Genomic DNA, 110,767 nt, shown 5'->3' on the forward strand with positions numbered 1-110,767 from the left:
CCCGGTGCTACAACGGTGCTACGCTACGGAGCAAAGAACAGCTATCAAAGCGCTCTCATTCTGACGCTACCTGAAGCCGACTCTTACCCCATCATGAAAACCAATACCCCCCACCGTCAGTGCTGTCAGCACCGTCAGCCAAAACCGCGAGTGTCGGCTCAGAGCCCATACCTACCATTTCAGTCTCTACGGAGGTCCATCATCATTTCATGCCACCGCACCCCACCGTGATCAGATGCGGATGGCTGAGTGTACCGATAGCCAAACTTCTCATAGAGGGGGACGTGGTGTTCTTTGCACTTAAGATGGATGGTTTCCTTTTTCGCGTCAGTCATACGCTTAACGAATTCAGACATTAGCTCGGTGGACAAGCCAAGGCCCTGATGTGCCGGATCTACTACCACTGACATAATCACGACATTTGGAGCAACCGGGTCATGCCCGATGAGTTCTTTGAAGTCTTCGTCAGACATTTCAACATCATACGCGCATCCGCTGTTTATGAAGCCAACGATTTGGTTGTCGACTTCCAGGATTAAAAAGCCTTGCGGATACTCAACGATGCGCTTGGAAATTTTTTCATGTGTCGCTGCCTCATCGCCGTCGTATGCTAGCGTCTCAATTTCAAAGCAGCGGGTTGCATCCATTGGTGAAGCGTTGCGAAAATTTTGGTTGCTCATGCCCATAGTCAATCTGTGAATAAATCAACGATAAGGCTAGTCGATTGTTCGGTTGAAAGCCAGTTCATGAGGAACGGCAGCAAGTCCCGCATAGCAGACGAAGGTTAAACCCGGCATACGCGACGGCAACCCCCGATTCGCCAACTCAGTGTATAGCCAGTTCGCCATTCGGCCGGTCTCATGCTCGTCGCAACGGATGGTATCGACGTAGTCGCGCAATGCCGCATATTTCACATCCGGGTCCGTTATTTCCCTAACCGAAGATAAAGGACACCATTCTCGTCGAAGATACAAATCGACGTCTCGGCTTTCGAGACACCCAGTCCAACAAAACACTGTTCCATCTTGCTCTCCCATTGCTGTTCCGATGCCATCATGCACCGGCCAAGAGAGCTGCTGTTCAATTACTCAGAGTTCCGTCCATTCTCCACGAACGATCACATGGCCCTTTGCGGCGACGTGCTGCCTCAGCGATTGCACCAGAATACCGTGTTTCCCATCGGTTTAGCGTGGTGTGGTCCACTGAAACACCGCGCTCGGCCATGATTTCTTCCGGATCCCGGTATGATACGCCGTGTCGGACGTAGAAAACACCGCGAACAGGATCACATCCTTTGGATATTGCGCGCCCTTGAAGGAAATCATGAACTGACTTTCAACTGATTTTATCGAAAGTCATTCATCCGCAGCAACTAACCTCGTCAACAGCAAATGAGTCTGCAACAGATCCTCGAAAAACTCTGACGACGGTCACGCCTTGGATATGTCCGCCTCCAGGAAATTTGCGCACAGTGCCAATAGTAGAAAACTCCGATTTTAAACGATCCAGTTTTCAGGGGGCAAAGCACTTGGTTGGATCAGAGACCAGGCCGAACGCCAAATGGCAGCCCGGTGTCCTTTGTCGTCACTTTGCAAAAATTGACCGTGTCGCAGTGAGGGTTTCTTCTTTGACGCTGTCAGGCAAATGATATTGTGTGGCATGCGGGACCTGAACACCTTTGGAACATCCTTCGCGCACAGCAATGGCTGAAATCCAGCGTTGCAGATTGTCCAGGTCGTCCGCGCGAACGCCAGCCCAGTCATGTATGCGCGCCCAGCTCCAATGAGCGATATCGGCGATGGAGAATTCTCCTGCCAGATACTCGTTATCTACCAGTCTCTTGTCGAGAATTTCCAGCAGCCGACGGGTTTCATCCTGATAACGCTTGATCGCCACTGGTACCTTCTCAGGGAAGTAGCGGTAGAAAACATTCGCCTGACCCTGCATTGGCCCCAACCCGCCAACCTGGAACATCAGCCACTGCAGCACTTCTGAACGTCCCTTTACGTCAGTCGGCATCAGTTTTCCGGCCTTTTCGGCCAGATAAACCATAATCGCTCCGGATTCGAAAATCTGGAAACCACCATTGTCGTTGTCGATAATCGCAGGGATGCGACCATTGGGATTGATCGCGACAAAGTCCGGCTCTTTTTGAATGCCGGTCGTGATGTCGATCGGGTGGACCTGGTAGGGCAGGTCGAGTTCTTCGAGGGTGCAGGAGATTTTCCAGCCGTTTGGAGTTGCCCAAGTATAAAGATCAATCATTTTCCGTCCTTAGCCTGTCATCGCCATTTGATTGAGCAACCCATGCTGGGCGTTTGCCGGCGTGGTCCTTGTCCGGTCCTGGCGATCATCAGCATGGCATCCAAAAGTTCGGGGTTGCGACCGGTCGGATCACCCATCATCGCGCTGTCAATCCGACCGCGATATTGCAGTTCGCCCTTGCCGTTGAAGCCAAAGAAATCAGGAGTGCAGACCGCATCATATGCTTTGGCGACACTTTGATCCTCGTCGACCAGATAGGGAAAGCGGAACCCGAAATGTGCTGCGAATTTCGTCATCATGGGGGGGGCGTCTGAGGGGGCATAGCTGAAATCATTCGACATCACGGCCAAAACACCGATCCCGTTATCCATCAGCACGGATGTGTCCTCGGCAAGTCGTTTGGCAATGGCTTGTACATAGGGGCAATGGTTGCAAATGAATGCGACCAGAAGCCCTTTGGGGGTCAGATGATCGGAAAGGCTGTGTAATTTCCCCTGGGGGTCCGGCAGGGTAAAGGCTGGAGCTTTCCAACCGAATTCACAGATGGGGGTATCAAGTAGCATCGCGGAAATGCTCCTTATGCTGGAGTGGAACAGGTTTTCGCAGTTTTAGAACGATCGGTATAAACAAGTAAAGTCTAAAACGATCAGTCAAATCAAGTTCCCGATGATCAGTCGAGCAAACGTTTTGCCTGATCTGCGACGGCTTGCAGTGTTTCCTGGGTGAAATCGCCTCGGCCCATAACGCGCATGGCCAGCACGGCACCCATCAGCGCTTTGGACGCGGCCTCGGCGTCGACCCCAGTCGATATTTCACCTGTCACTTGCCCCGCCCGTAAATTCTGTAAAAAGAAATCTTCGAGGTCATGCAGGCCGTTCATCACCACATTGCGCACGTCATCCCCATGAGTCGGAAGTTCGACAAGCGTATTCACCAGAAAACAACCGCGTTTCTGGGTGTCGGCGAGCGTATCTTTCACAGTGCCATCCATTAGCGCAATAATAGCATTGCGAGGGGTGTTTTCCACCGACAGGCGCGTCAGCCCTGCGCGCCTGTTTTGGCGGTCGTATTTAAGCAGAGCCCGCAAGAACAGCTCTCTCTTGCCGCCAAACGCATTGTAAAGGCTGCCTTTGTTGATACCCGTGCCTTCAACAAGGTTGGAAATCGATGTCGCGTCATAACCGTGTTTCCAAAACAGAGCGGTTGCTTTGTCCACGGCCTGTTCTTCGTCGAAATTTTTCTGCCAGGGCATTGAGCGGACTCCGGAACAGTAGCGCTTATCCGACAATATTTTGACTGATCGGTACAATCAATAGTATATTGGCGGGAAATCTTTGAAGGGAGGTGTTGCATGACTAGGCCAGACATCATTCCGCTGCACAAGCTGAAGGCGCATGCAGCAAGCCATTTTGCGACGCGTCCCCTGGCGCAGAGGCTGGCAGCGGCCTTCCGGGATGCACACTATCGGCCGAATGAACTTCACAGGCATGATTATTTTGAACTGTTTCTTCTGAGCGATGGTGGCGGAACCTGTTCCATTGAGGGCACAGATCACCAGCTTGACCCCGGTACGGTTCTAACGTTGCCGCCCGGTGTTGTGCATGGCTGGACTGACCGCCGGGAACTCGATGGGTTTGTGGCCCGCGTCCCTTTGCATCTCGGGTTTCACATGCCCGTTCTTTCGGACAACGAGGTTTTCGCCCTTGCCTTACCGCGACGTCTGCGCGGGCATCTGCTGTCGCTGATGAACTGGATCACGGAGGAGGATGAGAGCCGCGCGCAACGCCGTCAACCGTTACAGCAGCAGCAATGGCGGCTGTTTCTTGATTGTGTGGCCTATGAACAGAATATGCGAAAGCCAGCCGCTCAAAGAAGGCAGACTAGGCCGGATATGTTTGGCGCTTTCCTGACGCTTCTGGAACGCAAACACCACTTGCGATGGGGTGTACAGGATTATGCGAATACGTTGTCCGTCAGTCGAAGCAGGCTTTTGCGGATTGTACAGAAGCGGGCTGGCTGTTCTCCGGCCGATATGATTAGGGCTCGGACGCTGAAAGAAGCGGAGCGTCTGTTATTGGTTTCCAAAAAAACCTGCGCCGAAATCAGTGACGAGTTGGGTTATTCCAGTCAAGCACAGTTTTCGCGCTCGTTTTCGGCGCAACACGGTATGTCACCCAGCCAATATCGCAGCAAAATGGCAAATCTCTGACGCAAACAGCTAAAGACTGCCCATCTCAACTTTATTAGCCTTGAGAGCTCAACATTGGCTCTTAAGGAGAAATACGAATGAGCAACGATGTTCTCGTCGTCATCGCCATCGTCAAGGCAAAGCCGGAAAAAGCGGATGAGTTGTACCATCTTCTGGTCGACCTGGTCGCACCGACCCGGGCCGAAGAAGGTTGCATCCGATATGAGATGAACGTTTCGGACGACCGTTTGACTTATGTCTTCACCGAGCAATGGGCCAGCAAACCTCTTTGGGAAGCACATATGGAAACGCCGCATCTCGAAGGGTTCAAAGCGGTCATGGACGACCTGGTCGATGGGTTCGAACTGCACACGCTCAATTTGGATCCGGTCAACTCAAGCCTCTGAACGTAAGCGGAAAAAGGGAGGAAACTACAGATGTCTCGTACACCGAAAGAGATCTTCATGCACCACCTGGAAACCCTTGGTGGGCGCGATGTCGACGGAATCGTCGCCGACTATACCGATGAGTCCGTGGTCGTGACCGGCGAACGCGTCTACAAGGGAAAGGCGGAGATTCACGAGTTCTTCACCAAGTTGCTGGCCCACCTGCCAGAGGCGGAATGGGGCCTGCACAAGGAGATTTACGAACAGGACACGCTTTATATCGAGTGGAGCGCGAAGTCGCCCACTCATAACGTGACATCGGGCGTTGATACATTTGTCTTCCAGGACGGAATGATCCGCGTTCAAACGGCTTATGCGCCGTTGATCCGCACAGGGATCTGAGGTGTTCCGATGCAAGTCACAGGCGTGTTCCATATTTCGATCAAGACCCAGAAGCCTAATGCGACAATGCGTTTCTATACCGAAGTTCTTGGTATGGAAGAAGCTCCTCGTCCGCCATTCGAGTTTCCTGGGTTTTGGCTGAAACTCAACACTTCGGTTGGAGAAGTGCCGATCCACTTCTATACCGGTGACGCGGCATTGAACAATGATGGATCAGCACCGGAAGGGACTGGCTGCATCGACCATCTTGCATTCTCTGTGCATGGTTTTCAGGAAATGCGCGAACGCTGTCAGCGTCTTGGTGTAGACTACCGGGAACGGCGCATTCCTTCGCTGACACTGGTGCAGATGTTCATGTACGATCCGAACGGAGTTCAGATCGAACTGAATTTCAACTCGAACAGCGAAGAACCACTTCCGGAAATAAACCCGGAGAACTTTCCCCGTGCTGGCGGACAGTGGTTTGATCCTGCTTCAGTCGCGCACTGGGGGCAGGACTAACGCTAAAGCAGGGGAGCCTGCCCAGCGGGTGGGCTCTTTTGATATGTAATCTGAGATGCTTAACTGGAAGAAATGCGGAACGGTGGGGTAATCGAAGCATTGACAAAAATGATCTGTTGAATTCTGCGCCTTCCATGTGCTCGTTTCGGGGATGTGTCGCAAACTCTGGGGTTTAGTTGACGCGCATGCGTGATTTGAGGTTTGTACTCGTCGAATAGGTTTTTTTGAGCATGATCTCATTGAAGGGCTGTCATTTCCCCAAGGATGCAGTTTTGTATGCTGTGTACTTCTATCTGCGATACACGGTGTCGTATCGGGACTTAGAAGAAATCCTGGTAGAACGCGGCGTTCAGGTGGACCATGCCACTCTCAACAGGTGGGTTGTGAAGTATTCACGATGATCGCAGCAAGAGCGCAATCGAAGAAACGCCCAACGCTGAACTCCTGGTGCATGGGCGAGACCTATATTCGTGTTCGCGTCAATTGGATGTACCTTTACAGGGCCGTCGACAAGGCAGGAAATACCCTTGATTTCATGCTGTCCGAGCGCAAGAACCGTCAAGCTGCCGTCAGGTTCTTTGCCAAAGCTCTGTCTTCAAATGGAATCCCGAGCAAGACCGTCATCGACAAGAACGGTGCCAACACCGCCGGAATCAAGGCCATCAACAAGTGTCCGTTGTCAGAGTTTTTCGGAATGGGTTGGTGTTTTCGTAACGGAGGCTCTGGTTCGGTTTCTGTTTGAGTTTAAGCGGCAGCGGATTGGTGCTGCAACCTACGTTTTCGGAATGTCTGTTTCTTGATCTCCTCTCTCATTTTCAGGATCTTCGCACCCTTGGCGTAATAGACGTCGGCCGGGGTCAGGTTGGCCAGGCTCTCGTGGTAGCGATGGTTGTTATAGTGGTCGACGAAGGTGCCGATTTGTCGTTCGAGGTCCCCAGGCAAGTAGTAGTTCTCCAGAAGAACACGGTTCTTCATCGTCTGATGCCACCGCTCGATCTTGCCCTGGGTCTGCGGGTGATGCGGTGCGCCGCGAACATGATCCATGCCTTTGGCATCAAGGTAGTCGGCCAGGTCGGCAGCGACGTAGGATGAACCATTATCACGGAGCAATCGTGGCTTCTGGACGACCCCGGCCTGATTACACCCTGATGCTTCCAACGCCAGCTCCAGCGTGTCGGTCACATCGGCTGCCTTCATCGTCGTACAGAGTTTCCACGCGATGATGTAACGGCTGTAGTCGTCGAGGATCGTGGACAAATAGAACCAACCCCAGCCGATGACCTTGAGATAGGTAAAGTCGGTCTGCCAGAGCTCGTTGGGGCGCACTGTCTTGTCCCTGAACTCGTCCGCGGCACAGATCACCACATGAGCCGGTGCGGTGATCAGATCCTCGGCGCTGAGGAAGCGGTACACGGATGACTCCGAGACAAAGTAGCGCTTCTCATCAGTGTATTTGACCGCCAACTCGCGTGGCGTAAGGTCTTCGTGCTCCAGGGCAAACTCCACAACATCCTCGCGGATGTCGTCCGGGATGCGGTTCCACACCGACTTCGGTCGGGGAGATCGGTCTGCCAGTGCATCAACGCCGCCTTCGACCCACCGCGCATACCAATCGTAGTAGGTGCTGCTGGGGCTACCGAGCATCGACAGCGTCTGCCTGACCGGCAGGTGCGAAGCTTCCACCGTGCGGATGATCTCAAGCTTCTCTGAGGCGGGGTATCTCATGCGTCGTCCTCCCCATCCCCGATCATGCTTTTTTTGAGCAGTCGGTTCTCGAGCGTCAGCTCAGCAACGACTTCCTTTAGGGCCAATGCTTCAGATCGCAGAGCCTTGACCTCAGGTGCCGTCGCCTGGCGGGCGGTGTCACCGACCAGCCGGTTCTTCCCAGCGTCAAGGAACTCCTTCGACCAGGAATAGTACAGGCTCTCGGCAATGCCCTCGCGGCGGCATAGCGCGGCGATGTTCTCTTCGCCCCGCAGGCCAGCCAGGACAATCCTGTTCTTTTCCTCGGCCGAGTACTGTTTGCGGGTCTTGCGTTTGATGCCGCTGACCAACTTGTCAGCGGCGTCCTTCGATGTTCCGGACTTCTGGTTCATCTTCGCTCCATAATGGCTTCGATGAACCAGAAATCCTCCGTTGCTCAAACCCCTAAATCTGTCCGGTGGGTGCTGACGTCAGACAGAGAAAACAGTTGATGATGTTACAGCCCCTACAAAGAGGGGGGGAAATCTTCAAAGTCTGAACCTGTTTAAGTTTACTGCTGACGAATAAACCAGATTGAGATCGTGGGAGCGGTAGAGAGGAGGTCAAATGTACAAGAACATCCTGATCCCGGTCGCTTTGGACCAAGAACACGACACTCAAGCATCGTTTGAGGCCGCACGCCAATTGGCTGATGCAGACGCTGTATGTACCGTAGTGCACGTCCAAGAGCCTATCCCGGCATATGTGAGGTCTCAGATTCCAAGCGAAGTGCTTGCAGATACGTGGCACGGAATCCTGGAAAACCTGCATCAGACAGCTTCTGAAATTCCAGGCGCGGAGACTCCGCTCATCTCTGGGCATGTGGGCAGGGCTATTGTCGATTTCGCAAATCAGAGTAGCGTGGATTGTATCGTATTAGCTTCGCACAAGCCTGATTTCGAGGACCTATTTCTAGGTTCCTCTGCGAACAGAGTCGTGCATCACGCAAGGTGTTCGGTTCACGTAATTCGTTGATCCAAGGTTAGGGTCAGGACCCATTGATTTCTGTGTAGCGGCATGATTGACGGCTCGAAAAACGAGCGGTGATATGTCTGATCTTTTCTGGTTGTCCGACGCGCAGATGGCGCGTCTTGAGCCCTATTTTCCCAAATCTCATGGTAAGCCACGTGTCGATGATCGGCGTGTGTTGAGTGGGATTATCTTCATCAATCGCAATGGCTTACGCTGGCGCGACGCGCCTGCAGCTTATGGCCCGCACAAGACGCTTTACAATCGATGGCAGCGATGGAGCGACAAAGGCATCTTTGCCGAGATGATGGCCGGCCTGGCCGCCGGGCATGGTGAAGAGAAGACCGTGATGATCGACGCAACGTATCTCAAAGCCCACCGAACCGCGACCAGCATGGGCGTGAAAAAGGGGGGAGCGGTCGCCTGATTGGCCGGACCAAAGGTGGTATGAACACCAAGCTTCACGCCATTTGCGACAGCCAGGGACGACCGCTCGACCTCTTCATCACCGCCGGACAGGTCAGTGACTATATCGGCGCACGGGCATTGCTGGGCGGTTTGCCAAAGGTCGAATGGCTGCTCGGAGACCGAGGCTACGACGCCGACTGGTTCAGAGATGCGTTGAAAGACAAAGGGATACGCGCTGTTATCCCGGGGCGAAAACAACGCAAGAAGCCCGTCAAGTACGACAAGCGGCACTACAAACGCCGCAACCGTATCGAGATCATGTTCGGCAGGCTCAAGGACTGGCGGCGTGTGGCGACCCGTTACGACAGGTGCCCAAAGGTCTTCCTGTCAGCCATCGCTCTCGCGGCCATCGTCATCTACTGGCTTTGAAACTCAATGAGTCCAGGCCCTAGCGACACAACCATATAACTGTATTCTACCGTAGGCTACATCCTATCACCCCGAACCAAACGCCATCTCCATTTTTGTATCGATAACCAATAATGGAGTTGGGAAATGTCACAGTTTCGGAAACTGATTTCTCTTAGAGGAACGTATCCCTCCACTACAGCATCTACTCAAGATCTCTTTTTGCGTGCAGCTGACTTCGCAAGACGCAAAGACCACCCACTGTGGATCGATGTGAATGGCGTTTCGAAGGCATACGTTGCATTTGAGCAGGCTCTTGAAGATGCATTGATCAATGCAGCCTGCGAGACAAATGAAACTAGCCCAGAGAGATTACGCAAATTCTTCGGCGATTTCGTTTCGAAATTTGCCTTGGCTTGCCCTCGCGGGGAAGAGTTTTTGCCCGACATCGCTCGCGTCCTTTTTAAAGATAGCGAACTTAAAAATTCATTGGCTGCAACAGCTATATTGAAAGTTCGCGGCCGCGATTGCCAATTTCAGGAAGACTTTCATAGCGCCGGGCGCCAAGTCTATGGGGGCTACGATCCGCAGTTCGGACAGTGACGCAAGCGATGCAGTCTCTGGAACTACCTGCAAGTTACGTCGATTTATGGGTCATAATTTTATTGAAGTCGTTACTTGTGCGTTTCCAGACGGTTCAAAAGGGCTGAACCGCCCCGGTTTTCCCGGAGACCGATTACTCTGTTTCAGGCGACTTTATCGGACTCATTGCACTGTTCATAGAATGTCTCCTCGGCTTCTACTGGCGAGATGTTTCCGATGGGTTGCAGCAGGCGGCGGTTGTTGAACCAGTCGACTCATTTGAGGGTTTCCCATTCGACAGCATCGGCGGTTTTCCACAGCCCTAACCGGTGGATGACCTCGGCTTTGAACAGGCCGATGATCGTCTCGGCCAGAGCATTGTCGTAACTGTCGCCGGCGCTACCGACCGAGGGCTCTATCCCGGCCTCGGCCAGCCGCTCGGTATAGCGGATCGACACATATTGGCTGCCCAGGTCGCTGTGATGGATGAGATCGTCACCTAGTCGCCGTTCATAGAGCGCCTGTTCGAGGGCATCCAACACGAACAGGGTCTGCGGGGAACGTGACGCTCGCCAGCCAACGATCCGGTTGGCGAAGGTGTTGATCACGAAGGCCACATAGACAAATCCCTGCCAAGTCGAGACATAGGTGAAGTCACTGACCCGGAGCGTGTTTGGGGCCGGTGCCCGGAATTGCCGGTTCACCTTGCCGCGCGGGCATGGCAGTGCCTTGCCCGGCCGCGTTGTTTTCTGGGCCTTGCCGCGAACAACGCCCTGTATGCCCAACTGTCGCATCAGCCGTTCCACCGTGCAGCGTTCCACATCGAAGCTTTCGCGGCGCATCTTATGCCAGACCTTGCGCACCCCGTAGACCTTGAAGTTCTGATCCCACACCCTGTGCACTTCGCGCCGCAGGACGGCATCCCGTTTGGCGCGATCAGATGCACGATCCGGATCACGGACAACGGCCAGATGGTCGTAGAAGGTCTAAGGGGCGATCGGCAAAACCCGGCAGATCGGCTCGACCCAATACTCGGCCCGGTGATCGCCCCCTCTCGGGACATTGCGTCCCGCAATGCCTAGCCGGGCAGTGGATATACCCGATCATCGTTTCAGTGGGCGGTCGAGCTCCGCCTGAGCAAGATACGCGCTGGCCTTTTTTAGGATCTCATTGGCCTGACGCAGCTCCCGCACTTCGCGTTCCAGTTCCTTGATCCTGGTCCGCTCTTCCGACGTCACACCATCCCGGCGGCCAAGGTCAGTTTCCTCCTGCTGAACCCAACGCCGCAATGTGTCCCGGCCACAGCCGATCTTCGGCGCAATCGCCTTGATCGCTGCCGCCTGACTCTCATAGCTGCCTTGATTGTCGAGCACCATCCGCACGGCCCTTGCGCGTGTCTCAGGTGAATAGTGGTTCGCTCTATTGTCTCTTTCCATGGCTCCAATCCTTCCTCGATTTGGAGCCTCCGGAAAACTCGGAGCGGTTCAACGGTCGGCCAGTCGAATTATAGAACAGAACAAGGTGTCGACGGATATCAGACAGTTCGACGAACCGGTCTATACCTCGAAGAATATGGTCTTGCGGAACATGATCCTCAATCGAGAATTCGTAGAACAGTGACCCTTGTGTATGCTGCCTTGGCCCCATCATCGCTCATTCTCCCGTTCAGTACGGACATTGAATCAGCGACTTGTGCCTCAATCAACGAAGAGTTTTTCGCCAGAATATGCCCAAAACCGACACTTTAGGTTCAGTGACTACGAGTTCGTTGCGATGTTCCCTTCCATCCTTAATTACAAAACGGATGACCGACGGGACAAAACTAGATTCAGTTAGGTTTTACACAATCCAGAATTTTCTGAGCAGCTAACTGAACCGACTTTCTCAACCGCATGAACTCTGAGTTCGCCGCCAGCCGGGCCTTTAGCTCAGCGTCCCCAAGTAGTCGGTTAATCGCATTCTCCAGCTGCTCCGGCGTCCAATCCCACCGATTCAACCTGAGCCCGACACTGGTTTCAACTGCTCGCTGGGCGTTATCGTGCCCGTCCCAGCAATAGGGGAGGATCAGCGACGGGGCCCCGAAATACAGCGCTTCGCAAAAGCTGTTGTTACCGCCGTGGTGGATAAACAGATCGCATTGTTCAACCACGGAAGGCTGCGGGAACCATTCCTGCAGATGAACATTGTCTGGTACTCTGGAATAGGCATCGATCTGGGCCCCGACATTGACCAGAAACCTCATGTCCATTGTCTTGAATACGTCGAACAGGCTTTCAAAGAATGTGACATCCATAGCACCCAGGCTACCAAAACTTACATACACCAGAGGCCCATCGTTACGGGGCATCTGAGGTACACGGTAGGGACCTTCTTGGCGTACGCAGCCTTCGAGAAAGGTGAATTGTCCAGGACTCAGCGCCTGATCACGATCGTGGCGAATTATCGATGGCGCCAAAAGAAGGTTTTGATGCGGTGATGTTTCTAGGAACTCACCATTAGGCAATAGCTCAAGTCCCCGATCCTGGCGAAATTTGTTGTAGCGAGCATGAATTGGGCCAAGGGTCTCCAGGTACTGGTCCCGGAATGCCGCGCACCCGGCCAAGTCAGATGCCGGCAGGCCGGACAGGTACGGCGGTAGGCAGTTGTCTGGCAACTCGGTTTCCGCGCAAGAAATGACCCTGACCCATGGGCGCTCGGATCGTACGATGGCTGGGAACATGATGACGTTGTCGAGAACGACGACATCCGGGTTGATCCGCTCTAGCGCCGTTTCCAACCCCTGCTCAACCGATTCCGCAGTCTCGACGATTGCGCTCCAAACGGGCTCTACATAGGTGGCCAGTTGGTCAGTTGGGAGCATGCTAAAATGCGGTAGGTGATGACTCAGGAATTCCTGCCAATAGGTCTGGGTTTCCTCTTCTGTCAACTTTGATTGAACTGGGACGGCGAACTCGTCAAAACCGTAATCTGCGAATACGCCACCAAAGCCACCGTGGGTCAGGAAAACGGGGAGTGCGCCCATTGCGCGAAGCTCCTGAGCGATCCCCACACAATTCAGTGCAGCCCCAAAACTAGCTTCAGGGAAAAAAGCGATTAAAGGTGCTTCCTCGCGGTTCATCATTCACTCATCGGATTGACCCGCGGGTCGCTTGGACAAGCGCCGGCGCGCCACGATTGGCGACGCTGGGTCTTTGGTTCATTGAAAGCCGCAAATGAACCCTCATCTGATCCGCCGCAAGATCGAAATGACCCTGCTCGATGAAATCAAGTATGCGCAGATGTTCATCAAGCGCCTGCCTCATCCGAAAGTCGATCATACCGAATGATCCGCCTGGCAGGTGGCGCAACCCATGATGGGCAATGAGAGCAGAAGCTAGATACTGGTTGCCGGACGAACGAGCGATAAGCTTGTGAAAGGCAAGATCCGCGTCTTGGAATTCCTGGCTGTTGAAGGAGTTTTCCGACTGCGCCAGAAGCGCTTCGGTTTGGGTGCGGACCAGATCGGCGCGCTTGGTGTCCAACTTGAAACCGTCGGACAGAATGGCCTGCGGTTCCAGTATTAGACGAAATTCGTAGCTCTCAATCCGTCCTGAACGGTCTCCGGGCATGCGAGTGAACACCCAGGATTGGCCTTCGGCTTTCTGAATCACGCCTTGGGCTAGGAGAGCTTCGAGCGCACGCTGTGCAGCGCTGCGGGAAACTGAATATCGCCGGATCAGGTCTGTGACATTGATGGCGCCGTCCAGGCGTCGGGCTCCGCGATCTCGTAGGATGTCACCAGCGAGATCGGCACCTGCTCCAACCGAATGCTGGTTGAGTATCGAATGCCCCTTTTCGGGTTCGCATTCTAGGACAAACCCACCTTCTGCCGCTTTGCGTGCCATCCCCTCTTTTTCCAGTAGCCTCAATGCGGATCTAACTGGAGTGCGAGAGACGCTGCACGAATCAGCAAGGGTTTTTTCCACCAGCCTGTCGCCCTGATGCAAGTCGAGATCCATCGCAACGTCCAGTATTTTTTGAGCAAGTTTCAAGTGTTTGCTTGGCGACATAACAAGGCGGCTTTCGTCATGCTTAATTAATATACAATAAAAACGGTACTTTAAATGTTTTCACCGGGCCACACAAAAATGATTCAAAAAATTGTTGAGTTTTATTTAATCAAAAAATACCGTGATTGCATCACATATCTCGCCCCAGAAGCGAGCGCGGATGTCAAGGGAGGAAGACATGACCAGCAAGTTCACCAATTCGTTCCGTTTGCCATTTGCTTGGCTCACAGCCGGGGCGGTTTGCGCTCTCAGCGTATTCGCCGGAGCGGCCCAAGCAGAAAAAATCGTGATCTCGAACTGGGACGGTTACATGCCGCCGGACCTGCTGGAGAATTTCACCAAGGAAACCGGTATCGAGGCCGAGCATTCGGTGCATGGCACCAACGAAGAAATCATGGGCAAAGTCGTAGCCGGTGGGGGCAAGGGCTATGACGTTCTTTTCGTCTCGTCGCCATTTGCCGAAGCATTAAACAACTTGGGGCTGGTGGCTGCTATCGACCACGATAAGGTTCCGAATGCGTCCAACTTGTATGACGAAGCTAAAGAGCTGGCTCATGATCCGGGCAACAACTATTCAATGCCATACGCTTGGGGCACGACGGGCTTATGCTACCGGTCAGACCTGATGGCAGAGCCGACTTCGTGGAATGATCTGCTCAAACCCTCTGACGACCTGAAAGGCAAAGTGACAATGCTCTCGACGGATCGTTGGCTGATGGGAGCTGCCGCGCTAGCCCTCGGAAAGTCGCTGAACGATACGTCGGATGAGACGTTGGCGGCTGCAAAGGACCTGCTGGTTGCGGCGAAGCAGGATCTGCTGGCCTACGACGATGCAACTTTTTATCTGAAGTTGGTATCGGGCGAGGCAACGATGGTTCACGCCTGGGATGGCTGGTGTAACTACGGCATCGGTGAGAACGCAGACATCAAGTATACGATCCCATCAGAAGGATCGGATCTGTGGGTAGATGCGCTAGTCATCACAGATGCATCTGAAAACAAAGACGCGGCGCATGCCTTTGTGAACTATGTCTTGGGCGCGGATGTCGGTGTCTGGGTTGCCAGTAATATCCTTTACAAAACGCCGAACAAGGCTGCGATGGCGGCGCTGGACCCGTCCTTGATCGAAACCTTCCCGAACATGGGAATGTCGCCTGCAGACCTTACCAAGTACGAGCAGTTGCGCGATCTCGGCAATGGCCAGAAACCCTTTGCACGTACCGTGACCGAAGTTATGGCCGCACAATAAGTGATCAAACCCTCAGCAAAACCCGACCCGAACAAAGGGTCGGGCCGATACGATATCACTCCACAGATTGCCAAGTATATGACCAATCGACTGAAATCGGTGATCTTGCTGGGGCCGGGCCTGGGTTGGCTTGCGCTTCTTATGGTGGTGCCGTGTGGTCTTATTTTTACCTATGCGTTCTTTGAACGCGGTATCTATGGCGGCATCGACTACGTCTTTACGTTTGAAAATTTTGTGCGGGCCGCCGACCCACTATACCTCGGAATCTTCCTGCGCTCGGCCAAGATTGCATTTCTGGCCACCATAATCGCGATCCTCATCGCCTATCCGGCGGCCTATGCCATCACGCTGGCACCGCGCCGTTGGCAGACCGGTTTGCTGATCTTGGTGATCCTGCCGTTCTGGTCCAACTACCTAATCCGCACTTACGCCTGGATCGTGATGCTGAACCGCGAGGGCTTGATCAATAATACTCTCCAGAGGGCAGGCTTGATCGATGAGCCGCTGTCTCTGCTTTATAACAATTTCGCGGTGATCGTTGGACTTGTCTACAACTACACCCCCTTTGTGGTTCTGGCGATCTATTCATCGCTGAACCGCATGAATGTCGAAACCATAGAAGCCTCGGAAGATCTTGGAGCGCCCGCTTGGATCACTTTCTACCGGGTGATACTGCCACAGACCGTTCCCGGCATCGCGGCAGGTGGTGTTTTTGTTTTTGTGCTGTCGATCGGCAATTTCATAACGCCCGATTTGCTTGGTGGCGGGCGACTTCAGATGGTTGGAAACCTGATCTATGACCAGTTCCTGAGCGCCCGCGACTGGCCGTTCGGAGCAACGCTGTCGATGTTCCTGATTGCGATTATGATGGGGCTTTTGTTCGCACAGGCGGTATTGGCCAATCGCGCAGCGGGACAGAGAGGGCAGGATTGATGCGGGGCCGATTCAACATGGGCCTGAAGCTGCACCTGGTATTGTTTTATACCTTTCTCTATGTGCCGATCCTCGTGCTCATGGCGCTAAGCTTTAACCGGGCCGGACTTCCAACTGTATGGACCGGGTTTTCGTTGGAATGGTACAGCAAGTTGTTTACCGCGGATCCAATACTGTCGGCGGCGCGCAACACGCTAATCGTGGCCTTAATCTCGACCGTTCTGGCGACAATAATCGGCACGCTTTTGGCGGTCGGGGTCGAGACACGGCGTAATTCTTCAGTTCTAGACGCGGTTCTGTTCGCGCCGATGATCATCCCGGACATAGTTTTGGCCATCGCGCTGTTGTCCTTTTTCACTCTGCTCAACATGACGCTCGGGCTTCATTCGATCATTCTGAGCCATGTCGTGTTCAACATTGCGTTCGTTGTCGCCGTGGTGCGAACGCGGATGCGCAATTTCGACCATTCGATACTTGAGGCCAGTGCCGACCTTGGGGCCAGCGAATTCACCACCTTTCGTCGCATTCTGCTGCCCGCCATCGCGCCGGGGGTTATCGCCGGGGCGCTGTTGTCTTTCACCCTGTCTGTGGACGAATTCATTATTGCCTTTTTCACCGCCGGTGCCGGGCAATCCTCGACCACATTGCCGATGCAGATTTACGCAATGATCCGCTTTGGCGTAACGCCGGAAATCAATGCGATGGCTACCATCGTCATGTTTGTATCGTTCACGCTGGTCTTCTTCGCGCAGCGTGCCGACAAAGAGGTTTTCAGCCGATGAACCAAGCGATTCAACTCAGGAATATAACCAAGAGATACGGTTTGGTGACTGCGATCGACAACGTTTCGCTGGATATTCGCGACAACGAGTTCTTTGCACTTCTGGGCCCATCGGGTTGCGGCAAGACCACTCTGTTGCGGACACTGGCCGGGTTCGAAACACCACAGGAAGGACAGGTAATCGTTGCCGGGCAGGACGTGACAAATATACGCCCCAGCAGGCGGCCCCTGAACCTGATGTTCCAGTCCTATGCCTTGTTTCCTCACATGAGCGTCGAAAAAAACATCGCCTATGGGTTAGAAATGGAGAAATTGCCCAAGGACGAAATTGCAACGCGAGTGGCCGAGGTTCTCGAAAGTGCGAAACTTTCGGGCTTCGCCGGGCGCAAGCCGGATCAGCTTTCCGGTGGGCAGCGACAGCGGGTTGCTTTGGCGCGCGCGCTGATCAAAAGGCCAAAGGTCCTGTTGCTGGATGAGCCCCTTTCAGCTCTGGACAAGAAACTGCGAGAAGAGATGCAGCTGGAGCTCAAACGGTTGCAGCACGAGGTAGGGATTACATTTCTGATTGTGACCCATGACCAGGAAGAGGCCCTGATTATGGCCGACCGGATCGCGGTCTTGCATGACGGTAAGCTGGCGCAGGTCGGTACTCCTCACGAGCTCTACGAACAACCCGGATCGCGCTTTGTTGCAGATTTTATCGGCGTGATGAACTTTCTGGATGGAAACGCCGTCGACGGCGGTGTCGATGTCGACGGGGTGGGAATGCTGAGGGGTGTTTCCGAGCTGCGCGGTGCTGCCACAATTGCTGTGCGCCCGGAACGGGTCAGCCTGATGCAGACCGCCCCTCAAGATGGACGCAACTGCCTTCCCGGCATTGTCGAAGAAGTCGCCTATCACGGGTCAGACCTGGGTGTGCATGTACGCGTTCGCGGCGGGAGGAGCATCCTTTCCGCCCGTGTGCCCGCTAGCCAAGCCGACCGTGAAAGTATCCAGCCGGGTCAGGATGTCCACTGCGTATGGGACGCCAAACATTCCAGCATCCTGCCCAACTGCTAAGCCAAATCTAACCGGAGACCTACAATGTCACAGAAAACCATCGCCTTCTTCCCCGAAGCTGCCTTTGGCCCTGCGCTGAATTCGGTTGGCATCGCGCAGGCCTGCGAGAAACTGGGCCATAAGGCCGTATTTCTAAGCGATCCCGGCTTTGTCGAGGTATATGAAGGTTATGGGTTTGAGGCGCATCCTGTTGCCCTGTCCGAGCCGATGGAACCCGAGGCGATGGCAAAGTTCTGGGAAGATTTCATCAACGGTCACATCCCAAATTTTCGCAAAAGCCCGATTGACCAGATCGATAACTACGTAAAGGATTGCTGGGAGGCGATCGTCGACAGCGCAAAATGGGCGCAAAAAGATCTGCCCGAGGTACTGGCAAAAATCAAACCAGATATGATCTGCGTGGATAATGTCATTATGTTCCCAGCCATCAAGCAGTTCGGCGTACCGTGGGTGCGGATCATCTCATGTTCCGAAAACGAAATCCCAGACCCGATTGTGCCGCCGCACTTATCGGGCTGCCGGGTGGATGACCGCGAGGGCATGAAGGCCTATGAGGCATATTTCCACGAGGTGATCAAGCCGATCCATGACGACTACAACGCGTTCCTGGCCAGATGCAACGAAGACGCCTATCCGATCGGAGAGTTTTTCGAAGCGTCGCCCACAATGAACCTTCTGCTTTATCCTGAGCCGGCAAAGTACGAAAGGCAGAACCCACTGGACCCGAACAGGTTCCAGTATCTCGAAGGTTGCGTGCGCGAAGAAGAACCCTTTGAGGTGCCAACGTTTAAGTCCAACAATGACAAACCACTTCTCTATGTATCTTTCGGGTCGCTTGGCGCAGGTGACACCGACCTGCTAAAGAGGATCATTTCGACCATTTCCAAGTTGCCCTACCGGGCGCTCGTAAATGTCGGGGATTACATGGACGAATACACAGACATTCCCGACAACGTGCACATACAGAGCTGGTATCCCCAGCCTTCGGTAATTCCACAGGTTGACGCGGTGATACATCATGGCGGTAACAACTCGTTCACCGAGTGCCTGTATTTCGGCAAAGCAGCAATCATCATGCCCTATGTCTGGGACGGCCACGATAACGCCACTCGTGTTCAGGAAACAGGCCACGGGTTCGGGTTTCACCGATACGACTGGACCGATGATGAATTGGCTTTTGCACTCGACAAATGTATCAACGATCCAGGAATGCAGGCGAAGATGGCGGCAACCTCTGCTCACATGCAGTCACGGCATGGTCCGACCAAGGCAGCTGGCATTCTCGACGACATCCTGAAAGCCGCGGAATGAGCAGCGCCCCGCATCTTTCCGAAATCTCGACCCGCACCGACCTTACGGACTGGGGGTTACAGCCGGACATGATTGAAGGCCAGTCGCATTCATCGGGCTTGCTGGTTCACAAAGGCCCGGACAATCGGCCGGAGATCGGCGCATGGGTCTGTACTCCAGGCCGTTGGCGCCTAACGATCCCGCGTGACGAGTTTTGCTATTTTGTGCAGGGCCGCGCGGTGTATCGGTCGGATGCAGGCGAAAGCATCGAAGTTACGCCCGGAACGGCCGTACTATTCCCCGCCGGTTGGGTAGGGGAATGCACGGTCGTGGAAACATTGCGCAACACTTACTACCTAACGGATCGCGAACCTGAATCATGACCACGCCAAGTATGCAAAACCCGCTCCAGCAGACTGACCTTGTCGATTGGGGGGTAATCCCGACGATGATTGAAGGGCAATCCCGCACGTCGGGAAAGCTGATCCACAAGGGGCCTGACGGCCGGTCCGAATGCGGCCTTTGGGTCTGCACTCCCGGTAAGTGGGAATGTCACGTCACCAAGGACGAGTTCTGCCACTTTCTGGAAGGCCGCTGTACCTATGTCCATGAAAACGGAGAGGTAATTGAGATTACGCCCGATACGGCGGCCTTTTTTCCGCAGGACTGGAAAGGCGTATGCACTGTCCACGAGACGGTCAAGAAAGTGTACATGATCCGCTAACGGCGCAATGCCTGTTAAACAAGGGGGCTGCCCAATGCGTGACCCGTTCAAATCCAGCTACTACCTAAACCCTAGGCATGTCCTATTGGAGGGTAGTGGGACCACGCTGGTCAACCCGTCTACCTTGCAGCCCGTCGGGGTTTTTGGTGAACCGTCGCCGCAGATCGTGGACCAGGTTCTGGATCGGGTCAATGCGGCGCAAAGGAAATGGTCTGCAACGGACTGCAAGTCTCGCGCGCGGGTATTGCATCAGATCGCCAACGAGATCGAAAGCGGCGACATGACTGAGGTCGCCCGTTTGATGACATTGGAAACGGGCAAACCTTACCCTGAATCGATCGGCGAGATTGCGAATATCCCGCCGGTTTTCCGGTACTATGCCGAGATGGCGCGCAATGACGCGGGCAAGATCGCGGGCACCATGCAAACTGGATCTTTTCAGTATCAGACATACGAGCCCTACGGCGTGTCCGTGCATGTGGTTCCATATAATTTCCCCCTCATTCTTGGCTGCTGGTCGATGGCCGCATCACTTGCGGCAGGTAACGGTGTTGTGTTGAAAGCCTCACCCGCAGGAACTTTGTGCACGATGGCGTTCATGGAGTTTTTTCAGGCGCTGCCACAAGATCTTATTGCTTGCGTGCCGGGCGGGGCAGACGTGGGTAAACAGTTGATTGCCAGCCCCAAAACCCATGTGGTCGCCTTTACAGGGTCCGTGCCGACAGGTCGTGCAGTCGCAGTGGCCGCAGCAGAGAGTTTAAAACCGGCAATTATCGAGGCTGGCGGGAGCGATCCACTTATCGTCAGTAAACACGCCGACATCGCGGTCGCTGCTGCCGGAGCAGTGACTGCTGCCTTTTTGCAGTCGGGTCAGGTTTGCACATCGTCTGAACGGATTTTTGTGGTCGAAGATGTATATGACGATTTTGTCGACGAGTTCGTGGCCAGAACCCGGAAACTGCGCATCGGCGACGGCATGGGGGTGGCGGAAATTGGACCTCTGGCCTCCAAGGAAGCGCGAGATAAGGTCGTGCGGCTGGTACGCGATGCAACGGAGAAAGGCGCGGTGGTTGAGGTAGGAGGCTGTATCCCGGATGACGTAGGGCCAGGTTGGTTTTTCGAACCAACGATCCTGACCGGCGTGACGGCGGACATGTTGCTAACTCAGGAAGAGGTCTTTGGGCCGGTCGCTTCGGTCATTCGGGTTAGCGACTTTGACCAAGCACTTGAACTGGCAAACGCGTCGCAGTTCGGCCTTGGCGGATGCCTGTTTACCAGCGACTTGGAGGAGGCATTTCAGGGGGTGAATGAACTACAGGTGGGGATGGTTTGGGTCAACAACCCGCTGGTGGACAACGATGCTTTGCCTTTTGGCGGCATCAAGAATTCCGGACTTGGACGCACGCTAGGCCTTCAGGGACTCGAGGCATTCAGGCGATCCAAGATGGTCGTGATCGACCCGAAGGCGAAGGAGGCGGACTGGTGGTATCCATATCCCGACGACTGGTTCTATTCTGATGACGTACAAGGCGGGAGAAAGCACACCGGTTAGGGTGATCGGTGCGACATGATCGACTCTACAAAGGATGATGAGCTAACGGGAGGATAGTCGCGCCAACCGGAACTGCAAAGTCTATTTTAGAATGTCCGGTTCGGGCAGTCCGCGGCCCTCCGGCACAAGCGGGCCAATGGCTGGAAAATCCGCAAGACATCTTCAGCGCTTTTCTACTGTGGGTCTTCCATCCGTCCCAATAAGGTCATTTATCTAAACAACCGGGAATGTGTACAGTTGGTCCGTTAGATTAATAGTTCCTCTGACGTTCGACATAGGCCAAATCCGGCTCCCGCAACCAGGTCGAATAATCTCTACACAGGCAGTTCAGACTACAATTGATCCACTCGATCAATTGCTTAACGTCCTCATCTCGTCAGCCTCATAAACCGAAAGTCAGTGGCTTCGGTCGACGGGACAACCAGGCAACAATCTGGTCCGTTTCCAGTCTCCTGCGCGTGCGTTGTGGCAATTGAATCACCAGTCCTCGGTTGGTTTGAAACGACTTGGTATGCGCAACGATCAGCTCGCCCGTGGCCAGGGCGTCTTCGATCAGGCACAGATGTCCCATCAGTATTCCTGCGCCCGCCTTGGCTTCCTCTACGGCCAGACTGTAGAGGGAGAATTGAGCACCACCTTTGGCATTATGCAGGTCATAGCGAGAGTGCTGGGCCCATTTGGTCCAATCTTCACTCCACACCAGATCGTGCAGCAACGGTAAATCCCGAAAACCGTTTGCGCGGCATATTTGGTCCTTAAGTGTCGGGGCACAAACCGGCACGATTTCGTCCGGGCAAACAACCACCTGATTTGCCGTGTCGTTCGGTGGAGCGAAGAAGATTGACAGGTCGAACAGTTCGCGCCCAAGGCTCGGCGGCGCTTCCAGCGCTGTGACGGAAAAACTGATGTCGGGAAAATGAGATCGGATCTGGCGTAGCCTTTTGGGGAGCCAGAGTTGAGCAATGGCCGGCAAGGCAGCGATATGAAAATCTGCATTGGGTTTAAGGTTGCGCAGCGCCTGGGTCGCGTCGGCCAATTGGTCAAAAGCCCGGGTAAATCCAGCAACCAGCGATTGCCCCTCGGGCGTGAGTTCTACGCCTTGTGCGTTGCGTCGGAAAAGGGGTGCACCGGCCCAGCCTTCCAGCGTTTTGATGTGTTGCGAGATGGCGCCCGGTGTGACGTTCAACTCTTCGGCCGCGGCGACAAAGCTGATGTGGCGCGCCGCCGCCTCGAAAGCGCGCATTGCGTTCAGTGGGGGCCCTTTGGGGCGCTTTGGGGAAACGCTCATCATCATAGCCTTAGTTTTTCTACGCCAAGAAATAACAATTCTGCTTTGCGAAGTCACGCAGCAGCGGCCACAGTGGAAGAAACAGGAGGATGTCAGATGACACTTGCACATAGAGACTGGGTACCCGCCGCAAGCGAAACGCTGGTTCAGAGTATCTCAACAAAGACAGCATCAGCATCGTCCGGCGACCTACTGGGCCGGATCGCGCATCTGGCAGAGAAAAACCGCCGCATTCACGAGAAAGAGTGTTTCAACCTCAACCCCGCGACAAATGTCATGAACCCCAAGGCCGAGGCGCTTTTGTCGTCGGGTATCGGATCCCGGCCATCGCTGGGCTATCCCGGTGACAAATATGAAATGGGGCTGGAAGCAATCGAAGAAATCGAAGTCATCGCGGCCGAGCTTTGCGCAGAGGTCTTTGATGCCCGGTTTGCAGAGGTTCGCGTGCCGTCGGGCGCAATTGCAAATCTTTATGGTTTCATGGCGACCTGTAAGCCAGGGGATACAATCATCGCTCCGCCTGCAACGATTGGCGGCCATGTGACCCATCATACTGCGGGCTGTGCAGGGCTGTTCGGGCTGCGCACGATCGAGGCTCCGGTAAACACAAAAGGTTACACCGTCGATCTGGACCAGCTGCGCGATCTGGCGCGGGTTGAGCGCCCCAAGCTGATTACGATCGGCGGAAGTCTGAACCTTTTTGAACACCCTGTTGCCGAGGTGCGGGCCATTGCGGACGAAGTTGGCGCGAAAGTCATGTTCGATGCCGCGCATCAGTGCGGGATAATCGCGGGGCGTGCATGGTCGAACCCGCTGAATGAGGGCGCGCATTTCATGACCATGAGCACCTATAAAAGCCTTGGTGGACCAGCAGGTGGATTGATCGTGTCGAATGATGTCGACATCGCCAAAGCATTGGATGCCATTGCTTTTCCCGGGATGACGGCCAATTTCGATGCCGCCAAAACGGCCGCGCTTGCGGTTACGATGCTGGATTGGATAGATTTTGGCCAGGTGTACGCAAACGAGATGATTGCACTGTCAAAAGCACTTGCCGCCGCGTTGGATGCGCGGGGCGTTCGCGTTTATGCGGGTGCGGAAGGCTTCACCAATTCGCATCAATTCGCAGTTCTGGCAGATCCCTATGGCGGAGGGCAGGCCGCATCAAAGAAACTTCGCGAAAGCGGGTTCCTTGCGTGCGGCATCGGATTGCCTGTCAAGCCGGTTGAAGGGGACTTGAATGGGTTGCGGATCGGCACTCCTGAATTGGTTCGCTGGGGCATGACCTCTCAAGATGCCGAGCGCCTCGCCGATTTGATCAGGCGAGGTCTGGACGGCGAGCCTGTTGCTTTGGAAGTCTCTGCCTGGCGCAGTGAATTCGACACGCTGCATTTCGTGAACTAGGCGCAAGCGGCCACCACAATCGCCCGGTCTGGTGGCTGCTCTTAACTGTTTTCCTGAATAATCGCCTCAATTCTGGCCAATGTAGCAGAGTTGACGGCGACACCTTTTTGACCTGCCGCAAGGCGACATGCACGGCGCCCATCTCCGGGCAGGTGCGCGCCGTCCTGATTTCTGATCGACGCGACCAAGTCCGAAATTGCGTTTGAAAACAGTCCATTTGACGAAACCGCAGGATCAATAGCGATGAAGAACTGCCCGGTTTTCGGTGGACCCCCGACCGTCCCCGAGAACGGAGAGGCATGCAGCCCAAGTGTAGACCCCGTCAAAGCTGCCGCCATGATTTCAGTCAGCAAAGCGATACCCACACCTTTGTATCCGCCGGATGGGGCCATGCTTCCTTTCAGACCGACATTCGGGTCTGTTGTCGGGTTTCCATCCGGGTCCAGCGCCCAGCCGACCGGAATGGCTTTGCCTTCTCTGGCGTGTTTCATCACTTCGCTTTTGGCGATGGTGCTGGCGCTCTGGTCGATCAGCAACGCGGGTTGTCCGTCTGGACCCGGTACCGCAACAGAGAACGGGTTGGTGCCGACAACGGGCTTCGATCCACCCGAAGGAGCAATGGATGCAGGTGCATTTGTGAATCCAAGACCAACCAGACCCGCCTGCGCCAGTCGATACGTGTGATAACCCAACACACCGCAATTGTAGCTGTTGGTGATCGCAAGAGCCGCGATGCCCTGTTCGCGTGCCGCCGTGGTTAATGCTTCGAAGCCCAGGTCAATGGCTGCATGTGCGAACCCGGTCGCAGCGTCTACACGGATAAGGCCGGGGCGCGGGGTTTCCAGCGTCGGTACTGCCTGACCGTCGACCTTCCCGCATTGTACATGTTCACAGTAAATCGGGATATAAGCCAGGCCGTGGCTGGCCACCCCATCCGCTTCGGTTGCCGCCGTGGCCACGGCCAGAGGGCGCGCGTTTTCTTCACTTGTGCCAGCGGCAACCAACGCGGTGAAGGACAGCTTTTCGATTTCGGCAAGCGACAAGGTTTGGGTCTCGGTCATCTGATGATCCTTCAGTCATTGTCCGACAGGCCGGAACCAGCGCCAAGCAGTCGGGATTCTTCGGTTGCAGGGGCATATGTACGGTGCGCCATGGAGTTGAGGATCCGCCACACCTCTGCATTTGGAGCGGCACGGCTTTGCAGAGGACGACTGTTTTGAATGTGGCCGCCCTCAGTTATCTCAACATGATCAGCGCGGTCTAAATTGCAGTCTGCGCAGCTTAGGTGAAAACCATCAGTTATCGCAAAAAACCCGTCAAAGGTGACTTTTACTGTCGTTCCCAGTTTTTTGGCCCCCGCAGCGACAAAGGGCAGCAACAGCAGCGGTGCCGCGAGATTTGAAATCGAAATGGTGCCATGGGACAGGACGGTCGGTGAATCCGATATCGCAGCTCCGGTCATCAGGGGGCACAGGTCTTGTTGGCCAACCCATACTCCGTTCTGAAGCACAGGAATGTGGCGTTCCAGACAGGGCGCATATTCACGTTTGAGCAGTTGGGCCAGAATGGCGGGCCCGTCGAACCCTTGGGCGCTTAGCCACCGGGTGGCTTTCGCAGCCTCTTCCGCCACGCCCCAGGCATATCCGGCCCCACGGGTTGCGCGTTTGGCTGTTGCTTCGACTTCGTTCAATGAAAAGGTCATTGCGCAACCTCCGGATAAACCCACAAATCTGCGTTCGCGGTATTTAGCTCATCGGGGTAGGGGGCGCCGGCATACATGCAGATGCGGACCCAGCGATCTGAACGAGGGTCGAAATGCGTCGCGCCAAAGAAGGATAGTTTTGCGCGCAACATATCGATGGGCATCACATTCGCGCCGATTGTGTTGTCATGGATCTCACCATATGGCGCGACACGGCTGATTTGTGCCCGGCGTACGGTGTGGCGGTGCTCAGGGTGGCGCATAAGAAACTCTGCTATCGGCGCATCATCCGGCCACTCTTGCAAAGCCTTGAAAGCCAGTGCCGCATCACGCGCGGGCGCGAGCGGTTGTTCATAGTCTGCAATCGGTTCTTCAAACCGTTCACCCAGTCGGGGTTCCAGTTTCTCTTCGGAAACGTACCAGGCCCGCGCGCAGTTTTTCGGATCACTCCAATCAAGGTCCAGCGCCCAGTCAAAGCTTTGGCGGATCAAGTCGCGCACATCGGATACCCGCATCGCTCCATCAATCACCTGTGCAGCCGCATTTGTGTCCGCCATGCAGCTAGACAGCCCGTCCACGACATCTCCGTAAGGCTCAAGGATCAGTGAGGCCAGCAACTCCTGGCCTTCTTCGCTGAGCGCAGTTTCAGACCATCGGATCAAGCGATCCCACGGATGGTCTTGTGTCAGGTCGTCCGTAGCCAGGAGTGCGCTGATTGAATTCAGGTCGCCCTTTAGCGCAGCGAGTTTTTCAACCTGTATCGGGTGTTCAGATTGCCACCACGTGATTGACTGTTTGCTGCGCGCGAAAACGTCGCGAAAGACACGCGCGTCTTTTCCGGTTGCTGTCTCAATTGACCGCACGCGCGAGATGGCCTCTTCCCGCGCCATGATCCAGTTGTTGAACAGAACGGGATGGTTCACGATGAACGGCGCCATTCCCAAACCTGTGGAATTGCCGATGCCCAGCCAGCGTGCGATTTCAGGATCAAGCGCGGCGGTCTGACCCCCGCCTTTGACCTGTGCCATAAATTGCACCAGATCGCGTACAAAAACTCGGGTCAGATAGACTGACAGCATTTCGATCTGGAAGGGACCACTGACCTCATTCCGGTCCGCCGTTTTCTCACGATCCGCAGCGCCGAATTTGCCCGACCCGTAAACAGCCGTGGTCCTCATCAGATAGCCGACCTGATAAATCTGTTCCAGGTCCGGTTGCTGGCCCGCAGCCAGACGATCCACCACATGAGCCCAGAGTCGCACGGAACGGTTGGCGCGTGACAGTGACAATTCGGTTTCGCTGACACGCCCTGCCTCTTGAAGCGGTACGTTCAGGGACAGGCGATCAATGTCTTCTGGCGTCGGGATGCCATCAAACAGCGCAAAGGTGGCGTCCCACGCTTCGGCAATAACCCGGTCTGACCGTTGATCGGCAGGCAGGTCATGGGCAAAGGCGACCAGCGAATAGGCGCGATCGGGGCCTTGCGCGGTATAGACCGCATGGCCGACACCTTTGTCGTCAATTTCAAATGCAGGGCGCGAAAATCTCCATTTTTCATCGGCCATGCGGCGTGTCAGTTGCCGCATAAAGCTGAGCCGACATTGGTGTAGTGATCCCAGTCGTGACAGTCGCATGACCATAGCGGGGTCACGTCTGGCGATCTCTGTCTGCGCGTGTGGTTCCATTTGGTTACCTTTGTGGGACGAAGTTCTCGGCAAAGAACCGATACCAGTTCCTGCCCATGATCCCGGCCACTTCGTCATCGTTCAGGCCGGTCGCGCGTAACCCTTGTTCGATGTTTCCAAAGTCTCGGTTGTCCTGAAACCAGCCCGGCATTGGTGGAAACCCCGGGGCCGAGGCCGAGCCTTCGCCATAGTCGATTTCTTTTGTCCACCGCCCCACACGCATCCATTCAACGACGCTGTCGGGCTGATCCTGACACAGGTCAGTGCCGATCCCCAGATGACTGGCCCCATATTTGTCCGCAGTGCGGGCAATCATCTCGCAAAAGCTCTCCAGCGTGCAGTCGGACTTGTCCTTCAGGTGGTGAGGGTAGACCGAAAAACCCAGCATCCCACCGTTTTCAGCCACGGCGCGGATGACATCATCTCGCTTGTTGCGCAGGGCCGGGGACCATTCGTGCGGATTGGCATGTGTGATTGCGATGGGCCGGTCCGAAATCTCAGCCGCTTCGATTGTGGACCGGTCTGCCGAATGGCTCATATCCACCACAAGGCCCACGCGGTTCATCTCTTTGATCACCTGCTTGCCCATTCGGGTGATGCCTGTGTCTTCGGCCTCATAACAACCGGTCGCCAGCAGGGATTGGTTGTTATAGGTCAGTTGCATGAACCGCGCGCCCAAATCGTGCAGGATTTCAACCAGCCCGATATCGTCTTCAATGGGCGACGGGTTCTGAAACCCGAAAAACACGGCGGTCCGGCCTGTTTCACGGGCTGAGTCAATATCGCTGGCCCACCGGCCCTTCATGATCAGATCCGGGTACTGCTCGAACCAACGGTTCCATTTCTCAAAATTCAGAACCGTTTCGCGGAAGTTCTCATGATAGGAGATGGTGACATGGATCGCGTCCACGCCCCCTTCGTGCAGCTGGCGGAAGATCTTCTCCGACCAGTTGGCATATTGCAGGCCGTCGATCCGCATCAGACCGGGCCTGCGCTGATATAGGCGGTTTTGACGGTTGTATAGAATTCGGCTGCCGCCTTGCCTTGTTCGCGCGGCCCGTACGAGCTGTCGCCCCGGCCACCGAATGGTACGTGGTAATCGGTGCCAGCGGTGGGCAGGTTAACCGTCACAACACCGGTGCGCGCGTTGCGGCGGAAATGGGTGGCGCGGGCCAATGATTTGGTCACGATGCCTGAGGTCAGGCCGAAATTGGTGTCGTTGACCACGCTCAGCGCCTCGTCATAGCTGCCGACCTTGATGACGGATGTAAGCGGTGCGAACATTTCTTCGCGGTTGATGCGCATGTCGTTGGTGGTGTTCAGGAACACGCCCGGCGACATGTAGAACCCGTCATGGGGCATCTCCAGGCGCTGACCGCCACAGGCCAGCTCGGCCCCTTCGGATTTGCCCAGGTCGACATAGGTGAGGTTTTCATTCAATTGCTGCTGGCTGACGACGGGGCCCATCTGCACGCCCGCTTCCAGCGCGTGACCCACTTTCATGGCCTGCGCACCGGCAACCAGTTTCTCGACAAAGGCATCATGGATGCCCGCGTGAACCACAAGACGCGACGAGGCGGTGCATTTCTGACCGGTGCCACCAAAGGCCCCGCCCAGAGCCAGCGTCACCGCCAGATCCAGATCGGCGTCGTCCATCACGGCCAGCGCGTTTTTGGACCCCATCTCCATTTGCACTTTGGTCAGGTTCTGGATTGCTGCGGCGGCGATACCTTTGCCTACGGGCACCGATCCGGTGAAGGAAATCGCATTGACCTTGGGGCTTTCCACCAGACGTTGCCCAACCGAACGGCCCGAGCCCATCACAAGGCTGAACAGACCTTTCGGAATATCCTGCCGTTCGATGATTTCAGTAAGGGCCACAGCCGAGGCGGGGGTGATGTTGGCGGGTTTCCATACAACCGCGTTGCCATAGCACAGCGCCGGGGCAATCTTCCACGAGGCCGTTGCAGTGGGGAAGTTCCACGGGCTGATGATTGCGATAACGCCAACGGCTTCGCGGCGCACATCCACTTCGATATCGGGGCGTACGGAATCGGCGTTTTCACCGATCTGGCGCAGACACTCGGCGGCGTAATAAGTGAAGAACTGACCGGCCCGGTAAACCTCACCCTTGCCTTCGGCCAGCGGCTTGCCTTCCTCGCGGCTCAGCAATGTACCCAGTTCTTCGGTGCGGGCCATCAACTCGTTGCCGATGGCGTTCAGGACGGCCTGTTTGCGCTCCAACCCGTAGGCAGCCCATTCGGTCTGCGCGACGCGCGCCTGATCCAGAGTCGCCTCAAGCTGATCGGCGCTGGCCTGTGTGAACATGCCAACCAGATCGCTTAAATCCGAAGGATTGCGGTTTTCAATTTCGCTTTCGCCCGCCAGCCATTCGCCGGCAATCAGGTTCAGTTTGGTCACGTCAGGCCCCAAATTCGCAAATTTCGATTTGGGTCAGGATGGAACTTTCGGTCAACATCAGTCAAACTCAATTAACTTTAGAAAACTTCAGAAAGTTTGAAGTATGGCGATGAAAGTCGAGATGCTGCGGTGTTTTTGTACCGTGGCCCAAACCGGAAACCTTGCCGAGGCTGCCAGCCGTCTGGGTCGGACACAATCCGCCGTCTCAATGATGCTGAAACAGTTTGAAGATCATCTGGGCAAGAAACTGTTTGAAGGTGAACGGAAAAATCACCTGTCGCCGCTGGGTCAGCAGGTTCTGGACCTTGCGCTCAAACAGGTGCGCGATTTTGATCAGACTGTTCTGAACATAGAAATGGCGGCGCAGGCGGAACATGGGTTGATCCGTATCGTATCCGTGCCGTCTGTGGGGGCTTTGGTCTTTCCCGCCTTGCTGGGACATATGGCATCACGCTTTCCCGGATTGAAGATCGAGTTGCGAGACGGGGATTCGCAACAGGTTCTGGACGCCGTTGCCGGGGATAAGGCGGATATCGGCATTGCATCCGGCCATCATCCCCTGAACGGGGTCAGTACCGAGCCTCTGTTTCAGGATCAGTTCGGACTCGTTGCAGCTTCTGATCATCCGCTTATGACACAGGCCAAACCGCCCGAAATCCGTGACCTGATGGCGGCACCCTTCGTGCGAAACGCCTTGTGCGACATCATTGAATCATCCTCGTTCAAAAAGATTCTGGACCGGGCCGAGGTTACTATTCACAACACGCACTCGCTGATCACAACGGTCAGGGCAGGCCAGTGGATCACGGTCCTGCCGCAGACCGTCGCGCAATTCATCCCGGACGCGGTCGCCTTTCGCCCGATTTCAGATTTGCCGGACAAGCGAGAGGTATACCTTTACCGTCGAGAAAGAGCCCGCTTCCGCGAGATCACCCAGGCCTGCTGTTCGTATATCCTGTCCAGCGGTTTCGGAAACACTGGCTTGGTGCAGGAGCCAGTTTTGGATTAACCCTGCTCAAAAACACAAATTAATTAGGTTCTAGCAGACTCGAAGCGGCTCACATGCTAGGTTCCAGGTTGAAGCGGGGGACTTCAGATGGGAAACATGTCTCAGGACCTTAGGGGCTGGCTGAGCGCAATTGGATTAAACGAGTACGCGCAGGCCTTCGCAGACAACAAAATCGATTTCTCCATCCTGCCTGATTTGACGGCCGAGGATTTGATCGAAATTGGGGTGACGGCCGTCGGTGATCGGCGGCGGCTGCTGCGCGCCATCGAACAGATTGATACCAGCCAAACATCAGCAGAGCCTGAACCTGCTGCACAGCTCGAGCCCGCGCGCCGACAGGTTACAGTGATGTTTGCCGATCTTACCGCATTCACGAAACTATCCAGTGAGCTGGATGCAGAAGATCTGCATGCGCTGCTGAATCAATTCTTCAGCAAAGTGGACAATGTCGTCGAAAAGTATGGTGGTCGTATAGACAAGCATATCGGCGATGCGGTCATGGCCGTTTTCGGAGCGCCGATTTCACATACCAATGACACCGAAAGGGCGGCGCGTGCTGCTGCCGAGATACATGCAGTTCTACCGACTTTGTCACCACCGCTTTCCTGCCACATCGGTATTGCGTCAGGTCAGGTCATTGCCAGTACGACCGGAAGTCAGTCGCATACAGAATACACTGTCACAGGGGATGGGGTAAATCTGGCGTCCCGTCTGACGGATATTTCCGCAGGCGGCGAGACTCTGGTTTCACATGACATTCAGCGCGCGTTGGGACCGCTATTCGTTGGCGAATCCCTTGGTGTGAAGGCCATCAAAGGGCTGAATGATCCCGTTGAAATTTGGCGTCTGGATCGATTGGCCCGGAACATTCGCACACGGCGTCATAAGTTCATCGGGCGCGAGCGGGAATTGTCGGTGTTTTCGGCCACATTTGACCGATGCAAACGCCACGGCAAGGGCGAAGTCCATGTGATTCTGGGTGAGCCCGGGATCGGGAAAACCCATTTGTCCGAGCAAGTCGCTGAACTGGCATCCGGCCAGTCCTACACGATCCACAACGGTGTCGTGATGGATTTCGGCGCGCGCGAAGGGCATTCGGCCATTCAGATGGTCGCCCGCAGCATTCTGGGTCTTGACCCGTCGGATGGCGCGAAAACGGGTGCCGCAGCGGCCAGGGACGCAATCGCCAGGGGCTGGGTGAGCCCCGCGAACGCCGCGCACCTCAACGCGCTGCTTGAGCTGGAGCAGGACGCCGGTCTGGCCGAGGTGTTTGCGGTGATGGACAACAAGACCCGCTTGCGCGGAAGGCGGCAGGTCATTGAAGAGTTGCTGTCGGCCAGCAGCCGGGAAGCCCCCCTGCTGATCCAGATCGAGGACATCCACTGGGCCTCGCCCGAGATCCTGGTGACCTGCTCTCATATTGCGGCGGCGACGCGGAATATCCCTTGCGTGTTGATGATGACCAGCCGGGTTGAAGGCGACCCGATTGACCGGGACTGGCAAATGGCAACCGATGGCGCGCCGGTGTCCAAGATGGAACTGGCGCCGATGGGCGAGGAACAGGCCAGACTGTTGGTCGAAGAATTCACGGCCATCGACCCCGAGTTGCTGGAAACCTGTGTCAAACGCGCCGGGGGCAATCCGCTGTTTCTTGAACAGTTGTTGCGCAATACAGATGTACTTACCCAACAAAGCGTGCCCGGCAGTATTCAGGGGATCGTTCAGTCCCGACTGGATGCACTGGATCGAACCAGCCGCGCCGCCATTCAGGCAGCATCGGTACTGGGGCAACGGTTCTCGGCAGAAGTGCTGAACTTCATTCTGGGTGAAGGGCATCTGGATACGACCAGCCTGATCCGGTCCGCGCTGGTCCGAGAGGCAGGGCCTGACCTCATGTTTGCCCATGCGCTGATCCGGGATGGATCCTATGCAACGTTGGTCAAATCCGAGCGTGCGCGCCTGCACAGACAGGCCGCCAAGTGGTTCGAGGATCGCGATGCGACCCTATGCGCACAGCATCTGGACCGGGCCGGGGCGAATAACGCCGCACAGGCGTATCTGGACGCGGCGGAGAAACTGATCCAGGCCTTCAGATTTGACGATGCCAGCCCATTGATCGAACGCGCTCTGGAACTGCCGTCCCCCGCAGGTGTCCGGTTCGATCTGCTTTGCGCTCGGGCTGAGACGCACAGGCTTCAGGGTCTGTCTGGCGACGCACTGCGTGAATTTCAGGAAGCTGCTCGCGTTGCCGAAACCGATGAGCAAATCAGCCGCGCGCATATCGGGCTCGCGCAGGCTGCGCGGCAAGCCAGCCTGTATCAGGACGCGCTGGAGGCACTCGATATGGCTGAAACGGCCGCCGAGCGTTGCAGGTCAGAGCGGGATGTGGCGCAGATCAATTATGTGCGCGGTAATGTCTTTTTCCCTCTGGGCCGGGACAAGGAAGCGCTAAGCGCCAATGAACGCGCCCTGACGCTTGCCCGCAAACTTGGCTCTGCCCGCCTCGAGGTTGGGGCGCTAAGCGGATTTGGTGACGCAAACTTCATGAATGCCACCATGAAGACAGCGACAGGCTTTTATACGCAAGCTGTTGAACGAGCGCGCGAAAAAGGGCTGGTCCGCGATCTGGCCGCCAATCTTCACAATCTCAGCGTCGCGCGCAGTTACACCGGGGACGTAGCACAAGGCAAGGCGGACGCCATTGAGGCCATCGAAGTCTCGCAAAGGTACTTTGCCTTTGTTCCGGAATGCGTTGCACAGACCTGCCTTGGCGTGGCCGAGACCTTTTTGGGCAACCTTGATCAGGCGCTGGAAGCGTTCAGTGTTTCAGCTGAAATTGCGGAACGCGTCGGTGCAAAACGCCTTGAGGCGCAGGCCCTTGAACATCTGGCCCGAACGCAGGTTTATGCCGGAAAGTTGGACCACGGTCGGGAAACAGGTCGTCGCGCGGTTGAAATCGCGCTTGAACATGGGCGGAACTTTGTAGGGCCCAAGGCCTTGTCGGCCCTGGCAATGGCCGAGTCCAACCCTGATGAGCAAACGCGCTTGTTGAACCTGGGGTCTGAGATCATTTCCGAGGGATGTGTGGGTCACAGTCACCTTCACTTTTACTCGGACGCCTGCGCCGTCATGCTGGCGCGCGGCGATTGGGACGCAGCAATTGAATATGCGGATGGGCTTGCAGCCTTCACGACTACCGAGCCTTTGCCAATGGTCGATTTATCCATTTGTCAAATACGACTTTTGGCTGAAAGCGGACAGCAGAACACTCCGCCAATACAACACGGGGGGTATGCCGATCTGGCAACGCAGTTTGCCGCTATGGGTATCACGCAATCCCTTCTGGGTTCAGTGGGGTTTCTGGCTGATTAGGTGACACGGCAGGAGGCTGAATGAGCGTTGAAAGAAAGGTGTGGCTGATTTCTGGCTTGTTGACCCTTGGGCTTGGGGGTCTCTTGCTCAAACTTTGGATCGAACTGAATCATTTTGAGGGTGATCCCACGCAACTTCCGGATCAGGCATCAGTGGACGCGTATCTGGAAAAACTGGATGCCGTGCCGGATTACCGCGTTAAAACGGGGATCTTCTTAAAATCATTCAGCTTTCTTGGTGCCAGCGACGTGCAGGTCACCGGTTACGTCTGGCAGCGCTACATCACAGGTGTTCATGATGAGATCCGTCCGGCCGAGGGTGAGATCGGTTTCCTTCTGCCGGAAGCGGTCGATACAGCAAACGGACTGATCGAAGAGGCCTATCGGCTGCCGCAACAAGATGGGTTGCTGATCGGGTGGTATTTTGAACAAACCCTTCGGCAGAGTTTTGACTACACCCGCTACCCCTTTGATCACAAAACGGTCTGGGTGCGCTTCTGGCCCGCATCTTTTGACATCAATGTTGCGCTGGTTCCTGACTTTGAGGCTTATTCCGCGACCGGCCCGGATGATATTTTCGGCATCGACAGTCAGATCGTGATGGGTACGTGGGAACGTGAGAACACCTATTTCGACTATAAGTTGTCAAGCCTGGATACGACGTTGGGCATCGCTCAGAACGCCTATCAAACCAACATGCCCGAGCTGCATTATAACTTTGTCATCAAACGCAATTTCGCAAACGCGTTCATCGTGCACATGGTCCCGCTGCTTGTCGTGACAATGCTGCTGTTTGGGGCGCTGATGACCGTCACGCGCCGCGAGGGGCTGGCCGATCGGCATGACTTCAGCACGTCCAGTGTAATCGGAACCTGCTCGGTTCTGTTTTTCGTGATCCTGTTGGCCCATGTGCAGCTGCGTGAAGGGTTCGCAGGTTCTCCTGTGATCTATATGGAGTCGTTCTTTTTCCTGATGTACTTCATGCTGCTGGCAGTTTCGGTCAATACATACCTGTTTGCGTCCGACGTTGAGACGTCGTTGCGGATCATCCACTATCGGGACAACCTTATTCCCAAGGCCGGGTTCTGGCCGTTCGTCCTGCTTTGTATGGTGGTGATCACGGCCTATAATCTCAGTTCCAAGGAAAGCCCAAAACCGCCACCAGTCAGCACAGCGGAAAACTAGATAGCCGGCTCGAATCCGGGCTTGGGTTCACCCTGAGCCATATCCAGCGTGTAGTCGCTGATGACATCTGATTTGCCGTCACGCCAGTTTTGCATGTACTTTTCAGGATCGGCGATCACATAGGCGTAGGCGGGTTTCATCACGCCATCCAAGATCACGTTGATCTTTTTGCGGATATAGACGTTCTTGGACGAGCCCGGACCATGATAACCTTCCAGCTTGTCCAGCTCGTGCAGGCCCGATTCCGTCACCCGGTAAACCTCTCCGCTTACTTGTTTGCCCATGCCCTGCTGATCGACAAGGGTCGCCATTCGGTGCAGGAAGCCACAGTTCGGATTGTCGCAGAACGGTTCATTTGGAACGATCAGGGGCATTGGTTGCCGCGTGCGGGCAGGCCCGACAAAGTCATTCAAGACCCGGCTGTGTGCCTCATGGTTCGGGAACCCCTGTTTCAGGGAGCCGTATGTGAAATACAGATAGGTGGGTTCCTGAACGGCAATAAAGGTTTCGTCACGGCCCTGTTCCGCGTCTTTTATCTTAAGGTTGTGGTCTCGCGCCCAAGCATCCAGCATGGTCCGTATCTCAGGGGCGATATCCATGCCCTGAACAAATTTAATGCACGAGGTTGCATCCATGCCTTTGGCGCGCAACAGGATGTCGACCATCCTTGGGGCTTTGTTCATCACAGCCACATGCAATGCCGTGAAACCGTGATCGTTGACGATATTGACGTCGATATCGCGGTCGATCAAATCCTGTGCCGCTTCATAATCTGGCTTGCCCAGATCGTGACCGCCTTCGTTCAATTCGCCTTCGCCGCCAGCCGCATAATGCAGCAATGAATCGCCGTGGGCTTCGTCAACAATATTGATACCTACGACACCTTCATCGATGGCGCGGAACACACGTTTCCATTCATTGATGTCATCGGCGGCGGCAGCCTCCCGGGCCCATTTGCACACGCGGTATTTCTGGTCGTCCAGTTCTTCGAATGCCTCGCCCAGTGCTTCCATGATCTGGTCAGGCGTGGCCATCATACCAATCCCCATCCGGCCGTTGGACAGGCGGCCCTCCCGAGGGCCTATGAAATCGATGCCCAGTGTCTTCAGCCTTGCGACATTGTTCTGGGTGGTGATGTTGTTCCACATATTCGTGTTACAGGCCGGGCACAGGATCACGGGCTTCTTCTGGTACTGCCACGCCACAAAGACAGAGGTCAGAAGGTTATCGGCGATCCCGTTTGCCACCTTTCCCATGGTGTTGCAGGTGATGGGTGCGACGATCACGCAATCGGCCCAGTCACAAAGCGCCAGATGCGACGCACGCACTGGCATGTCGAATTCCATGTAACGGAAATTCCATTCATCATCGTCGCGGTAATAGTCGTTATGGGTGATCTTGGCGTCGATCCGTTCAGCGCCGAAGTCCCGAAAAAACTTTTCAGCCGAAGTGGAAGGGATCAGTTTGACATTGTGTCCGGCGTCGACGATGCGCTCAACAAGTTCTGGTATCTTGTCTGCCGCCGATGACCCGCAGGCACAAAGCAGCACGTTGCGTTTGCCGCTGCTTACCTCGTTCATCACACCTTTGGGATAGCCGAACATGTTCTTATTCAGGCTGGGTGTCTCTTCAAGCTTGGAAACGGGAAGACCTGCTTCGATCATGCGGTCCTGAAGGTGACCTGCCTTGATCATGTCCACAATGTCTTCCAGCTTTTCGCCTTTGCTGATGCACTGGCCTTGGAAAAACAGGTAGGGAACTTTGGGTTTTTCACCTAAAGATATCAGCTGACGTCGCATCTTTATCGCGTTGGGGTCGCGACCGCCCACATCCACCTGCTTTACGCTGGTCGCACCGATGTTCGAAAGAACACTTCTGAGCATGTAGGACCACGGGTCTTCATCTTCATAAAACAGAACCATGGGGTTGTTCCGGATAATGCTGGCGACATCCCCGGGATCTTCGGGCGGCTCAACTGTTTCGATCACCAGCAAAGCCGGGTCCTCCAGATCGCGCAGGCCGCGGAAGATGTTGCCACGAGGGGCTTGCCAGACCTGTGACGTTGCGGGGCTCATGTCGACGATCGTCACAAGGTCGGCTGCTTCATCATATGCGATACACAGGCACCAGAATTCTTCGAGCAACGCGGTTTCCCGGTAAACGTTTACCGGCGGGCGGATGGCTTCGATCCCGGTTACCCGATTAAAGTCGATATTGATCATCAGGTGACGGTCCGTGTTGGCGTCCAGGCCCTGTAGTTGCATCTTGAACCAGTCTTCGGGGGTAAGGATCGATGTGTCCTCGCGCGTTCCGAAACTGCGAAGTGAACTGCTCAGGTGTATGTTTTCAGCCGCGTTCAGATATTTCTGGGCCATGTTGTGCATGTCCGCGGCCGTGGCCACCCGTGAGACAACATCCGTGAAAGAGGCTTCGGTGGCCCGCAGCAGCTCGTCTTCGTCCACCTTGTCATCGCCGTGAATGGCCAGGCTTTCCACCAACACACCTAAGGAGTTCATGTTCGGAGTGGCGCGGCGGAACAGGTTGCGCCGTTTCTTGGGGTCTTTTGCCAGATAGAGCGTGCTGTCGACATAGTTGCATCGTTGCTTGAATGTCTTCAGATGCGTCTTGACCGCGGCACGCGCCGAGAAGCGCAAAATGCCACGCGACCGCATCGAGGTTCCGTCACGGTCCGACATCGCCTTCCAAAGCCGGTCTGCGGTTGTAACCCAAAGCTTGCCGTATTTCTCAGGATGTACGTCCATCATGTGCACCAGCCCAGTGCTTGGGTTGCACTTGGCGATTACGGCAAAATGCCCGCCCGGCATATTCGCTTTGCCATGGGCGACGCCGACCTGAAAATTCGCCACCAGAATATCATTGTCACCACCCAGCCGGTTGGATTCGTCAATCGCATCCAGCAACAGCTGCACGTTTGTCGTGTCCTCGTCCATGAAATAGGCCTGAACCTGAACACTGTCCCGCAAGCCCTGCGAATGAATGTAGGTACAGGCGACGTCAAACAGCTCACCCAGTGAGATACCGTCATTGACGACGAAAGACGAAGGCAGCGCGCATTCACGGAAAATGTCGTTCACTTCGCAACTGAAGCCCAACGCGGACATGCTGAGGGCGGCAGCCGTCACGCTGCAACAATTGATCGGCTGCTGGAAGTTCTGCAATTGAACACTGACCAAATCGCCGAACATCGTGGCGAAGCAGGGTTGCCGGATTTCCTCTGGTATCTGACGCCAGTTCTCGCTGGACAGAAAAGCCACCCGCGATCCGTCCAGCGCGAGCGCTTCGAGGCTGACGGGAATGTCTGATATCTGAAGGTGCTCTTCATAGAAATAGTCACCGACATCCGCGCTGGCCAAAGGATTACCGTTCTGCCGCAGCTGAACCACACCGCGCAGAACAACATACATGCCGCTTGCTGGCAGAACCGTGTTGTCGGTCACCTCGATACATTCGAAATGACGGTTGATGACTGACGGGTCGGCAATCTTGGCCTCGCCCGGCAGAACCTTGTATATCAGGTTCCAGTCTGCGTCATTTGGGATATATGATCTGGATGTTTCAATTTGATCTATAAGCACAACTGTTCCCCCCGGAGTTGCGTTTCAAATGTCTAATTGCGGCCAGCAGGGGCTTTCGGGTTTTCGATGCACAGATACCCGTCATTCAGAATTAAGGACGCGTCTGTTTTTGCCTTTCACTGGCCAGGGCCGGCCTGCCAAAGAGAAAAAGTATAAGCAAATTGGCCCAATTGGCTGTACAGTATCCGATTTTTGAATAAAAATCACGATGGCAGTGATGTTGGGTTTTAGGCTGTCCTTTCCGACAGGCAAATATGCGGTGCACCCAATGCAGCAAAGGGGGCCGAAAAGCTGTCGGATGTCAGGCTGACTTTCCGTTTAGTCGGCGAACAGGTAGTCCAGCCGCATCACCGCGTCGGCCTTTTCTTTGTTCACCCCAAGAAACTCGGATATGACAGCAATGTTTTCGGCGCGCTGGGCGGTTTCCCGCAGTCGCAGGTAATTGTCCAAACCGGCGGCGCGGAGTTGTTGGGACTCGTAACTCAGGTCGTTGCGAAGTGTCGGCAGCAGATGGGAAACAGTCTCAACCGGGCTGTTGTCACCCGCCAATCCGACGCGCCGCGCGTGGCCAATCAGGTATTCGTCCGAGTATTCGCATTCGATCTCAAGCACATGGGTTTTGGCCTGATCACCGCTGAAATCCTGAACAACGTCCAGATTGGCCGGGTCGAGGCACAGAACCAACTGGTCTGATCCGAAACTTTCGAAAAGCATTCGTACAACGGCCCGCCGATGGCGCGAGCGCTTGGTCAGCGTCGTTTCAATACCGCCCAGATCAGGCAGTTGGGTATCCTCTTCGTTAAACAGGTATTCGACGCAGGGGATATCTGTTTCAGACGCGATTTGATCGACCAGCCTTTTGGCGACATGCCACTTTTTGCACACAATCACAAACAGCTCTCGGTCGGGGCCCAGAACACTTCCGGCCTCCCAGAAGCGTTGCCCGAACCGGCGCCCGATGCGCCCCCGGCCAGCCAGAAACGCATAAAGGCCACGCCCCTCGTTCGAGATGGGAAAGTCGATGCCCTCACTCGCATAAAGTGAGCCGAGACGCTCTTTCAGCTCATGCGCCTCTGGGCTGATCTTGCGGGCAAACAAATAGTCCTGACCCAGAAGCATGTCATAGTGATCGTTGTAGAACGTGACGGGCATTCCATAATCCGAAAACATCAGAAATGTCGGTGTGCGGTTTTCGATTTCACCCTTCGGGATCAGGTGGCGTACCAGCGTTTGAAAGAAGGTTTCATCGGGTATCCAGGTGGTTGCAAAAAACCGGATCACGTCCCTGCGCTGTCGCAGGAAGTCCAGAATCATCTCGACCGTTCGGCGGCGAAGACACCACCATTGGCTGCCGATCATAACCTGAAGGTCTTCGGGAATCTGCCGCGTCAGCCCAAAACGCCTCTGCGTTTCATAGGCGGTGTAGAACAGTTTCGGCTGGGTGCGTTCATTGAAATAATGGCGATAGATCAACCGGTCTTCTTTCATGCCGGTCTTGATCCAGTCGCTTTCGAAAAAGTCGTGGCATTCGATGAAATCCTTGTCGTGATCATCCAGAAACCGATGAGTGTATTCTGCGGTTTTGATCGCCATGCAATCACCGGACAGCATGTAAAAATGCGTGGCGCGGGGGAAGGTTTCGACGGCGGCCTGCAAGGCGTTCAGCGTGGCCTGCACCAGCGACCATTCTCCCCAGCCGCATTTGATGCGCCTTTTAGCAAAGGTCACGTTCGGATTTTGATCCAGCGCGGAACGAATGCGCCCGTAGCCTTCGGCGCTGGCACGGGCGTCAAAGTGGATGGCCATGCAATCGCCCGCAGCGGTCAGCTGTTCGGCCTGTGCAATGATTGCATCAGGGTCTTTATGGCATAGCAATATATAGGCAATCTTCGCCATCGAGGTTAGGTAATTTCCGTTTCTGCCCGGTTTCAACCGTGATACTGAGGATGAGCGATTGAATAAACAGAATAATTTTGGTTCCTTGTTATCAAAAGCTGGCATATCGGTTTGAGACCAGACCAGCGTAGGAGGCACAGCAGATGGGTTTTCCCGGTACCTGGATGACCGAGAGCGAAAGCATGGTGTACCGCGTTGTGCCAAAATGCGCCTGCTCGACCATTGGGCAGATCATGTATTATTCGGATCACGGTCAGTTCTTTGACGGCGATATCCATGACGCCAAGGATGGCATGCACAAATGGGCCTTTGATCAGAGCCAGGACCTGATTTCCAAAAATGTGCGCGATCACGCCTCGTATTCCTTTACCTGTGTGCGCAACCCGTACACGCGTATTCTGAGCTCGTTTTTCGACAAGATCTGCGGGATCCAGCGCAACGGCAAACGGTATCGTGGCAATCTGGTGCCGACGCTGATCTACAATTACGGGATCGAGGTGGGCGGTGACGATGGCAAGGGAGAGTTTGACCAAATCGCCAGCTTTCGCCGGTTCCTGCTGTTTGCGCGTGATACCATCCGCTGGCGGCGTCCGATGGACCCGGACATTCACTGGTCAGCCATGTCTGGTCACGTGTCGACCTTCATCGTGAACGGTGGTCGTTATGATCGGATCTTCTGGACCGAAGCGTTCAACGACGGGATGCAGGGTGTCTTGGACAATACAAAGCTGAAGCATTCTGTTTCGCTGTCCGAAATACCCCGGTTCAACGAATCCGAAGGCCACGGACCCAAGCGCGCGCATCCGGTTGAAGACTATTTCGACGACCTGTCGATGCATCTGGTCTATGAGATCTACAAGCAGGATTTTGAGCTGTTCAAATACGATTTCGAAAACCCGGCCAACAAGATGCCGATTGGCGAAATCGATCTGGATGAAATTCACGCCAAACTGGGCGATTGATCCTTAGGCAGGATGACCCGTCCATCGTCAACGTTTCTTGCGAAACATTTAATCTGGTTGCGCCCGGGTGCGCCTGTGCATGATCGACTTACCGGTCTGCCGCGTCAGCAGACCGGTAATCTATCAGTTTAGACCTGACGCACGGCTCCTTTCGCCGCGCTGGTGGTCAGTTTCGCATAGGCCTTCAGCGCAGTAGACACCTTGCGTTTGCGCGGCGCAGCAGGCACCCAGCCCTTTGCGTCCTGTGCTTCGCGCCGGGCCGCAAGCTCTTCATCTGAGACGGCCAGATGGATCGAGCGGTTGGGGATGTCGATTTCAATCGTGTCGCCATTCTGTACCAGACCAATCTCTCCGCCTTCGGCCGCCTCGGGCGAGACATGGCCGATCGACAGACCGGAAGTGCCGCCCGAAAACCGCCCGTCGGTCAGCAGGGCGCAGGCTTTGCCAAGACCCTTCGACTTCAGGTAAGACGTTGGGTACAGCATTTCCTGCATCCCCGGACCGCCACGCGGGCCTTCATAGCGGATCACCACAACATCGCCCTCTTTCACCTTGCCGGTGAGAATGTCGCTAACAGCCTGATCCTGGCTTTCGCATACATAGGCCGAGCCGGTGAATTGCAGGATATTGGCATCCACACCAGCGGTTTTCACGATACAGCCGTCACGTGCGATGTTGCCGAACAGAACCGCCAGACCGCCGTCCTGACTGAACGCGTGTTCCTTGGACCGGATCACGCCACCCTTACGATCGGTGTCCAGTTCCTTGAACCGGTTCGACTGGCTGAACGCCTGTGTGGTGCGCACACCGCCGGGGGCGGCCTTGAACAGCTCCTGTGCCTTGGGGTTGTTGGCGATGGTGATGTCCCAGTTGGCAATCGCCTCGCCCATCGTGGCCGAATGCACCGTGCTGCATTCGTTGTGCAGCAGGCCCGCACGGCTGAGCTCACCCAGGATCGAGAAGATACCACCGGCACGGTGGACGTCTTCCATATGCACATTTTCGGTGTTGGGCGCGACTTTGCAGAGGCAGGGAACACGACGGCTGAGGCGGTCCATATCGGCCATGGTGAAGTCAACTTCACCCTCATGCGCGATGGCCAGCAGGTGCAGCACCGTGTTGGTCGACCCACCCATGGCGATATCAAGGCTCATGGCATTTTCGAACGCATCAAAGGTGGCAATCTCACGGGGCAGAAAGCCTTTTTCATCCAGATCGTAATGGCGCTTGGTAATCTCGACGATCCTGCGGCCGGCTTCAAGGAACAGTTCTTTGCGGTCTGCGTGCGTCGCCAGAGTCGAGCCGTTACCCGGCAGGGCCAGACCCAGCGCCTCGGCCAGACAATTCATCGAATTCGCGGTGAACATGCCCGAACATGAACCACATGTGGGGCAGGCGTTTTCTTCGATGTGCTGAACCTGTTCGTCGGTGAACTTGTCGTTCGCAGCGGCCACCATAGCGTCCACAAGGTCAATCTTCTTGGCTTCCAGATCGGCGATGTCGATCTTGCCCGCTTCCATCGGACCGCCTGAGACGAAAATGGCCGGGATGTTCAGACGCATGGCGGCCATCAGCATGCCGGGAGTGATCTTGTCGCAGTTCGAAATGCAGACCATAGCGTCCGCACAATGGGCGTTGACCATATATTCGACCGAATCCGCGATCACTTCGCGTGAGGGCAGCGAATACAGCATCCCGTCATGGCCCATGGCGATACCGTCATCCACGGCGATCGTGTTGAACTCTTTCGCCACGCCACCTGCGGCTTCGACCTCGCGCGCGACCATCTGGCCCAGGTCCTTCAGATGCACGTGACCCGGCACAAACTGGGTGAATGAGTTGACGATGGCGATGATCGGTTTGCCGAAATCGTCGTCACCCATACCTGTGGCCCGCCAAAGGCCACGTGCGCCAGCCATGTTGCGGCCATGGGTAGAGGTTCTGGATCGGTACATTGGCATGATGCTGTTTTCCCTGTTGCCTCGGGTTGCATAATTCGGGGTTCGTACGTTATAGCGCACGTAGCACATGTGCGTTATAACGTACAAGGTAAATCGCAGGGCGCGGGTATGGCTATGGACGACATTACGCTGAAATTACGGGATGTGCGGACAGCTTCGGGGTTGAGCCTGTCCAAAGTCGCCGAGATGACCGGGGTCAGCAAAGCCATGCTTGGCCAGATTGAGCGCGGCGAATCGAGCCCAACGATCGCCACGCTTTGGAAAATCGCCAAAGGCTTTCAGATACCGCTCAGCGGGTTGATCGACACAACGCTGGGCGATCCATCGGTCTTTCAGACTGTAACCTTTCCCGGCAGTATCGAGGTCAAGATCGTCTTTCCCTTCGATCCCGCACTGGGAGCCGAGACTTTTCACGTGAACCTTGCCGCGAACCAAAGCCACGAATCCCCGGCTCATGCCGCCGGGGTGACCGAGGAAGTATTTGTCCTCAGCGGTACTTTGGAAATTCTGCGTGGCGAGGAATGGGTGCCCTTACAGGCCGGGCAGGGGTTGCGCTTTGCTGCGGACCTGCCGCACGGGTATCGCGCCGGTTCGCAAGGAGCTGCGTTTCTAAACATGCATCACTATGCGCAACACACTGAATCTCCTGAAAATGGCACGGCCCAGATATGACGGCTATCTTTGACACACTTACCATCGTGGATGCCATCGGCTCATTCGGGGCGCTGATCGTGGTGGCGGCGTATTTCGCGACGCAGATGCGGATGATGAATTCCGATGACCTGGCCTTTCCGGTGATCAACCTGCTGGGGTCTGTCCTGATCGTCTTTTCGCTGCTTGAGAATTTCAATCTGGCCTCGATGCTGATCGAAGGGTTCTGGATTGTGATCAGTGTCATCGGCATCATCCAGCATTTCCGCCTGCGCAAGGCGCGATAATTCCTGAGGTCAACAAGCGCTAGCGCTATCCAGCCTTGAACGCCCATGCCACGGGGTATAGGGAAACCCCAAGCTCGCTTAGGGGAGGCTTTGATGCAGGACGATCCAAAAACCCTCGTATCCACCGAATGGCTGGCCGCGCATATGAAAGACCCGGATCTGCGGATTCTGGACGGGTCGTGGTATTTGCCGGCGCAAAACCGTGATGCCAAGGCCGAATATGATGCCGGGCATATCCCCGGAGCACGGTTCTTTGATATTGATGAGATATCAGATCACCGTTCCGACTTGCCTCATATGGCGCCACCGGTCGAAAAATTCATGTCACGCCTGCGGGCCATGGGTGTCGGTGATGGTCATCAGGTTGTGGTTTATGATGGTGCCGGGCTGATGTCCGCAGCGCGCGTTTGGTGGCTGTTCCGTCTTATGGGGCAGGAAAACATCGCGGTTCTGGATGGGGGTTTGCCAAAATGGCAGGCCGAGGGGCGCGAGATCGAGGATCTGCCTCCGGTCATTCGCGACCGCCACATGACCGTTCGCGTGCAAAACCAGCTTGTCCGGGACGTCACGCAAGTTTCCGCCGCCGCCAAGCTGGCGGATCACGAAATCATTGATGCCCGCTCGGCCGACCGATTTGCCGGAACCGCACCCGAGCCGCGCGAAGGGCTGCGTTCGGGCCATATTCCGGGCTCGCGCAATGTGCCCTTTGGGCAGTTGTTGAACGCCAACGGAACAATGAAGTCGCCCGAGGACTGCCGCGCCATATTCGAGGCTGCGGGCGTCGATCTGTCTAAGCCGGCTATCACCTCTTGCGGTTCGGGTGTCACGGCCGCCATTCTCAGCCTTGCGTTGGAACGCATGGGCAAGAAAGACCACTCGCTTTATGACGGCTCCTGGGCTGAATGGGGTGCCTTCCCGACCCTGCCCGTCGCAACCGGAGAGAACTGATGTTCGAGAACCTGAAACCGCAGCCCGCCGACAAGATTCTGGCGCTGATGCAGATGTACCGCGAAGACCCGCGCGATCAGAAAATCGATCTGGGTGTTGGTGTCTACAAGAATGCCGAAGGCGTGACGCCGGTGATGCGCGCGGTGAAAGCCGCCGAACAGCGTATCTGGGAAGAGCAGGAAACCAAGGCCTATACCGGTCTGGCCGGTGATCCGGCCTATGCGGATGCGATGATCGGATTGATCTTGGGTCCTTCTGTGCCACGCGGCAACATCGCCGCAGTGGCGACACCCGGAGGCACCGGTGCCTGCCGTCAGGCGTTCGAGTTGATCCGGATGGCGAACTCTTCGGCACGCGTGTTTGTGTCGAACCCGACCTGGCCCAACCACCTGTCGATCCTGAATTATCTGGGGATGGAAACGGTTCAGTATCGTTACTTCGATGAAGAGACCCGGGGCGTCGATTTCGACGGGCTGATCGCAGACCTGAAAACCGCCAAAGCGGGTGACGTGGTTTTGCTGCATGGCTGCTGCCATAATCCGACCGGTGCCAATCTGAACATGGTGCAATGGCAGGAGATCGTGATCCTGATCAATGCGCTGGGCCTCGTTGCGATGATCGACATTGCCTATCAGGGTTTCGGTGACGGTCTGGAAGAGGATGCGCAAGGCGTGCGGCTGGTGGCCTCCTCGGTCAAGGAATGCCTGATTGCGGCGTCATGTTCGAAGAACTTCGGCGTCTATCGTGAGCGCACCGGGTTGCTGATGGCCGTCGGTGACAACGCGGCTGAAACCGCATTGAATCAGGCCACACTGGCGTTTTTGAATCGCCAGAACTACTCCTTCCCGCCGGACCACGGCGCGCGCGTGGTGACGACCATTCTTATGGATGAGGCGTTGCGGGCAGACTGGGCAACTGAGCTGGAAGAGGTTCGCCTCTCCATGCTGGGCCTGCGCCAGCAACTGGCTGACGAGTTGCAGCGTCTGGCCGGATCCGACCGGTTTGGGTTCATCGCCCAGCACCGCGGCATGTTCTCACGCCTTGGGGCGGCACCGGAACTGGTCGAGAAACTGCGCGTTGAACACGGTATCTACATGGTCGGTGACAGTCGACTGAACATTGCTGGGCTGAACGCAGTGACTGTGCCGATTTTGGCCAAAGCAATTGTGGATGTCGGGGTTTAGATGCCGACGCGACATTCGAAACGAAAACCCGGGCGCGAACGCCCGGGTTTTTTTGTCAGGTGAAGGCAAGGCTTAGCCTTTCGAGAATTCGGGATATGCTTCCATTCCCAGTTCAGCCATGTCGAGGCCGTTGATCTCATCCTCTTCGCTGACACGGATGCCGACGGTGGATTTCAGTATCGTCCACAGGAACAGTGCGCCGACAAAGGTGAAAACGCCGTATGCGGCGATGCCCAGTAGCTGCGCGCCCAGACTCGCGTCACCGTAGAAGACGACGGCGATGGTACCCCAGATGCCACAGAACAGGTGAACCGGGATGGCACCGACAACATCATCGATCTTGAACTTGTCCAGCATCGGGACCGCGAAGACCACGATGATACCACCCACGGCACCGATCCACAGGGCACCGAACAGGGTCGGGGCCAGCGGTTCGGCCGTGATCGAGACCAGACCCGCCAGTGCGCCGTTCAGCACCATCGTCAGGTCGGGCTTCTTGTACAGAACCTGGGTCAGGACCAGCGCTGCAACCGAGCCCGAAGCAGCCGCCATGTTGGTGTTGGCGAAGATGCGTGACACGTCCGATACATCGCCCACTGTTCCCATCGCCAGTTGCGAGCCGCCGTTGAACCCGAACCAGCCCAGCCACAGGATGAACGTCCCCAGTGTTGCCAGCGCCAGGTTAGAGCCGGGCATTGGGTGAACTTTGCCATCTTTGTACTTGCCGATCCGCGGGCCTAAGATAAGGGCCCCTGCCAGCGCAGCCCAGCCACCGACCGAGTGTACGATGGTCGAACCGGCAAAGTCCGAGAAGCCCTTGGCATCCAACCAGCCGCCACCCCATTTCCACGAACCGGAAATCGGGTACATGATGCCTGTCAGCACGATGACGAAGATCAGAAAGGGCCAAAGCTTGATCCGTTCCGCCACGGCGCCCGACACGATGGACGCAGTCGCGGCCACGAACACAAGCTGGAAGAAGAAGTCCGAACCGACCGAAGCATAGTCCAGTGCCGCATCCGCCGGCGCAACACCAACCGCATCAAGCGTTGTGGTCGAGAAGAACGGGCCAAGCCAGCCCGTGATGGACCAGCCGTCGCCGGGATACATCAGATTGAACCCGATCAGCCAGTACATGATTGCGGCAAATGAAAACAATGCTACGTTCTTGATCATCTGCATGGCAACGTTCTTGGATCGTACCAGACCGCCTTCCAGCATGGCAAAACCTGCGGCCATGAAGAAAACAAGAAAGCCCGCCATCAGAAACAGCAGCGTGGTAAAGATGTACTGGGTGTGTTGTTCCGCTTCGCCGGTTGCAGCGGCCTCTTGCGCAAGACCCATCTGCGGCAGCGCAACAATGGCGGCGGCAGGGATGAGAGATTTCATCAGGTTCATTGTCAGTCCTCGAATGATTGTGAGTGGGCGCGCTTACAGCGCGTCCTCGTTGGTTTCCCCGGTACGCACACGCAGCGCCTGTTCGACATCGAGGACAAAAATCTTGCCGTCACCGATCTTGCCGGTCTTGGCGGTTTTGGTGATCGTCTCGACGATCTGGTCGGCCATTGTCGCAGGCACCACGATCTCAAGCTTGATCTTGGGCACGAAGTTCACCGCATATTCGGCCCCACGATAGATTTCGGTGTGACCGGACTGCGAGCCGAAGCCCTTGATCTCGGTTACCATCATGCCGCGCACGCCAGCCTCGGTCAGAGCTTCGCGCACCTCCTCCAGCTTGAACGGCTTGATTGTCGCAATGATCAGTTTCACGTCTTTCCCCTCTGGTTGTCCGGTGGGACCGGCTTGTTTGCACCTGCAGAAAAAAAGCGCGCCGCGACGCAGTAAGAAACGCTTTCGGGGTCAAAACCTGCCGGGAAGTAATGCAAAGTTGCACATTTTTTGCACAACTTGGGCATTGTGCCCAATAAATGAGCGCTATAGAGAGGGGAAATTCCGGAAATTCGGACCTCTACATACTGCGGTTGTCGAGGTATGGTGACCAAAAAGTATAACCGGGCAGAGTTTGAGCATGACTGAGTCCAAGCGCCGCAAGCCGACATTGGTCGCGGATAAACGGTACCCTTCGAAGGGCCGAAAACTGGCTGCGACCAAAAGCACGGCGGGCAAGAAATCGACGGTGCGCAAACCGACCACGCGCAAAACCACGCGCAGGAAAACCCGCAAGTCATCAGGGGGTAAAGGCGGTGGTATCTTTCGCCGTTTGTTCCGATGGATCTGGCGGTTGATCTGGGGATTGACCTGGCGTGTCGGTGCGATTTCGGCCATGCTGCTCGCGCTGGCGGTGGGTATCGTTTACGCCACGTTGCCGGATGTCGATGCCTTGCTGGATGGGCGCGCGCGGGGTTCCGTGACCTTGCTGGATCGTGATGGCAAGGTCTTTGCCTGGCGTGGCGATCAGTTTGGTGGAGTGATCACGGCCGATACCGTCTCTCCGCATCTGAAAAACGCGGTTGTCGCAACCGAAGACAAGCGATTTTACCGGCATTTCGGGGTCAGCCCGCGTGGCGTCGCCAGCGCGGTCAGCATCAACCTGAGCGAAGGCCGCGGGCCTTTGTCGGGGCATGGCGGGTCGACAATCACGCAACAGACCGCGAAACTGCTGTGTCTGGGTGTTCCCTATGATCCCAGCGATTGGGATTCCGAGGCCGCGTATGAGGCCGACTGCCGTCAGGGTTCCTTGTGGCGCAAGGCCAAGGAGGCTGTCTATGCGCTGGCAATGGAGGTGAAATACTCCAAGGACGAGGTCCTGACGATCTACCTGAACCGCGCTTTTCTTGGCGCAGGCGCGCGTGGGTTCGAAGCCGCGAGCCAGCGCTACTTTGGAAAATCTGCCGCCGAGGTTTCGCCCGCAGAGGCCGCGATGCTGGCTGGTCTGCTGGTTGCGCCTACACGCTATGCGCCGACCAACAACCTGCAACGGTCTCAGGATCGGGCGCGGCTGGTGATCGGTCTGATGGAGGATCAGGGATATCTGACCGCCGCACAGGCCAGCGAAGCGCGTACGCGCCCGGCGCAACTGTCTGAAGCGGCTGCTGCCCGAGCGGGAGGCTATTTCGCAGATTGGGTTGTTTCGGAACTTCCCAGTTATTTTGGTGATAACACAACCGAAGATGTTGTGATTCAGACGACTTTGGATCAGCGGATTCAGCGATCGGCGGAAGAGGCTTTGCAATTCATCTTTCAGGAAAAGGTGCGCGAAGGCTCCAAGGCGCAGGCGGCCATCGTGGTCATGTCCGCGGACGGAGCGGTGAGAGCCATGGTCGGCGGCCGAGAAACACGGGTTGCCGGGGTGTTCAACCGGGCCACCATCGCCAAGCGCCAAACCGGTTCGTCCTTCAAACCTTTTGTCTACGCCACCGCGCTGGAACTTGGCTATTCGCCGCTGGATACGGTGATGGATGAACCTTACTGCGTGGACATTCCCGGGTCCGGTCAATGGTGCCCCAAGAACTATACCAACAAGTACTACGGGCGCGTGTCACTGGCGGATGCGCTGAAGAACTCGCTGAATATTCCGGCGGTGAAAGTTGCCGAGATTTCGGGCTTGGATAACGTCCGCACCGTGGCCAGTGGTTTTGGCATTGCCAGCGATCTGGCGCAAGGTCCGGCCTTGGCGCTGGGCGCGTCGGAAAGCACGCTGATTGAGATGACGGGGGCTTATGCAGGTATTCTGAACGGCGGCTCTGCCGTTGAACCTTATGGCCTGACCGAGTTGAAGCTGCTGGGTGATGAAGCACCTGTCATGGTTACGACAACCGGTATCGGTGAACGGGTGATCAACGACGCGGCTGCCAAACAGCTGACATGGATGATGGAACGTGTGGTGTCCGAAGGCACAGGTGGACGGGCCAAGTTGCCCGGCTGGCAGGTGGCGGGCAAAACGGGCACAACCCAGGCGGCGCGGGACGCATGGTTCATCGGGTTTACTGCGGATTATGTAACCGGTGTTTGGATGGGCTATGACGACAACACGCCCCTATCTGGTGTGACCGGCGGCGGTTTGCCCGCGGAAATCTGGAGAGAAACCATGCTGCGTGTCACCGAAGGGATGACACCGACACCCTTGCCGATGATGGCACCAGCGCCGCCGGTTCAGGTCGCACAGCCACAACCGCGTCGAAAGCGCGGAGGCTTTGCCGATGATATCAACAATCTGCTGAAGAATATTTTCGGCGGAAACTAGAGCCGTCTTTGATGGAAAAAACGAAAAAGGCGGTGCATCGGGCACCGCCTTTTGTCATTTCGCTGTTTCGTGTTTCAGACGCTGGCATCCAAGGCCGCAAGGATCGCGTCGCCCATTTCAGTGGTTGATACGGGCTGAACGCCCTCATCTGCAAGCAGGTCGCCGGTGCGTACCCCATCGGCCAGTACTTTCTCGATCGCGGCCTCCAGACGATCCGCTTCTTCGCCCTGATCAAAGCTGTAGCGCAGGGCCATAGCAAAGCTGAGGATACAGGCGATCGGGTTGGCTTTGCCCTGACCGGCGATATCCGGGGCCGAGCCATGGACGGGTTCATACATTGCCTTGGGCCGACCATTAGCCATCGGCGCGCCGAGAGAGGCCGAAGGCAACATGCCCAGCGACCCGGTCAGCATCGCGGCGCAGTCGGACAGGATGTCACCGAACAGGTTGTCGGTCAGGATCACATCAAACTGTTTCGGTGCGCGCACAAGCTGCATCGCGCCGTTGTCGGCGTACATATGGCTCAGCTCAACTTCGGGGTAGTCCGCTGCGACGCGGGTGACGACTTCGCGCCACAGGATGCCCGATTCCATGACGTTGGCTTTTTCCATCGAGCACAGCTTTTTGTTGCGGCGCATTGCCAGTTCAAAAGCCGAGCGCGCGGCGCGTTCGATCTCGGATTCGGTGTAACGCTGGGTGTTGATGCCGACGCGTTCGTTGCCTTCCTCGAAGATGCCTCGCGGCTCACCGAAATAGACGCCCGACGTCAGTTCGCGCACGATCATGATGTCGAGACCGGCAACGATGTCTTTCTTCAGCGAAGAGAAATCGGCAAGCGCGTCAAAACACTGCGCGGGGCGCAGGTTCGAATACAGGTCCATTTCCTTACGCAGGCGCAGCAGGCCACGCTCGGGTTTCAGGCTGAAATCCAGATCGTCGTATTTCGGACCGCCGACGGCGCCCAGCAGAACCGCGTCAACCTCTTGCGCCTTTGCCATGGTCTCATCGGACAGTGGCTTGCCGTGGGCGTCATAAGCGGCACCACCCACCAGGTCCTCGCTCACGTCAAATTGAAGACCACGATTGGCACCGAACCAATCGATGATTCTGCGCACTTCGGCCATAACTTCTGGGCCAATTCCGTCTCCGGGCAGGATGAGGAGCGAGGGGTTGGGCATGAAGGGTCTCCTTGCGTTTTGTTGCACAGGCCCTAGCGTCTGCGCAGCATCGGGTCAATGAGACAGACCTGTCAAAACACAAGGAAAACACATGCTGACACCCGGAAATCTGGTTCCTGCGCTGAAAATTGAAACTGTCGCCCATGGCAGTTTCGACCTCGAGACCAACAAGGGCGAAAACGGAACGCTGGTGATTCAATATCGCGGATTGCATTGCCCGATCTGCATCAGGCAGATGACCGAGGCCGAGGCGGCGCTGGACGATTTCGCGGCGCTGGGTGTCGAGGTTATCATGATCACCACCGATACCGCCGAACGTGCCGCTGAAACCGCAGCAAAAGCCAATGTTTCCCGCCTGCGGGTAGGCCACAGCCTGCCCCTGTCCGAGGCACGGGAGGGTTGGGGGCTGAACATCTCGACCAGGCGCGAAGGCAGTGCCGAACCAGACCTGTTTGCGGAACCCGGACATTTTTACATCACACCTGACCGGACGCTTTATTTTGGGTGGCAGCAGACCACGCCTTTTGGACGTCCGTCGATGTCGGATATCGCAGGTGGTCTGAAGTTCACTTTGGGCAATAACTACCCGGCGCGCGGAACGTATACGGGCCCACTTTGATCCTCAGAGGCTGGCCTTGAGCCCTTCTGCCAGCAAATCCCAGACCCTGCGGATACGTGGGGTCTGGCGCATGGCCTGCGGCGCAGCCAACCACACGGGCAGAACCGGGATTTCAACATCCAGCGGCAAGATTTCGACATCCGGGTCGGCTTCTGCCATCTGGACCTGACTGAAGCCAATGCCGCATCCCGCGCGGATCAGTTCCCAATAGGCGCTTTGCAGATCGCAGCGGGTCGCAAAACTGTTGCGGCTTGCGGGCCATCCTTTTTCGCGCATGGCCTTGATGATTTCCTGATTGGCGTCAAACCCCACAAGGTCGTGGGAAAAAAGTTCCTCGGGTGTCTTGGGGCGTCCCTTACGGTCGAGATAGGACCTGGCCGCGCAAAAGCATAGCGGCACCTCGCCCAGATAACGCGAAATGATATCCATCTGCGCGGGGCGATACATGCGAACGGCAATATCTGCCTCGCGGTATAACAGGTTTTCCGTGGTATCGGTGGCGACCAGCTCAAGTTGAATGGCGGGTTCCTGCCTTCGAATATTCGCCAGAATCGGAGGCAGCAGATGATGCGACGCGAAGACCGAAGCGGTGATGCGGACCGAGCCTTCAAGCTGCTGCGACTGCCCTGCGGCGGCAAGGCTGAAGGCAGTCATGGCGCTGTGCATTTGCTGCGCCATCGGCAAAAGCTGGGACCCTGCCACGCTCAGTTTCAGGCCGCGCGCGTGCCGGTCGAACAAGGATACGCCCAGTTCGGTCTCAAGGCTTTGTACTTGTCGTCCCAATGTGGGCTGGCTGCGATCAAGGTGCCGTGCAGCGGCGGACAGGGACCCCGTTTCGGCCACGGCCAGAAAGCTCTGGATCAGAGACCAATCCGCATGTGTCAGTGCTTTGTCCATTCAAAATTGAATACACATTCTGCATTTCTCGGCAATTCAATACGTGCATTGAATGGATAGATTGGTCTGAAACAGGAGGCATCAATGACACAAACTGCACTGATACTCGGCGCATCGGGCCGGTTTGGGCGCAATGCTGCAAAGGCGTTTCGGAATGCAGGCTGGGCCGTGCAGACATTCCGTCGCGGGTCCGGTTCTCTTTCCCAGGCGGCTAAAGGGGTGGATGTCATCGTAAACGGGTGGAATCCGCTCTATCCTGATTGGGCGCGTGAAATGCCCGACCTGACCAGACGTGTGATAGACGCCGCGTCCGAGACTGAAGCCACTGTATTGGTTCCCGGCAACGTCTACGTTTTTGGACCGGACACGCAAGGCCCATGGTCCGGCCTTACACCGCACTTGGCCACCAATCCGCTTGGCCGTATCCGGATCGAGATGGAGGAGGCGTATCGCGCTTCAACCGTCCGTACGATCCTTCTGCGTGCGGGTGATTTTATTGACACAGAGGCATCAGGAAACTGGTTCGATCAGGTCATGATCAAGCATCTGTCGCGCAATCAGTTCGTGTATCCCGGAGACCCGGAGGCCCTGCACGCCTGGGCCTATCTGCCAGATCTTGCACAAACTGCAGTCGCGCTGTGTGAAATCCGAAAGGATCTGCCGCGGTTCTGCGATGTTCCTTTCGCTGGCTATACTCTGACCGGAACTGAGATCGCGCAGTCTTTGTCGAGAGTGACAGGACGGGACATATTCGTGAAGCCGATGCAATGGTGGCCATTGCAGCTGGCGCGACCATTCTGGCGCATGTCCTCACACCTGATTGAAATGCGGTATCTGTGGCAGGTGCCGCACCAGTTGGACGGATCGTACCTGACCGAGTTGCTGGGTTCTGTGTATCAGACAGATCTGGATGATGCATTGCGTTCTGCGATCTCTCCCAGCCTTGTGGCTTTGCCCTATGCGAACGGAGAGTCGGTCACGCCTTAAGGCAGGGTGACGTCAACCCAGACCAATCGGTGCCTGCTGGCACGTAGGGCAGATTCGTATAGCTTGCTGCCTTCTTCCGGCCACGTCACACCGGCGTCCGAAATGCGCAGGTCGGCGGACGGCAACACATAATCCACGCGCATTTCACCCGTGGCCTTCCAAGCGACCGTTGAGGTCGAGCCTGACGGGTCTTTCGGCAGCGGGTCTTGCAAACGCGGATGGGCCAGAAGGGACTGAATGGCCTGTTTACGGCCCTCCCCACGCGTTGGGTCAAGGTTGGCATCGCCGGCGATCAAAAAGGGACTTTCGGGGACTGGCCCCAGTTCACCGTTCAGTAAAACGGACCAGAGCCGGATCTCATCCTGATTGCGCAAGCCATTTCGATCCTCGGGCCCATCGAAAACGGGTGGCGTCGCATGAAAGGTCATCAAGTTGAGCCGCCCATAAGGGGTTTCGATCGGTACAACCCAGTGTGCGGTCGAAGACAGGCGTTGTATCTGATGTGCCGCGTCAGACGGGAAGGGTTGCCCGTTTACTCTAGGCAGTGTGGCGCCCGGTAAACTCCGCCACAACAGCTCGGAATAATCCTGAACCTCGGCGGTGATAATTTCGTATCGCGACAACACCGCCAACCCACCCTGACCGGTGAACTGCCCCCAGCCTTGCGCGTCGCCGGGGCCTTGGGTCTTGCCATCACCATCCAGATCAAGCGAGGTTTCCAGGCCGGCATTGGGTTGTGTGGCAAGGTAATATCCATAATCAAGCCCCGCGTTGCGCAGTTTCCCTATCAGGGCGATTACAGCGGTATTGTTCAGGTCCCAATCGATACCCTGAAGGGCGATTATGTCAGGGCGCGCAGACGCAATAACGTCGACAACGGCCAGAACTTGCGCGTCATCGCGTTGAATGTCGCGAAGCAACAAACCGGGACCATTTCTGCTAAGCTCGGTATTATAGGTGGCAATGCGCACGACTTCTGCCTGTGCCGCAAAGGGCAGCCATAGCAGACACAAGATGCGGATCATGCGGTCTGTGTTGACTCGCTGGTCGAATAGGCGCGGCGTTTTTCCATGATCAAGCCCGCGATCCTGAGGGTCGCCATGCCGCGCATGATCATGCTGGCGGGCAGGAAGGCCCATGCGCTCATGGTCCAGATCAAGGTCTGTGGATTCCCGAGGGAGATCGGGGCGATCACACTGCTCATCAACTTGATGATCGCCGGAATGAGGAATGGCAGCAGAATGCCGATACAGATGTTCAGGCGGCCATCCCTTTGAAGGCGCGTAACGACATCACCCCCTTTGGTCGGGTCAAACAGCGGCAAGTTAGTCCACACATTGAAGGCGCCATTGCCGGTTGGCCATCCCCGAACCCTGACCGCATAGGCAAAGCTGACAATCGTGACCAAAGCCGCAACATAAGCCACGCTGGCCGTGATGCGGACCAATTCGATCAAGGCGTGGCTGGCATCCGGGGGTAACATCAGCACGATGAGGCGCACCGGAGAATAGGGGAAGTCCACCACATTTGCGACAGCCAGGCCAACCGAATAAGAGAATGTGGTCAGCTGCGTTGGTTCAAAGGCGTTTTTGCAGATCAGCGTCAGAAAGGTGACCATCGACATCAGGCCGACAAACCGAAGGCGATTGACCGGGGGCGCGTCGCGGAATTCGATAAAGCTGGGAAAGGCGGAATTGTATTCGGCAAAGGTCAGGATAAACGCGAGGATCGCGAGAAAGACCAGTATCTCGGTCCCGTTCGTAGATGAGACAGGCAGGTACAACGCAGGTGTTAGCACCATAAGTGCAACAAGTATACCGCGTATAGCCGCCCCTGTTGTGCGCGCAATCACTATCCGAACCCTTTTTCAAACCGGATCAGCCGATCTTTGTCGACTTGTTTCCAACTTGTGCCCGTCGCTTCGTCTGACGTTGACGGATGCCTCTTTAGCGTCAACATGAACGATAAGCGGCATTTTGCTCAAGCCGAGGTGCAGAAAACACGTGATTTCGGGCAAAAAGATGGCGCAACTGGTGCGGTATTGCATCATTTTCGACGCAAATCCGACGTGTATCTCAAATTGATACCCACATGTTGTGGTTTTCAAAAAATCAACCCCAAGAATGCGAGCGGGGCCGCCTTGGCGACCCCGTCAGGTTGAGTATCCACAGATTCGCCCCCAGAATCACACCCAGGGACGGGCCTGACTGGCGTGATCCTCGAACTTGTCGATGTGATGATCTTTTTCCATCGTCAGCCCGATATCGTCCAGGCCATTTAGCAGGCAGTGCTTGCGGTGAGGATCGATTTCGAAATCGATCACGACGCCGTCCGATGTGGTGATCTGCTGATCTTCCAGATGTACGGTCATGCGGGCGTTTTCGCCTTTATGCGCATCATCCATCAGGATCGCGTGGTGTTCTGCCCCGACAACGATCGGCAGAATGCCGTTCTTGAAACAGTTGTTGAAGAAGATGTCGGCAAAACTGGTCGAGATCACGACCTTGATGCCGAAATCCTTGATCGCCCAGGGCGCGTGTTCGCGCGAGGACCCACAGCCGAAGTTGTCGCCTGCAACCAGAATCTCGGCCTCGCGATAGGCGGGCTTGTTCAGGACGAATTCTTCATTCTCCTGACCGTCATCGTGATAGCGCATCTCGTCGAACAGAACGATGCCCAGGCCGGACCGTTTGATGGTTTTTAGGTGCACTTTCGGGATGATCATATCGGTGTCGATATTGATCAGCGGCATTGGGGCGGCCACCCCGTGGACTTTTTCAAACTTATCCATGTTCACACTCCTGCGGGAGAGGGCCGCGCCCAGACCCCGCGTTAAGCTTGTTTCGTTTCTTTTGGTGCGTCCTTGACGAAGAACGCCATGAAGACAAGGCCGAGCCCGTTAAAGATCATCTCGATCCCCAGCAGGATGCCCAGCAATTGCAGCAGCACCGAAGGGTCCATTGCAGCAAAGCGCCAGATCAGGATTGCAAGAACAATCGACATGATGCCCGAGACCAGCGTCGCCCAGAAATACTGTGTTCCGCGCATCTGGAACGACAGGATCACGCGGGCAATGCCGCCAGCCATGAACAGGATCAGGCAGACGGTTGCCAGCGTCAGCGTTCCTTGCAGTGGGTGATCCAGAAAGGACCAGCCCAGAAACAGCATCACGACACCCATGATAAATGACAGTATCTTGTTGCCGGTCCCTTCGACTGTGAAGCCGCCAACAACCTGCAATGCGCCAGAAATCAGCAGCAATACACCTGTGACCACCGTCACGGTAATTGATGCCACGACCGGTGCGCCCAGCACAAAGATGCCGAACAGGATGGACAGAAGTCCTAGCAATAGCCATTTTGTCCAGTCACTCATGTCTTCAATCCCTCAAATATCCAGTTATGAGGGCAGCTTACATCATTTCACGGACGTCTGTCAGCCGTCCTGTGATTGCCGCTGCGGCGGCCATTGCCGGGCTCAGCAGGTGGGTACGCCCGCCCCGGCCTTGACGGCCTTCGAAGTTGCGGTTCGAAGTCGCGGCGCAGCGTTCACCCGGTTGCAACTGGTCGGGATTCATCGCCAGACACATCGAACATCCTGCCAGACGCCATTCGAAACCGGCTTCTTTGAAGATATCCGCCAGACCTTCTTCTTCGGCCTGCGCGCGGACCAGACCCGAGCCCGGAACGACCATGGCGCGTATGCCGTCCTTGATCTTTTTGCCCTTCAGAATCTCGGCGGCAGCACGCAGGTCCTCGATCCGGCCGTTGGTGCACGAGCCGATAAAGACAGTGTCGATCTCAACTTCGCTCAGCTTCTGACCGGCTTTCAGCCCCATATATTCGATGGAGCGGCGGGCCGCGTCGACTTTGCCACCTTCGAAATCTTCGGGGTTCGGTACGGTTGCGGTGATCGGCAGAACGTCCTCGGGGCTGGTGCCCCAGGTCACGACCGGCGCGATGTCTTCGCCACGCAGTGTGATGACCTTGTCAAAATGCGCGCCTTCATCAGTAAAGAGCGTTTTCCACCAAGTCAGAGCCGCTTCCCATTGCACCCCTTTCGGCGCGTGCGGGCGGCCTTTGACGTAGTCGAACGTTGTTTCATCCGGCGCGATCAGGCCGGCACGAGCGCCGCCTTCGATTGCCATGTTGCAGACGGTCATGCGACCTTCCATCGACAGATCACGGATTGCTTCACCGCAATACTCGATGACATAGCCGGTACCGCCAGCGGTGCCGGTCTCACCGATCACAGCCAGAGTAATGTCCTTGGCGGTCACGCCCGGTTGCAACTTGCCGGTGATTTCCACCTTCATGTTCTTGGACTTCTTCTGGATCAGCGTTTGCGTTGCCAGAACATGCTCAACCTCAGACGTACCGATGCCGTGAGCCAGCGCGCCGAATGCACCGTGGGTCGCTGTGTGGCTGTCGCCGCAGACAACGGTCATACCCGGCAGGGTCCAACCCTGTTCCGGGCCAACGATGTGGACAATGCCCTGGCGCACGTCATTCACCGGGTAGTAGTGAATGCCGAAATCCTTGGCGTTCTTGTCCAGCGCTTCGACCTGAATGCGTGATTCCGGGTTTTCGATCCCGTTCACGCGGTCCGGCGTGGTCGGCACGTTGTGGTCCGGTACGGCGATGGTCTTTTCCGGCGCGCGCACCTTGCGGCCTGCCATGCGCAGCCCTTCAAAAGCCTGCGGGCTGGTGACTTCGTGCACCAGATGGCGGTCGATATAAAGCAGGCAGGTTCCATCATCGGCTTCGTGCGCGACATGGGCATCCCAGATCTTGTCATAGAGTGTCTTGGGGGACATCGGTCCTCTCCCGTATGAAATGAGAAATAGCTGGCGAGTTGGCTCAGGCGACGGATAGGCGCGCCAGAACCGTGCGGGCAGCGCCAAAGAACCGTTCACGCAAGCGCGCGCGATCTTCCAGATTCTGAAGTTGGGCCACATTGAGTCTCATGCGGTTCAGATATACCGCGCCCTTCCGGCAATCAAGGTTCAAAACCGGTGTCAGGCTTGCATCACCCCGCATTGCTGTTCAAGCTGGCCCGCAGGAGACGTGCATGAACCAAGACTTGATCCCAAGTACGCTGACCGACCTCTATAACAACATGGTTGCGGCTTTTTCCGCGCAATTCGAGAGGCTGCTTGATCTGATCGTCACGCCGGGCTGGCGACAATATCAACTGCTCATCATCCTGTTGCTGTGGGCGCTGGCTTTGTTGCTGAAATTCCTGACCCAATCCAAATGGGATGCTTGGGCCCGTTTACGCACGGGATGGCCGAAATGGCGGCTGCGGGTTCTGGTACAGTTGATGCGGCGGTTGGCGCTGGTCTACTTCATCCTGCTTTCGTGGGCATTGTATCTGATCATGCAGCAGCTCACCTGGCCGTCGCGCAGCTATATCATCGGGGTGATAGCTACGCTGGCGGCGGCATGGCTGGCAATAGCACTGGTCGCGAGACTGGTCCAAAACCGCACGCTTCGCCGGATTTTCAAGTGGGCAATGTGGATCTACGCAACGCTAGTCGCGCTGAATCTGACGGATGACGTCGCGGGTTTTCTTGACGGAGTGGCGATTTCCATCGGGGACCTGCATATTTCGGCCCTTGGTATTCTCAAAGCCACATTGCTGATTGGTATCCTGCTGATACTGGCCCGTATCGGCACGCGCGCGGCCGAACGCGCATTGCAAAGCAATGACGACATAACCCCGTCCATGCAGGTGCTATTGTCAAAAGGCATACAGGTTCTGCTTTACGGGGCAGTCTTTATGGCTGCGATCCGAACGTTAGGGTTCGATCTGACCGGCATCGCGCTTTTGTCCGGCGCCATCGGCGTGGGTATCGGGTTCGGTTTGCAAAAAGTGGTGTCGAACCTGATATCGGGGATCATCATCCTGATGGACCGCTCGATCAAGCCGGGCGACGTAATCTCGTTGGGGGATACGTTCGGTTGGATCAATGCGTTGGGCGCGCGATACGTGTCGGTCGTAACACGGGACGGGCGCGAGTACCTGATCCCAAACGAAGATCTGATTACCAACCAGGTGGTGAACTGGTCGCATTCCGACCGGTTTGTAAGGTTGGATCTGGATTTTGGAACCAGCTATGACGACGATCCGCATAAAGTGCGCGCAACCGCAATCAGGGCGGTAAAGGCGGTTGCCCGGGTCCTGAGCGGCGGCAAACATGAACCGGTTTGCCACATCACCGGTTTTGGTGACAGCAGCGTGGATTATGTGCTGAGGTTCTGGATCAGCGACCCAACAAAGGGGCTGACCAATATCCGGGGCAATGTCTATCTGGCGCTCTGGGACGCATTCAAGGAAGATGGCATCTCGATCCCCTTCCCACAGCGCGAAATCCGACTGTTACCGGACGGCGCAACTGCGCAACAGATCATCACAGAGTAAGCGTCTGTGGACGCCCTGCAGCGTGCATTCATTGAAATGTTGCATTCCCCTTGCTACCTTATTAGTACCCCGGCGCCGGGGTTTCACGGCGCGCAGCAAAGGAGGACTATGTCCTGTCTCTACATACACAGGCGGGTTTGCCCGCCGATGATGGGGTCAACATAATGGCCCACTCTCAGTCAATCAGCGACAAGCTGCTTGAACGAATCCTTTCCTCACTTTCCGATGACAAGGCCGAAGACGTCGTGCAGATCAACCTGCAGGGCAAGTCATCGGTTGCGGATCACATGGTGATTGCCTCGGGTCGGTCGACCCGTCAGGTGTCGGCCATGGCGGAAAAGCTGACGGATCGCATCAAGCAGGAATTCGGTTTCACCTCGAAGGTCGAAGGCAAGGACACCGGCGACTGGGTGCTGATCGATACGGGCGACGTCATCGTCCATATCTTCCGCCCCGAAGTGCGTGAATTCTATCAGCTGGAAAAGATGTGGCTGCCTCAGGGTGGCAGCGCCTCGGCGAACTGAGGCGCTATCCCGGCCTGCATTAACAGGCCGGAGGCGAGAGAGACATGCGTATCAGCATAGTTGCGGTCGGGCGATTGCGCGCCGGACCCGAGAAGACACTGCTTGACGATTACCTGACCCGATTTGACCGGACCGGCCGTGCGCTGGGCCTTGGGCCTGCGCAGGTGATCGAGGTTGAAGACAAGAAAAACGCAGGGATGGCAGCCGAAGCCGCGCTGCTGCGTAAGGCCCTGCCCAAAGGGGCGGTGTTGTGCACGCTGGATGAACGGGGGCGGGTCATGTCCTCGCCCGATTTCGCGAAGAAGCTGGGTGATTGGCGCGATGCCGGTCGGCAGGACCTGGCGTTTGTGATCGGTGGTGCGGACGGAATTGACCCAGTTCTGCGGACCGAGGCGGATTTTTCCATTTCATTCGGGTCGATGGTCTGGCCCCATATGCTGGTCCGTGTGATGCTGGCCGAGCAACTTTACCGGGCCGCGACCATTCTGTCAGGCGGCCCCTACCACCGGGTCTGACATGGCGCAGCTTCTGATCGTTTATCACTCCCGCACAGGCGGTGCCCGGCAGATGGCCGAAGCCGCGGCCGAAGCTGCGCGAGGTGAGGCTGACACAAAGCTTATGCCTGCCGATCAAGCCGGGCCGGAAGATCTGTTGGCCTCCGATGGCTACATCTTTTGCGCGCCTGAAAATCTTGCGGCAATTTCGGGTCTGATGAAGGAATTCTTTGACCGCTGCTACTACCCGGTGCTGGGAAAACTGGAAGGCCGACCCTATGCGCAGATGATTTGCGCAGGATCGGATGGCGAGAATGCCGCCCGTCAGATCGCACGGATAGCCACCGGTTGGCGATTGAAAGCTGTTCAGCCTCCGCTGATCATCTGTACTCATGCGCAAACGCCCGAGGCCATTTTGGCCGAAAAGACAATCCCGCAAGACCAACTGGATCAATGCCGCGAGACAGGAGCCGCTTTGGGTGCGGGTCTGGCCATGGGTATTTTCTGAGGGTCAATCCAGTTTGACCACTGTGGTGCCTTCATTCCATCCATCGACGATGCACCGTGCCTGAATTTGCACCTGTGTCATGCCATCGGGAATGACCACCCCGCCCAGAGAGCGGGTAAAGGGTTGTTCGGTTTCGTGAGGATGGAGCAGGACGCGCATTCCCAACTCGTTTCCATCCATATCCAGAACACGCCAGCCGTCGGCGTAATGATCCCAACCCGTATCGGGATGCCGGATCGTCACATCGAACCGCCATGTATCACCGTTTGCACTGGTGCGGACCTGTTCGATTGTTGGCGGGTCGGCAAGGGCAGGGCTGGCCAGTAAGGCGCAGAGAATCAAGTATCGCATCGCACCAGTGTAACCAGTGGGATAGCGCATCGGTATCACGTATCCGTGCTGGCGGCTCGGGCCATCAGTATTTCCCGGGAGTGTGAGGCGAACTCGCGCCGATACAAGACGCCAAACGTGACCGCTGTACCCAAAAATAGCGCGACAGGTCCAAGAAACCACGCCAACGACGCCAGTGCAAAATAGGTGGCGCGCAGACCGCGGTTGAAGCTGCGCGCGGCGGTAACGCAGATCTCGGCCGCCTGACCGGCGCGAGGATAGGTTTGCGGGTCTTCGGGGTCATTGGGAACTGCAGCCATCAACACGGCGCAATATCCGAAAAGGCGGTGCGCCCAGACATATTTCAGAAATGCGTTGGCCAGCAGCAATACGACGAAAAGGATTTTGATCTCCCAGACCATTGCCGGGACACTGCCGATGGCAAGGTCAATTGCGACGCCTGCCAGTCTTTCGGTGTTGCCCAGCAGGGCCAGCCCACCCCCGATGGCAATCATCGTGGTCGACGCGAAAAATGTACTGCCCTGCCGCATGGCCGCCACGACTTGCGCGTCGAACATGCGCGGTTGGCGGGTCACCATCTCGCGCATCCATTCGCGCCGATAATCGTCCATCATAAGGGCTACGGATTGCCTCTGCGGTGACGGATGTTCAATTTTCCACCCAATCCACAGCCAAGCAACCAGCAGCAGAAGCAGCGATGCATAGTCCAGAGGGGCAAAAAGAGCGGCACGTTCGATCCAGGTCATGACCGCGACAATAAGGCCGGGCATGGGAACTTGCCAGCGCGATAAATTGGTAATATTATTTTACCAAAAGGAGGAGCGCCATGGAGATGCCAAAGCCAAGCCCGGATGTTCTGAGCCGGAAATCTGCGCTTGTTGCGCGGCTGTCGCGCGTTCTGCCCGAAGATGCGATCATCCACGACCCCGCCGAAACCCGCGCTTACGAGTGTGACGCTTTGACGGCCTATAAATGCCCGCCAATGCTGGCCGTGCTGCCGTCAAGCACACAGCAGGTTTCGGATGTTCTGCGCATTTGTCATGACGAAAACGTGCCTGTGGTGCCGCGCGGGGCGGGTACTTCGCTGGCCGGTGGAGCCTTGCCGACTGCGGATTGCGTCATTCTGGGCGTCGCACGTATGAATGAAGTGCTGGAAATCGATTATGACAACCGCTTCATCAGAGTACAGACGGGCCGCACCAATCTAAGCGTTACCGGCGCGGTCGAGGAAGAGGATTTCTTCTACGCCCCCGATCCGTCTTCGCAGCTGGCCTGTGCCATTGCTGGCAATATCGCGATGAACTCGGGCGGTGCGCATTGCCTCAAATATGGGGTAACAACAAACAACCTGTTGGGCGTGACCATGGTCATGATGGACGGCAGCGTTGTCGAAATCGGTGGTGCGCATCTGGATGCACCAGGTCTGGACCTGTTGGGCGTCATCTGTGGGTCCGAAGGTCAACTGGGTGTGGTGACCGAGGCCACGCTGCGTATTCTTCGCAAGCCCGAGGGCGCACGACCGGTCCTGATGGGTTTTAATGACAATGAGGTTGCGGGGCAGTGTGTCTCGGACATCATCCAATCGGGCATATTGCCGGTCGCGATCGAGTTCATGGATACATTGTGCATCAGGGCCTGCGAAAACTTTGCCCATGCCGGGTATCCCGATTGCAACGCGCTGCTGATCGTCGAAGTGGAGGGGTCTGACGCTGAAATAGATTTTCAGCTTTCGAAAATCATCGAGATAGCAAAACGCCATGACCCGGTTGAATTGCGCGAAAGCCAGTCGGCTGAGGAAAGCGCCAAGATCTGGTTGGGTCGGAAATCTGCATTCGGTGCCATGGGACAATTGAACGACTATATGTGTCTGGATGGCACGATCCCGGTGTCAGCCCTACCAACCGTTCTGCGTCGTATCGGAGAATTGAGTGAGGAGTTTGGTTTGCCGGTCGGAAATGTGTTCCACGCGGGCGACGGAAATATGCATCCGCTGATCTTGTTCGATGCCAACAAACCCGGCGATCTGGAAAAATGCGAAGCTTTTGGGGCAGAGATTCTGAAGCTGTGTGTTGACGAGGGCGGCTGTCTGACTGGGGAACATGGTGTGGGGATCGAAAAGCGGGATCTGATGTCTCATCAATATTCACCTGCCGACCTTGAGGCGCAGATGGCGGTTAAGGACGTTTTCGATCCTAAATGGCTGCTGAACGCGGCCAAAGTGTTTCCGCTCGACGTGTCGGAGCCGCGGCGAATGGCAGCAGAATAAGGGGGCGCTGCCCCCTTGCCCCCGGAGTATTTTTGAAAAGATGAAGCCAATGAGACCTGAGACTGAGGCCGATCTGGCAAAGCTGGTGGCCGGGTTGGAAAACCCTGTACGCATTGTCGGAGGCGGGACGCGTGGAATTGTCGGTCCGCATGCAGAAATCGAAACCGGAGCTTTGCGCGGTATCACGCTATATGAACCCGGGGCGCTGACCCTTGTTGCACGGGCAGGGACGCCTTTGGCAGAGATCACGGCGGCGCTGGAAGCAGAGGGCCAGCACCTCGCATTTGAGCCGATGGACCATCGCGGTTTGCTGGGAACACAGGGTGAACCGACCATTGGCGGTGTCGTCGCGGCCAATATTTCGGGCCCTCGACGGATTCAGGCCGGGGCCTGCCGGGACTTTCTGCTGGGGGTGCGCTATGTCGATGGGCGCGGGCAGGTGATCAAGAACGGTGGCCGCGTCATGAAGAACGTCACCGGGTACGATCTGGTCAAATTGATGGGCGGGTCCTGGGGTACTTTAGGGGTTTTGACCGAGGTCTCGCTGAAGGTGCTGCCCAAACCGGAACGGGCGGCAACATTATCTGTTGCGGTTCGGGATGCTGGTACTGCGGTTCGGGTGTTGTCCGCTGCACTGAGATCGCCGTTCGAGGTAACCGGGGCTGCGTATGATCCCGACGCCGGGAAAGCCCTGCTTAGGGTCGAAGACTTCACGGATGCGGTCGCATATCGTACAGGCAGGTTGACGGCTGAACTGTCCCGGTTTGGTGAGATTTCAGAGGAAGCGGATGCAGACACGCTTTGGGCTGGTATCCGCGATGCTCATCCGTTTCAGGGGCAGGACGGGGATGTCTGGCGGCTTTCAGTTAAACCCGGAGATGCGGCCGAAGTTTCAGCGCGTGCTGAAGCGGATCAGTTGCTTTTTGACTGGGGCGGCGGGCTTGTCTGGCTGCGCGTCCCGAAAGGTACGGATCTGCGCGCGCGGCTTGATGTGTTTTCCGGCCACGCGACACTTGTGCGAGCGGATGCAGAAACGGTCGCGCGACTGGGGCGCTTTCAACCAGAGAACGCGGCCGTCTCGACCCTGACAAATGGATTGCGCGCGAAGTTTGACCCACGTGGTTTGTTCAATCCGGGACTGATGGGATAGGTTTATGCAGACATCATTCACAGAACGGCAGTTGCAAGACCCGGCAACCAAACGCGCGAACGAAATTCTGCGAAATTGCGTCCATTGTGGATTCTGCACGGCAACATGTCCGACCTATCAGGTTCTTGGCGACGAGTTGGACAGCCCGCGCGGGCGCATCTATCTGATCAAGGATATGCTCGAAAACGAGCGGCAGCCCGACGAAAAGACGGTCAAACATATCGACCGGTGCCTGTCCTGCCTGGCTTGCATGACCACTTGCCCATCAGGTGTGCACTACATGCATCTGGTCGATCACGCGCGTGAATATATCGAGGCGAATTACAAGCGCCCTTTGACGGATCGCATTTTGCGTTGGGTTCTGGCGCGGATCCTGCCCTATCCGATGCGCTTTCGCTGGGCCTTGATCGGGGCTAAACTGGGTCGCCCGTTCCGGTTCTTGATGCCAGATGCCCGGTTGCGTGCCATGCTGGACATGGCGCCAATGAACATTCCACCGGTCAGCCGCAACGATGATCCACAAAACTTTGCGCCCGAAGGCGAGCGGAAAAAGCGGGTGGCCCTGATGACGGGATGCGCGCAGAAAGCGCTGAATACCGACATTAATGACGCCACGATCCGTCTGCTGACCCGGCTTGGATGTGAGGTTGTGGTGGCTGAGGGTGCTGGATGTTGTGGAGCACTGACCCATCACATGGGCAAGGTGAAAGACAGCCATGCAGCCGCAATCGCCAATATCAGGGCCTGGATTCGCGAGATGGACGGCGACGGATTGGACGCCATCGTGATCAATACCTCGGGCTGTGGGACGACAGTCAAGGATTACGGGCATATGTTCCGAAACGACACGCTCTCGGATGATGCTGCGCGGGTCTCGGGTATTGCGATGGATATCAGTGAGCTGGTTATGCAGCTGAATTTGCCCGAAGGGCGTGATCAGGACCTTACTGTTGCGTATCACGCAGCCTGTTCACTGCAACATGGGCAGAAGATCAAGACCTATCCCAAAGACCTGCTGAAACGTGCCGGGTTCAAAGTGGTCGAGCCTGCCGACAGCCATTTGTGCTGCGGTAGCGCAGGGACTTACAACCTCATGCAGCCGGAAATCTCGGGTCAGTTGAAGCAGCGTAAAATAAAGGCACTGGAGGTCAAGAAACCCGATATCATCGCCGCAGGCAATATCGGCTGCATGATGCAGATCGGGTCCGGCACCCAAGTGCCAGTCGTTCATACGGTCGAGCTGCTGGATTGGGCGACAGGGGGGCCAAAGCCACCCGCCTTGCAACGGGCAGAGGGCGCTGTTCCCATATTGCGATGAGCCGCCCTGATGCCGACCCACATCATTTCCTCAGGAAATTCACCTGGACTCCGATCGCCCTATTTTCGCCCAACGGGGCACGTACGACAAACGCTTCAGAGTGAGTCTCCGGAGACCCGAGTGCGCAACTGGATTAAGGCGATTGTGCTTTGTGCTTTGCCGATGGCGGCTACAGCACAGGACACCAGGCTGGAAAGCCTGGAGACCTCGGATTCCGGGCGCGAATGGATGGCTGTCGGGCGTCTGGATATTGCCGGAAAAGGGTTTTGCACCGGAACGCTTGTGTCGCCGACCCTTGTGCTGACAGCTGCGCACTGCCTGTTCGACAAGGTGTCCGGGCAGCGGGTGAACCCGTCCGATATCGAATTTCTGGCTGGGTGGCGGCTGGGCCGCGCTCTGGCCTATCGAACGGCAAGACAAGCTGTAATTCACCCGGATTATCAATTCAGTGCCGAGTCGTCGACGGACCGTGTCGGCGCGGATGTCGCCCTGATCGAGCTTTGGCAGCCGATCCGCAACACATCGGTCATTCCGTTTGATTCAGGAGATCAGCCCCGCCGGGGTGCGGAAGTGGGCGTGGTGTCTTATGCACATGACCGGTCGGAAGCACCTTCGTTGCAACAGGTTTGTTCGGTCATGAACCGGCAGGCAGGCGTTATGATCATGTCCTGCGACGTCGACTTCGGATCTTCAGGGGCACCGGTTTTTTCCTTTACAGGCGCTCGCCCTCAAATCGTGTCGGTTGTGGCGGCAAAGGCCAGCATGGATGGCCAGAGCGTTGCGATCGGCACTGCGGTTGAACATTCGCTGCAACTGCTGCGCGACGAGCTGTCTGCCGGGCACGGATTTGGATTGTCGACCTCCGGTTCAAGTACCGGCAAGAACGTCGGTGCAAGGTTTGTCAGGCCATGACCAAGGTCTTATTAATTTTGCTTTTGGGCCTGAGTGTTCTGGCGACCGCATCCCATGCGCAAGCCAACAAACGCAAGCTGACAGACCGGGATGACCTTTATGGTTGGGAAGCAATCGGGCGGCTGGATGTGCGCGAAGAGTCCTATTGCACAGGTACGCTGATCGCGCAGGACATGGTGCTGACCGCTGCCCATTGTGCTGTGGACCGCCGTACCGGGGAAATATATGCGCCCAAAGACATCACGTTTCGTGCGGGTCTGAGGAACGGCAACGCGTTGGCCGAGCGTCAGATTACGCAGATTGCGGTTCTGCCCGGCTACGCTTCAAATAACCCGCTTTCACACGAAGGTGTTCGGATGGATGTCGCCCTGATGCGGCTGAATGAGCCCATCCCGTATTCGATTGCCGATCCTTTCGTGTTGCACAGCGGGCGAGTTTCGGGAAACGAGATCAGCATAGCCTCGTATGGGCGCGGACGATCCGAGGCGATCACGCGCGAAAGGTCGTGCCGCGTATTGGATCGCAGGCAGGGCCTGATCACATTTGATTGCGACGTCACCTTCGGGTCTTCCGGATCCGCCATTCTGGTAAAAAACGGTTCGCGCTGGCAGGTTTTGTCCGTGGTTTCAGCGGTAGGCACCAACGGTCGCAGAAAGGTGGGGTTCGGCATGGAGCTTGACGGAATAGTGGCCGAGCTCAAGTCCATCATGCGGCGCGATGCGCCAAAACCAACAGCTACGATCCGCCGGTTACAGGCTGGGTCCGGTGCGTCCGGGTCTGGCGCGAAATTCATCAGCTCCGGCGGGGGTTGAACTCGGTCAAATCGCTTCCCATGTCACTGATATCGGATCGCCACAACGGGGTCCGTCATCAACATTGGCCCGTCCAGCCGGAGGGCCAGATCGTGAATCGCTCAAAAATGAGGATATGACACATGCGTACATTTGATTTTGCACCGCTGCACCGCGCCACCATTGGCTTTGACCAGATCGCCGACATGATGGATCGCGTTCTGACCAATGATGTGGCACAGCCAAGCTATCCACCCTACAACATCGAAAAAACCGATGTCGACACTTACCGTATCTCGGTGGCCGTCGCCGGTTTTTCAGAAAGCGACCTGTCCGTTGAAGTGAAAGAAAACGCGCTGGTTGTTGCCGGTAAGAAGGCATCTGAGGACAAGAGCCGCAGCTATCTGCATCGCGGCATCGCAACCCGCGCGTTCGAGCGTCGCTTTGCGCTGGCCGATCACGTCCGTGTCACCGGTGCAAGCCATGAGAACGGAATGCTGAACATCGACCTGAAGCGCGAAGTGCCCGAGGCACTGAAACCGCGCCGGATCGAAATTACCTCGGCTAAAGCCATCGAAAAAGATGTGGTTGACGCCAAGGCCGTGAACTGAGGCTTTGAAAGCCTAGCGGCAGTCTCCTCCTCCCGGACTGCCGCAACACCCGCGCCCCGCGTTCCTCCAGACGCGGGGCGTTGTTTTTTTGATGAAAACGCCTTTGCGTATCAAAGCGTGGGCCCGGTAAACTCCGCTACACTAATCGCGAACCTGTGCTAGAACTTGCAGATGTCGACGACATCCACGCAGACTAGACCGGCTATTCCTCAACCGCTTGCGGTTGTTGGCGTTCTTTTCGCTTCAATTTGTTTCGGGCTTGTTCCCTATTTCAGCAGGGGGCTGACCGAGCAGGGCGTCGCACCTTTCGCGGTCGCATTCTACCGCTACATCGTTCCGGCGGTTTTGTTACTGCCAGTTCTCGTCGTACATCGAACAGCCTGGCGCGAGATTTGTTGGGGTCTTGCGGTCGGAGTGGTGATGGGGCTTGGCTGGATCGGATATGTCACAGCCCTAAAGACATTGCCCGCATCGACGGTGGGCGTGCTCTATATGACATATCCGGTTTTCACGTTGATCATTGCGTGGGCTTTGTTCGCCGATACTCCCACAAGGCGTGCGATTCTTGCTTCTGGTCTCATAATTCTGGCTGCCATCATAGCAGGCTCGCCAGCATCCGTTCCGGTCGAGCACATTCCTACGCTTTTAATCTCGCTGGCGGCGCCATTTGGTTTTGGCTTCGGGATTTCTGTTCTGGTCCACAGGTTGTCCCGAATTGCGCCACTTGCACGTATCGCCTCGGTGTCTCTGGGATCGGTACTTGGGCTTTTGCCCTTGATGTTGAATGCAGACGTTTCCACGCTGCTTCCTGAAGGTCAGTCCGATTGGGTTCTGATCATTGGAATTGGATTGGTCACGGCGCTTGTGCCGCAGCTTGTCTACACGATCTGTTCGCCGCTGATCGGCGCTTCTCAAACTGCGGTTGTCGGAAGCATTGAATTGCCCACGATGTTTGCAGTCGGGTTCTTTGCGTTTGGAGAAGCGATCACAACTGCGCAAGCCATAGCCTGTGCTTTGGTCTTAGGGGCGATTGCAATAACCAGAAGTCGGGTGACGCGCACCGTAACGACCGTGATAGCGAAAAACGAAAAGACGTAAGTTTGGGATCGGATCGAGCCCCATACGAAAAGTTCCTGCGATGCTTGCGCGTGGGGAATTCATGCTTGGTGAAATAAGCTTATTTCCCAGCCGCCACCGGTTCGTTTGACCCGAACAACGCCTCGCCTGCGGGCAGAATGGCCACCGCCCCAAGGCGATGGCCCGCCAGATCAGACCGACATGCAGACGTATTTCATCTCAAGATAGTCTTCCATGCCGTGATGGCTGCCTTCTCGGCCCAGACCGGATTGCTTGACGCCGCCGAACGGGCCCAGCTCAGTCGAGATGATGCCGGTGTTCACGCCGACAATGCCATATTCCAGCGCCTCGGCCACTTTGTAGACGCGGCTCAGGTCCTTTGCATAGAAATACGAGGCCAGTCCAAAGATCGTGTCATTCGCCATGGCGATCACGTCATCTTCATTCTCGAACTTGAACAGCGGTGCCAGCGGGCCAAAGGTTTCATCCTGCGCCACCATCATTTCCTGAGTCACGCCGGTCACAATGGTCGGCTGAAAGAACGTACCGCCCAGACCGTGAGGCAATCCGCCGGTCAGAACGGCGCCGCCCTTGTCCGTGACATCCTTGATATGCTCTTCCACCTTGGCGACCGCATCGGCATTGATCAGCGGGCCGGTTGTGGTGCCCTCGGTCAGACCGTCGCCGATTTTCAGGGCTTCAACTGCCGCTTTCAGTTTGGCAGCGAACGCGTCGTAAACACCGGCCTGTACATAGATGCGGTTGGCGCAGACACAGGTCTGGCCGTTATTGCGGAATTTGCACAGCATCGCGCCTTCGACCGCAGCATCCAGATCGGCGTCATCAAACACGATAAAGGGTGCATTGCCGCCCAGTTCCATCGAGCATTTCATGACCTGATCAGCAGCTTGCCGCAGCAGGATACGCCCCACCTCGGTCGAGCCGGTAAAGGTCAACTTGCGCACACCGGGGTTTTCGCAGAACTCCTTGCCGATCTCGCTGGCCTGGGATGAAGGCACCACGTTGAAGACACCAGCTGGCACGCCGGCTTGTTCCGCAAGAAGCGCCAGAACCAGCGCGGACAGTGGTGTTTCTGCCGCCGGGCGGGCAACAAAGGCACACCCCGCCGCCAGCGCCGGCCCTGCCTTGCGCGTGATCATGGCGTTTGGAAAGTTCCAGGGTGTGATCGAAGCCGCCACACCAATGGGCTGTTTCAGCACCATGATCCGCTTGTCGCGCTGATGTCCCGGGATGGTCTCGCCATACACTCGCTTGGCTTCTTCACCGAAAAACTCGATGAAGGACGCGCCATAGCCGATTTCGCCGATGGCCTCAGCCAGCGGTTTACCCTGTTCTGCGGTCAGGATCTTGCCCAGATCTTCGGCGTTCTCCATCATCAGGTCGAACCAGCGCCGCAGGATCACGGCACGTTCCTTGCCGGTCAGCTTGGCCCATTCCTTTTGCGCGGCTTCGGCCTGTGCGATTGCTCCGGCAACCTGCGCGCGGCTGACATCGGCCACTTTGGCCACCACATCGCCCCGGGCCGGGTTGGTCACGTCGAACGTTCCGTTGTCACCATCCACCCACTGACCGCCGATATAGGCTTTGGTTACAAGCAGGCCTGGGTTCTTCAGAATTGATTTTAGATCAGTCGTTGCGTCCAGCATGTCATTCTCCGCGCAGAAATTGAGTTGGCGCACCCAATCAGGTGTTGAAGGCTTTGTCTATGGCCACTGATACAGGTCGATCAGCCCAGTTTTGATCAAATTATTTTCGGACCTAATCGTTGCAGCATAGTCGCAGCGTTGAGTTCTACGTCAGGTTGCGATCACGCGGCTTTTCTTTCCACCCCAAGTTTGCCAGAGTTTGCGTGATTTTTGGACTCAAGGGGATGTAAATGACCGTAACATTTCCTATCTTATTGGGTAATTAAAGAAAAAAAGGACAGCAGAGATGTCGAACCAGCAATTCGAAGCGCTCATCAAAGAAACGCAAACGAAAGTGCGCGAAAGCCAGTCGCAGATTGAGGGGCTGACCTCGCGCATCGAAGCGGCGCGGGCCAAGATTGGAACGGCCGAGGCCGATATCGACATCGAAAATGCCACGCTCGAGGATGTTCACGCCCACACTGAGGTGATGAACGCCAACATCGCCGAGCTGATCATGGGTCTGGACGATGTTACCAACGCGTTTTCCAAGGATTTCGACGAGATGCGCTCGAAAACCGGGTGGGAATCGTTTGTTGGCATCTTTTCCAAGGGAAAATCCGAGTCGCTGCGGCAAGAGCGGATGCGCACGGCCAATATCGACGACAAGTTGCAGGATCTGATCGCCAAATCCGATGTGATCGTGAAGCTGCTGCAAGGGCAGCTGACCGTGCTGGAAGAACAACGCGTAAAGGTCGAGGACAACCTGACAGGCACGCTGGATGACCGTGAGGCAACCGTGGCCGAACTGGAAGCATTGCGGGCCGAGATTCAGGGCATGGACCCGGCGATTATCACGCTCGAAAACAAGATCAGCGTTGAACAGGACGCCGCCGCGCGCACCCAGCTGGAAACTCAGCTGGCCGAACTGAACAAGCAATACAACGCCAAGGTTCAGGAAGAGCAGGTCAAGTTGGCCAAGTCTCAGACACTGGAGCGTTATATCGAAAAGGGTAAGACCTGGGTCGATTCGCTCCAGAACCAGGCGGCGACGCAGATGGTGCTGATCAACAAGCTGCAGACAGACACGCAGCAGCGCGTGGTGCTGTATGACGCCCTGACCAAATCGCTGAAAACCGCGCAGCAGCAGGACGTGGCCCATCGCATTAACGAGATCGGTGTGCAAACCGACCAGGAGGCTCAGACGGCAATGGCTGCTATTGGTACCGCGACCAACCAGAAAATGGCCGACATGCTTGAGGCGCACGAGGACCACATGGTCTTTGCCCGCGACGTGCTGGAGAAAAAGGCCAAGGCGGATGAGCGGTTTGCGCGCCGGTTTGCCTCGATTGTCGAGAAGCATGATAAGAATTTGTATGGGGGATGAGTGCGTGCGTTATTCTGCGCGAGAAATCTCTCTAGCCGTATTGGCAGTTATAACGGTGGCCCTAACGATTGCGTTTGGCGTCGGGCTGATTGCAAATATCCCAACTCTAAGTGTGGTTGCGATTTGGACCATACTACCCAGTCAGCTTCTGATTGCTTACTTTGTGAAATCCTCATCAGACGCTGCTGAGGGTTGGGGGGGCGAGTTTACATTTGGAAAAGCAATCTTCTCAAAAGCTCTCTGGCGAAAGTATAGAAAGGAGTGGGCATTGCCTTTTGCAGGTATGTTCCTAGGAGCTCCACTGTTTTTGCGGTGGGGGTTGCCGGTGAGCGGCGTTGTTGGGCTCTACCTCTTCATTTTTGTGGCTCAACTTGAAGACTGCAGGGCAAAAATTTCCGCTCGCGTATGCGCAAATGACTAACCCCAGCCAAGACCATGTCGGCTTGACTGACTCCTTCGCCTCGCGTCGCTATTTCCGCAAATTTGAGGTGATCACTGTCCATCTTCTGCGTGTGGCCGCGACGATGGAGGCGGAGGGCGCAATCAGCAAGCAAGAGGTGCGGATCGTATCGCGCTACCTCTCGGGGTTGCTCTACACTTTCCGCGCGCTGTCGATGAAATACCTGCTGGTCGGGCGCGACACGGGGCGGTTCTTTGGCAGCCTCGCCATGGACAAGCGCGACAGCGGGTTTCCGGTGGCGGCCGAGCTGTTGACCATGGCCAATGACGCGCAGCAGGCGCAGGTGCATCTGGCGAATATGCCCTCGGAAGATGACTTGAAAACCGACATGGTCCGCACGATCATTGGCGACCGGGAAATTCCAACCAAGCTGCAATTTGCGCTGTCTCAACGGCTCTACTACGAAGAGTTGCTGAAGGGTCAGCTGTTCTGGGCCCGCAACGATCCTGAGTGCCACTGGATCGGGAATGTAGGCGAACGGCGCAAGTTCATGATCCACTGGGCGGTCTATGACAGCCAGATCAACCTGCCCGTCATCTATCTGATGCAGCTGGAGGACACAGGCAAAACCGCCCTACCCAAGGACCAACGCCGCTGGCCTGAGGTGCAGGCTCACTTGATGGCGCAGTCTTTAGGTGGGCTGAAACTGGTGACCATCGCCAAGGGCTTTGATCAGGATTTCAACGACCTGCACCCCAAACACCTGCGACGTATTCACGTGGGGCCGATGTATTCCTCGGCCTATACCGAACAATCCGGCCCCTTGCGGCAGGTGTTGGAAGATGCGCAATCCCCTCAAGGGCAGGATTGGGCGCTGGCCTGGACCACCGAAGAGTTGCACAGCGAAGAGGTCATCGAGGAACGCGCTGGCTGGTTTTCAACTGTCGAGCGTGAGGTTTTTGCGCTGGATCCTTTCGGCGGGCAGGGGGCGGAGACCGGGGCCACCCGCACCCAACGGTCGATCATCTTGCCACAGCGCCCGTTTCAGGTGCTGGCCGAACGCAACCCGCCGGGATTTGCAGATGTGCGCAAGTTCGTCGTCAGCAATGCGGGGCAGGTTTTGAGGTACTAATTTTCGCCTTCGGCGAGAGTATTTTTGAAAAGATGAAGCAAGGGCGGTTTTTTAGATGAGTTTGACGTCAGATCAGATGGAATTGCGCGAAGACGATATTCGCAAGCATTATCCGGCAGCGACCGCTTTGCTGAATGGGTTCGAACATGCGCCGCGGATCGCCAAAGCCGTGGAAACCACCGTTGAACGCTCGCCAGGCGTGTCAACCGGTCGGCGGTTTCGCTCGACGACACCGGGGTTGGTGACACGCCGGACCGTGCGCGCAGACGGGGTGCATCTGGTTGAGAGGATCGAAGCCTCGGACGATGGTGACGCCTTGGTTTCGCCGCCGCAAGCGACTGCACAACAGGTGATCCGCCGCGCCGTCGCAGTCGCTCTGGCCGTGGCGGACACTTATGCGGAACAGACCCCGTTGGCCGATCTGAAACGGGCAAACCTGGCCGGGGATCTGCCCGCCGCACGGAAGACCGAGTTTTCAGAGGTACTGACAGCCGAAGCGCTGATCACGTTACACACGTTCGGCAACGCGCTGGCTTATCTGTTGTCCTCGCATCTGGGTGAGACCACGGTTGATATTGGTGAGATCGAAGAGGTCCTGACCGACAACGGCCAACTTGCCCTGCATGGCGCCCTGTGGGAACTGGATCAGGTGCTGGCCAAATACGCCTTGGACGATGCCCATCTGATTGCGGCCACCAGTGCCTATGCCGAGCAACTGATGGAGAAGTCAGCCCTGCGCGCAGGGTCCGCAGGTTATCTGGCCCCGTTCCAGAACGCAGCCTGGCATATCGAGGCCGACGATCTGACGATCCGGGGGTTCGAGCCCGCTTCAAAGGCAAAATCAACCACCTTGACCATGACGTTCAAGAAACCGAACGAAGTGGTCGGCAACCATATCGCCAAGTATCAGGCGATGAAGCTGGCCAAGATGGTGATGGCCTACGATTTCGACCGCCGCCTGAACCCGTTTGCGGAACTTGGCGGGTTCATCTTCACCTTCATGGGTGACGGCAAACCGGGCACCGGCAAGACCACGCTGATCCAGATGATGGCCGGGCTGATCAACGAGTATTGCCAGAACGCGGGCTATCCGTTCCGCTATCAGAACCTGAGCACCGACAATATCGACAGCTATCAGGGCAAATCCGGCCAGAACGCCAAGGCGTTTATCAACACGATCATCGACCCGTCGGTCATCGGGTTCGGCACCATCGACGATATCGACCAGCTGGCGGGTAAGCGCGGTGACCGTCAGTCGTCAGCCGGGCAACTGGAAATCACCGCCGTTCTGATGGAGAGCTTTGCCGGTGCCAACACCGTCGTGCGCGGCAACTGCACCTTTGGCATGTTCTCGAACTACCCCGAGAATGTGGACGACGCCCTGCGCCAGCGGGCGGGCGCGCGGTTTCTGGTGGACGGGCCGCAAACGCGCGAGGATTACATCGACATCCTGCACCTGCTGATGGGTCGCAACCACGACATCCCGCTGGGCGAACACGAGGCTTACGCCGCGCAGGAAATCAAAAAGGCCGTCGCCGCCAGTTTCGAAAGCCATTCCCGCCCGCATGAGGATGCTTTGTTGCAGGTCTATGACCGGGTCTCGGGCGAGATCGGTCAGATGGACACAATCGCCAAGCTGGGCACCTACCTCAAGGCGATCCAGCAGGCGGATGAGCGTTTCACCGGCCGCGCGATCAAGAACATCACCGACGCGGTCAAGGTCCGTGCGATGGATTTCGAACTGCCCGACGAATGGATGGAGAACCCCGACCTGTTCCTGTTCCGCGACTACGACACCAAGAAGGCCATGATTGAGGACCTGCGCCAGCCGATCACGGTCGAGATGGTGATGCAAGAGATCAACCGCTACGCCGACAGCGAGTTCCGCTATGCCGACAAGAGCGACGAGGTTGCCATCGAAAACGCCGTCCGCGAGATGGGCCGGATGGAGGAGGCCAAACGGCGGTATCTGGAGAGTAGGGATAGATGACAGAAACTGAACAACCCGGTTTCTGGCGTTTAAGTAACCCGATCATGTGGGCGTGTGCTGCCACCGTGGGCTTCGCAGCGCTGATAGCTTGGTTCGGGTTGGCTTCCACTTGTAATGAGGCATTATTCCCGAACGGCGACTGTCCTCCCAAGTGGCGGCATCTCTATGCTGCACCACCTAACGAAGTCGGAGACACTCTAGCTGGTTTGGCCGGGGTTCTCGCCTTTATTTGGCTAATCGCAACAGTTCTACTGCAATCGGTCGAACTGGGAGAGCAAAGGCGCGTTCTCTCATTGCAAAAGGAGGAAATGGAGGAGCAGCGCAAGGCCACTCAGAAGATGGCGGTTGCTGCAGCGGAACAAGCTGACTTGGCGCGGCAGCAGAATACTGCACTCTTGGAGGAAAGAGCTTCGGGGACATTCGATAGACTGCTCATTGAAATTCGAAATATGCTGCTCAGTGATGCTTGGGAAGGCGTTGATTGGCTAGTAAGACTGGACAAGTACGAAGGTGCTGAGACCAAGTATATTTACTTCGACTATTCAGAGTTTTTCGAGGAGTTAAGTACTGATGACATGATGTCGAGGCTGTATATTGAGTTTGCAAAATGGGCTCGAGAGTTGACAGGATGCGTTCTCGTCACTGAGAGATTACCTATGATACGGAACGATTTTCGACGCCTATTTAATGCTCTCAAACTCCTTGATGCCCAATACGATAAGCTGCCTCAAGACAAAAAACTCCTCTGTGATACTTGGATGATTTCAAACATCACTGCGCTGGTAGGCGAAGTCGAAAAACCGAAATACTGGGCGGACTATGGCCCCCGGAGAAACCAATGATCCGCCTCATCGAAAAAGGCCTGATGTTCGGCAACCTCGTCCACATATCCAGCCCGGTTCTGGTCGAGCGGTATAACCGCGCGTTGCAGCATCTGGCGGGCAAGACCACTCAGCTTTCGGATTTCCATGTCGATATCTCGGGCTATTCACCCGAGGTGGGGATTGAGTTGGAGGACGAGCTCTACCTCAACCCCAACGGGGTCAACAGGCAGTTCATCCTGCTGACGACCGAGCAGAAACGCGCGCCTTTGCTGAACGTCAAATTCTCGACCTCTCGCGATATCCTGCGGGAATTCATCGAGATGAACGAAGCGCAGCTGTTCGCCCTGACCGCCACCGATGCCGTGGCCGGAGAGCTGGTGAACTCGGTTTTCAAGCTCAGCAGTCCCCGCGATCTGTTCAATCTGCGCAAAATCGAGATTGAGGCCGACACCGCAGGCGGTACCTTGCGCAAGGCGCAGCAGCTGGCGGGCATGGTCGAACAGTTCAAAACCGCCGAGGACGCCTGGTTCGACGATGTGCTGATCGCCAGGATGATCGAGACCGCCAAGGAAACCGGCGACGTTACGCGCAACCCCGTCCATCTGCGCCACACGGATTTTGAGCAACGCAACTTCTGGACGGCGCATTTCGGCGGGCTGTACCTGTTCCCGGACCTGGATCACCCGGCGGCGATCTGCATGGGTGACAAGCCTGACGATTTGCCGATCAAATACGTTTTTGACCCGTCGCAGCGGAACCAGATTGCAAAGTTTCTGGGTTACAATGATCTGGTCGAACCCATCGTCAAGGCGCGCGGCGTGGATGCCGCCGCAATCCTGCAGCAGAAGATGGATTTCCTGACTGTCGACGCGGCGGCGGATGCGGATGTCGACCTTGCCGGGCTGGACCGAAGCGATATGCGGCGGTTGGCGCGCAATCACTCGGATCGCTTGCCCGAAGCCTATCACGGCCTTGCGCAACTGCTGCGCTGGGCAAGCGACGGGGGGCCGTGGCCGCGTATCACGTCGGATCATCCGGCTTATTTCTACACTTTGCGCGCCGCTGACACGCCGAACCGTGATCTGGTGAATATGCTGCTGGCCGAATTGGCCCCGCTGGATCCACGCCAGATGTTCATCTGCCACAAAGAGCTGTTCTATAACACCTATTCCAGATGGCCCGAGAGCAAGAAAGCCTATGTTGCCGACTTCCTCGCGCGCGAGTATCAGGTGGACAAGCAAGGGGCCCGTGCCTCGCTGTTCGGCCATGAGCCGGACATGAGCGGCGAAGACCGGGTCAGCGATGACATAATCGCGCGGGTCGGTCCGTGGGGTTCGGTAAGGAAAGGCTGAGATGTTCGGGTTATTGCGCCTTTTGCTGATCTTGTTGGTGATCCAAACGATCGCCTATGTCGCGCTGTCTTTCTACTCGCGCGGGATACGCCGTCGTAAACTGGAAAGCTGGTGGGACGAGAAGGGCAAGTCGGGCAATAAGGACGCCTTTGTCGAACGCGGGCTGCATGTGTATGACAATTCGTTCCGGCGCAAACTGATCCTGGGTGTCTATATTGTGCCATGGGTGGCGATTGGCGCGCTGATCTATATCGTGAATTACATGTGAGGGTTTAGGCATGGCCTATGTGAAATGGGCGTTCATCATCATCTTCTGGGGAACGATCGCGGCGGTCCTGCAATACTCGCTGCCGCAACATGATGTTGTGCGTATCGTAAACACCTACGAAGAGCGGCAGGATCTGAACGACTGGACACGGATTTTCTGGTCCGAACCCGAAGACCAATCCAACAGCCTGTCTAACCGGGATGTGCAATTCATTCAGGCCGTGCGCGAAAATGGCAAGCCGATCGTGTACCGAAACGAAGACACCGGATGGGGGTGGCCACCCTACTTCAAGTTCGACACGGCGAACCTTTACACCGAAGCCAATGATGCGAAATCGACCAAGGAAAACCCGAAATGGGTGGTCGTGACCCATTACGGATGGCGTAACGAGTTTATGTCGATCTTCCCCAACGCCATTTTCATCAAACATGTGGAAGGGCCAGATGTGCAGGTCATTCCCTGGTTCAACATCATTTTCCTGACAATTTTTGCCGCGCTGGTCTGGGCGGTTTGGGTGCGCTGGCGCAGGTTCCGGAAGGCCCGAATTGATCCGATGATCGAGAATGTGGAAGACGGCTTTTATGCTGCCGGCGACGCGATTGAAGAACGCCGAAACAGATTTCAGCGCTGGCTGGACAGCTGGAAGTCGAAATAGGCCTTAACGTCGCGGGCGTGTTCGCAGCACGCCCGTTGGGCCAGAGATGCCGGCTACCTGACGACAAATTCTGCGTGCAAGGCACCCGCCGCCTTGATGGTTTTCAAGATGTCGATCATATCCTGGGGCGACACCCCCAGCGCGTTCAGGCCTGCGACAACCTCGGACAGGGTCGTAGCTTCGGGGATTTCGGCAAGGCCAGTTCCTTCTTCCTCTTCGATCCCCGCAATAGTGCGCGGCACGATCACTGTTTCGCCCTTGGCAAACGGGTTGGGTTGCACGGCAATCGGCGCTTCCTGAACTGTCAGGGTCAGGTTACCCTGAGAGACAGCCACACGCGATATCCGGACTTCCTGCCCCATAACGATAGTGCCGGACCGCTGATCGACCACCACACGCGCTTTTGCTTCCGGCTCGACCAAAATATTCTCGATACGCCCGATGGCATGGGCCGTTGATACTGCCTGAGTTGCAGCAATGTTGAGCTCAACCGTGCCTGAATCGCGCATGATTGCCACAGCTCTGTTGAACTCGGTATTTATGGCGAATTCGATACGCGCGGCCGTGGTGAAATCGGGTTCTCTCAATGCCAGGCGCATTTGGGTCAGAGTTGACAAGTCGAACTCAATTTCACGCTCAACACGCGCGCCGGACGGGATCACACCCGAGGTTGGTACCCCGCGCACGACCGACGCGGCCTCTCCTTCAGCGGAAACGCCACCTGCAAGGATTGTGCCTTGTGCAACCGCATAGATTTGCCCGTCTGCTGCGTTAAGTGGGGTCATAACCAGCGTCCCACCCAATAGGCTGTTTGAATCGCCTATCGCCGAAACCGTTACATCGATTTGGCCGCCGACTCTGGCAAAAGGCGGCAGACTGGCTGTCACCAAGACGGCTGCCACATTCTTAGGCCGGAAATCCTCGCCCGTTACGTTGACACCCAAACGCTCCAGGATGTTGGACATGATCTCTTCGGTGAAAGGGGAGTTGCGCAATCCGTCACCGGTTCCGTTCAAACCGACAACCAGGCCATAACCCACAAGATCATTACCTCGGACACCATCGAAATCCACGAGGTCCTTGAGGCGGATTGCCCCCGCCCAGGCCATACCGGGAAGAAGGATCAGGAGAAGTATCAGCGCCCTCATCTCAGGAAATTCACCAGTGAAAGGTTCGCATTGCGAACGGTCACCGAATAGAGGCTTTCCAGCTGAAACTGCACCGTTTGCAATTTCGCCGCTGTTTCATAGGGATCTGCTGCGATCAGCTCGTTCCGGCTGAATTCCAGACTGGTTCGGGTCATCGAATTGCGCGTGGCGGCCTGTTCGATGCGGGCCTCGGCGCTGCCGACCTGGGCACGCAGGTTTACTGTGGCATCCTGTGCGTTCGCCAGATCGACGCCCAACTGCGTGAACAGGGCGGTGCGCTGGTCGGAAGAAAGGGCCAACAAATTGTCAGTGGCTAATGCTGCTACGGCAACATCCCTTAGGGCTGCCTTGAATGCCGGGTTGGTTGCCGTGAGTGGCAGCGTAACGCTTTCATTTTCCGAGATCTGCATAGGAGAGAGCGTGGTGTTCGCACCCTGATAAATCATGGCGTCAAACCCGGCAGGGCTATTGAACCATGTATCGGCAGCCAGGCGTATGTCGGAGACGGTCATGGCCCCCGTCAGTTGTGTCTTCAACGCAGCCAACAGCGTGTCGGTCGATGGCAGTGGCGAGACATCCGTGGCTGTACCCGAAAACAGACTGCGTCCACCAACCCGCGTGTTCAACGCCGATACCATCGTGTCGAGCTCATTCCTGGCATGATCTGACGCCTGTGCATGATTTACAGGCTGATTGGCCGTCCCGTAGGCCAACAGAGACGCGGTTATTTCGCCAACCGAATCTCCAAATGTCTTCAGGCTCAACTGCATGGCATCCGTGAACAGGGCCATTTCGGCTGTGGCGATGCCAAAGGCGTCGAGTCTGGCAAGCGAACGGTCCAAATCCAGGATCTGAGAGTAATCTCCGCCAAGCCGGCCAGATATGTCCTGCACTTTGCCGGTGGACATCTCGTAAGAGAGGGTTTCAATCTGTGTTTTGATTTCAGTGGCGCGAGTGCGAAGGGTCATACCGCGCGCCAGATCGCCGATGGCAGTCAAGTTCATGCTCATAACCTCAGAAGCGTTTCCATAAGCTCATCGACGACCGAGATGACACGTGCGTTTGCTGCGTATGTCTGTTCGATCTGCATGAGGCGCTGTAGTTCCTGATCCGTATCGACGCCTTGTTCGGCCTCAATCTGTGACATTTGTTGTTGGCTGTTGCTGGCAAATGCCTTCCGCCGCTCCGCGGCGTGAGATTGCGCCCCGGCTTTCGACATAAGCGCCTCGGTCAACTCGGCGGCGCGCATGTTTCCAGTGCCAAACAGCCCGCCCGGTACGGCGCGCGCATCGCTCATAATGGCACCGAAAGCATGCAGTTGCGACGCTTGCCCGGGATCGCCCGGTGTTGCGGCACCCAGCCCGGCGCGGAGCTTCCAGCTGTCGCCGCCGTTGTCGGGGTCTGCAACCGAATTCAGCGAAATGCGCGATGACAGCCCGACAAAGGTTATCGGGTCGAACTGATTTCCGTTGTCTGTGAACAAACCGGGATCTGTCGCGAGTGCCGTGGGATCCAAGCCCGGCGTTTCAAATCGTTCGATAAGATCGCGGGCAACGGTATCAAGCTGCAACTGTGCCTCAACCGCTAATTCATCACGGACCGAAAACTGGGCTGCCAATGCGCCACCGCGGATTTGCGCAGTGTCCCCGCTGGTGCGCACCGGATTGCCGTTCATAGCCAATCCGGACAGCAGGCCATTTGCAACCGTCATGTGGGGTTTCGTCTCACCGGTCGTGGAGAAGGTGAACTCGGACGCCTTACCTTCCAGAAGTATCAACCCGCCGTCTGAATAGAGCGATACCTGATCGTTGGCGCGTGGCACAACGTTGACCGGGATCAGGGTATTGACCTGATCGATCAGGACTTGCCGTTGATCCAGCAAGGCCCCGATATCGCCGCCGGAATTCTGAATGGCCGGAATCTTTGCGTTCAAAATTTCGATGTCTTTCAGAACCAGGTTCAGGCTTTCGATCTGAGCGCCTATCTTGCGGTCCGCGTCCGAGCGTGCCTGTCGCACGCCTTCAGAAGCCGCATTCAGCTCTGCCGCAAGATCGCTCGCCGCGCGCGCCACTTGATCAAGTCTTTCGATCGAGTCGGGGAGACTGGCTGCGGTGATGAAGTTGTTTTCCAAGGCAGACATACGGCTGGCAAGGGATGGCGTGCCGTCTGCTGTTCCCACAAGGTTTTCGAACCGTGAACGGAAATCTGAGATGGCGGATTGAAAGGCAAGCTCGGCGTCTGACGATCGTCTGTTGGCCGTCAGAACCGGATCCTGATGCCGGATCACCCCAACCGTACGCACGCCATTGCCAGTTATGGGGCTTGTCGCCAGTTCAAGGGACCTGCGCGCATAGCCTGGTGTCAGGGCATTCGCGATATTCCCCGACACCACAGCGGCCCCGCGACTGGCCGCTGTCAGCCCGCCCAATGCGTTATTGAGTGCCGTCGACATATTCATGAGGCTGCTCCTTTCCTTTGGTCAGTGCCTGGATCAGCGCTTCAAGTTGGTCGTTTCCTGAAGCATCTCGTCCACCGTCTGGATCACCGTGGCGCTGGATGAATAGGCGCGTTGTGTCTGGATCAGTGATGTCAGCTCGGTTGCCACATCCGTGGTGGATTCCTCGCGCGCGAAAGAAACGATATCTCCGGTTGGGCCTTCGCCCGCGTTCCACAGAAAGAACGTGCCGCTTTCGCGGGATGGCGCGTAGGTTTGACTGTCCAGTGCCGTCAGGCCGTTGGGATTGGGAACATCGGCCAGCGGGATCTGGAACATTCGGCGGCTGACACCGGTATCGTAGAATGCATAGACATAGCCACTTTCATCGACCTGAACGCTGGTCATCGTACCAACGGCAGAGCCGTCCCGCGTGATTGAAACCGGAGCGAATGTATCGGATAGCTGAGTAATGCCATCGGCATCGCCGATCAGCCCGATATTGACCTCCATCGGGCCGCCAGCGACGTTGACCATGACACTGCCGGTTGCCGGATCGTAGGCGCCGCCGGTTACAGGGGTGACGCTGGCCAGAGTGCCCCCGGCTGTTCGGTTGTCGGTAAAGGTCAAAGTATATTCCCCGATAACCACGCCGCCGGATGCCGAGTCGCGCAGAACCATGGTCCATTCATTGCTGCTGCCGGTTGCCGGAACGGTCGGGATCAGTTGGATATCAATACTTTCGGATTTTCCGAGATTGTCGAAATACTCGACCGATAAAGGCTGTGTGTCACCAGGCGCACCCGCATCTGTTGCCGTTGCGGGAAGGTTCATACGCAGGTTCATCTTTGTCGTCGGGGCACCGGACAACTGGTTGACGCTCAACTGAATTGGTTCAAGCGCAGCGGGCGTGTCGCGTGGAACGGGCGGGATGGACCCGTCTGCCGCAGCACGCCATCCCAAGAGAACAAGGCCGGATTCGGTCACCAGATATCCTTCGTCATTGGTCCGGAAGGAACCCGTGGTCGTCAGCAACATCTCGTTGGAATTTGCGCCGACCTGCGAGCTGGAGCGCACCGGCAACATGCCGCGTCCGCGCACTGCCAAATCGGTAGAGTTGCTGGTGGTCACCAGTGATCCGCGCTGGTCAATCATGCGCTGGCTGGTCGTGCGCACGCCCCCTGCCGAATAACTGCCACCCTGACCAGACGTGACCATCGAATGAAAGTCAGTTTCCACCCGTTTGTATCCGTAGGTAGAAGAGTTTGCGATGTTGTCGGAAATCGTGGCCAGCCTGTTGGCGTTGGACTTCAACGCCGCCACACCGGCATTCAGCGAAGAGGAAATGGTCATTGGCGCGCCCTTCTGTTGCGTCAAGCTTCGATGCAACAGGTAACGCGCTGCCCCTTAACAGCGCGCTAACAGGTAAAATGCGTTCTATCCTTTAGGGTCGACGCAGAAATATCACTTCGATTCTGTTGTTCCGAACCGCCATCGGATTGTCGGTGAAGAGTTTTCGGTCAGCATGACCTGTGATGCGATCCATACGGCTTGCCGCCACGCCTTTGTCCTGTAACAGCTGGCGGACTGATTGCGCTCGGGCAGTGGACAGATCCCAGGTGGTATTGCGAACCTGCACAACAGGAGATGCGCTGACATGGCCTGTGACTGCAATCGGGTTGGTCACCAGATCCGAAGAACGCGCTATGATCAAAGCAAGCGCCCGCATGATCCCGGTTGGTTTCTCGGAACCGGATTCGAACAATGACTGGGTATCCGTATCGAATAGATCAACGACGAATCCTTCGTCGGTGACGCGTGTCACGATATGCCTGAGAAGCTTATCCGACACCTCGCTTTCACCGGTTCGCCCCAAAAGCTGAGCTTCAAGCGTCGAGAAGTCTTCGGAGTCACCTTTGCCACCACCGTTGGCGTTCACACCGGTTGATCCGCGCGCCTGACGGGATTCAGTTGCGTGTTTGGTGCTGGCCCCGGCACCATCCCGCAGCAACGTCTTTTCCGACAACATGCTGTCGCCGCCAAAGGCACCGTCTCCGCCGCCGGATTCGGGGCTCAGAGGGATTGTCGGGGCGAAGTAATCCGCCAATCCTTTGCGTTGCTGTTCAGTTGTCGCGTTCAGCAGCCACATCAACATGAAGAAGGCCATCATGGCCGTGACAAAGTCGGCATATGCAACTTTCCACGCCCCGCCGTGGTGACCATCACCACCCAATACACGCTTCTTCTTGATGATGATTGGCGCCGCATTGGTCTGCGCACCCATCTCCACCACCTATATTATCACCCGACTATCTGCCTAGCAGAGCAGGTCTTAAGGTGGCCTTAATACTTAAAACTGTTCAGAGTTTCGCCTAGCGTGGCAAGCTGATTGATGCACGGCGCAGTATCAATGACAGGCGATCAAAACTGTTTTCGATTCCCTCAGCTTCCGGTTTGGCAAAAAAGGCGTCCAGTTCCTCATGGATGCGAACGGCCTGATCCAGCAGCGGGTCAGACCCTTCGGCATACAGCCCGGCCTTGATCATCACTTCGGACTGCTCGTAACTGCCCACGAGTTTTCGGGTTTCTGTGATCATCTGGTTCTCGGCCTCGGATGCGGCTCCTGGCAGGCTCCGCGACACTGATCTGCTGACGTCAATGGCCGGGAAACGCCCCCGTTCGGCGATGTCGCGGCTGAGCACAATGTGCCCGTCCAAAACGCCGCGCAGAATGTCAGCGATGGGTTCATCCATGTCCGAACCTGCCACCAAAACGCTGAACACTGCGGTAATATCCCCCTGTTCCTGCGTTCCGGGGCCTGCGCGTTCGCAAAGACTGGCGATCAGGGGTGTGACAGAGGGTGGATATCCCCGCATAGACGGCGATTCCCCCATAGAAACAGCAATTTCACGATGCGCTTCGGCAAAGCGGGTCACAGAATCAGCCAAAAAAAGAACGTTCAGCCCCAGATCCCGCAGATACTCAGCCATCGACATGGCCGACCAGGCGCACCGCCTGCGCGCCAACGCCGACTGGTCAGAGGTGGCAGCCACCACGATCGTGCGCTTCATGACTTCGGGGCCAATGGCCTGCGCGACAAATTCATTCACCTCGCGTCCGCGTTCGCCAATAAGCGCGACTACGACGACATCGGCCTGCATGGACCTAGCCAGTGTGGAAAGCAGGGTCGATTTTCCGACACCCGACCCGGCGAACAACCCCACCCGCTGACCGCGCACGACGGGCAACACAGTGTTGAGAACCGACAAACCGGTGCCCATCCTCTGCCCCAACGGTTTGCGCGCCACGGCTGGTGGAGGGGCCTGCATGATATCGCGCGTCTGCGATCCGCTCAGCAACGGCTTTCCATCCAAGGGTCTGCCAAAGGGGTCGATTACCCGTCCAAGCCAGTGCAATCCTGGTGCAAAATCCGGTGATGGGTCAAGGTAGACGCGATCCCCCAGGCTCACGCCGTCGGGCGCCGCATTGGGAAGCATTTTGATATGGCCAGCACTGACATGAAGCACCTCGCCCGCAAGATCGGACCCGACGCGCCGCCGCAATGTCAGCAAATCCCCGACCCGGGCATGCGTGTTCAATCCACCGATCTCGATCAGACCCTGTGCGACGCCGGTGACCAGCCCCACGTGACGGACTGCGGTCATCCTGTCGAGTTCGTGTTTCAGAAGTACCGGGTCGAGATCAGACATCGTGGGGTCTCCAACTGAGTTCTGAAAACGGTTTCTAAAGGAATCGGGGTTAAGCCTTGATTGAAATTGATCGAGGGAGAAGCCCCGATGTTCTATGACCTGAACGTCTTTAAGACAGCGTACGCAATGGCAACCCATGCAGGGCAACGGCAGGCGATCATTGCGCGAAACATGGCCAATGCGGATACGCCGGGCTATCAACCGCGCGATATCGAGGCCTTTCAGAAAGCTTTCGAAACCACCGGGCATGACGTGACCATGGAAGCCACGCGGCCGGGCCATCTGCACGGCAGTATGGGTGCGCAAAACTGGGCTGAGGTTGAAGCTGTCCCATCAGGCGATCCCAATGGCAATGGCGTGTCGCTTGAGGAAGAGATGCTGAAATCGGTCGATGTCAAACGACAGCATGACCGAGCGCTGGCGATTTACAAATCCTCGATGGACGTTCTGCGCACCAGTTTGGGTCGCGGATAAGGGGCGGCAGGCATGAGCGATTTTTCCCATTCCCTTGCTGCGTCAGCCAGTGCCCTGCGCGCACAATCCGCACGGTTGCGGCATGTGTCCGAAAACATCTCGAACGCAGACACGCCCGGCTATCGGCGCAAGACCGTACCGTTTGAAACCGTGCAGAAAAACGGTGGGGACATGGTGCAGGCCGGCCGCGTGACGCTTGATCAGCGTTCGCTGAGCCGCATCTACGACCCCGGTCATCCGTTGGCAGATGAAAGTGGTCACTACCAAGGCTCCAACGTCGATTTGATGATTGAAATCGCGGACGCCAGGGAAGCCCAGCGCAGTTATGAGGCCAATCTAAAGATGTTTGATCAGACGCGGCAGATGTCGTCGTCGCTGATGGAATTGCTCAGAAAATAAGGACAACCAGAATGGATATCCGATCACTCAACGCCGCGCAGAATTATGCCGGCGCACGCTCTGCCACACAGGCCGATCCCGATCATAGCGGGGCGGCACAAGGATTGAGGGCGACCTTTCAGGACTTTGCAACCACGCTGAGACACAGCGAACAGATATCTCAGTCTGCGATGGTCGGTCAGGCTGATCCCCATGCACTTGTTCAGGCGCTGGCCCAGACCGAACTGGCGGTAGAAACCGCGGTGATCGTCCGCAACAAAGTGGTCGAAGCCTATCAGGAAATCCTAAGAATGCCGGTCTGACCCGATGCTCAGCGAAGGGCTTTTTTATGACATCGTTCGTCAGGCGTTGTGGGTTGCGGTCATCACATCCGTCCCGATCCTTGCCGTGGCGCTGGTTTCTGGCCTGATTGTCGGTCTGTTCCAGGCGCTGACCTCGATTCAAGAGATGACCCTGACTTTCGTTCCCAAATTGATCGCCATTGTCGTCGTGTTCTGGATTTCGATGGGGTTCATGACTCAGACCCTTGTTACGTTTTTTACCGGAACACTTGTTCCCTTGATTGCAGGAGGCCGCTGATGGACACGGCTTACGTCACCCTGTCCCGCCAGTCCGGGCTGATGAATGAAATGCGGCTGGTGGCGAATAACATCGCAAACGCCAACACGACCGGATATCGCCAGCAAGGGCTGGTATTTTCGGAATACGTGCGGGACATGCCGAACAATCCGTCCCTCTCCATGAGCCGGGCCGAGGCGCGTAACACATCGTTGCAAAAAGGCGTTCTTACGGAAACCGGAGGGCAGTTTGATTTCGCCCTCGAAGGGGACGGGTTTTTCATGGTTGAAACCCCGGATGGTAACCGTTTGACGCGCGCGGGCAGCTTCTCGCCAAACGCCGAAGGCGATCTGGTTGCGATGGATGGCGCACGCGTTCTGGATGCCAACGGTGCCCCTGTCTTTATCCCGCCCGATGCAGCTTCGATTGATGTCGGCAGTGATGGAACGTTGAGTGTCAACGGCCAGTTTCTGGGCCAATTGGGCGTTTTCAATGTTACTGATCCGCAGGAGCTGGTCCGCGAAGGAAATACGCGGTTTCGTGCCAACGGTGCGATAGACCCGGTTGATGAACCCGTTGTTTTGCATCGCTTTCTCGAAGGTTCAAACGTCAATGCCATTCAGCAGGTGACCCGCTTGGTGGAAATCCAGCGCGCGTATGAGCTGGGGCAGAGTTTTCTTGACAGCGAAGACGAACGCGTGCGCGGGGCGCTCAAGGCGCTGATGCGCTGAACGGAATAAGGAGAGTTTGACATGCGAGCCCTGAAAATTGCCGCCACCGGAATGACCGCGCAACAGATGCGGGTCGAGACGATTTCGAACAACCTGGCAAACATGAACACCACCGGCTACAACGCCCGCCGGGCCGAATTTGCCGATTTGCATTATCAACAGATGGCGCGCGCCGGAACTGTAAACGCCTCGGACGGAACAGTATTGCCAACGGGTATTCAACTTGGTCTTGGCGTGCGGCCCGCAGCTGTTACCGTGCAACTGGAACAAGGTGCTTTGTCAGCCACCGGCAGTGATCTGGACGTGGCGATCGAGGGGCGCGGATATCTGGAAGTCACGCTGCCCAGCGGTCAGTCCGCGTATACACGTGACGGCAGCCTCAAGCGGTCGGCAGAGGGTCTGATTGTCACCTCCGACGGTTATGCGGTTTCGCCGGAACTCACCGTTCCCGACGACGCAAGGTCAATTTCAATCAATGCCGCGGGCGAGGTCTACGCATATTTCGACGACTCTCCCGAGGGGCAGTTGCTGGGTGAGTTTGTCCTTGCCAGCTTTTCGAACGCCAAGGGGCTGGAAGCCATTGGCGGCAATCTGTTCAAGGAGACCGAGGCATCTGGTGCCCCGGTGTTGGGAACTCCGGGAAGTGATGGGTTGGGCACATTGCGGCAGGGCTATCTGGAAGACAGCTCAGTCGATGCAGTGCGCGAGGTAACCGAACTTATCGAGGCGCAGCGCGGCTATGAGATGAATGCCAAAGTCATCTCGGCAGTGGATCAAATGATGAGCGCGACAACGCAGGTGCGATGATGCGAGGACTCGGCACATACTTGGCACTACTGGCTCCACTTGCAGCGCAGGCTGACATTGTGGTTCCAACACGCACGATCCGGGCCAAGGAAATCATTTCCGCAGCGGATTTGAGAACAAGCCCGACGGATGTCCCCGGCGCAGTGGCTGACCCTGATTTTCTGATCGGGCAAGAGGCGCAGGTGGCACTGTATCCTGGCAGGCCGGTCCGAGAAATTGATGTAGGCCCCCCCGCTATCGTTGACCGCAACGATCTGGTCGTCCTGATATTCGACCGCCAAGCCTTGTCGATAACTGCGGAAGGCCGCGCCTTGGGACGCGGTGCTGCCGGGGACCGCATCCGGGTCATGAACCTGTCGTCCAGAACAACAGTAACCGGCCAAATCCGCGCGGATGGCCAAGTCGAGGTTAAGTGATGACCGGACTGTCGAAAACTCTTCTTCTTATAGCTTTGTCTTTGGCCGCGTGTGGCCGTCTGGATCATCTTGGCAAGCCGCCGAGTTTTACACCAAGCGAAAAGTCTCCCGAGCAGGTTGCCATGCTGTGGCCGGGTCTGCCCTTGCACACGCAACCACAACGCACTGTTGACCGCTCATCTCTTTGGAGCGGAGGGCAGCAATCGTTGCTGGGCGACCAGCGGGCGATCAAGAAAGGTGACATACTGACAGTGGTCATCGAGCTGGATGAAAAAGCTGAGATATCAAACAACACCAGACGGTCCAGGTCAGGCTCGGAAAACCTTGAGGTTCCTGGCCTCTTTGGCTTGCCCCAGCGCGTACAAAAGCACCTACCTGACGGGGCATCGCTGGATGATGCTGTGTCAATCGAAGCGGATTCCTCAAGCTCCGGGCGGGGATCTGTGAGGCGAAACGAGAAACTGACGCTGCGTGTCGCCGCGACGGTTCTGGATGTTCTGCCGAACGGGGTTCTTTCGATTTCCGGCTCGCAGGAACTGCGGGTCAATTTTGAGCTGCGCGAGCTTTTGGTGGCCGGGTATGTGCGTCCTCAGGATATCTCGCGTCAAAACGAAGTTACCTACGACAAGATCGCCTCGGCGCGAGTGTCTTATGGCGGAAGAGGTCAGATTACGGATGTTCAGCAACCCCGATACGGCCAGCAAATTCTTGATTCACTCTTGCCGTTCTGAGGTGCGACCATGATAGCAAAACTGGTTCCAGTCGTTTTCCTGACTGTCGGCCTGGGTGCGGGTGTCGGTGCGGGGCTGTTTCTGTCACCTTCGGGCAAGCCTGACAATACTGCTGCTGAAAAGGAAGTGGCAAAAGAAGAGAAAGCCGATCACGAGAAGTCTGAAAAGCCAAAGGAAAAAAAGCCAGCCTATGGGTATTTAAAGTTGACCAAACATTTTGTCGTTCCGGTGGTTGCGGACGACGAGATCGAAGCGATGGTCACTTTGTCCCTCAGCCTTGAGGCGAACACAGCAATTGAAGAAACTTTTTATTCCATTGAACCCAAGCTGCGGGATGGCTTTCTTCAGGTTCTGTTTGATCACGCAAATACCGGGGGATTTGATGGGACTTTCACAGAATCCCGAAATCTGGATGTCTTGCGTAAGTCCCTGTTGGAAGTGGCAAAAAAAGAACTGGGTGAAGATGTTTCAAAAGTGCTGATCATGAGCGTGAACCGTCAAGATACCTGACGAAGGTCGCTTCACGGCGCGGATCCGGCCAGCATTAACGGGTTTGCTTTCGCACGACGGCCTGCCGATGGCTTTTCAGCTGCTGCTCCCGCAGGGTTGCGACGGCTTGTTTGCGGCCAAATGCAATTCTGAGCGCTTCCAGACCGGCAATTTTCTGAGCGCGTGTTTGGGCAAGTCGCATATTCAACGTGCGGCGCGTGGCAGATTCCCAGCCATTCCAAAGAATGTCGGCCCCCGATATCTGATATCCTTCGATTAACCCGCTGGCTTTGCGCATCTGGTCAAGCTGAAGATCCAGTTTCGCCAATTGGTGCTGAATCCTGGCCTCGGCCTCGAGGATCGGGCGGAGTGTCTGAAATTGCTTCTGGAAAGCGACGTCGGCTATTTTTTCCAGCCCGCTTAACTGAGTGTCCTTCAACGGATCTGCTCCCTTGAACGTTTCCGCATCGCTTCGGCGAACCTGATTGCAGCGGCAACAGGGCGATAATGTTCTTCGGCGATCTCCTGCCCGATGTCGACAGTTGCGTGAAGCGCACGCGCCGTCGGAGGATCCGAGCGGATCGGAACGCCGGCCTGAGCCGCAGCAGAACGGATTGAAGCGGCTACTGCATCCACACCCTTGGCGACACAAACAGGTGCGCTGCCAGTAGCCCTGGACCACTTCAGTGCAACGGCAAAATGGGTGGGGTTAACGATAACAACATCCGCGCCCGGAACATCTGCCATCATCTGGCTGGAGGCGATCTCCTGCGCACGTTGACGGCGGTGTTGCTTTACATACGGGTCGCCTTCGGCGTCCTTAGTTTCATCCTGGATCTCTTTGCGCGACATGCGGTTCTTGCGCATGTGCTCGGCGTATTGCCACAGAAAGTCGATAACGCCGATGCCCAGGGCGATGGCTACCACAATGAACAGGAAGCGAAACAACAGGTTCATCATCAGCAGTATGGATGACTTTGCCGGGGCCGCGCTGGCAGACAGAATTTCAACCAAGTTCGATTTGATGAAAAGTGCGAGGCACAGGCTGTAAATCACCAGTTTGGTTGTACTCTTGGCAAACTCGAACAAACCACCGCGCCCGAATTTGTTTTTGGCATTCGAAACAAGGGATATCCGCGAAAGCCTTGGCTTCAGTTTGCTGGGGGCGAATACCAGTGAGCGCTGGGCAATCAGGTTTAACAGAACGGCCACCGCGGGCAGGCAGAAAAGCACGGCAATGGGTGGCAATGCGCCGCTCAGAATTCCGGCAACCGTCGCTGTTGCAGGCCCGGTGTTCAGAAGGTTCGCAATCTGGTCGGATTGGTCTATCAGGACCATGAACAGATTCCCCAGCTGCGTGACGGGGTACTGCCCTGCTGCCAACAATGCGACCAGCAGCCCGGTATATGCCGCAACAACCGACAAGTCGTTGGACTTGGGAACCTCACCCTCTTCACGAGCTTTCTGAAGCTTTTGTGGCGTCGGCTCGTATGACTTGTCGCTGTCGTCATCGGCACCGCTCATCGCTGGCCTCCGATCGGGTTCATGAAGAAGGCAATCAGCGCGTCAGACCAAACAGAGGCGATCAATGGAGCGCCCGCAAACAGCAGAAACAGCCCGGCAAATGTTATTGCTGGCGCGCCCACAAAGGCGACCATCAATTGCGGCATGGCCCGGTTGATAACCCCAAGTGCAAGATTGTAGATCAACGAGGCGATAACGAATGGCGTTGCCAGCGAGAAGGCCAAACCAAAGCTGCGTGAGATTTGTTGCACACCCCAATGGGACAAGTCTGCCGAGCTTGGTGCCAACCCCATGGGGAATAAGGCATAACTCTGGATCAGGAATTGCGCGGCCCGAACGTGCAAGCCCATGATGACGGCAAGCGTTATCCCCGCGATCGTCAGCAGATATCCCATCGCCGGAACAGGATCAGCGGCCGCTGCACCCAGCAATTGCGACAATGACGTGGATTGCGCGGCAATGGATCCGGCGGTTTGCAGTGCCAAAACAAACAGCCGCAACCCTGTTCCAAGCGCCAGTCCAATCAGGATTTCTGTCCCAACTAACCGTCCCAGCGTCCTGAGGCTGGGAGACAGGTCGAAAGGTTGGGTTGCCGGAAAAATGATCAGGGTAAAGGCGACGGAAATCCCCAGTTTCATCCGTGTTGGAATGCTGCGCTCGCCGAAAGCGGGCAGCAGTGAAACCAAAGCAGAGACGCGCAGAAACACCGCAAAGGCCTGCCAGAGCGGTTCGGCCAGCTGCGTCAACAATTCTGGCGGCAAAGCGATCACGCGGGAACAGTTCCTACCAGCGCAGGTTTGGCTTCCAATCCGATCTCCTCAAAAGAAAGAACCGGGTTTGAAATGCCGCGCGCATACATGATCGTACGCAGCAATCGGCGTCGCCGGGTCGAGGTCACGACTGCAGGAAACAGACCGTTATCAGCAGATCTGGCGATACTGCTGACCATGCCGTCGGCCAGCTTGTTAAACAGGTTCGGCGGCAGTGCGACATCCAACCCTGCGCTGGGTGCGTCAACCTGATAGGTGGTGAACGTTTCTTCCCATTCGGGAGCCAGTTGGATAAGCGGGATTGAACCGTCTTCGCGCTTCATGTCTGCGACCAGCTGAAATCCGAGACGCTGGCGCACCAATTCGCATATGGTTTCGGGTTGGGTGGTTGTCAGCCGTGCCTGGGCCACACTTTCAAGGATCAGGGCCATGTTCCGGATCGAAACCCGTTCCTCCAAAAGTAGTCGTAGAACGACGTGCAATGTGTCGATCGGAACTTTGTCGGGGATCAATTCATCCAGAAGCTTGCGGTTTGCCTCAGCCCGTACCGGGTCGCTCAGGCGGGTCATTTCGGTCAGGAGGCGGCGCAGGGATTTCAAGGTCAGCAGGCGCGAGAAGTTTTGTTTGATAATTTCAAGCAGATGCGTGGCCAGGATCTCGGGCGGTGAGACTATGGTGGCCCCGTTCAACGCCGCGTCCTCCTGATGTTTGGGCAGGATCCAACGGGCAGGCGCGCCGTAAACCGGCTCTGTCACGTCGTTGCCTTCGGGCAACAGATCGAACCCGTCCTGAACCAGAGCCAGAACCAGATCGGGGTTCAGAACGCCGCGCGCCTGTTCGACCCCCTGAACCTTGATCACATAGGTTCCGGTTGGCAGGTCGGCTCGATCAGTCAGACGAATTTCCGGTAGGATCAATCCGAAGGTGGACGCCACGTAGGTGCGCATATTGGCGATGCGGGCATCCAACCCGGTCCCGGGATTCAGCACCAGACTTACCAGATCAGGTGCGAATTCAAGGTGCACGTCATCCAGATCCAGAATATCACCAATGGCCTGCGAGAAAGGCACCTCGGTTTCGGTCGCCTGCGAATGCAATGACGGGTCCGTTTCTTTCTGCTTTTTCCGAATTCTGTAGGCCGCATATCCAAGCACAGCTGCACCGAGGATGAACGGCAGGAAAGGCAGGCCGGGCACCAGCGCAAACAGGACCATCAGAACTGCCACGGTAGACAGCGCAGCCGGATGCCGCCCGAGTTGGGAGAAAATGGCATTGTCAGTGGCACCCTGTGTTCCGCCGCGCGCCAGCAGCAATGCAGAGGCAATCGAGATGATAACCGCGGGGATCTGCGAGACCAAACCATCACCGACGGTCAGGATTGCATATGTCTCGAACGCCGAAGACACCGGCATTCCGTGCACGATCACCCCCATGACCAAACCCACAACAAGGTTCAAAAGAGTGATCAGAAGACCGGCAACGGCATCACCTTTGACAAATTTCGACGCACCGTCGAGCGAGCCGAAGAACGTTGTCTCCTGCTGTTCGCGTTCCCGCCGATCCTTGGCTTGCTGATGGTCGATGGCCCCGGCTGACATGTCGCTGTCGATGGCAAGTTGCTTGCCCGGCATCCCGTCCAAGGCAAAGCGAGCGCCCACTTCCGCCATACGGGCGGCCCCTTTGGTGATGACCATGAAATTCACGATCAGCAGCACGCCGAATACAACAAGACCCAGAAAGATGCTGCCGCCCATGACGAAATTGGCGAACCCTTCGATCACGTCACCCGCTGCGTTGGGTCCGGTATGCCCCTGACCGATGATCAGTTTGGTTGACGAGACGTTCAGAGACAGGCGCAACATCAGCGATGCCAGAAGAATCGTTGGGAAGGATGAGAAATCCAACGGACGCTCGATGAACAGCGTCAGCGTGAAAATCAGGATGGCAAGCGCGAAAGAGGCGGCTAGCCCGACGTCCAGCACCCAGGCGGGCATGGGTAGGATCATCATGACGATGACTGTCATCAGCGCCACTGCCAACAGGACAGTAGGTGAAAACAGGGACCGGATGTCAAACTGGGGCACGCAGGTATCCTAATTGAAAGGGATGAATGCAGTTGTTGTGCTATTGGTCGGGACCAGAGAGCCCAGGGCAGTGGTGGCGGGTGTGGCCACTAGCATCGGAATCAAGGGCGCTGCGGCCCTTGTGAACGGATCGAGTGACATACGAGAAAACCCGTGTGAGGACGGGTTGTCCAACTGGGCCATCACTGTCTGGAACCGACCACGATAAGCCTTGGCCAGAGCATTCGTACGGGAATGATAAGCCCCGGCCGCAGCCGGCCACGAACCAAGCTCGAAATAAAGGTCTTTCAGGAAGCGGGCGGCATAGGTCGCATTTTCATCCGGATCGAACATCGAATCGATCGAGCGGAAGGCCTTGCCATGCCATCGATAATTGACCTGAAAACACCCGACGTCAAAGCTACGAGAGCCCGCTTTGAAAATATCGAAAACATAGGCCTTGGCTTCGGCCTCGGACTTGAACCAATACCCCTGACCTTCGACATTTATAGTCCAGGGCCAGGGCTGCAACTTTCCGTCAACTGTTCGCCCGGTTTCAACGCGTGTTATGGCGCGCAGTACATCCAGCGGAACATCTTCGGACAGTGATGCACGGCGCGCGGCCTGATCACAAAGCTCGCCTGTTGGCACATTGTGCATGGCGGTACCCGCCTGTGCCAACAGCACATGCAGCAATATGAAAGCAATCGGGATTCTGCGAATTGGCATTCTGCCGGTCCGGGATTCTGGTGTTCCCGGCCAAGCTAGCCATCGATCGGTTTACAGAGGGTTATCGCAGCCTTAGTTTCGGTCGATCCTGCGCCCGAAAACAACGCTTGTATTGGTGCGCAGGACGCCAGGGATCTTCGCCAGATCGTCCACCAGAATGTCCAGATCCTCCAGCCTCGGGGCATCTGCGGTCAGCATCAGATCGAATTCGCCATTGATCGACAGGCACAGTTTGACCTCGGGATAGGCCTCGAGCCGTTTAAGGATTCGGTTGGTTTCCTTCTGCTGCACTTCCAGCATAACGATGACCTGCACTTTAGGCGTGTCTTCCGTGGACCCAAGGCGCACGGTGTATCCCGTGATTACGCCGCGATGTTCCAGCCGACTGATCCGTTCATGCACAGTCGTGCGGGCCACACCCAGCGAGGCCGCGATCTGCGTGGTCGAGGCACGTGCATTGGCTTGAAGGGCGGCGATGATACGGCGGTCAAGCTGGTCCATTGGGGCTCCGGTTTGCGGCAAGTCCGGGTTTAGATCAGATTGACGCCCTTTCTCAAGGCTCACGCGGCATGCGTGGGTGCAGATCATCGATAATGATCGGGTGCGCGTGCGGGCCTACCCCGGCCAGATGCGGATGATCGGTCGGCAGATCGGGGTGATTGTGAACAACCGGTTCCTGATCGTCACGCGGCCAAAGGCTGACTGCTACAATCACACCCGTCATGGACAGAATAGACATACTGCCGAGCGCGACAGTCGGTCCATAGACGGTCATTATCCACCCAGCCAGCGGATAAAGCACCAACCAGCAGCCATGCGACAGAGTAAACTGTGCAGCAAAGACAGCGGGGCGGTCTTCAGGATGGGCCGAACGGGTCAACAAACGACCCGAAGGCGTAAGGGTTGTAGAATACCCAAAGCCGGTAAAGGCCCAAAAAACGGCAAGGACACCCAGCGTAAGCGGGATCGTCGCGGTCAGAACCGAGGCGACGGCCATAGCGCCCGACGCAAGAATGGCTCCGGACAGCATAACCTTTCGATCCTCGATCCGATCCAGCAGGCGGGGCAGAGTGAACGCCGCCAGCATCGACCCGCCCCCAAATCCGGCCAGTGCAATGGCCACGGCGCTTTCTGACAGGCCAAGCGTGGCCCGCACGATGACCACTGTGTTGACGATCACCATCGAACTCAGCGCTGCGGCGCTCCAATTAAGCGCAAGCAGCCCACGCAGCCGGGGCGTTTTCAGGTAGATGCGAATTCCGCGTGTCGTGCGGTCATAGATTCCACGTGGTTTGCTGGGCTTTGGCGAGGGCAGGGCGACCGAGACCACCAGAAATGCCGAGGCTACAAACCCCAGCGCTGTGCCCCAGAACAGGCTGTTGAAGCTGACCAGCAACAGAAGTGCCGCGGCAAACATCGGGCTCAGCAGGCTTTCCATGTCGTAGGCCAGACGTGACAGAGACAAAGCGCGGGTATACTCGTTTTCATCTGGTAAGACGTCCGGAATCGTCGCCTGAAAGGCGGGCGTGAACCCGGCCGAGGCGGATTGGAGCACGAAGATCAGCACATAGATTTGCCAGACCTCAGTCACGAAAGGCAGGCATACGGCGACTGCGGCGCGGATCAGGTCCAGAAAAACCAGCATTTTCCGACGGTCCAGCCGTTCGGCAAATGCAGCGGCCAGGGGGGCCACGGTGACATAGGCAACCATCTTGATTGTCAGCGCGGTGCCCAGCACAAGGCCGGCAGCATCTCCGGCCAGATCAAAGGCCAGCAGCCCTAGCGCGACTGTGGCCAGCCCGGTTCCGGTCAGGGCGACGATTTGGGCGGCAAACAGATGGCGGTAGGTCCGGTTTTTTAGAATGCTCAGCATGGCTCAGAGGTATTTCGTGATGGCTTTGAAATCCTCGATCCCGCCGCTATCGCCATCAGAAGACAGGCAATGGTCGATGTGATCGTGGATCAAGGCGCGCTTGGCGTTGGTAACCGCTTTTTCAACGGCAAACAGCTGTTGGGCGATGTCTGAACAGGGGGCCTGACCTTCAAGCATGGCAATGACCTTTGCCAGATGCCCGTGGGCCCGTTTCAGCCTTGCCGTGATATGTGGATGCGACTCGCGGGGTAAATTTGTCATGATTTATCCCTATCCCCCCCATAGGGATACTGTCAATCCTGTTGCGGGGATCTGCCCGTGACTTTTAGACGGCGTTGAGTTTATGGACCAATAGACGGCGTTGAGTTTATGGACCAAACCGCCTATCTCGGAGGCGATATCGCACAAAGGAATAATCGGGTGGCGAACCATTTGTACAAAAACGACCTGCCGGACGGGTTGGATCTGGGCCCCGTTGTGGCCATTGACTGTGAAACCATGGGTCTGAACCCACATCGTGACCGCTTGTGTGTGATTCAGATGTCGGGTGGAGACGGCAACAGCCATATCGTGCAGGTGGAAAAAGGCCAGACAGAGGCGCTGAACCTATGTGCCATGCTGGAAAACCCTGACGTGCTGAAGCTGTTCCATTTCGGGCGCTTCGACATCGCCGCCATGTACCATACCTTTGGTGCTCTGGCCGCGCCGGTCTACTGCACCAAGATCGCCAGCCGCCTGGTGCGGACCTATACCGACCGGCACGGGCTCAAGAACCTGTGTCAGGAACTCATCGGTGTTGATATTTCCAAACAGCAACAGATGAGCGACTGGGGCGCAGTCTCACTTACAGACGCTCAATTGGATTATGCTGCGTCAGACGTACTCTATCTGCATCAGCTGCGCGATGCGCTAAACATTCGTCTGGTTCGCGAGGACCGGACTGAAATGGCGCAGGCCTGTTTTGACTTCCTGCCGATGCGTGCGAAACTGGACCTTGCCGGTTGGCCCGAAACGGATATCTTTGCGCACTCATGACCGATACCGAAGCATTCCTGAGAACCGCCCGTCAGGTGGTCATAGACGAAGCCCGCGCGCTGGACGTCCTTGCCGACAGTTTGGACAAGCATTTTGCCGAGGCGGTGCAACTGATCCTTCAGGCCACCGGGCGCATCATCATCAGCGGTATCGGCAAGTCAGGCCACATAGGTCACAAGATTGCGGCCACGCTGGCCAGCACCGGAACGCCTGCCTATTTCGTGCATCCGGCAGAGGCCAGCCATGGCGATTTGGGCATGGTCTCCAAAGGTGATGTGGTTTTAGCGATTTCGAACTCGGGAGAGGCACCGGAACTTGCTAACCTGCTGGCCTTTACGCGCCGCTTTGGCATTCCGCTGATCGGATTGTCCAGCAAACCTGACAGCACATTGATGAAACAGGCCGACGTACATCTTCTGATCCCGTCGATGGGCGAGGCTTGTGGCTATGGTATGGTGCCGTCGATTTCCACGACGCTGACCCTTGCCATGGGCGATGCATTGGCGATTGCCCTTATGAAATACCGCGATTTCCGACCCGAGGATTTCCGCGCCTTCCATCCCGGCGGCAAACTGGGTGCGCAATTGAGTACGGTACAGGATTTGATGCATGTCGGAGAGGCCCTGCCTCTGGTTGCGGCGCATACTCCGATGAGCGATGCGCTGATCGAAATCAGCCAGAAGGGGTTTGGTGTTGCTGGTGTAACGGACCCGCAGGGTCAGTTGGCCGGGATCATTACAGACGGTGACTTGCGGCGCCACATGGATGGGTTGCTGAACAAAACGACCGAGCAGGTAATGACCCCCAACCCCACAACCATATCCCCGGGTGCGTTGGCGGAAGAAGCGGTCGCGATCATGAATGACCGTAAGATCACCTCGCTCTTCGTGGTTGACGAGGCTACATCAGGTCAGGCTTTGGGGCTGCTTCATATCCACGACTGCCTGCGTGTCGGTCTGGGCTGAGGGAGGCTGAAGTGGACAGATATTCCCGCATGGTGCAGTTCCTTAAGGTGCTGTTGCCGCTCGCGGCTATTGTGATGTTGTCCACGGTATTCTTGCTGTCCCGCAGCATCGAAACAAACGTATCCGTGCCCTTCGCGCAGAAAGACATTGATGAGAGACTGGAACAACAGGTGGTAACGCGGCCGGATTACCGCGGAACGACCCGTAAGGGAGAGACCGTGCATATCGAGGCTGTGCAAGCCAGGCAGGGCACCGAGGCGTCGGTTCCGACCGCGTCCGAGTTTCGCGGTCGCTTTGGGCTGCTCAATGGCGGCACAATTTCCCTGGATTCGAATTCCGGCCTGATCCGTCCGGATAGTGGAACAGCAACCTTTGTTGGTGACGTGGTCATCACCACGGCGGATGGTCTCAAGGTTACGACGGATCTGCTCAATACCTCGTTGGATGAAGTCCGGGGCGACACGCCGGGGCAGGTGAACGGAACCGGTCCGATCGGTAACTTTTCTGCGGGGCGTATGACCTTTGGCACTGAAAAAACGGACGGGCCAGTCCATATTGTTTTTACAGATGGTGTGAAGCTGGTATACGAGCCTGAAAAAGCAGAAAGATAACTTGTGTTCGATTTTCGATTTGTTCCTTTGTGCCTCGCGTTGATCGCGGGCGCCGCGCCCGTGATCGCGCAGGAGGCGCAGGTGGCTTTTGGGTCCGCGAATGCCGATCCGAGCCTGCCGGTCGAGGTGACATCGGAAACCCTGAACGTCAATCAAGAGGACGGATCGGCCGAGTTCATCGGGAACGTTATCGTCGTGCAGGGTGACATGCGCCTGACAGCCGAACGCGTGCTGGTTATCTACAATCAGGAACGCTCGGCGATCGAGCGAATGGAAGCGACCGAGAATGTGGTTCTGGTCAGCCCGCCGGATGCAGCGGAAGGCGACTGGGCTGAATACAAGATAGGTTCGGGTGAGATTGTCATGAAGGGCAATGTCCTGCTGACACAGGGCCCCAGCATCATCAGTGGCGATCAGATGAACGCCAACCTGACTACGGGCACTGCGACCATGACCGGGCGGGTCAAAACGATCTTGCAGCAGGGAAACAACTGATGGCGCGTCCCGACCTGAAACTGACCGAGGGCAGTTCCGGGCTGCGCATCGAGAAACTGCGGAAGTCCTACAAAAAAAAGACGGTGATCCGCGATGTCTCGATGACGTTGGGCCGGTCCGAAGTGGTAGCGCTGCTGGGGCCGAACGGGTCAGGTAAGACCACAACGTTTTATTCAGTTGCGGGACTTGTATTCCCCGAGGCGGGAAAAGTCACGATAGACGGCCAGAATGTGACTACTTTGCCGATGTACCGGCGGGCGCGGATGGGGATCGGCTATCTACCGCAGGAGATGTCGATCTTTCGCGGCATGAGCGTCGAGGACAACATTGCTGCCGTTCTGGATATCACGGTCTCTCATGCGCATAAGCGCAAAGAGCGTTTGGAAGAGCTGCTGTCGGACTTCTCGATCGAACACTTGCGCCGGGCCCCGGCATTGGCGTTGTCAGGCGGCGAGCGCCGCCGGGTCGAGATCGCGCGCTGTTTGGCCGCAGACCCCAAATACCTGCTGCTGGATGAACCGTTTGCAGGCGTTGACCCGATCAGTGTCGGGGATATTCGCCATCTGGTCGCGGATCTGAAAAAACGCGGTATTGGTGTGCTGATCACCGATCACAACGTCAGGGAAACGCTGGAAATTGTCGACCGGGCCTATATCCTGCATGACGGTCAGGTTTTGATGTCCGGCACACCTGATGAGGTTGTCGAAAACGAGAATGTGCGCCGCGTCTATCTGGGCGAGAATTTCCGCATTTCATAATCTTGCGCGGAGTTGTGCCAATTGCATGGCGGAAATCGCGTATATACACATCTGTTTTGATTGACTCTTCCCTCGTCTCTTGCCTCAATTGGCTTATGGCATTTACCCGGCTCCAGTCTGGATCTCGATGTCCCTTCTTCGAAGGGCTGGAAACAAGGCAACCGCGGAAAATGTCTCGACCCCCCACCCGATAAAAACAAGCTCGTCGCGTTTCGCGGCGTCAGAATGGGTGTGAATTGTGAAGGAGATCACATGCGTTACCAAATCAGCGGAAAACAGATCGACATCGGTGCGGCGTTGCAGACACACGTGCAGACCGAACTGAATGAGGTCGTGGGCAAATATGCGCAGCGGCCTACGGATGCAAACGTCGTCTTTTCCCGTTCGGCGCATGAATATGTATGCGAGACAACAGTACACCTGTCCACTGGCCTGACGGCTCAGGCCAAAGCCCATGCAACCGAGATCTACGCGGCATTTGAGGCATGCTGTGATAAAATGGAAAAACAGTTGCGTCGTTACAAGCGTCGCCTGAAGGACCACCACAAGGATCGGGTCGAACCGGTTGAACTCTTTGGGGCGTCCTCTTATATCCTCGCTTCTAACGAATCGGAGTCGGCCGATGAACCCGAATCGCTTCAGCCAATGATTGTGGCCGAGATGGAAACAAAAATCCCATCTTTGAGCGTCGGAGAGGCCGTTATGCAAATGGAACTTGCCGGTGCGCCAGTACTGGTGTTCAGAAATGAAAACAAGGACGGATTGAATGTCGTTTATCGTCGCGATGACGGTAATATCGGCTGGATTGATCCGTAACAGGCAAGGATACGGGGCCGCGCCCGCTGATGCGGGTGCGTGCCATGGAGCGTGATCATGGAGCTTTCGAGCATACTGAAGCCCGAAGCGGTGCGTGTTTTGTCCGCGGCTTCCAGCAAGAAGCGGCTGTTTCAGGAAATCGGTGACGTCGCCGCGGCGACGCTGGGTATCGATCCTCAGGAAGCGGTTGATTTCCTGCTGGAGCGGGAAAGCCTTGGACCGACCGGTGTCGGCCATGGTGTGGCGTTGCCACATGCGCGCCTGCCCGATCTTGATTCGGTGTCAGGTGTTTTTGTCATGCTTGAGAAGCCGATCGATTTCGGTTCGGTTGATCGCCAGCCCGTGGACATTGCCTTCGCGCTGTTTGCACCGGAAGAGGCGGGCGTTGATCACCTCAAAGCTCTGGCTCTAGTGTCTCGCACATTACGGGATACTTCGGTTTGCACCAAGCTCCGGGCGAACCCTGATCCGGTAAAGCTCTATGCGATCCTGACCGAGGCGCAGTCTATGCAAGCCGCCTGATTAACTAAAAAAAACCCCCGAGAACCGGGGGCTTTTTTCTATCTGTTTGGCCGGATCAGCCGCCGGTTCCCATTTCCAGCGTCCACCAGATTTTACCACCGCCTTCCTGATGCCAGGCGAATCCCATTTGGGTGGCTTTGGCGTCCATTATGACGGCCCTCGGTCCGGGTTCCTGCATCCAGGCGGCAAGCGTTTCAGTCTCGGTCTCGTAAGTTTCGGAAATGGCTTCCCCCAGAAACGTGCCGAAATAGCCAACACGCGCTGCCCGGTCGATCGGTGATGAACCGTCTGAACCAAAGTGCCAGGGCCGGTTCTGCCGCGACATATCCTTCGAATGAGTCGCCGCCGCTGCGTTCAGCTGCGCGTTCAGCTGTACGGGCTGCAATCCCTGAGCCTGACGCAAGGCATTGACCGAATCAAGCATGCGGAACTGCAGCTTTTCCGGATTGCCGCGGATCTTATATACGGTCGGCAATGGGCGACCATCAGACCCCAGGGTGGTTGAGCCAGTGTTGGTACATGCCGCAAGCGCGACAAAGCAAATCAACAGTAAAGAAACGATGCGCGTCATGTTCGACCTGATTATTGTATCACAACAGGGCATAGCGTGCCTGCTTGTTCTGAGCAAACGCGCAATGGCCACAACTTGCGTGATTCTGCCGGTTTGGTTTGCGACTGAAGCATTCTGGCCATAGAATGCCTCTGATTTCAGACTTCACCAAAACACAGGACCCGTTGTCATGGTCAAAAAGCGCATTCTTTCGCCTACCCGCAGGGGATTTCTAGCAGGGGCTACCGCCACTCTGGCGACACCTGCACTGGCGCAGTATATCCCAGGCGACCCGCTACGTCCCGCGCCCGAGAGTGAACCAGCGGTTCGCCGCAACGTATCCGGGTTCCGGGCATTGGATTGGCAACCGTATTTCTCGAACACCAGAAATGGCGCAATATTGGTCGATACCGTCTCAAGAGCGCTGCATTATTGGTCGGATGATCAATCGGTGTACAAATTGTACCCGTCGTCGGTTCCGCTGACCGAAGACCTTACCCGGCGCGGGCGCACCAGTGTGATCCGCAAGGTCGAAGGCCCGAGCTGGTCTCCGACGCCGTCGATGAAAAAGCGAAATCCGGAATGGCCGGACTATATTCCTCCGGGTCCTGATAACCCATTGGGAACGCACGCTTTATATCTGAGCTGGAAGTATTATCGCATTCACGGCACCCATGATACGCGTAAAATTGGTCGCAGATCGTCGAATGGATGTATCGGCCTTTTCAACGAAGACATCGCCGAGCTGTTTTCGATGGCAAAGGTTGGCACGCAAGTGTTGCTAATATGACGACATTTTCATGTGCGAAGCCGCTTACAGGTCAAGTTGCAATTGCATTCCCGCTCTAATGCTGATTAGAAAAAACTACGAGGTAAGTCTTAGATGTGCGGCTCCGGATATTGGAACCGTGCAAATTCTGGAGGTTAATATGAAGAAACTCGTTCTCGCCGCAGCTCTGACTGCAGCAGCTTCGACTGCATATGCTGGCAACCTGAATGAGCCGGTTGTTGAAGCACCAGTTGTTGTTGAAGAAACTCAGGGTTCGTCGCAGGGCATTCTGCTGCCGCTGATCCTGCTGGTCGTTGTTGCTGCTGCTGTTGCTGCAAGCTAATCCGACACGGAATTCATGAAAAAGGCGGTGGAGCAATCCACCGCCTTTTTTAATTCCAACAGGTCTTCAAGCCTGTTGCGCGCCGAAGGGATACTGACGCGCCAGTATCAAGCCGAGCCTGACGTTCTCATAAGAGATTTGGCTTGTGTTCTGGAAACGCTTTACGCCAGCCACCCGCGCAGATTGTCTTCGATCACCTTTCCAAGTGCTGTGATATGGGCATCGTCATCGTTAAGGCATGGAATATAGGTAAACGTCTCGCCGCCTGCTTCTTCGAAGCTCTCTTTGATTTCTTCGTTAATCTCTTCCAGCGTTTCGATGCAGTCCGCAGAAAACGCCGGGGCAATAACAGCAATGTTCTTTTTGCCTTGCTTCGCCAGGTCGGCCACGTGATCCACAGTGTAAGGTTTCAACCATTCTTCGGGGCCAAAGCGCGACTGGAAGGTCGATACCAATTGATCATCCGCCCAGCCCAATCGCTCCTTTAACAGCCTCGTCGTTTTAGCACACTGACAGTGATAGGGATCGCCCTGCTGCAAATACCGCTCGGGCATCCCATGATATGAGCAGACCAGAATGTCGGGTTTTGTTTCCATAGCCTCGTATGCACGTTCAACTGACTGTGCCAGCGCATCGATATAAATAGGTTCATCGAAATAGGCCGGAACGGTTCGCGTGGCGGGCTGCCAGGCTTCGTCCATCAGCGCGCGAAAGAACTGGTCGTTGGCGGTGGCCGTCGTTGCGCCAGCGTATTGAGGGTAAAGCGGAAAGAACAAGATGCGATCGCACCCTGCCGCTACCATCTCGCGCACTTTGGATTTGGTCGACGGGTTGCCGTAACGCATACAGAAATCGACCATGACCTGATCACCGTAACGTGCATGCATCGCCTGGCTTAGCTTGGCGGTCTGGTCCTTGGTGATGGTCATCAGCGGGCTTTCGCCCTTTTCCTGGTTCCAGATCGATTTGTAAGCCTCGCCGGAACTGAATGGCCGCTTGGTCAGGATGATCGCCTGCAGAATCGGCTGCCATTTCCATTTCGGATAGTCGATGACGCGCTGATCCGACAAAAACTCATTCAGATACCGGCGCATCGGCCAATATGTGTAGTCGTCCGGCGTTCCCAGATTGGCCAACAATACGCCGACGCGCCCCATCCTGATCTTGGGGTGATCCGTAGGAGCATGAGCGGGTCGAGTGGCATCAAACATATGAAGCTTCCTGAATTTCTTGCGTTAGGGCCTGAAATAAGGGGATTTGGTCGCGCGTCAATCGGGCAGTTTGCCCTCGTCCGTGCGCAAGGCGTCAGCCAAACGTGCTTGCGCCGACCCAGGACGCAGTGGTTTGGGTTGACTGTCGTGGGGGGACCATCCGGTCAGGCAGATCAGTTCGAACGTGGCTGCCAGACGTCCCGATACTGTGGTGAAATGAGACGCGTAGATGTTTTGCGCGGCCTCAAATACTGCGCGTTTGGTCGGGTGTTTCAGTCGCCCGGATAACGCATTGGCCTCACCCATATGCCGCAGATCGTGCATCAGGTGCCAGATGTCACGGTACTCAGCCGTGAGCGGCACCGAGTCTGCGACGGGCAAGGCCAGACCGGCCCGCTGCAACAAACCGCCCATGTCCCGCAGCTCGGCCATTGGAGCGATGCGGGGGCTGAGGCCACCGGTAACGTCAATCTCGGCCTGACCCAACGCCGCGCGCAATTCGTGCAGCGTTTCGCCGCCCAGACAAACAATCAGCAACAACCCATCGGGCTTAAGCGCGCGGTGGCATTGGATCAACTGACCTACCGGATCGTTTGCACAATGCAGTGTCATGGCGTGGATCACCAGATCATGTGCGCCGGGTTGCAGTGCCAGCACGTCGTTATCCGCAACGATCGAGGCTTCGGGAAAAGCGTCCGTCCAAAGCTGTGGGTAGGCCGTCACGATCGCTGCCGCCGTAAAGGTTTTGTTAACCATGGAGAGCCGATCCTGAACCTCGTCCATCGCGGCGCGGTGCAGAAAAAGAGCGTCATCCTGCACGCGGCTGCGATGACGCAGAATGGCGGCACGGTCAAAAAGTGAGGGTGCAGTGGGTTCGGGCAGTTTCATAGCTGGCAAGTATCGTATCGCGCAACGGATTCAAACCGCACTTGCGCTTATTTATCCACCACGTTGTATGGGGTGTGGCGACCTGACCGAGTCCGATTTCGGCCTGTGTGGCCCATGCTGGCGCGAAACGCCATTTATCGGCGGCACGGTCTGCGAAAGCTGCGGTATGCCCCTGATTGGGGCGCAGGACGGGTTTCGGACTGAGTGCGACGATTGCCTGAAGACCGCGCGCCCCTGGAGGGCAGGCCGCGCCGCGCTTTTGTATGACGGCAAGGCGCGGTCACTGATCCTGGCGTTGAAACATGGTGATCGGCCCGAACTGGCCCGCCCTGCCGCGCAGTGGATGGCGCAGGCAGGGCGCCCATTGCTGCGAGCGGGTATGGTGATTGCTCCGGTTCCTCTGCATTGGTCGCGCTTGCTCAAAAGGCGATACAACCAGTCAGCTCTCTTGGCGCAGAACCTGGGGCGTGAGACAGGATTGGAATGCGTGCCCGATCTGTTGATACGCAAAAAAAAGACGCCGGTGCTGGACGGCAAAACAGCAGCCGAGCGGGCACAGATCTTGGAAGACGCGATATGCCTTCAACCCCGAAATGCCCGCCATCTAACTGGCCGGAACGTCTTGCTGGTAGACGACGTGATGACGTCCGGGGCAACACTGGCCGCATGCACTCGGGTCTGTCAGGCGGCGGGGGCAAATCATATTTTTGTGTTGGCTCTGGCGCGCGTTGCTAAGAATGCCTAATTCGCCCAAGATTGCGCGAAATCCGAAGGGAACGGAAAATGAAGTCGGTAGAGATCTATACATCGCCACTGTGCGGGTATTGTCATGCAGCCAAACGCCTTCTGAAGCAGAAAGGTGTTGAGTTCAAGGAAATCGACGTGCTGATGCACCCCAAACGCAAACCTGAAATGATTCAACGTGCCGGAGGCAAACGCACGGTCCCGCAGATTTTCATCGGCACCACGCATGTCGGCGGTTGCGATGATTTGTACGAGTTGGAGCGTCAGGGCAAGCTTGACCGTCTGCTTGCGGCCTGATGAAAACCGCGCTGCTGCAAATCACCTCGTCGGACGATCCGGCTGAAAACCTCGGGATGGTACGAGGCCTGATGGCTGAAGCGGCAGAACAGGGTGCCCGCTTTGTTCTGACGCCAGAGGTTACGAATTGCGTTTCGACCAGCACCACACGGCAGCACGCGGTTTTACAACATGAAGAAGATGACATCACCTTGGCGGGCCTGCGCGAACAGGCTGCTGATCTGGGTGTATGGCTTCTGATCGGCTCGTTGGGGCTCAAGACTCATGACAATGACGGTCGTTTTGCCAACCGCTGCTTTATGATCGGACCGCAAGGTCAGATCGTGGCGCGGTATGACAAGATCCATATGTTCGATGTGCAGGTCACCGAGACCGAGACGTTCCGCGAATCAAAAAACTACCGCCCTGGCGAAAAAGCGGTTATCGCCGAAACGGATTTCGGCAAGGTTGGTCTAACCATCTGTTACGATATCCGCTTTCCATATTTGCACGCGGCACTGGCGCAGGCGGGCGCGCGCATTCTGACCGTCCCGGCCGCGTTCTCGCCGGTCACAGGTGCCGCGCATTGGGAAGCCTTGCTGCGCGCACGCGCAATCGAAACCGGGTGTTGGGTGCTGGCCCCGGCCCAGACAGGGGAACACCCGAAAACCGGTGGCAAAACACGTTATACTCACGGTCACAGCATGGTCGTCGACCCGTGGGGAAAGGTGCTGATCGACGCAGGGACCGATCCAGGCATTCACATTTTCGATTTGGATGATAGTTCTGTAACTGAGGCACGCCGACGTGTCCCTTCACTGCACCACCGCCGATCCTTCGACGGACCCTGACAGAACGGAACAATGACAGACGACACCAATGCCTTAGCGGTCACGCTGTTCAGCGAGATCCTGACCGCCGACCA

Annotated in this window: 115 protein-coding genes and 4 pseudogenes (1 of these 119 cut by a window edge); 70 read left to right on the forward strand and 49 right to left on the reverse strand. The window is 56.5% G+C overall.

Annotation, left to right across the window (positions count from 1 at the left end):
• Nucleotides 1-179: 179 nt before the first annotated feature.
• The 5 genes and pseudogenes from ACR0AM_RS14410 to ACR0AM_RS14430 form a co-directional block, all read right to left on the reverse strand.
• The gene (locus ACR0AM_RS14410; protein ID WP_480623274.1) at nucleotides 180-680 is read right to left on the reverse strand and encodes a GNAT family N-acetyltransferase; all 501 of its coding nucleotides are present in this window, start codon (nucleotides 678-680) and stop codon (nucleotides 180-182) included.
• Nucleotides 681-1,092: 412 nt separating this feature from the next.
• A pseudogene (locus ACR0AM_RS14415) lies at nucleotides 1,093-1,325 on the reverse strand (IS6 family transposase); the annotation flags it as partial.
• 259 nt (nucleotides 1,326-1,584) lie between these two features.
• Nucleotides 1,585-2,265, reverse strand: a complete 681-nt coding sequence (locus tag ACR0AM_RS14420; RefSeq protein ID WP_480623275.1) for a glutathione S-transferase family protein — start codon at nucleotides 2,263-2,265, stop codon at nucleotides 1,585-1,587.
• Between the two features lie 17 nt (nucleotides 2,266-2,282).
• Entirely contained in the window at nucleotides 2,283-2,828 is a 546-nt protein-coding gene (locus ACR0AM_RS14425; protein WP_480623276.1) for a thioredoxin family protein, read from the reverse strand.
• A gap of 107 nt (nucleotides 2,829-2,935) precedes the next feature.
• Entirely contained in the window at nucleotides 2,936-3,517 is a 582-nt protein-coding gene (locus ACR0AM_RS14430; RefSeq protein WP_480623277.1) for a TetR/AcrR family transcriptional regulator, read from the reverse strand.
• Between the two features lie 99 nt (nucleotides 3,518-3,616).
• Here ACR0AM_RS14430 and ACR0AM_RS14435 point away from each other — a divergent pair, with 99 nt between their 5' ends.
• The 5 genes and pseudogenes from ACR0AM_RS14435 to ACR0AM_RS14455 form a co-directional block, all read left to right on the forward strand.
• Entirely contained in the window at nucleotides 3,617-4,474 is an 858-nt protein-coding gene (locus ACR0AM_RS14435; RefSeq protein WP_480623278.1) for a helix-turn-helix domain-containing protein, read from the forward strand.
• A 77-nt stretch (nucleotides 4,475-4,551) separates the two neighbouring features.
• Nucleotides 4,552-4,860: a putative quinol monooxygenase gene (locus ACR0AM_RS14440; RefSeq protein ID WP_480474640.1), complete on the forward strand. Its 309-nt coding sequence runs from the start codon at nucleotides 4,552-4,554 to the stop codon at nucleotides 4,858-4,860.
• Nucleotides 4,861-4,890: 30 nt separating this feature from the next.
• A complete protein-coding gene (locus ACR0AM_RS14445) occupies nucleotides 4,891-5,241 on the forward strand; it encodes a nuclear transport factor 2 family protein (protein WP_480474642.1) in 351 nt (116 codons plus the stop codon).
• A 9-nt stretch (nucleotides 5,242-5,250) separates the two neighbouring features.
• Nucleotides 5,251-5,742: a VOC family protein gene (locus ACR0AM_RS14450; RefSeq protein ID WP_480623279.1), complete on the forward strand. Its 492-nt coding sequence runs from the start codon at nucleotides 5,251-5,253 to the stop codon at nucleotides 5,740-5,742.
• Nucleotides 5,743-5,972: 230 nt separating this feature from the next.
• Nucleotides 5,973-6,424 (forward strand): annotated as a pseudogene (locus ACR0AM_RS14455) (IS6 family transposase); the annotation flags it as partial.
• Nucleotides 6,425-6,486: 62 nt separating this feature from the next.
• Here the strand turns inward: ACR0AM_RS14455 and ACR0AM_RS14460 are convergent.
• Nucleotides 6,487-7,838, reverse strand: a protein-coding gene (locus ACR0AM_RS14460) for an IS3 family transposase (protein ID WP_480623280.1) whose coding sequence is annotated in 2 segments (ribosomal slippage) — nucleotides 6,487-7,502 and nucleotides 7,502-7,838 — 1,353 coding nt in all. Because the reading frame shifts where the segments join, the coding sequence is not laid out codon by codon here.
• Nucleotides 7,839-8,052: 214 nt separating this feature from the next.
• Between ACR0AM_RS14460 and ACR0AM_RS14465 the strand changes: the two genes are divergently transcribed.
• The 3 genes from ACR0AM_RS14465 to ACR0AM_RS14475 all read left to right on the forward strand — a co-directional run bounded on the left by ACR0AM_RS14465 (nucleotide 8,053) and on the right by ACR0AM_RS14475 (nucleotide 9,873).
• On the forward strand, nucleotides 8,053-8,460 hold the full coding sequence (locus ACR0AM_RS14465) for a universal stress protein (RefSeq protein ID WP_480623281.1): 408 nt from the start codon (nucleotides 8,053-8,055) through the stop codon (nucleotides 8,458-8,460).
• A gap of 73 nt (nucleotides 8,461-8,533) precedes the next feature.
• A protein-coding gene (locus ACR0AM_RS14470; protein ID WP_480623282.1) for an IS5 family transposase occupies nucleotides 8,534-9,291 on the forward strand; the annotation gives its coding sequence in 2 pieces (ribosomal slippage) (nucleotides 8,534-8,870 and nucleotides 8,870-9,291; 759 coding nt in all).
• A gap of 126 nt (nucleotides 9,292-9,417) precedes the next feature.
• The gene (locus ACR0AM_RS14475) at nucleotides 9,418-9,873 is read left to right on the forward strand and encodes a hypothetical protein (protein WP_480520140.1); all 456 of its coding nucleotides are present in this window, start codon (nucleotides 9,418-9,420) and stop codon (nucleotides 9,871-9,873) included.
• A gap of 143 nt (nucleotides 9,874-10,016) precedes the next feature.
• Here ACR0AM_RS14475 and ACR0AM_RS14480 read toward each other — a convergent pair.
• The 4 genes and pseudogenes from ACR0AM_RS14480 to ACR0AM_RS14495 all read right to left on the reverse strand — a co-directional run bounded on the left by ACR0AM_RS14480 (nucleotide 10,017) and on the right by ACR0AM_RS14495 (nucleotide 13,901).
• Nucleotides 10,017-11,288, reverse strand: a pseudogene (locus tag ACR0AM_RS14480) (IS3 family transposase).
• A 52-nt stretch (nucleotides 11,289-11,340) separates the two neighbouring features.
• A pseudogene (locus ACR0AM_RS14485) lies at nucleotides 11,341-11,502 on the reverse strand (transposase); the annotation flags it as partial.
• A 178-nt stretch (nucleotides 11,503-11,680) separates the two neighbouring features.
• Nucleotides 11,681-12,970 (reverse strand): nucleotide disphospho-sugar-binding domain-containing protein, encoded by a 1,290-nt coding sequence (locus ACR0AM_RS14490; RefSeq protein ID WP_480623283.1) that lies wholly within the window; start codon nucleotides 12,968-12,970, stop codon nucleotides 11,681-11,683.
• 7 nt (nucleotides 12,971-12,977) lie between these two features.
• The gene (locus ACR0AM_RS14495; protein WP_480623284.1) at nucleotides 12,978-13,901 is read right to left on the reverse strand and encodes a GntR family transcriptional regulator; all 924 of its coding nucleotides are present in this window, start codon (nucleotides 13,899-13,901) and stop codon (nucleotides 12,978-12,980) included.
• 178 nt (nucleotides 13,902-14,079) lie between these two features.
• On the opposite strand from ACR0AM_RS14495, the gene ACR0AM_RS14500 reads away from it, so the two are divergent.
• The 8 genes from ACR0AM_RS14500 to ACR0AM_RS14535 are packed head-to-tail and all read left to right on the forward strand — an operon-like array spanning nucleotide 14,080 to nucleotide 21,489.
• Nucleotides 14,080-15,150: a polyamine ABC transporter substrate-binding protein gene (locus ACR0AM_RS14500; RefSeq protein WP_480623285.1), complete on the forward strand. Its 1,071-nt coding sequence runs from the start codon at nucleotides 14,080-14,082 to the stop codon at nucleotides 15,148-15,150.
• Nucleotides 15,151-16,083: an ABC transporter permease gene (locus ACR0AM_RS14505; RefSeq protein ID WP_480623286.1), complete on the forward strand. Its 933-nt coding sequence runs from the start codon at nucleotides 15,151-15,153 to the stop codon at nucleotides 16,081-16,083.
• Complete coding sequence (locus ACR0AM_RS14510; protein WP_480623287.1) at nucleotides 16,083-16,865, forward strand: ABC transporter permease; 783 nt, start codon at nucleotides 16,083-16,085, stop codon at nucleotides 16,863-16,865. The genes ACR0AM_RS14505 and ACR0AM_RS14510 overlap by 1 nt, the downstream gene beginning before the upstream one ends.
• A gap of 44 nt (nucleotides 16,866-16,909) precedes the next feature.
• A complete protein-coding gene (locus ACR0AM_RS14515; protein WP_480623288.1) occupies nucleotides 16,910-17,923 on the forward strand; it encodes an ABC transporter ATP-binding protein in 1,014 nt (337 codons plus the stop codon).
• Nucleotides 17,924-17,947: 24 nt separating this feature from the next.
• On the forward strand, nucleotides 17,948-19,234 hold the full coding sequence (locus tag ACR0AM_RS14520; RefSeq protein ID WP_480623289.1) for a glycosyltransferase: 1,287 nt from the start codon (nucleotides 17,948-17,950) through the stop codon (nucleotides 19,232-19,234).
• Nucleotides 19,231-19,596 (forward strand): cupin domain-containing protein, encoded by a 366-nt coding sequence (locus ACR0AM_RS14525; RefSeq protein WP_480474662.1) that lies wholly within the window; start codon nucleotides 19,231-19,233, stop codon nucleotides 19,594-19,596. Before ACR0AM_RS14520 ends, ACR0AM_RS14525 begins: the two co-directional genes overlap by 4 nt.
• On the forward strand, nucleotides 19,593-19,937 hold the full coding sequence (locus ACR0AM_RS14530) for a cupin domain-containing protein (RefSeq protein WP_480474664.1): 345 nt from the start codon (nucleotides 19,593-19,595) through the stop codon (nucleotides 19,935-19,937). Before ACR0AM_RS14525 ends, ACR0AM_RS14530 begins: the two co-directional genes overlap by 4 nt.
• A gap of 34 nt (nucleotides 19,938-19,971) precedes the next feature.
• Complete coding sequence (locus tag ACR0AM_RS14535) at nucleotides 19,972-21,489, forward strand: aldehyde dehydrogenase family protein (protein ID WP_480474665.1); 1,518 nt, start codon at nucleotides 19,972-19,974, stop codon at nucleotides 21,487-21,489.
• Between the two features lie 382 nt (nucleotides 21,490-21,871).
• On the opposite strand, the gene ACR0AM_RS14540 is transcribed toward ACR0AM_RS14535, so the two are convergent.
• Nucleotides 21,872-22,732: a LysR family transcriptional regulator gene (locus ACR0AM_RS14540; RefSeq protein WP_480623290.1), complete on the reverse strand. Its 861-nt coding sequence runs from the start codon at nucleotides 22,730-22,732 to the stop codon at nucleotides 21,872-21,874.
• 141 nt (nucleotides 22,733-22,873) lie between these two features.
• Between ACR0AM_RS14540 and ACR0AM_RS14545 the strand changes: the two genes are divergently transcribed.
• Nucleotides 22,874-24,181 carry an aminotransferase class I/II-fold pyridoxal phosphate-dependent enzyme gene (locus ACR0AM_RS14545; protein WP_480520122.1) on the forward strand — a complete coding sequence of 436 codons (1,308 nt, stop codon included), beginning with the start codon at nucleotides 22,874-22,876 and terminating at the stop codon, nucleotides 24,179-24,181.
• A 41-nt stretch (nucleotides 24,182-24,222) separates the two neighbouring features.
• On the opposite strand, the gene ACR0AM_RS14550 is transcribed toward ACR0AM_RS14545, so the two are convergent.
• From ACR0AM_RS14550 to ACR0AM_RS14570, 5 genes are read right to left on the reverse strand one after another with little or no spacing between them, the layout of a single operon-like run.
• The gene (locus tag ACR0AM_RS14550) at nucleotides 24,223-25,242 is read right to left on the reverse strand and encodes an Ldh family oxidoreductase (RefSeq protein WP_480623291.1); all 1,020 of its coding nucleotides are present in this window, start codon (nucleotides 25,240-25,242) and stop codon (nucleotides 24,223-24,225) included.
• An 11-nt stretch (nucleotides 25,243-25,253) separates the two neighbouring features.
• Entirely contained in the window at nucleotides 25,254-25,883 is a 630-nt protein-coding gene (locus ACR0AM_RS14555) for a DUF3726 domain-containing protein (RefSeq protein WP_480520120.1), read from the reverse strand.
• On the reverse strand, nucleotides 25,880-27,568 hold the full coding sequence (locus ACR0AM_RS14560) for a hypothetical protein (RefSeq protein WP_480623292.1): 1,689 nt from the start codon (nucleotides 27,566-27,568) through the stop codon (nucleotides 25,880-25,882). The genes ACR0AM_RS14555 and ACR0AM_RS14560 overlap by 4 nt, the downstream gene beginning before the upstream one ends.
• A gap of 4 nt (nucleotides 27,569-27,572) precedes the next feature.
• The gene (locus ACR0AM_RS14565; protein ID WP_480520116.1) at nucleotides 27,573-28,547 is read right to left on the reverse strand and encodes a membrane dipeptidase; all 975 of its coding nucleotides are present in this window, start codon (nucleotides 28,545-28,547) and stop codon (nucleotides 27,573-27,575) included.
• Nucleotides 28,547-29,989, reverse strand: a complete 1,443-nt coding sequence (locus ACR0AM_RS14570) for an aldehyde dehydrogenase family protein (RefSeq protein ID WP_480623293.1) — start codon at nucleotides 29,987-29,989, stop codon at nucleotides 28,547-28,549. Before ACR0AM_RS14570 ends, ACR0AM_RS14565 begins: the two co-directional genes overlap by 1 nt.
• A gap of 103 nt (nucleotides 29,990-30,092) precedes the next feature.
• Between ACR0AM_RS14570 and ACR0AM_RS14575 the strand changes: the two genes are divergently transcribed.
• From ACR0AM_RS14575 to ACR0AM_RS14585, 3 genes are all read left to right on the forward strand, one after another.
• The gene (locus tag ACR0AM_RS14575) at nucleotides 30,093-30,998 is read left to right on the forward strand and encodes a LysR family transcriptional regulator (RefSeq protein WP_480474676.1); all 906 of its coding nucleotides are present in this window, start codon (nucleotides 30,093-30,095) and stop codon (nucleotides 30,996-30,998) included.
• Nucleotides 30,999-31,094: 96 nt separating this feature from the next.
• A complete protein-coding gene (locus ACR0AM_RS14580) occupies nucleotides 31,095-34,370 on the forward strand; it encodes an ATP-binding protein (RefSeq protein WP_480623294.1) in 3,276 nt (1,091 codons plus the stop codon).
• Nucleotides 34,371-34,390: 20 nt separating this feature from the next.
• Complete coding sequence (locus tag ACR0AM_RS14585) at nucleotides 34,391-35,554, forward strand: hypothetical protein (RefSeq protein ID WP_480474678.1); 1,164 nt, start codon at nucleotides 34,391-34,393, stop codon at nucleotides 35,552-35,554.
• On the opposite strand, the gene ACR0AM_RS14590 is transcribed toward ACR0AM_RS14585, so the two are convergent.
• Together ACR0AM_RS14590 and ACR0AM_RS14595 are read right to left on the reverse strand one after the other, a co-directional pair.
• Nucleotides 35,551-39,150, reverse strand: coding sequence for a flavoprotein (locus ACR0AM_RS14590; RefSeq protein WP_480623295.1), 3,600 nt, complete (start codon nucleotides 39,148-39,150; stop codon nucleotides 35,551-35,553). The genes ACR0AM_RS14585 and ACR0AM_RS14590 overlap by 4 nt on opposite strands.
• A 318-nt stretch (nucleotides 39,151-39,468) precedes the next feature.
• On the reverse strand, nucleotides 39,469-41,046 hold the full coding sequence (locus ACR0AM_RS14595; protein ID WP_480623296.1) for a DUF5928 domain-containing protein: 1,578 nt from the start codon (nucleotides 41,044-41,046) through the stop codon (nucleotides 39,469-39,471).
• A gap of 143 nt (nucleotides 41,047-41,189) precedes the next feature.
• Between ACR0AM_RS14595 and ACR0AM_RS14600 the strand changes: the two genes are divergently transcribed.
• Nucleotides 41,190-42,008, forward strand: a complete 819-nt coding sequence (locus ACR0AM_RS14600; RefSeq protein ID WP_209599235.1) for a sulfotransferase family protein — start codon at nucleotides 41,190-41,192, stop codon at nucleotides 42,006-42,008.
• A 128-nt stretch (nucleotides 42,009-42,136) separates the two neighbouring features.
• Here ACR0AM_RS14600 and ilvD read toward each other — a convergent pair whose 3' ends face one another.
• Nucleotides 42,137-43,969: a dihydroxy-acid dehydratase gene (gene ilvD / locus ACR0AM_RS14605; RefSeq protein ID WP_480559485.1), complete on the reverse strand. Its 1,833-nt coding sequence runs from the start codon at nucleotides 43,967-43,969 to the stop codon at nucleotides 42,137-42,139.
• 108 nt (nucleotides 43,970-44,077) lie between these two features.
• Between ilvD and ACR0AM_RS14610 the strand changes: the two genes are divergently transcribed.
• From ACR0AM_RS14610 to ACR0AM_RS14625, 4 genes are all read left to right on the forward strand, one after another.
• A complete protein-coding gene (locus tag ACR0AM_RS14610) occupies nucleotides 44,078-44,641 on the forward strand; it encodes a helix-turn-helix domain-containing protein (protein ID WP_480483875.1) in 564 nt (187 codons plus the stop codon).
• A complete protein-coding gene (locus ACR0AM_RS14615) occupies nucleotides 44,638-44,907 on the forward strand; it encodes a CBU_0592 family membrane protein (protein ID WP_480483876.1) in 270 nt (89 codons plus the stop codon). Before ACR0AM_RS14610 ends, ACR0AM_RS14615 begins: the two co-directional genes overlap by 4 nt.
• A 93-nt stretch (nucleotides 44,908-45,000) precedes the next feature.
• Nucleotides 45,001-45,855 carry a 3-mercaptopyruvate sulfurtransferase gene (gene sseA, locus ACR0AM_RS14620; protein ID WP_480488175.1) on the forward strand — a complete coding sequence of 285 codons (855 nt, stop codon included), beginning with the start codon at nucleotides 45,001-45,003 and terminating at the stop codon, nucleotides 45,853-45,855.
• Nucleotides 45,855-47,039 (forward strand): amino acid aminotransferase, encoded by a 1,185-nt coding sequence (locus ACR0AM_RS14625; RefSeq protein ID WP_480623297.1) that lies wholly within the window; start codon nucleotides 45,855-45,857, stop codon nucleotides 47,037-47,039. The genes sseA and ACR0AM_RS14625 overlap by 1 nt, the downstream gene beginning before the upstream one ends.
• Before the next feature lie 72 nt (nucleotides 47,040-47,111).
• Here ACR0AM_RS14625 and ACR0AM_RS14630 read toward each other — a convergent pair whose 3' ends face one another.
• Nucleotides 47,112-48,437: an ammonium transporter gene (locus ACR0AM_RS14630; protein WP_480623298.1), complete on the reverse strand. Its 1,326-nt coding sequence runs from the start codon at nucleotides 48,435-48,437 to the stop codon at nucleotides 47,112-47,114.
• A gap of 33 nt (nucleotides 48,438-48,470) precedes the next feature.
• Nucleotides 48,471-48,809, reverse strand: a complete 339-nt coding sequence (locus ACR0AM_RS14635) for a P-II family nitrogen regulator (protein WP_117871083.1) — start codon at nucleotides 48,807-48,809, stop codon at nucleotides 48,471-48,473.
• A 259-nt stretch (nucleotides 48,810-49,068) separates the two neighbouring features.
• On the opposite strand from ACR0AM_RS14635, the gene ACR0AM_RS14640 reads away from it, so the two are divergent.
• Nucleotides 49,069-51,243, forward strand: a complete 2,175-nt coding sequence (locus ACR0AM_RS14640; RefSeq protein WP_480623299.1) for a transglycosylase domain-containing protein — start codon at nucleotides 49,069-49,071, stop codon at nucleotides 51,241-51,243.
• A 74-nt stretch (nucleotides 51,244-51,317) separates the two neighbouring features.
• Here the strand turns inward: ACR0AM_RS14640 and leuB are convergent, their stop codons facing one another.
• The gene (gene leuB, locus ACR0AM_RS14645) at nucleotides 51,318-52,421 is read right to left on the reverse strand and encodes a 3-isopropylmalate dehydrogenase (protein WP_209507247.1); all 1,104 of its coding nucleotides are present in this window, start codon (nucleotides 52,419-52,421) and stop codon (nucleotides 51,318-51,320) included.
• Nucleotides 52,422-52,512: 91 nt separating this feature from the next.
• Here leuB and ACR0AM_RS14650 point away from each other — a divergent pair, with 91 nt between their 5' ends.
• On the forward strand, nucleotides 52,513-53,040 hold the full coding sequence (locus ACR0AM_RS14650) for a redoxin domain-containing protein (RefSeq protein ID WP_480623300.1): 528 nt from the start codon (nucleotides 52,513-52,515) through the stop codon (nucleotides 53,038-53,040).
• Nucleotides 53,041-53,043: 3 nt separating this feature from the next.
• Here the strand turns inward: ACR0AM_RS14650 and ACR0AM_RS14655 are convergent, their stop codons facing one another.
• Nucleotides 53,044-53,937: a LysR family transcriptional regulator gene (locus ACR0AM_RS14655; protein ID WP_209599231.1), complete on the reverse strand. Its 894-nt coding sequence runs from the start codon at nucleotides 53,935-53,937 to the stop codon at nucleotides 53,044-53,046.
• An 84-nt stretch (nucleotides 53,938-54,021) separates the two neighbouring features.
• On the opposite strand from ACR0AM_RS14655, the gene ACR0AM_RS14660 reads away from it, so the two are divergent.
• Complete coding sequence (locus tag ACR0AM_RS14660; RefSeq protein ID WP_480623301.1) at nucleotides 54,022-54,924, forward strand: Rossmann-fold NAD(P)-binding domain-containing protein; 903 nt, start codon at nucleotides 54,022-54,024, stop codon at nucleotides 54,922-54,924.
• Here the strand turns inward: ACR0AM_RS14660 and ACR0AM_RS14665 are convergent.
• Nucleotides 54,921-55,949 carry an endonuclease/exonuclease/phosphatase family protein gene (locus tag ACR0AM_RS14665; RefSeq protein ID WP_480623302.1) on the reverse strand — a complete coding sequence of 343 codons (1,029 nt, stop codon included), beginning with the start codon at nucleotides 55,947-55,949 and terminating at the stop codon, nucleotides 54,921-54,923. The two genes, ACR0AM_RS14660 and ACR0AM_RS14665, sit on opposite strands and share 4 nt — an antisense overlap.
• Nucleotides 55,946-56,776, reverse strand: a complete 831-nt coding sequence (locus ACR0AM_RS14670; protein WP_480474695.1) for a hypothetical protein — start codon at nucleotides 56,774-56,776, stop codon at nucleotides 55,946-55,948. The genes ACR0AM_RS14665 and ACR0AM_RS14670 overlap by 4 nt, the downstream gene beginning before the upstream one ends.
• A gap of 105 nt (nucleotides 56,777-56,881) precedes the next feature.
• Here ACR0AM_RS14670 and ACR0AM_RS14675 point away from each other — a divergent pair, with 105 nt between their 5' ends.
• Nucleotides 56,882-57,085, forward strand: coding sequence for a hypothetical protein (locus ACR0AM_RS14675; protein WP_480474697.1), 204 nt, complete (start codon nucleotides 56,882-56,884; stop codon nucleotides 57,083-57,085).
• Between the two features lie 24 nt (nucleotides 57,086-57,109).
• On the opposite strand, the gene leuD is transcribed toward ACR0AM_RS14675, so the two are convergent.
• Genes leuD through ACR0AM_RS14695 form a run of 4 tightly spaced genes read right to left on the reverse strand, consistent with a single transcriptional unit; the run spans nucleotide 57,110 to nucleotide 59,879 of the window.
• A complete protein-coding gene (leuD, locus tag ACR0AM_RS14680; RefSeq protein WP_480474698.1) occupies nucleotides 57,110-57,715 on the reverse strand; it encodes a 3-isopropylmalate dehydratase small subunit in 606 nt (201 codons plus the stop codon).
• A gap of 41 nt (nucleotides 57,716-57,756) precedes the next feature.
• Nucleotides 57,757-58,299, reverse strand: a complete 543-nt coding sequence (locus tag ACR0AM_RS14685; RefSeq protein WP_480494509.1) for an HdeD family acid-resistance protein — start codon at nucleotides 58,297-58,299, stop codon at nucleotides 57,757-57,759.
• Between the two features lie 37 nt (nucleotides 58,300-58,336).
• On the reverse strand, nucleotides 58,337-59,740 hold the full coding sequence (leuC, locus tag ACR0AM_RS14690) for a 3-isopropylmalate dehydratase large subunit (protein WP_480623303.1): 1,404 nt from the start codon (nucleotides 59,738-59,740) through the stop codon (nucleotides 58,337-58,339).
• A 43-nt stretch (nucleotides 59,741-59,783) separates the two neighbouring features.
• Nucleotides 59,784-59,879, reverse strand: coding sequence for an isopropylmalate isomerase (locus ACR0AM_RS14695; RefSeq protein WP_245220657.1), 96 nt, complete (start codon nucleotides 59,877-59,879; stop codon nucleotides 59,784-59,786).
• A gap of 115 nt (nucleotides 59,880-59,994) precedes the next feature.
• Between ACR0AM_RS14695 and ACR0AM_RS14700 the strand changes: the two genes are divergently transcribed.
• The 4 genes from ACR0AM_RS14700 to ACR0AM_RS14715 all read left to right on the forward strand — a co-directional run bounded on the left by ACR0AM_RS14700 (nucleotide 59,995) and on the right by ACR0AM_RS14715 (nucleotide 62,873).
• Nucleotides 59,995-61,347: a mechanosensitive ion channel family protein gene (locus ACR0AM_RS14700; protein ID WP_480623304.1), complete on the forward strand. Its 1,353-nt coding sequence runs from the start codon at nucleotides 59,995-59,997 to the stop codon at nucleotides 61,345-61,347.
• Nucleotides 61,348-61,511: 164 nt separating this feature from the next.
• Nucleotides 61,512-61,871 (forward strand): ribosome silencing factor, encoded by a 360-nt coding sequence (rsfS, locus tag ACR0AM_RS14705; RefSeq protein ID WP_209599225.1) that lies wholly within the window; start codon nucleotides 61,512-61,514, stop codon nucleotides 61,869-61,871.
• Nucleotides 61,872-61,915: 44 nt separating this feature from the next.
• Nucleotides 61,916-62,386, forward strand: coding sequence for a 23S rRNA (pseudouridine(1915)-N(3))-methyltransferase RlmH (gene rlmH / locus ACR0AM_RS14710; RefSeq protein ID WP_480623305.1), 471 nt, complete (start codon nucleotides 61,916-61,918; stop codon nucleotides 62,384-62,386).
• 1 nt (nucleotide 62,387) lies between these two features.
• Complete coding sequence (locus tag ACR0AM_RS14715; protein ID WP_480623306.1) at nucleotides 62,388-62,873, forward strand: flavodoxin family protein; 486 nt, start codon at nucleotides 62,388-62,390, stop codon at nucleotides 62,871-62,873.
• 3 nt (nucleotides 62,874-62,876) lie between these two features.
• Here ACR0AM_RS14715 and ACR0AM_RS14720 read toward each other — a convergent pair whose 3' ends face one another.
• Both ACR0AM_RS14720 and ACR0AM_RS14725 read right to left on the reverse strand, forming a co-directional pair.
• The gene (locus ACR0AM_RS14720; protein WP_480623346.1) at nucleotides 62,877-63,224 is read right to left on the reverse strand and encodes a hypothetical protein; all 348 of its coding nucleotides are present in this window, start codon (nucleotides 63,222-63,224) and stop codon (nucleotides 62,877-62,879) included.
• A 35-nt stretch (nucleotides 63,225-63,259) separates the two neighbouring features.
• A complete protein-coding gene (locus tag ACR0AM_RS14725) occupies nucleotides 63,260-63,970 on the reverse strand; it encodes a DUF599 domain-containing protein (RefSeq protein ID WP_480623347.1) in 711 nt (236 codons plus the stop codon).
• Nucleotides 63,971-64,050: 80 nt separating this feature from the next.
• On the opposite strand from ACR0AM_RS14725, the gene ACR0AM_RS14730 reads away from it, so the two are divergent.
• The 7 genes from ACR0AM_RS14730 (at nucleotide 64,051) to ACR0AM_RS14760 (ending at nucleotide 71,370) form a co-directional block, all read left to right on the forward strand.
• On the forward strand, nucleotides 64,051-65,490 hold the full coding sequence (locus ACR0AM_RS14730) for an FAD-linked oxidase C-terminal domain-containing protein (protein ID WP_480494513.1): 1,440 nt from the start codon (nucleotides 64,051-64,053) through the stop codon (nucleotides 65,488-65,490).
• A 49-nt stretch (nucleotides 65,491-65,539) separates the two neighbouring features.
• A complete protein-coding gene (locus tag ACR0AM_RS14735; RefSeq protein WP_480555302.1) occupies nucleotides 65,540-66,640 on the forward strand; it encodes an FAD-binding protein in 1,101 nt (366 codons plus the stop codon).
• A 4-nt stretch (nucleotides 66,641-66,644) separates the two neighbouring features.
• Nucleotides 66,645-67,958: a glycolate oxidase subunit GlcF gene (glcF, locus tag ACR0AM_RS14740; protein WP_480623307.1), complete on the forward strand. Its 1,314-nt coding sequence runs from the start codon at nucleotides 66,645-66,647 to the stop codon at nucleotides 67,956-67,958.
• 120 nt (nucleotides 67,959-68,078) lie between these two features.
• Nucleotides 68,079-68,870, forward strand: a complete 792-nt coding sequence (locus ACR0AM_RS14745; RefSeq protein ID WP_480623308.1) for a trypsin-like serine peptidase — start codon at nucleotides 68,079-68,081, stop codon at nucleotides 68,868-68,870.
• On the forward strand, nucleotides 68,867-69,682 hold the full coding sequence (locus tag ACR0AM_RS14750) for a trypsin-like serine peptidase (RefSeq protein WP_480623309.1): 816 nt from the start codon (nucleotides 68,867-68,869) through the stop codon (nucleotides 69,680-69,682). Before ACR0AM_RS14745 ends, ACR0AM_RS14750 begins: the two co-directional genes overlap by 4 nt.
• Before the next feature lie 122 nt (nucleotides 69,683-69,804).
• Nucleotides 69,805-70,272, forward strand: coding sequence for an Hsp20 family protein (locus ACR0AM_RS14755; protein ID WP_480474711.1), 468 nt, complete (start codon nucleotides 69,805-69,807; stop codon nucleotides 70,270-70,272).
• A gap of 171 nt (nucleotides 70,273-70,443) precedes the next feature.
• The gene (locus ACR0AM_RS14760; RefSeq protein ID WP_480520062.1) at nucleotides 70,444-71,370 is read left to right on the forward strand and encodes a DMT family transporter; all 927 of its coding nucleotides are present in this window, start codon (nucleotides 70,444-70,446) and stop codon (nucleotides 71,368-71,370) included.
• 170 nt (nucleotides 71,371-71,540) lie between these two features.
• Here ACR0AM_RS14760 and ACR0AM_RS14765 read toward each other — a convergent pair whose 3' ends face one another.
• Nucleotides 71,541-73,016, reverse strand: a complete 1,476-nt coding sequence (locus tag ACR0AM_RS14765) for an NAD-dependent succinate-semialdehyde dehydrogenase (RefSeq protein ID WP_480623310.1) — start codon at nucleotides 73,014-73,016, stop codon at nucleotides 71,541-71,543.
• A gap of 286 nt (nucleotides 73,017-73,302) precedes the next feature.
• Between ACR0AM_RS14765 and ACR0AM_RS14770 the strand changes: the two genes are divergently transcribed.
• The 8 genes from ACR0AM_RS14770 to ACR0AM_RS14805 are packed head-to-tail and all read left to right on the forward strand — an operon-like array spanning nucleotide 73,303 to nucleotide 81,003.
• A complete protein-coding gene (locus tag ACR0AM_RS14770; RefSeq protein WP_267365200.1) occupies nucleotides 73,303-74,382 on the forward strand; it encodes a coiled-coil domain-containing protein in 1,080 nt (359 codons plus the stop codon).
• Nucleotides 74,383-74,386: 4 nt separating this feature from the next.
• Complete coding sequence (locus ACR0AM_RS14775; protein ID WP_480623311.1) at nucleotides 74,387-74,803, forward strand: hypothetical protein; 417 nt, start codon at nucleotides 74,387-74,389, stop codon at nucleotides 74,801-74,803.
• Complete coding sequence (locus ACR0AM_RS14780) at nucleotides 74,796-75,914, forward strand: hypothetical protein (RefSeq protein WP_480623312.1); 1,119 nt, start codon at nucleotides 74,796-74,798, stop codon at nucleotides 75,912-75,914. Before ACR0AM_RS14775 ends, ACR0AM_RS14780 begins: the two co-directional genes overlap by 8 nt.
• A 55-nt stretch (nucleotides 75,915-75,969) precedes the next feature.
• Nucleotides 75,970-77,904, forward strand: coding sequence for an AAA family ATPase (locus ACR0AM_RS14785; protein ID WP_480623313.1), 1,935 nt, complete (start codon nucleotides 75,970-75,972; stop codon nucleotides 77,902-77,904).
• On the forward strand, nucleotides 77,901-78,746 hold the full coding sequence (locus ACR0AM_RS14790; RefSeq protein ID WP_480623314.1) for a hypothetical protein: 846 nt from the start codon (nucleotides 77,901-77,903) through the stop codon (nucleotides 78,744-78,746). The genes ACR0AM_RS14785 and ACR0AM_RS14790 overlap by 4 nt, the downstream gene beginning before the upstream one ends.
• The gene (locus tag ACR0AM_RS14795; protein ID WP_480623315.1) at nucleotides 78,743-80,080 is read left to right on the forward strand and encodes a DUF6638 family protein; all 1,338 of its coding nucleotides are present in this window, start codon (nucleotides 78,743-78,745) and stop codon (nucleotides 80,078-80,080) included. The genes ACR0AM_RS14790 and ACR0AM_RS14795 overlap by 4 nt, the downstream gene beginning before the upstream one ends.
• 1 nt (nucleotide 80,081) lies before the next feature.
• Nucleotides 80,082-80,348 (forward strand): hypothetical protein, encoded by a 267-nt coding sequence (locus ACR0AM_RS14800; protein WP_480474728.1) that lies wholly within the window; start codon nucleotides 80,082-80,084, stop codon nucleotides 80,346-80,348.
• A 10-nt stretch (nucleotides 80,349-80,358) separates the two neighbouring features.
• Nucleotides 80,359-81,003 (forward strand): DUF1523 family protein, encoded by a 645-nt coding sequence (locus ACR0AM_RS14805; RefSeq protein WP_480623316.1) that lies wholly within the window; start codon nucleotides 80,359-80,361, stop codon nucleotides 81,001-81,003.
• A 53-nt stretch (nucleotides 81,004-81,056) separates the two neighbouring features.
• On the opposite strand, the gene ACR0AM_RS14810 is transcribed toward ACR0AM_RS14805, so the two are convergent.
• From ACR0AM_RS14810 to ACR0AM_RS14835, 6 genes are all read right to left on the reverse strand, one after another.
• Entirely contained in the window at nucleotides 81,057-82,151 is a 1,095-nt protein-coding gene (locus tag ACR0AM_RS14810) for a flagellar basal body P-ring protein FlgI (protein WP_480474732.1), read from the reverse strand.
• Entirely contained in the window at nucleotides 82,148-83,155 is a 1,008-nt protein-coding gene (locus tag ACR0AM_RS14815; RefSeq protein WP_480623317.1) for a flagellin, read from the reverse strand. The genes ACR0AM_RS14810 and ACR0AM_RS14815 overlap by 4 nt, the downstream gene beginning before the upstream one ends.
• 2 nt (nucleotides 83,156-83,157) lie before the next feature.
• Nucleotides 83,158-84,609 (reverse strand): flagellar hook-associated protein FlgK, encoded by a 1,452-nt coding sequence (gene flgK, locus ACR0AM_RS14820; RefSeq protein WP_480623318.1) that lies wholly within the window; start codon nucleotides 84,607-84,609, stop codon nucleotides 83,158-83,160.
• A 33-nt stretch (nucleotides 84,610-84,642) separates the two neighbouring features.
• On the reverse strand, nucleotides 84,643-85,938 hold the full coding sequence (locus ACR0AM_RS14825; RefSeq protein ID WP_480623319.1) for a flagellar hook protein FlgE: 1,296 nt from the start codon (nucleotides 85,936-85,938) through the stop codon (nucleotides 84,643-84,645).
• Between the two features lie 91 nt (nucleotides 85,939-86,029).
• On the reverse strand, nucleotides 86,030-86,869 hold the full coding sequence (locus ACR0AM_RS14830; protein ID WP_480623320.1) for an OmpA/MotB family protein: 840 nt from the start codon (nucleotides 86,867-86,869) through the stop codon (nucleotides 86,030-86,032).
• A gap of 88 nt (nucleotides 86,870-86,957) precedes the next feature.
• Entirely contained in the window at nucleotides 86,958-88,295 is a 1,338-nt protein-coding gene (locus ACR0AM_RS14835; protein ID WP_480623321.1) for a FliI/YscN family ATPase, read from the reverse strand.
• 87 nt (nucleotides 88,296-88,382) lie between these two features.
• Between ACR0AM_RS14835 and ACR0AM_RS14840 the strand changes: the two genes are divergently transcribed.
• From ACR0AM_RS14840 to ACR0AM_RS14880, 9 genes are read left to right on the forward strand one after another with little or no spacing between them, the layout of a single operon-like run.
• The gene (locus ACR0AM_RS14840; protein ID WP_480474743.1) at nucleotides 88,383-88,769 is read left to right on the forward strand and encodes a FlgB family protein; all 387 of its coding nucleotides are present in this window, start codon (nucleotides 88,383-88,385) and stop codon (nucleotides 88,767-88,769) included.
• A 12-nt stretch (nucleotides 88,770-88,781) separates the two neighbouring features.
• Entirely contained in the window at nucleotides 88,782-89,168 is a 387-nt protein-coding gene (flgC, locus tag ACR0AM_RS14845) for a flagellar basal body rod protein FlgC (protein WP_480520033.1), read from the forward strand.
• 11 nt (nucleotides 89,169-89,179) lie between these two features.
• Nucleotides 89,180-89,470, forward strand: a complete 291-nt coding sequence (gene fliE, locus ACR0AM_RS14850; RefSeq protein ID WP_480520031.1) for a flagellar hook-basal body complex protein FliE — start codon at nucleotides 89,180-89,182, stop codon at nucleotides 89,468-89,470.
• A 4-nt stretch (nucleotides 89,471-89,474) separates the two neighbouring features.
• Nucleotides 89,475-89,747, forward strand: a complete 273-nt coding sequence (locus ACR0AM_RS14855; RefSeq protein WP_171621143.1) for a flagellar biosynthetic protein FliQ — start codon at nucleotides 89,475-89,477, stop codon at nucleotides 89,745-89,747.
• Nucleotides 89,747-90,457 (forward strand): flagellar hook-basal body complex protein, encoded by a 711-nt coding sequence (locus ACR0AM_RS14860; RefSeq protein ID WP_480623322.1) that lies wholly within the window; start codon nucleotides 89,747-89,749, stop codon nucleotides 90,455-90,457. Before ACR0AM_RS14855 ends, ACR0AM_RS14860 begins: the two co-directional genes overlap by 1 nt.
• 21 nt (nucleotides 90,458-90,478) lie before the next feature.
• Complete coding sequence (flgG, locus tag ACR0AM_RS14865) at nucleotides 90,479-91,264, forward strand: flagellar basal-body rod protein FlgG (protein ID WP_480474753.1); 786 nt, start codon at nucleotides 90,479-90,481, stop codon at nucleotides 91,262-91,264.
• Nucleotides 91,264-91,680 carry a flagellar basal body P-ring formation chaperone FlgA gene (flgA, locus tag ACR0AM_RS14870; RefSeq protein WP_480623348.1) on the forward strand — a complete coding sequence of 139 codons (417 nt, stop codon included), beginning with the start codon at nucleotides 91,264-91,266 and terminating at the stop codon, nucleotides 91,678-91,680. The genes flgG and flgA overlap by 1 nt, the downstream gene beginning before the upstream one ends.
• Complete coding sequence (gene flgH / locus ACR0AM_RS14875) at nucleotides 91,680-92,411, forward strand: flagellar basal body L-ring protein FlgH (protein ID WP_480623323.1); 732 nt, start codon at nucleotides 91,680-91,682, stop codon at nucleotides 92,409-92,411. Before flgA ends, flgH begins: the two co-directional genes overlap by 1 nt.
• Before the next feature lie 9 nt (nucleotides 92,412-92,420).
• Nucleotides 92,421-92,921 (forward strand): flagellar basal body-associated protein FliL, encoded by a 501-nt coding sequence (locus ACR0AM_RS14880; RefSeq protein ID WP_480623324.1) that lies wholly within the window; start codon nucleotides 92,421-92,423, stop codon nucleotides 92,919-92,921.
• A gap of 34 nt (nucleotides 92,922-92,955) precedes the next feature.
• On the opposite strand, the gene ACR0AM_RS14885 is transcribed toward ACR0AM_RS14880, so the two are convergent.
• The 8 genes from ACR0AM_RS14885 to ACR0AM_RS14920 all read right to left on the reverse strand — a co-directional run bounded on the left by ACR0AM_RS14885 (nucleotide 92,956) and on the right by ACR0AM_RS14920 (nucleotide 100,120).
• A complete protein-coding gene (locus tag ACR0AM_RS14885; protein ID WP_480555279.1) occupies nucleotides 92,956-93,339 on the reverse strand; it encodes a hypothetical protein in 384 nt (127 codons plus the stop codon).
• Nucleotides 93,336-94,424 carry an EscU/YscU/HrcU family type III secretion system export apparatus switch protein gene (locus ACR0AM_RS14890; RefSeq protein WP_480623325.1) on the reverse strand — a complete coding sequence of 363 codons (1,089 nt, stop codon included), beginning with the start codon at nucleotides 94,422-94,424 and terminating at the stop codon, nucleotides 93,336-93,338. The genes ACR0AM_RS14885 and ACR0AM_RS14890 overlap by 4 nt, the downstream gene beginning before the upstream one ends.
• Nucleotides 94,421-95,194, reverse strand: coding sequence for a flagellar biosynthetic protein FliR (locus ACR0AM_RS14895; RefSeq protein ID WP_480623326.1), 774 nt, complete (start codon nucleotides 95,192-95,194; stop codon nucleotides 94,421-94,423). Before ACR0AM_RS14895 ends, ACR0AM_RS14890 begins: the two co-directional genes overlap by 4 nt.
• The gene (gene flhA, locus ACR0AM_RS14900; RefSeq protein WP_480623349.1) at nucleotides 95,191-97,218 is read right to left on the reverse strand and encodes a flagellar biosynthesis protein FlhA; all 2,028 of its coding nucleotides are present in this window, start codon (nucleotides 97,216-97,218) and stop codon (nucleotides 95,191-95,193) included. The genes ACR0AM_RS14895 and flhA overlap by 4 nt, the downstream gene beginning before the upstream one ends.
• Nucleotides 97,219-97,287: 69 nt before the next feature.
• Nucleotides 97,288-97,986 carry a transglycosylase SLT domain-containing protein gene (locus ACR0AM_RS14905; RefSeq protein ID WP_480623327.1) on the reverse strand — a complete coding sequence of 233 codons (699 nt, stop codon included), beginning with the start codon at nucleotides 97,984-97,986 and terminating at the stop codon, nucleotides 97,288-97,290.
• 72 nt (nucleotides 97,987-98,058) lie between these two features.
• A complete protein-coding gene (locus tag ACR0AM_RS14910) occupies nucleotides 98,059-98,487 on the reverse strand; it encodes an Lrp/AsnC family transcriptional regulator (RefSeq protein ID WP_480474766.1) in 429 nt (142 codons plus the stop codon).
• 52 nt (nucleotides 98,488-98,539) lie between these two features.
• Complete coding sequence (locus tag ACR0AM_RS14915; RefSeq protein ID WP_480474767.1) at nucleotides 98,540-99,859, reverse strand: MFS transporter; 1,320 nt, start codon at nucleotides 99,857-99,859, stop codon at nucleotides 98,540-98,542.
• Between the two features lie 3 nt (nucleotides 99,860-99,862).
• Entirely contained in the window at nucleotides 99,863-100,120 is a 258-nt protein-coding gene (locus ACR0AM_RS14920) for a metal-sensing transcriptional repressor (RefSeq protein WP_480474768.1), read from the reverse strand.
• Between the two features lie 159 nt (nucleotides 100,121-100,279).
• Between ACR0AM_RS14920 and ACR0AM_RS14925 the strand changes: the two genes are divergently transcribed.
• The 7 genes from ACR0AM_RS14925 to ACR0AM_RS14955 all read left to right on the forward strand — a co-directional run bounded on the left by ACR0AM_RS14925 (nucleotide 100,280) and on the right by ACR0AM_RS14955 (nucleotide 105,061).
• Nucleotides 100,280-100,894: a ribonuclease D gene (locus tag ACR0AM_RS14925; protein WP_480623328.1), complete on the forward strand. Its 615-nt coding sequence runs from the start codon at nucleotides 100,280-100,282 to the stop codon at nucleotides 100,892-100,894.
• On the forward strand, nucleotides 100,891-101,859 hold the full coding sequence (locus tag ACR0AM_RS14930) for a KpsF/GutQ family sugar-phosphate isomerase (RefSeq protein WP_480474771.1): 969 nt from the start codon (nucleotides 100,891-100,893) through the stop codon (nucleotides 101,857-101,859). The genes ACR0AM_RS14925 and ACR0AM_RS14930 overlap by 4 nt, the downstream gene beginning before the upstream one ends.
• A gap of 11 nt (nucleotides 101,860-101,870) precedes the next feature.
• Nucleotides 101,871-102,470: an LPS export ABC transporter periplasmic protein LptC gene (locus ACR0AM_RS14935; protein WP_480623329.1), complete on the forward strand. Its 600-nt coding sequence runs from the start codon at nucleotides 101,871-101,873 to the stop codon at nucleotides 102,468-102,470.
• Between the two features lie 3 nt (nucleotides 102,471-102,473).
• The gene (locus ACR0AM_RS14940) at nucleotides 102,474-102,965 is read left to right on the forward strand and encodes an LptA/OstA family protein (RefSeq protein ID WP_480494550.1); all 492 of its coding nucleotides are present in this window, start codon (nucleotides 102,474-102,476) and stop codon (nucleotides 102,963-102,965) included.
• A complete protein-coding gene (gene lptB / locus ACR0AM_RS14945; RefSeq protein WP_480474775.1) occupies nucleotides 102,965-103,723 on the forward strand; it encodes an LPS export ABC transporter ATP-binding protein in 759 nt (252 codons plus the stop codon). Before ACR0AM_RS14940 ends, lptB begins: the two co-directional genes overlap by 1 nt.
• A gap of 252 nt (nucleotides 103,724-103,975) precedes the next feature.
• Nucleotides 103,976-104,539, forward strand: coding sequence for a ribosome hibernation-promoting factor, HPF/YfiA family (hpf, locus tag ACR0AM_RS14950; protein ID WP_480474777.1), 564 nt, complete (start codon nucleotides 103,976-103,978; stop codon nucleotides 104,537-104,539).
• Between the two features lie 57 nt (nucleotides 104,540-104,596).
• Nucleotides 104,597-105,061 carry a PTS sugar transporter subunit IIA gene (locus ACR0AM_RS14955; RefSeq protein ID WP_267363095.1) on the forward strand — a complete coding sequence of 155 codons (465 nt, stop codon included), beginning with the start codon at nucleotides 104,597-104,599 and terminating at the stop codon, nucleotides 105,059-105,061.
• 55 nt (nucleotides 105,062-105,116) lie between these two features.
• Here ACR0AM_RS14955 and dalA read toward each other — a convergent pair whose 3' ends face one another.
• On the reverse strand, nucleotides 105,117-105,632 hold the full coding sequence (gene dalA, locus ACR0AM_RS14960) for a divisome-associated lipoprotein DalA (RefSeq protein WP_209507204.1): 516 nt from the start codon (nucleotides 105,630-105,632) through the stop codon (nucleotides 105,117-105,119).
• 169 nt (nucleotides 105,633-105,801) lie between these two features.
• On the opposite strand from dalA, the gene ACR0AM_RS14965 reads away from it, so the two are divergent.
• On the forward strand, nucleotides 105,802-106,401 hold the full coding sequence (locus ACR0AM_RS14965; protein ID WP_480474779.1) for a L,D-transpeptidase: 600 nt from the start codon (nucleotides 105,802-105,804) through the stop codon (nucleotides 106,399-106,401).
• Between the two features lie 139 nt (nucleotides 106,402-106,540).
• Entirely contained in the window at nucleotides 106,541-106,723 is a 183-nt protein-coding gene (locus ACR0AM_RS14970) for a hypothetical protein (protein WP_480474781.1), read from the forward strand.
• 161 nt (nucleotides 106,724-106,884) lie between these two features.
• Here the strand turns inward: ACR0AM_RS14970 and hemH are convergent, their stop codons facing one another.
• Nucleotides 106,885-107,934, reverse strand: coding sequence for a ferrochelatase (gene hemH / locus ACR0AM_RS14975; protein WP_480623330.1), 1,050 nt, complete (start codon nucleotides 107,932-107,934; stop codon nucleotides 106,885-106,887).
• Between the two features lie 57 nt (nucleotides 107,935-107,991).
• Nucleotides 107,992-108,822 (reverse strand): methyltransferase domain-containing protein, encoded by an 831-nt coding sequence (locus tag ACR0AM_RS14980; RefSeq protein ID WP_480623331.1) that lies wholly within the window; start codon nucleotides 108,820-108,822, stop codon nucleotides 107,992-107,994.
• On the opposite strand from ACR0AM_RS14980, the gene ACR0AM_RS14985 reads away from it, so the two are divergent.
• The 4 genes in view from ACR0AM_RS14985 to ACR0AM_RS15000 are tightly spaced (at most 38 nt apart) and all read left to right on the forward strand, a layout consistent with a single transcriptional unit that may run on beyond the window.
• On the forward strand, nucleotides 108,803-109,567 hold the full coding sequence (locus tag ACR0AM_RS14985) for a double zinc ribbon domain-containing protein (protein ID WP_480623332.1): 765 nt from the start codon (nucleotides 108,803-108,805) through the stop codon (nucleotides 109,565-109,567). The genes ACR0AM_RS14980 and ACR0AM_RS14985 overlap by 20 nt on opposite strands.
• 38 nt (nucleotides 109,568-109,605) lie before the next feature.
• Nucleotides 109,606-109,863: a glutaredoxin 3 gene (gene grxC / locus ACR0AM_RS14990; protein WP_480474786.1), complete on the forward strand. Its 258-nt coding sequence runs from the start codon at nucleotides 109,606-109,608 to the stop codon at nucleotides 109,861-109,863.
• Nucleotides 109,863-110,693, forward strand: a complete 831-nt coding sequence (locus ACR0AM_RS14995) for a carbon-nitrogen hydrolase family protein (RefSeq protein WP_480623333.1) — start codon at nucleotides 109,863-109,865, stop codon at nucleotides 110,691-110,693. Before grxC ends, ACR0AM_RS14995 begins: the two co-directional genes overlap by 1 nt.
• 12 nt (nucleotides 110,694-110,705) lie before the next feature.
• Nucleotides 110,706-110,767 carry the start of a MarR family winged helix-turn-helix transcriptional regulator gene (locus ACR0AM_RS15000; protein WP_480474789.1) on the forward strand. Its footprint extends 379 nt past the window's final position, so 62 of the gene's 441 nt are visible here — the first part of the coding sequence; it begins with the start codon at nucleotides 110,706-110,708; its stop codon lies off the right edge, out of view.

The sequence above is a fragment of the Ruegeria sp. AD9 genome (assembly GCF_056542305.1).

What these genes read in the sequence shown, in the direction of transcription:
- ACR0AM_RS14410 (WP_480623274.1), bottom strand. Translation starts at nt 680, where the DNA reads ATGAGCAACCAAAATTTTCGCAACGCTTCACCAATGGATGCAACCCGC.
- ACR0AM_RS14420 (WP_480623275.1), bottom strand. Translation starts at nt 2,265, where the DNA reads ATGATTGATCTTTATACTTGGGCAACTCCAAACGGCTGGAAAATCTCC.
- ACR0AM_RS14425 (WP_480623276.1), bottom strand. Translation starts at nt 2,828, where the DNA reads ATGCTACTTGATACCCCCATCTGTGAATTCGGTTGGAAAGCTCCAGCC.
- ACR0AM_RS14430 (WP_480623277.1), bottom strand. Translation starts at nt 3,517, where the DNA reads ATGCCCTGGCAGAAAAATTTCGACGAAGAACAGGCCGTGGACAAAGCA.
- ACR0AM_RS14435 (WP_480623278.1), top strand. Translation starts at nt 3,617, where the DNA reads ATGACTAGGCCAGACATCATTCCGCTGCACAAGCTGAAGGCGCATGCA.
- ACR0AM_RS14440 (WP_480474640.1), top strand. Translation starts at nt 4,552, where the DNA reads ATGAGCAACGATGTTCTCGTCGTCATCGCCATCGTCAAGGCAAAGCCG.
- ACR0AM_RS14445 (WP_480474642.1), top strand. Translation starts at nt 4,891, where the DNA reads ATGTCTCGTACACCGAAAGAGATCTTCATGCACCACCTGGAAACCCTT.
- ACR0AM_RS14450 (WP_480623279.1), top strand. Translation starts at nt 5,251, where the DNA reads ATGCAAGTCACAGGCGTGTTCCATATTTCGATCAAGACCCAGAAGCCT.
- ACR0AM_RS14465 (WP_480623281.1), top strand. Translation starts at nt 8,053, where the DNA reads ATGTACAAGAACATCCTGATCCCGGTCGCTTTGGACCAAGAACACGAC.
- ACR0AM_RS14475 (WP_480520140.1), top strand. Translation starts at nt 9,418, where the DNA reads ATGTCACAGTTTCGGAAACTGATTTCTCTTAGAGGAACGTATCCCTCC.
- ACR0AM_RS14490 (WP_480623283.1), bottom strand. Translation starts at nt 12,970, where the DNA reads ATGAACCGCGAGGAAGCACCTTTAATCGCTTTTTTCCCTGAAGCTAGT.
- ACR0AM_RS14495 (WP_480623284.1), bottom strand. Translation starts at nt 13,901, where the DNA reads ATGTCGCCAAGCAAACACTTGAAACTTGCTCAAAAAATACTGGACGTT.
- ACR0AM_RS14500 (WP_480623285.1), top strand. Translation starts at nt 14,080, where the DNA reads ATGACCAGCAAGTTCACCAATTCGTTCCGTTTGCCATTTGCTTGGCTC.
- ACR0AM_RS14510 (WP_480623287.1), top strand. Translation starts at nt 16,083, where the DNA reads ATGCGGGGCCGATTCAACATGGGCCTGAAGCTGCACCTGGTATTGTTT.
- ACR0AM_RS14520 (WP_480623289.1), top strand. Translation starts at nt 17,948, where the DNA reads ATGTCACAGAAAACCATCGCCTTCTTCCCCGAAGCTGCCTTTGGCCCT.
- ACR0AM_RS14525 (WP_480474662.1), top strand. Translation starts at nt 19,231, where the DNA reads ATGAGCAGCGCCCCGCATCTTTCCGAAATCTCGACCCGCACCGACCTT.
- ACR0AM_RS14530 (WP_480474664.1), top strand. Translation starts at nt 19,593, where the DNA reads ATGACCACGCCAAGTATGCAAAACCCGCTCCAGCAGACTGACCTTGTC.
- ACR0AM_RS14535 (WP_480474665.1), top strand. Translation starts at nt 19,972, where the DNA reads ATGCGTGACCCGTTCAAATCCAGCTACTACCTAAACCCTAGGCATGTC.
- ACR0AM_RS14540 (WP_480623290.1), bottom strand. Translation starts at nt 22,732, where the DNA reads ATGCGCGCTTTCGAGGCGGCGGCGCGCCACATCAGCTTTGTCGCCGCG.
- ACR0AM_RS14545 (WP_480520122.1), top strand. Translation starts at nt 22,874, where the DNA reads ATGACACTTGCACATAGAGACTGGGTACCCGCCGCAAGCGAAACGCTG.
- ACR0AM_RS14550 (WP_480623291.1), bottom strand. Translation starts at nt 25,242, where the DNA reads ATGACCGAGACCCAAACCTTGTCGCTTGCCGAAATCGAAAAGCTGTCC.
- ACR0AM_RS14555 (WP_480520120.1), bottom strand. Translation starts at nt 25,883, where the DNA reads ATGACCTTTTCATTGAACGAAGTCGAAGCAACAGCCAAACGCGCAACC.
- ACR0AM_RS14560 (WP_480623292.1), bottom strand. Translation starts at nt 27,568, where the DNA reads ATGGAACCACACGCGCAGACAGAGATCGCCAGACGTGACCCCGCTATG.
- ACR0AM_RS14565 (WP_480520116.1), bottom strand. Translation starts at nt 28,547, where the DNA reads ATGCGGATCGACGGCCTGCAATATGCCAACTGGTCGGAGAAGATCTTC.
- ACR0AM_RS14575 (WP_480474676.1), top strand. Translation starts at nt 30,093, where the DNA reads ATGGCGATGAAAGTCGAGATGCTGCGGTGTTTTTGTACCGTGGCCCAA.
- ACR0AM_RS14580 (WP_480623294.1), top strand. Translation starts at nt 31,095, where the DNA reads ATGTCTCAGGACCTTAGGGGCTGGCTGAGCGCAATTGGATTAAACGAG.
- ACR0AM_RS14585 (WP_480474678.1), top strand. Translation starts at nt 34,391, where the DNA reads ATGAGCGTTGAAAGAAAGGTGTGGCTGATTTCTGGCTTGTTGACCCTT.
- ACR0AM_RS14595 (WP_480623296.1), bottom strand. Translation starts at nt 41,046, where the DNA reads ATGGCGAAGATTGCCTATATATTGCTATGCCATAAAGACCCTGATGCA.
- ACR0AM_RS14600 (WP_209599235.1), top strand. Translation starts at nt 41,190, where the DNA reads ATGGGTTTTCCCGGTACCTGGATGACCGAGAGCGAAAGCATGGTGTAC.
- ilvD (WP_480559485.1), bottom strand. Translation starts at nt 43,969, where the DNA reads ATGCCAATGTACCGATCCAGAACCTCTACCCATGGCCGCAACATGGCT.
- ACR0AM_RS14610 (WP_480483875.1), top strand. Translation starts at nt 44,078, where the DNA reads ATGGCTATGGACGACATTACGCTGAAATTACGGGATGTGCGGACAGCT.
- ACR0AM_RS14615 (WP_480483876.1), top strand. Translation starts at nt 44,638, where the DNA reads ATGACGGCTATCTTTGACACACTTACCATCGTGGATGCCATCGGCTCA.
- sseA (WP_480488175.1), top strand. Translation starts at nt 45,001, where the DNA reads ATGCAGGACGATCCAAAAACCCTCGTATCCACCGAATGGCTGGCCGCG.
- ACR0AM_RS14625 (WP_480623297.1), top strand. Translation starts at nt 45,855, where the DNA reads ATGTTCGAGAACCTGAAACCGCAGCCCGCCGACAAGATTCTGGCGCTG.
- ACR0AM_RS14630 (WP_480623298.1), bottom strand. Translation starts at nt 48,437, where the DNA reads ATGAACCTGATGAAATCTCTCATCCCTGCCGCCGCCATTGTTGCGCTG.
- ACR0AM_RS14640 (WP_480623299.1), top strand. Translation starts at nt 49,069, where the DNA reads ATGACTGAGTCCAAGCGCCGCAAGCCGACATTGGTCGCGGATAAACGG.
- leuB (WP_209507247.1), bottom strand. Translation starts at nt 52,421, where the DNA reads ATGCCCAACCCCTCGCTCCTCATCCTGCCCGGAGACGGAATTGGCCCA.
- ACR0AM_RS14650 (WP_480623300.1), top strand. Translation starts at nt 52,513, where the DNA reads ATGCTGACACCCGGAAATCTGGTTCCTGCGCTGAAAATTGAAACTGTC.
- ACR0AM_RS14655 (WP_209599231.1), bottom strand. Translation starts at nt 53,937, where the DNA reads ATGGACAAAGCACTGACACATGCGGATTGGTCTCTGATCCAGAGCTTT.
- ACR0AM_RS14660 (WP_480623301.1), top strand. Translation starts at nt 54,022, where the DNA reads ATGACACAAACTGCACTGATACTCGGCGCATCGGGCCGGTTTGGGCGC.
- ACR0AM_RS14665 (WP_480623302.1), bottom strand. Translation starts at nt 55,949, where the DNA reads ATGATCCGCATCTTGTGTCTGCTATGGCTGCCCTTTGCGGCACAGGCA.
- ACR0AM_RS14675 (WP_480474697.1), top strand. Translation starts at nt 56,882, where the DNA reads ATGAACGATAAGCGGCATTTTGCTCAAGCCGAGGTGCAGAAAACACGT.
- leuD (WP_480474698.1), bottom strand. Translation starts at nt 57,715, where the DNA reads ATGGATAAGTTTGAAAAAGTCCACGGGGTGGCCGCCCCAATGCCGCTG.
- ACR0AM_RS14685 (WP_480494509.1), bottom strand. Translation starts at nt 58,299, where the DNA reads ATGAGTGACTGGACAAAATGGCTATTGCTAGGACTTCTGTCCATCCTG.
- leuC (WP_480623303.1), bottom strand. Translation starts at nt 59,740, where the DNA reads ATGTCCCCCAAGACACTCTATGACAAGATCTGGGATGCCCATGTCGCG.
- ACR0AM_RS14700 (WP_480623304.1), top strand. Translation starts at nt 59,995, where the DNA reads ATGAACCAAGACTTGATCCCAAGTACGCTGACCGACCTCTATAACAAC.
- rsfS (WP_209599225.1), top strand. Translation starts at nt 61,512, where the DNA reads ATGGCCCACTCTCAGTCAATCAGCGACAAGCTGCTTGAACGAATCCTT.
- rlmH (WP_480623305.1), top strand. Translation starts at nt 61,916, where the DNA reads ATGCGTATCAGCATAGTTGCGGTCGGGCGATTGCGCGCCGGACCCGAG.
- ACR0AM_RS14715 (WP_480623306.1), top strand. Translation starts at nt 62,388, where the DNA reads ATGGCGCAGCTTCTGATCGTTTATCACTCCCGCACAGGCGGTGCCCGG.
- ACR0AM_RS14720 (WP_480623346.1), bottom strand. Translation starts at nt 63,224, where the DNA reads ATGCGATACTTGATTCTCTGCGCCTTACTGGCCAGCCCTGCCCTTGCC.
- ACR0AM_RS14725 (WP_480623347.1), bottom strand. Translation starts at nt 63,970, where the DNA reads ATGACCTGGATCGAACGTGCCGCTCTTTTTGCCCCTCTGGACTATGCA.
- ACR0AM_RS14730 (WP_480494513.1), top strand. Translation starts at nt 64,051, where the DNA reads ATGGAGATGCCAAAGCCAAGCCCGGATGTTCTGAGCCGGAAATCTGCG.
- ACR0AM_RS14735 (WP_480555302.1), top strand. Translation starts at nt 65,540, where the DNA reads ATGAGACCTGAGACTGAGGCCGATCTGGCAAAGCTGGTGGCCGGGTTG.
- glcF (WP_480623307.1), top strand. Translation starts at nt 66,645, where the DNA reads ATGCAGACATCATTCACAGAACGGCAGTTGCAAGACCCGGCAACCAAA.
- ACR0AM_RS14750 (WP_480623309.1), top strand. Translation starts at nt 68,867, where the DNA reads ATGACCAAGGTCTTATTAATTTTGCTTTTGGGCCTGAGTGTTCTGGCG.
- ACR0AM_RS14755 (WP_480474711.1), top strand. Translation starts at nt 69,805, where the DNA reads ATGCGTACATTTGATTTTGCACCGCTGCACCGCGCCACCATTGGCTTT.
- ACR0AM_RS14760 (WP_480520062.1), top strand. Translation starts at nt 70,444, where the DNA reads ATGTCGACGACATCCACGCAGACTAGACCGGCTATTCCTCAACCGCTT.
- ACR0AM_RS14765 (WP_480623310.1), bottom strand. Translation starts at nt 73,016, where the DNA reads ATGCTGGACGCAACGACTGATCTAAAATCAATTCTGAAGAACCCAGGC.
- ACR0AM_RS14770 (WP_267365200.1), top strand. Translation starts at nt 73,303, where the DNA reads ATGTCGAACCAGCAATTCGAAGCGCTCATCAAAGAAACGCAAACGAAA.
- ACR0AM_RS14780 (WP_480623312.1), top strand. Translation starts at nt 74,796, where the DNA reads ATGACTAACCCCAGCCAAGACCATGTCGGCTTGACTGACTCCTTCGCC.
- ACR0AM_RS14785 (WP_480623313.1), top strand. Translation starts at nt 75,970, where the DNA reads ATGAGTTTGACGTCAGATCAGATGGAATTGCGCGAAGACGATATTCGC.
- ACR0AM_RS14790 (WP_480623314.1), top strand. Translation starts at nt 77,901, where the DNA reads ATGACAGAAACTGAACAACCCGGTTTCTGGCGTTTAAGTAACCCGATC.
- ACR0AM_RS14795 (WP_480623315.1), top strand. Translation starts at nt 78,743, where the DNA reads ATGATCCGCCTCATCGAAAAAGGCCTGATGTTCGGCAACCTCGTCCAC.
- ACR0AM_RS14800 (WP_480474728.1), top strand. Translation starts at nt 80,082, where the DNA reads ATGTTCGGGTTATTGCGCCTTTTGCTGATCTTGTTGGTGATCCAAACG.
- ACR0AM_RS14805 (WP_480623316.1), top strand. Translation starts at nt 80,359, where the DNA reads ATGGCCTATGTGAAATGGGCGTTCATCATCATCTTCTGGGGAACGATC.
- ACR0AM_RS14810 (WP_480474732.1), bottom strand. Translation starts at nt 82,151, where the DNA reads ATGAGGGCGCTGATACTTCTCCTGATCCTTCTTCCCGGTATGGCCTGG.
- ACR0AM_RS14815 (WP_480623317.1), bottom strand. Translation starts at nt 83,155, where the DNA reads ATGAACTTGACTGCCATCGGCGATCTGGCGCGCGGTATGACCCTTCGC.
- flgK (WP_480623318.1), bottom strand. Translation starts at nt 84,609, where the DNA reads ATGAATATGTCGACGGCACTCAATAACGCATTGGGCGGGCTGACAGCG.
- ACR0AM_RS14825 (WP_480623319.1), bottom strand. Translation starts at nt 85,938, where the DNA reads ATGACCATTTCCTCTTCGCTGAATGCCGGTGTGGCGGCGTTGAAGTCC.
- ACR0AM_RS14830 (WP_480623320.1), bottom strand. Translation starts at nt 86,869, where the DNA reads ATGGGTGCGCAGACCAATGCGGCGCCAATCATCATCAAGAAGAAGCGT.
- ACR0AM_RS14835 (WP_480623321.1), bottom strand. Translation starts at nt 88,295, where the DNA reads ATGTCTGATCTCGACCCGGTACTTCTGAAACACGAACTCGACAGGATG.
- ACR0AM_RS14840 (WP_480474743.1), top strand. Translation starts at nt 88,383, where the DNA reads ATGTTCTATGACCTGAACGTCTTTAAGACAGCGTACGCAATGGCAACC.
- flgC (WP_480520033.1), top strand. Translation starts at nt 88,782, where the DNA reads ATGAGCGATTTTTCCCATTCCCTTGCTGCGTCAGCCAGTGCCCTGCGC.
- fliE (WP_480520031.1), top strand. Translation starts at nt 89,180, where the DNA reads ATGGATATCCGATCACTCAACGCCGCGCAGAATTATGCCGGCGCACGC.
- ACR0AM_RS14855 (WP_171621143.1), top strand. Translation starts at nt 89,475, where the DNA reads ATGCTCAGCGAAGGGCTTTTTTATGACATCGTTCGTCAGGCGTTGTGG.
- ACR0AM_RS14860 (WP_480623322.1), top strand. Translation starts at nt 89,747, where the DNA reads ATGGACACGGCTTACGTCACCCTGTCCCGCCAGTCCGGGCTGATGAAT.
- flgG (WP_480474753.1), top strand. Translation starts at nt 90,479, where the DNA reads ATGCGAGCCCTGAAAATTGCCGCCACCGGAATGACCGCGCAACAGATG.
- flgA (WP_480623348.1), top strand. Translation starts at nt 91,264, where the DNA reads ATGCGAGGACTCGGCACATACTTGGCACTACTGGCTCCACTTGCAGCG.
- flgH (WP_480623323.1), top strand. Translation starts at nt 91,680, where the DNA reads ATGACCGGACTGTCGAAAACTCTTCTTCTTATAGCTTTGTCTTTGGCC.
- ACR0AM_RS14880 (WP_480623324.1), top strand. Translation starts at nt 92,421, where the DNA reads ATGATAGCAAAACTGGTTCCAGTCGTTTTCCTGACTGTCGGCCTGGGT.
- ACR0AM_RS14890 (WP_480623325.1), bottom strand. Translation starts at nt 94,424, where the DNA reads ATGAGCGGTGCCGATGACGACAGCGACAAGTCATACGAGCCGACGCCA.
- flhA (WP_480623349.1), bottom strand. Translation starts at nt 97,218, where the DNA reads ATGACAGTCATCGTCATGATGATCCTACCCATGCCCGCCTGGGTGCTG.
- ACR0AM_RS14905 (WP_480623327.1), bottom strand. Translation starts at nt 97,986, where the DNA reads ATGCCAATTCGCAGAATCCCGATTGCTTTCATATTGCTGCATGTGCTG.
- ACR0AM_RS14910 (WP_480474766.1), bottom strand. Translation starts at nt 98,487, where the DNA reads ATGGACCAGCTTGACCGCCGTATCATCGCCGCCCTTCAAGCCAATGCA.
- ACR0AM_RS14915 (WP_480474767.1), bottom strand. Translation starts at nt 99,859, where the DNA reads ATGCTGAGCATTCTAAAAAACCGGACCTACCGCCATCTGTTTGCCGCC.
- ACR0AM_RS14920 (WP_480474768.1), bottom strand. Translation starts at nt 100,120, where the DNA reads ATGACAAATTTACCCCGCGAGTCGCATCCACATATCACGGCAAGGCTG.
- ACR0AM_RS14930 (WP_480474771.1), top strand. Translation starts at nt 100,891, where the DNA reads ATGACCGATACCGAAGCATTCCTGAGAACCGCCCGTCAGGTGGTCATA.
- lptB (WP_480474775.1), top strand. Translation starts at nt 102,965, where the DNA reads ATGGCGCGTCCCGACCTGAAACTGACCGAGGGCAGTTCCGGGCTGCGC.
- hpf (WP_480474777.1), top strand. Translation starts at nt 103,976, where the DNA reads ATGCGTTACCAAATCAGCGGAAAACAGATCGACATCGGTGCGGCGTTG.
- ACR0AM_RS14955 (WP_267363095.1), top strand. Translation starts at nt 104,597, where the DNA reads ATGGAGCTTTCGAGCATACTGAAGCCCGAAGCGGTGCGTGTTTTGTCC.
- dalA (WP_209507204.1), bottom strand. Translation starts at nt 105,632, where the DNA reads ATGACGCGCATCGTTTCTTTACTGTTGATTTGCTTTGTCGCGCTTGCG.
- ACR0AM_RS14965 (WP_480474779.1), top strand. Translation starts at nt 105,802, where the DNA reads ATGGTCAAAAAGCGCATTCTTTCGCCTACCCGCAGGGGATTTCTAGCA.
- ACR0AM_RS14970 (WP_480474781.1), top strand. Translation starts at nt 106,541, where the DNA reads ATGAAGAAACTCGTTCTCGCCGCAGCTCTGACTGCAGCAGCTTCGACT.
- hemH (WP_480623330.1), bottom strand. Translation starts at nt 107,934, where the DNA reads ATGTTTGATGCCACTCGACCCGCTCATGCTCCTACGGATCACCCCAAG.
- ACR0AM_RS14980 (WP_480623331.1), bottom strand. Translation starts at nt 108,822, where the DNA reads ATGAAACTGCCCGAACCCACTGCACCCTCACTTTTTGACCGTGCCGCC.
- grxC (WP_480474786.1), top strand. Translation starts at nt 109,606, where the DNA reads ATGAAGTCGGTAGAGATCTATACATCGCCACTGTGCGGGTATTGTCAT.
- ACR0AM_RS14995 (WP_480623333.1), top strand. Translation starts at nt 109,863, where the DNA reads ATGAAAACCGCGCTGCTGCAAATCACCTCGTCGGACGATCCGGCTGAA.